The 92,783-nt window shown below is 72.8% G+C and carries 88 protein-coding genes, 1 pseudogene and 1 riboswitch (1 of these 90 cut by a window edge); of the genes and pseudogenes, 39 read left to right on the forward strand and 50 right to left on the reverse strand.

The features are described 5' to 3' along the window. A protein-coding gene (locus tag AB0P07_RS16905) for a pectinesterase family protein (RefSeq protein ID WP_365551062.1) crosses the window boundary here: on the forward strand, nucleotides 1–978 show its 3' portion. 174 nt of this gene lie to the left of the window's left edge; only the last 978 of its 1,152 coding nucleotides appear in the window; its start codon lies off the left edge, out of view; it ends in the stop codon at nucleotides 976–978. 126 nt (nucleotides 979–1,104) lie between these two features. After that, nucleotides 1,105–1,902, forward strand: a complete 798-nt coding sequence (locus AB0P07_RS16910; RefSeq protein ID WP_365551065.1) for an HAD family acid phosphatase — start codon at nucleotides 1,105–1,107, stop codon at nucleotides 1,900–1,902. A 48-nt stretch (nucleotides 1,903–1,950) separates the two neighbouring features. Here the strand turns inward: AB0P07_RS16910 and AB0P07_RS16915 are convergent, their stop codons facing one another. The 8 genes from AB0P07_RS16915 to AB0P07_RS16950 form a co-directional block, all read right to left on the reverse strand. After that, the gene (locus tag AB0P07_RS16915; protein WP_365551067.1) at nucleotides 1,951–2,685 is read right to left on the reverse strand and encodes a hypothetical protein; all 735 of its coding nucleotides are present in this window, start codon (nucleotides 2,683–2,685) and stop codon (nucleotides 1,951–1,953) included. Further along, nucleotides 2,682–3,254, reverse strand: a complete 573-nt coding sequence (locus AB0P07_RS16920; RefSeq protein WP_365551070.1) for a SigE family RNA polymerase sigma factor — start codon at nucleotides 3,252–3,254, stop codon at nucleotides 2,682–2,684. The genes AB0P07_RS16915 and AB0P07_RS16920 overlap by 4 nt, the downstream gene beginning before the upstream one ends. A 76-nt stretch (nucleotides 3,255–3,330) precedes the next feature. Beyond that, on the reverse strand, nucleotides 3,331–4,785 hold the full coding sequence (locus AB0P07_RS16925; RefSeq protein WP_365551073.1) for a penicillin-binding transpeptidase domain-containing protein: 1,455 nt from the start codon (nucleotides 4,783–4,785) through the stop codon (nucleotides 3,331–3,333). 81 nt (nucleotides 4,786–4,866) lie between these two features. After that, entirely contained in the window at nucleotides 4,867–5,526 is a 660-nt protein-coding gene (locus AB0P07_RS16930) for a response regulator transcription factor (RefSeq protein ID WP_365551076.1), read from the reverse strand. Continuing rightward, nucleotides 5,523–6,797 carry a histidine kinase gene (locus AB0P07_RS16935; RefSeq protein ID WP_365551079.1) on the reverse strand — a complete coding sequence of 425 codons (1,275 nt, stop codon included), beginning with the start codon at nucleotides 6,795–6,797 and terminating at the stop codon, nucleotides 5,523–5,525. Before AB0P07_RS16935 ends, AB0P07_RS16930 begins: the two co-directional genes overlap by 4 nt. Further along, on the reverse strand, nucleotides 6,794–7,828 hold the full coding sequence (locus tag AB0P07_RS16940) for a hypothetical protein (RefSeq protein WP_365551082.1): 1,035 nt from the start codon (nucleotides 7,826–7,828) through the stop codon (nucleotides 6,794–6,796). Before AB0P07_RS16940 ends, AB0P07_RS16935 begins: the two co-directional genes overlap by 4 nt. 90 nt (nucleotides 7,829–7,918) lie before the next feature. Next, complete coding sequence (locus AB0P07_RS16945) at nucleotides 7,919–8,389, reverse strand: GNAT family N-acetyltransferase (protein WP_263548222.1); 471 nt, start codon at nucleotides 8,387–8,389, stop codon at nucleotides 7,919–7,921. A gap of 3 nt (nucleotides 8,390–8,392) precedes the next feature. Further along, nucleotides 8,393–9,166 (reverse strand): IclR family transcriptional regulator, encoded by a 774-nt coding sequence (locus tag AB0P07_RS16950; protein WP_052841850.1) that lies wholly within the window; start codon nucleotides 9,164–9,166, stop codon nucleotides 8,393–8,395. A 122-nt stretch (nucleotides 9,167–9,288) separates the two neighbouring features. Here AB0P07_RS16950 and AB0P07_RS16955 point away from each other — a divergent pair, with 122 nt between their 5' ends. The 4 genes from AB0P07_RS16955 to AB0P07_RS16970 all read left to right on the forward strand — a co-directional run bounded on the left by AB0P07_RS16955 (nucleotide 9,289) and on the right by AB0P07_RS16970 (nucleotide 13,504). Continuing rightward, entirely contained in the window at nucleotides 9,289–10,818 is a 1,530-nt protein-coding gene (locus AB0P07_RS16955) for an aldehyde dehydrogenase (NADP(+)) (protein WP_365551086.1), read from the forward strand. Between the two features lie 104 nt (nucleotides 10,819–10,922). Continuing rightward, nucleotides 10,923–11,531: a DUF1349 domain-containing protein gene (locus tag AB0P07_RS16960; protein WP_365551089.1), complete on the forward strand. Its 609-nt coding sequence runs from the start codon at nucleotides 10,923–10,925 to the stop codon at nucleotides 11,529–11,531. A 93-nt stretch (nucleotides 11,532–11,624) separates the two neighbouring features. Beyond that, a complete protein-coding gene (locus AB0P07_RS16965) occupies nucleotides 11,625–12,338 on the forward strand; it encodes a DsbA family oxidoreductase (RefSeq protein ID WP_365551091.1) in 714 nt (237 codons plus the stop codon). Nucleotides 12,339–12,409: 71 nt separating this feature from the next. Further along, nucleotides 12,410–13,504: an aminotransferase class V-fold PLP-dependent enzyme gene (locus AB0P07_RS16970; RefSeq protein WP_365551094.1), complete on the forward strand. Its 1,095-nt coding sequence runs from the start codon at nucleotides 12,410–12,412 to the stop codon at nucleotides 13,502–13,504. Nucleotides 13,505–13,664: 160 nt separating this feature from the next. Here AB0P07_RS16970 and thpD read toward each other — a convergent pair whose 3' ends face one another. The 5 genes from thpD to AB0P07_RS16995 form a co-directional block, all read right to left on the reverse strand. Further along, nucleotides 13,665–14,564, reverse strand: a complete 900-nt coding sequence (thpD, locus tag AB0P07_RS16975) for an ectoine hydroxylase (RefSeq protein ID WP_365551097.1) — start codon at nucleotides 14,562–14,564, stop codon at nucleotides 13,665–13,667. A gap of 6 nt (nucleotides 14,565–14,570) precedes the next feature. Beyond that, the gene (locus AB0P07_RS16980; protein WP_030184764.1) at nucleotides 14,571–14,969 is read right to left on the reverse strand and encodes an ectoine synthase; all 399 of its coding nucleotides are present in this window, start codon (nucleotides 14,967–14,969) and stop codon (nucleotides 14,571–14,573) included. Between the two features lie 114 nt (nucleotides 14,970–15,083). Continuing rightward, nucleotides 15,084–16,355, reverse strand: a complete 1,272-nt coding sequence (ectB, locus tag AB0P07_RS16985; protein ID WP_365551100.1) for a diaminobutyrate--2-oxoglutarate transaminase — start codon at nucleotides 16,353–16,355, stop codon at nucleotides 15,084–15,086. 131 nt (nucleotides 16,356–16,486) lie between these two features. Further along, a complete protein-coding gene (gene ectA, locus AB0P07_RS16990; RefSeq protein WP_365551103.1) occupies nucleotides 16,487–16,999 on the reverse strand; it encodes a diaminobutyrate acetyltransferase in 513 nt (170 codons plus the stop codon). Between the two features lie 290 nt (nucleotides 17,000–17,289). Further along, nucleotides 17,290–18,456: an aminotransferase class V-fold PLP-dependent enzyme gene (locus tag AB0P07_RS16995; protein WP_365551105.1), complete on the reverse strand. Its 1,167-nt coding sequence runs from the start codon at nucleotides 18,454–18,456 to the stop codon at nucleotides 17,290–17,292. A gap of 177 nt (nucleotides 18,457–18,633) precedes the next feature. Here AB0P07_RS16995 and AB0P07_RS17000 point away from each other — a divergent pair, with 177 nt between their 5' ends. From AB0P07_RS17000 to AB0P07_RS17010, 3 genes are all read left to right on the forward strand, one after another. Further along, entirely contained in the window at nucleotides 18,634–19,134 is a 501-nt protein-coding gene (locus tag AB0P07_RS17000; RefSeq protein WP_365551108.1) for a hypothetical protein, read from the forward strand. A gap of 43 nt (nucleotides 19,135–19,177) precedes the next feature. Then, the gene (locus AB0P07_RS17005; protein WP_365551110.1) at nucleotides 19,178–20,269 is read left to right on the forward strand and encodes an amidohydrolase family protein; all 1,092 of its coding nucleotides are present in this window, start codon (nucleotides 19,178–19,180) and stop codon (nucleotides 20,267–20,269) included. Between the two features lie 197 nt (nucleotides 20,270–20,466). Beyond that, nucleotides 20,467–21,459 (forward strand): SCO1860 family LAETG-anchored protein, encoded by a 993-nt coding sequence (locus AB0P07_RS17010; RefSeq protein ID WP_365551112.1) that lies wholly within the window; start codon nucleotides 20,467–20,469, stop codon nucleotides 21,457–21,459. A 449-nt stretch (nucleotides 21,460–21,908) separates the two neighbouring features. Here AB0P07_RS17010 and cobC read toward each other — a convergent pair whose 3' ends face one another. From cobC to cobM, 5 genes are read right to left on the reverse strand one after another with little or no spacing between them, the layout of a single operon-like run. Then, nucleotides 21,909–22,997 (reverse strand): Rv2231c family pyridoxal phosphate-dependent protein CobC, encoded by a 1,089-nt coding sequence (cobC, locus tag AB0P07_RS17015; RefSeq protein WP_365551114.1) that lies wholly within the window; start codon nucleotides 22,995–22,997, stop codon nucleotides 21,909–21,911. Beyond that, the gene (locus AB0P07_RS17020; protein WP_365551116.1) at nucleotides 22,969–23,886 is read right to left on the reverse strand and encodes a sirohydrochlorin chelatase; all 918 of its coding nucleotides are present in this window, start codon (nucleotides 23,884–23,886) and stop codon (nucleotides 22,969–22,971) included. The genes cobC and AB0P07_RS17020 overlap by 29 nt, the downstream gene beginning before the upstream one ends. Next, nucleotides 23,883–25,643: a precorrin-3B C(17)-methyltransferase gene (gene cobJ, locus AB0P07_RS17025; RefSeq protein ID WP_365551118.1), complete on the reverse strand. Its 1,761-nt coding sequence runs from the start codon at nucleotides 25,641–25,643 to the stop codon at nucleotides 23,883–23,885. The genes AB0P07_RS17020 and cobJ overlap by 4 nt, the downstream gene beginning before the upstream one ends. Further along, complete coding sequence (gene cbiE, locus AB0P07_RS17030; RefSeq protein WP_365551120.1) at nucleotides 25,640–26,875, reverse strand: precorrin-6y C5,15-methyltransferase (decarboxylating) subunit CbiE; 1,236 nt, start codon at nucleotides 26,873–26,875, stop codon at nucleotides 25,640–25,642. Before cbiE ends, cobJ begins: the two co-directional genes overlap by 4 nt. Next, nucleotides 26,872–27,684 (reverse strand): precorrin-4 C(11)-methyltransferase, encoded by an 813-nt coding sequence (gene cobM / locus AB0P07_RS17035; RefSeq protein ID WP_365551123.1) that lies wholly within the window; start codon nucleotides 27,682–27,684, stop codon nucleotides 26,872–26,874. Before cobM ends, cbiE begins: the two co-directional genes overlap by 4 nt. Before the next feature lie 109 nt (nucleotides 27,685–27,793). Between cobM and AB0P07_RS17040 the strand changes: the two genes are divergently transcribed. Next, entirely contained in the window at nucleotides 27,794–28,522 is a 729-nt protein-coding gene (locus AB0P07_RS17040; RefSeq protein ID WP_263550107.1) for a ZIP family metal transporter, read from the forward strand. Nucleotides 28,523–28,536: 14 nt separating this feature from the next. Here AB0P07_RS17040 and cobI read toward each other — a convergent pair whose 3' ends face one another. The 9 genes from cobI to pitH all read right to left on the reverse strand — a co-directional run bounded on the left by cobI (nucleotide 28,537) and on the right by pitH (nucleotide 41,614). Then, nucleotides 28,537–29,268 carry a precorrin-2 C(20)-methyltransferase gene (gene cobI, locus AB0P07_RS17045; RefSeq protein WP_365551127.1) on the reverse strand — a complete coding sequence of 244 codons (732 nt, stop codon included), beginning with the start codon at nucleotides 29,266–29,268 and terminating at the stop codon, nucleotides 28,537–28,539. Then, nucleotides 29,265–30,701 (reverse strand): cobyrinate a,c-diamide synthase, encoded by a 1,437-nt coding sequence (locus AB0P07_RS17050; protein WP_365551292.1) that lies wholly within the window; start codon nucleotides 30,699–30,701, stop codon nucleotides 29,265–29,267. The genes cobI and AB0P07_RS17050 overlap by 4 nt, the downstream gene beginning before the upstream one ends. Before the next feature lie 71 nt (nucleotides 30,702–30,772). After that, the gene (cobO, locus tag AB0P07_RS17055; protein ID WP_365551129.1) at nucleotides 30,773–31,372 is read right to left on the reverse strand and encodes a cob(I)yrinic acid a,c-diamide adenosyltransferase; all 600 of its coding nucleotides are present in this window, start codon (nucleotides 31,370–31,372) and stop codon (nucleotides 30,773–30,775) included. Then, complete coding sequence (locus AB0P07_RS17060) at nucleotides 31,372–33,393, reverse strand: putative cobaltochelatase (protein WP_365551132.1); 2,022 nt, start codon at nucleotides 33,391–33,393, stop codon at nucleotides 31,372–31,374. Before AB0P07_RS17060 ends, cobO begins: the two co-directional genes overlap by 1 nt. A gap of 169 nt (nucleotides 33,394–33,562) precedes the next feature. Then, a complete protein-coding gene (gene cobN, locus AB0P07_RS17065) occupies nucleotides 33,563–37,213 on the reverse strand; it encodes a cobaltochelatase subunit CobN (protein ID WP_365551134.1) in 3,651 nt (1,216 codons plus the stop codon). After that, nucleotides 37,210–38,718 (reverse strand): cobyric acid synthase, encoded by a 1,509-nt coding sequence (locus AB0P07_RS17070; RefSeq protein WP_365551137.1) that lies wholly within the window; start codon nucleotides 38,716–38,718, stop codon nucleotides 37,210–37,212. Before AB0P07_RS17070 ends, cobN begins: the two co-directional genes overlap by 4 nt. Beyond that, complete coding sequence (locus AB0P07_RS17075; protein WP_365551140.1) at nucleotides 38,715–39,704, reverse strand: cobalamin biosynthesis protein; 990 nt, start codon at nucleotides 39,702–39,704, stop codon at nucleotides 38,715–38,717. Before AB0P07_RS17075 ends, AB0P07_RS17070 begins: the two co-directional genes overlap by 4 nt. Nucleotides 39,705–39,809: 105 nt before the next feature. Continuing rightward, nucleotides 39,810–39,955, reverse strand: a riboswitch (cobalamin riboswitch). A gap of 149 nt (nucleotides 39,956–40,104) precedes the next feature. Then, nucleotides 40,105–40,326, reverse strand: a complete 222-nt coding sequence (locus AB0P07_RS17080) for a hypothetical protein (RefSeq protein WP_365551143.1) — start codon at nucleotides 40,324–40,326, stop codon at nucleotides 40,105–40,107. 34 nt (nucleotides 40,327–40,360) lie between these two features. Further along, nucleotides 40,361–41,614, reverse strand: coding sequence for a low-affinity phosphate transporter PitH (gene pitH / locus AB0P07_RS17085; RefSeq protein ID WP_365551146.1), 1,254 nt, complete (start codon nucleotides 41,612–41,614; stop codon nucleotides 40,361–40,363). Nucleotides 41,615–41,838: 224 nt separating this feature from the next. Between pitH and AB0P07_RS17090 the strand changes: the two genes are divergently transcribed. From AB0P07_RS17090 to AB0P07_RS17100, 3 genes are all read left to right on the forward strand, one after another. After that, on the forward strand, nucleotides 41,839–42,597 hold the full coding sequence (locus tag AB0P07_RS17090; protein ID WP_365551149.1) for a class II aldolase/adducin family protein: 759 nt from the start codon (nucleotides 41,839–41,841) through the stop codon (nucleotides 42,595–42,597). Between the two features lie 727 nt (nucleotides 42,598–43,324). After that, nucleotides 43,325–44,452, forward strand: a complete 1,128-nt coding sequence (locus AB0P07_RS17095) for an alpha/beta fold hydrolase (RefSeq protein ID WP_365551152.1) — start codon at nucleotides 43,325–43,327, stop codon at nucleotides 44,450–44,452. 192 nt (nucleotides 44,453–44,644) lie between these two features. Next, a complete protein-coding gene (locus AB0P07_RS17100) occupies nucleotides 44,645–46,060 on the forward strand; it encodes a hypothetical protein (RefSeq protein WP_365551155.1) in 1,416 nt (471 codons plus the stop codon). A 32-nt stretch (nucleotides 46,061–46,092) separates the two neighbouring features. On the opposite strand, the gene AB0P07_RS17105 is transcribed toward AB0P07_RS17100, so the two are convergent. Next, nucleotides 46,093–46,506 (reverse strand): VOC family protein, encoded by a 414-nt coding sequence (locus AB0P07_RS17105; RefSeq protein ID WP_365551158.1) that lies wholly within the window; start codon nucleotides 46,504–46,506, stop codon nucleotides 46,093–46,095. A gap of 240 nt (nucleotides 46,507–46,746) precedes the next feature. On the opposite strand from AB0P07_RS17105, the gene AB0P07_RS17110 reads away from it, so the two are divergent. The 8 genes from AB0P07_RS17110 to amaP all read left to right on the forward strand — a co-directional run bounded on the left by AB0P07_RS17110 (nucleotide 46,747) and on the right by amaP (nucleotide 52,444). Further along, a complete protein-coding gene (locus tag AB0P07_RS17110) occupies nucleotides 46,747–48,345 on the forward strand; it encodes an ABC-F family ATP-binding cassette domain-containing protein (protein ID WP_102930906.1) in 1,599 nt (532 codons plus the stop codon). 369 nt (nucleotides 48,346–48,714) lie between these two features. Then, nucleotides 48,715–48,936 carry a helix-turn-helix domain-containing protein gene (locus AB0P07_RS17115; protein ID WP_018567695.1) on the forward strand — a complete coding sequence of 74 codons (222 nt, stop codon included), beginning with the start codon at nucleotides 48,715–48,717 and terminating at the stop codon, nucleotides 48,934–48,936. A gap of 167 nt (nucleotides 48,937–49,103) precedes the next feature. Further along, nucleotides 49,104–49,907 carry an enoyl-CoA hydratase/isomerase family protein gene (locus AB0P07_RS17120; RefSeq protein ID WP_365551162.1) on the forward strand — a complete coding sequence of 268 codons (804 nt, stop codon included), beginning with the start codon at nucleotides 49,104–49,106 and terminating at the stop codon, nucleotides 49,905–49,907. Between the two features lie 184 nt (nucleotides 49,908–50,091). Continuing rightward, on the forward strand, nucleotides 50,092–50,574 hold the full coding sequence (locus AB0P07_RS17125; RefSeq protein ID WP_365551165.1) for an Asp23/Gls24 family envelope stress response protein: 483 nt from the start codon (nucleotides 50,092–50,094) through the stop codon (nucleotides 50,572–50,574). Between the two features lie 49 nt (nucleotides 50,575–50,623). Continuing rightward, nucleotides 50,624–50,809, forward strand: a complete 186-nt coding sequence (locus tag AB0P07_RS17130; protein ID WP_031047637.1) for a hypothetical protein — start codon at nucleotides 50,624–50,626, stop codon at nucleotides 50,807–50,809. Beyond that, the gene (locus AB0P07_RS17135) at nucleotides 50,806–51,189 is read left to right on the forward strand and encodes a hypothetical protein (protein WP_365551168.1); all 384 of its coding nucleotides are present in this window, start codon (nucleotides 50,806–50,808) and stop codon (nucleotides 51,187–51,189) included. Before AB0P07_RS17130 ends, AB0P07_RS17135 begins: the two co-directional genes overlap by 4 nt. After that, a complete protein-coding gene (locus tag AB0P07_RS17140) occupies nucleotides 51,186–51,860 on the forward strand; it encodes a DUF6286 domain-containing protein (protein WP_365551171.1) in 675 nt (224 codons plus the stop codon). The genes AB0P07_RS17135 and AB0P07_RS17140 overlap by 4 nt, the downstream gene beginning before the upstream one ends. Further along, nucleotides 51,857–52,444: an alkaline shock response membrane anchor protein AmaP gene (gene amaP / locus AB0P07_RS17145; RefSeq protein ID WP_365551174.1), complete on the forward strand. Its 588-nt coding sequence runs from the start codon at nucleotides 51,857–51,859 to the stop codon at nucleotides 52,442–52,444. The genes AB0P07_RS17140 and amaP overlap by 4 nt, the downstream gene beginning before the upstream one ends. 293 nt (nucleotides 52,445–52,737) lie before the next feature. On the opposite strand, the gene AB0P07_RS17150 is transcribed toward amaP, so the two are convergent. From AB0P07_RS17150 to AB0P07_RS17180, 7 genes are all read right to left on the reverse strand, one after another. Beyond that, the gene (locus AB0P07_RS17150; RefSeq protein ID WP_365551176.1) at nucleotides 52,738–53,493 is read right to left on the reverse strand and encodes an SDR family oxidoreductase; all 756 of its coding nucleotides are present in this window, start codon (nucleotides 53,491–53,493) and stop codon (nucleotides 52,738–52,740) included. 4 nt (nucleotides 53,494–53,497) lie between these two features. Next, complete coding sequence (locus AB0P07_RS17155) at nucleotides 53,498–55,285, reverse strand: glycoside hydrolase family 15 protein (protein WP_365551179.1); 1,788 nt, start codon at nucleotides 55,283–55,285, stop codon at nucleotides 53,498–53,500. Nucleotides 55,286–55,349: 64 nt separating this feature from the next. Further along, on the reverse strand, nucleotides 55,350–56,141 hold the full coding sequence (locus tag AB0P07_RS17160) for an SURF1 family protein (protein ID WP_365551182.1): 792 nt from the start codon (nucleotides 56,139–56,141) through the stop codon (nucleotides 55,350–55,352). Between the two features lie 205 nt (nucleotides 56,142–56,346). Beyond that, complete coding sequence (locus AB0P07_RS17165; RefSeq protein ID WP_365551185.1) at nucleotides 56,347–56,580, reverse strand: hypothetical protein; 234 nt, start codon at nucleotides 56,578–56,580, stop codon at nucleotides 56,347–56,349. A 98-nt stretch (nucleotides 56,581–56,678) separates the two neighbouring features. Next, the gene (locus tag AB0P07_RS17170) at nucleotides 56,679–57,671 is read right to left on the reverse strand and encodes a DEDDh family exonuclease (RefSeq protein WP_365551187.1); all 993 of its coding nucleotides are present in this window, start codon (nucleotides 57,669–57,671) and stop codon (nucleotides 56,679–56,681) included. 104 nt (nucleotides 57,672–57,775) lie between these two features. Continuing rightward, complete coding sequence (locus AB0P07_RS17175; RefSeq protein WP_365551189.1) at nucleotides 57,776–58,783, reverse strand: CopD family protein; 1,008 nt, start codon at nucleotides 58,781–58,783, stop codon at nucleotides 57,776–57,778. A gap of 216 nt (nucleotides 58,784–58,999) precedes the next feature. After that, nucleotides 59,000–60,538: a S8 family serine peptidase gene (locus AB0P07_RS17180; RefSeq protein WP_365551191.1), complete on the reverse strand. Its 1,539-nt coding sequence runs from the start codon at nucleotides 60,536–60,538 to the stop codon at nucleotides 59,000–59,002. Between the two features lie 342 nt (nucleotides 60,539–60,880). Between AB0P07_RS17180 and AB0P07_RS17185 the strand changes: the two genes are divergently transcribed. The 3 genes from AB0P07_RS17185 to moaA all read left to right on the forward strand — a co-directional run bounded on the left by AB0P07_RS17185 (nucleotide 60,881) and on the right by moaA (nucleotide 64,043). Then, a complete protein-coding gene (locus AB0P07_RS17185) occupies nucleotides 60,881–61,255 on the forward strand; it encodes a DUF485 domain-containing protein (RefSeq protein WP_365551194.1) in 375 nt (124 codons plus the stop codon). After that, a complete protein-coding gene (locus AB0P07_RS17190; protein ID WP_365551197.1) occupies nucleotides 61,252–62,886 on the forward strand; it encodes a cation acetate symporter in 1,635 nt (544 codons plus the stop codon). The genes AB0P07_RS17185 and AB0P07_RS17190 overlap by 4 nt, the downstream gene beginning before the upstream one ends. Before the next feature lie 167 nt (nucleotides 62,887–63,053). Next, complete coding sequence (moaA, locus tag AB0P07_RS17195) at nucleotides 63,054–64,043, forward strand: GTP 3',8-cyclase MoaA (RefSeq protein WP_165288298.1); 990 nt, start codon at nucleotides 63,054–63,056, stop codon at nucleotides 64,041–64,043. Here moaA and AB0P07_RS17200 read toward each other — a convergent pair. Continuing rightward, nucleotides 64,040–64,279, reverse strand: a complete 240-nt coding sequence (locus tag AB0P07_RS17200; protein WP_365551200.1) for a hypothetical protein — start codon at nucleotides 64,277–64,279, stop codon at nucleotides 64,040–64,042. The two genes, moaA and AB0P07_RS17200, sit on opposite strands and share 4 nt — an antisense overlap. 210 nt (nucleotides 64,280–64,489) lie before the next feature. Next, entirely contained in the window at nucleotides 64,490–64,888 is a 399-nt protein-coding gene (locus tag AB0P07_RS17205) for a DUF3099 domain-containing protein (RefSeq protein ID WP_365551203.1), read from the reverse strand. Nucleotides 64,889–65,152: 264 nt separating this feature from the next. On the opposite strand from AB0P07_RS17205, the gene AB0P07_RS17210 reads away from it, so the two are divergent. Beyond that, nucleotides 65,153–65,434: a GlsB/YeaQ/YmgE family stress response membrane protein gene (locus AB0P07_RS17210; protein ID WP_362352303.1), complete on the forward strand. Its 282-nt coding sequence runs from the start codon at nucleotides 65,153–65,155 to the stop codon at nucleotides 65,432–65,434. 121 nt (nucleotides 65,435–65,555) lie between these two features. On the opposite strand, the gene tyrS is transcribed toward AB0P07_RS17210, so the two are convergent. The 3 genes from tyrS to AB0P07_RS17225 all read right to left on the reverse strand — a co-directional run bounded on the left by tyrS (nucleotide 65,556) and on the right by AB0P07_RS17225 (nucleotide 69,815). After that, nucleotides 65,556–66,824, reverse strand: a complete 1,269-nt coding sequence (gene tyrS / locus AB0P07_RS17215; RefSeq protein ID WP_197924924.1) for a tyrosine--tRNA ligase — start codon at nucleotides 66,822–66,824, stop codon at nucleotides 65,556–65,558. A 73-nt stretch (nucleotides 66,825–66,897) separates the two neighbouring features. Further along, nucleotides 66,898–68,295 carry a metallopeptidase TldD-related protein gene (locus AB0P07_RS17220; RefSeq protein ID WP_365551207.1) on the reverse strand — a complete coding sequence of 466 codons (1,398 nt, stop codon included), beginning with the start codon at nucleotides 68,293–68,295 and terminating at the stop codon, nucleotides 66,898–66,900. Further along, nucleotides 68,292–69,815: a TldD/PmbA family protein gene (locus tag AB0P07_RS17225; RefSeq protein ID WP_365551210.1), complete on the reverse strand. Its 1,524-nt coding sequence runs from the start codon at nucleotides 69,813–69,815 to the stop codon at nucleotides 68,292–68,294. Before AB0P07_RS17225 ends, AB0P07_RS17220 begins: the two co-directional genes overlap by 4 nt. A 275-nt stretch (nucleotides 69,816–70,090) precedes the next feature. On the opposite strand from AB0P07_RS17225, the gene fabG reads away from it, so the two are divergent. Both fabG and fabI read left to right on the forward strand, forming a co-directional pair. Further along, on the forward strand, nucleotides 70,091–70,795 hold the full coding sequence (gene fabG, locus AB0P07_RS17230) for a 3-oxoacyl-[acyl-carrier-protein] reductase (protein WP_125632841.1): 705 nt from the start codon (nucleotides 70,091–70,093) through the stop codon (nucleotides 70,793–70,795). A 5-nt stretch (nucleotides 70,796–70,800) separates the two neighbouring features. Then, on the forward strand, nucleotides 70,801–71,568 hold the full coding sequence (fabI, locus tag AB0P07_RS17235) for an enoyl-ACP reductase FabI (protein WP_164419262.1): 768 nt from the start codon (nucleotides 70,801–70,803) through the stop codon (nucleotides 71,566–71,568). 151 nt (nucleotides 71,569–71,719) lie between these two features. Here the strand turns inward: fabI and AB0P07_RS17240 are convergent, their stop codons facing one another. Continuing rightward, a complete protein-coding gene (locus AB0P07_RS17240; RefSeq protein WP_365551213.1) occupies nucleotides 71,720–72,412 on the reverse strand; it encodes a FadR/GntR family transcriptional regulator in 693 nt (230 codons plus the stop codon). 58 nt (nucleotides 72,413–72,470) lie between these two features. Here AB0P07_RS17240 and AB0P07_RS17245 point away from each other — a divergent pair, with 58 nt between their 5' ends. The 4 genes from AB0P07_RS17245 to AB0P07_RS17260 all read left to right on the forward strand — a co-directional run bounded on the left by AB0P07_RS17245 (nucleotide 72,471) and on the right by AB0P07_RS17260 (nucleotide 75,069). Continuing rightward, complete coding sequence (locus tag AB0P07_RS17245) at nucleotides 72,471–73,847, forward strand: CynX/NimT family MFS transporter (RefSeq protein WP_365551216.1); 1,377 nt, start codon at nucleotides 72,471–72,473, stop codon at nucleotides 73,845–73,847. A gap of 97 nt (nucleotides 73,848–73,944) precedes the next feature. Further along, nucleotides 73,945–74,061 carry an SGM_5486 family transporter-associated protein gene (locus AB0P07_RS17250; RefSeq protein WP_037836969.1) on the forward strand — a complete coding sequence of 39 codons (117 nt, stop codon included), beginning with the start codon at nucleotides 73,945–73,947 and terminating at the stop codon, nucleotides 74,059–74,061. Between the two features lie 183 nt (nucleotides 74,062–74,244). Next, nucleotides 74,245–74,451: a hypothetical protein gene (locus AB0P07_RS17255; protein ID WP_365551219.1), complete on the forward strand. Its 207-nt coding sequence runs from the start codon at nucleotides 74,245–74,247 to the stop codon at nucleotides 74,449–74,451. Nucleotides 74,452–74,550: 99 nt separating this feature from the next. Next, nucleotides 74,551–75,069: a histidine phosphatase family protein gene (locus AB0P07_RS17260; RefSeq protein WP_365551222.1), complete on the forward strand. Its 519-nt coding sequence runs from the start codon at nucleotides 74,551–74,553 to the stop codon at nucleotides 75,067–75,069. A 132-nt stretch (nucleotides 75,070–75,201) separates the two neighbouring features. Here the strand turns inward: AB0P07_RS17260 and serB are convergent, their stop codons facing one another. Together serB and AB0P07_RS17270 are read right to left on the reverse strand one after the other, a co-directional pair. Further along, nucleotides 75,202–76,446, reverse strand: coding sequence for a phosphoserine phosphatase SerB (gene serB / locus AB0P07_RS17265; protein WP_164419258.1), 1,245 nt, complete (start codon nucleotides 76,444–76,446; stop codon nucleotides 75,202–75,204). Nucleotides 76,447–76,932: 486 nt separating this feature from the next. Then, nucleotides 76,933–77,568, reverse strand: a pseudogene (locus AB0P07_RS17270) (streptophobe family protein); the annotation flags it as partial. Nucleotides 77,569–77,809: 241 nt separating this feature from the next. On the opposite strand from AB0P07_RS17270, the gene AB0P07_RS17275 reads away from it, so the two are divergent. After that, nucleotides 77,810–80,383, forward strand: a complete 2,574-nt coding sequence (locus AB0P07_RS17275) for an FHA domain-containing protein (protein ID WP_365551225.1) — start codon at nucleotides 77,810–77,812, stop codon at nucleotides 80,381–80,383. Nucleotides 80,384–80,507: 124 nt separating this feature from the next. Here the strand turns inward: AB0P07_RS17275 and AB0P07_RS17280 are convergent, their stop codons facing one another. The 3 genes from AB0P07_RS17280 to AB0P07_RS17290 form a co-directional block, all read right to left on the reverse strand. Further along, nucleotides 80,508–81,227: a transglycosylase SLT domain-containing protein gene (locus tag AB0P07_RS17280; protein ID WP_365551227.1), complete on the reverse strand. Its 720-nt coding sequence runs from the start codon at nucleotides 81,225–81,227 to the stop codon at nucleotides 80,508–80,510. 353 nt (nucleotides 81,228–81,580) lie between these two features. Then, complete coding sequence (locus AB0P07_RS17285) at nucleotides 81,581–82,765, reverse strand: S-adenosylmethionine:tRNA ribosyltransferase-isomerase (RefSeq protein ID WP_365551229.1); 1,185 nt, start codon at nucleotides 82,763–82,765, stop codon at nucleotides 81,581–81,583. Then, nucleotides 82,765–83,460: an SDR family NAD(P)-dependent oxidoreductase gene (locus AB0P07_RS17290; protein WP_365551232.1), complete on the reverse strand. Its 696-nt coding sequence runs from the start codon at nucleotides 83,458–83,460 to the stop codon at nucleotides 82,765–82,767. The genes AB0P07_RS17285 and AB0P07_RS17290 overlap by 1 nt, the downstream gene beginning before the upstream one ends. 217 nt (nucleotides 83,461–83,677) lie before the next feature. Here AB0P07_RS17290 and AB0P07_RS17295 point away from each other — a divergent pair, with 217 nt between their 5' ends. From AB0P07_RS17295 to chpE, 3 genes are all read left to right on the forward strand, one after another. Continuing rightward, nucleotides 83,678–84,823, forward strand: a complete 1,146-nt coding sequence (locus AB0P07_RS17295; protein WP_365551234.1) for a GAF domain-containing sensor histidine kinase — start codon at nucleotides 83,678–83,680, stop codon at nucleotides 84,821–84,823. Continuing rightward, nucleotides 84,816–85,457, forward strand: coding sequence for a response regulator transcription factor (locus AB0P07_RS17300; RefSeq protein ID WP_102927313.1), 642 nt, complete (start codon nucleotides 84,816–84,818; stop codon nucleotides 85,455–85,457). The genes AB0P07_RS17295 and AB0P07_RS17300 overlap by 8 nt, the downstream gene beginning before the upstream one ends. Nucleotides 85,458–85,612: 155 nt before the next feature. After that, the gene (chpE, locus tag AB0P07_RS17305) at nucleotides 85,613–85,861 is read left to right on the forward strand and encodes a chaplin ChpE (RefSeq protein WP_102927314.1); all 249 of its coding nucleotides are present in this window, start codon (nucleotides 85,613–85,615) and stop codon (nucleotides 85,859–85,861) included. 155 nt (nucleotides 85,862–86,016) lie between these two features. Here the strand turns inward: chpE and AB0P07_RS17310 are convergent, their stop codons facing one another. Continuing rightward, nucleotides 86,017–86,802 carry a hypothetical protein gene (locus AB0P07_RS17310; protein ID WP_365551243.1) on the reverse strand — a complete coding sequence of 262 codons (786 nt, stop codon included), beginning with the start codon at nucleotides 86,800–86,802 and terminating at the stop codon, nucleotides 86,017–86,019. 152 nt (nucleotides 86,803–86,954) lie between these two features. Between AB0P07_RS17310 and AB0P07_RS17315 the strand changes: the two genes are divergently transcribed. From AB0P07_RS17315 to AB0P07_RS17325, 3 genes are all read left to right on the forward strand, one after another. Then, the gene (locus AB0P07_RS17315; RefSeq protein ID WP_233647136.1) at nucleotides 86,955–87,752 is read left to right on the forward strand and encodes an ABC transporter ATP-binding protein; all 798 of its coding nucleotides are present in this window, start codon (nucleotides 86,955–86,957) and stop codon (nucleotides 87,750–87,752) included. Between the two features lie 54 nt (nucleotides 87,753–87,806). Next, a complete protein-coding gene (locus tag AB0P07_RS17320) occupies nucleotides 87,807–88,238 on the forward strand; it encodes an NfeD family protein (RefSeq protein ID WP_365551246.1) in 432 nt (143 codons plus the stop codon). Between the two features lie 177 nt (nucleotides 88,239–88,415). Further along, nucleotides 88,416–89,369, forward strand: a complete 954-nt coding sequence (locus AB0P07_RS17325; protein WP_365551249.1) for an SPFH domain-containing protein — start codon at nucleotides 88,416–88,418, stop codon at nucleotides 89,367–89,369. Between the two features lie 120 nt (nucleotides 89,370–89,489). On the opposite strand, the gene AB0P07_RS17330 is transcribed toward AB0P07_RS17325, so the two are convergent. From AB0P07_RS17330 to AB0P07_RS17340, 3 genes are all read right to left on the reverse strand, one after another. Beyond that, nucleotides 89,490–89,996, reverse strand: coding sequence for an HNH endonuclease (locus tag AB0P07_RS17330; RefSeq protein WP_365551252.1), 507 nt, complete (start codon nucleotides 89,994–89,996; stop codon nucleotides 89,490–89,492). A 197-nt stretch (nucleotides 89,997–90,193) separates the two neighbouring features. Continuing rightward, the gene (locus tag AB0P07_RS17335) at nucleotides 90,194–90,733 is read right to left on the reverse strand and encodes a YbhB/YbcL family Raf kinase inhibitor-like protein (protein WP_365551255.1); all 540 of its coding nucleotides are present in this window, start codon (nucleotides 90,731–90,733) and stop codon (nucleotides 90,194–90,196) included. A 64-nt stretch (nucleotides 90,734–90,797) separates the two neighbouring features. Next, nucleotides 90,798–91,580, reverse strand: coding sequence for a sporulation protein (locus tag AB0P07_RS17340; protein WP_365551257.1), 783 nt, complete (start codon nucleotides 91,578–91,580; stop codon nucleotides 90,798–90,800). A 146-nt stretch (nucleotides 91,581–91,726) separates the two neighbouring features. Here AB0P07_RS17340 and AB0P07_RS17345 point away from each other — a divergent pair, with 146 nt between their 5' ends. Next, nucleotides 91,727–92,368, forward strand: a complete 642-nt coding sequence (locus AB0P07_RS17345; protein ID WP_365551260.1) for a DNA-3-methyladenine glycosylase — start codon at nucleotides 91,727–91,729, stop codon at nucleotides 92,366–92,368. Nucleotides 92,369–92,783: the final 415 nt, after the last annotated feature.

The following is a 92,783-nucleotide window of genomic DNA, read 5'->3' on the forward strand; positions in this document are numbered from 1 at the left end:
TACGTCGACCCGCACGGCCGCGGCGACTTCACCTCCGTCCAGGCGGCCGTCGACGCCGCCGCGGGCGACGGCTGGACGCTGGTCCTCGCGCCCGGCACCTACCGCGAGACGGTCTCCGTCGACACCGGCCGCACCGGAGCGACCTGGATCGGTGCCTCCGGAAACCCCCGCGACGTCGTCATCGTCTACGACAACGCGGCCGGCACCCCCAAGCCGGACGGCTCCGGCACCTACGGCACCAGCGGGTCGGCCACCACCACCGTGCGCGCCGACGGTTTCACCGCCCGCGCGATCACCTTCGCCAACGACTGGCTGCGCGCCGACCGGCCCGACTGGACCGGCACCCAGGCCGTCGCCATCAAGGTCATGGGCGACCGGTCCGCCTTCCACGACTGCCGCTTCCTCGGCCACCAGGACACCCTTTACGCCGACACCCGCGCCCTCTCCCTCTTCGCCCGCCAGTACTACGAGCGCTGCTACGTCGAGGGCGACGTCGACTTCGTCTTCGGCCGGGCGACCGCGGTGTACGAGCAGTGCCACTTCCGCACCCTGGTCCGCCCCGACCTCGACGCCGCCCCGTACGGCTTCGTGTTCGCGCCCTCCACGGCGGGCGCCAACCCGCGCGGCTACCTGGTGACCGGCGGCCGCGTCAGCAGCGAGGCCCCCGACGGCTACTACAAGCTGGCCCGCCCCTGGGTGCCCAGCTCCGACACCACCGCACGCCCGATGCTCACCGTGCGCGAGACCCACCTCGGCGCGGGCATCGACGCGGTGGCGCCGTACGCGAACATGCGGGACGAGTACCCCTGGCAGGAGCAGCGGTTCAGCGAGTACCGCAACACCGGGCCGGGCGCCGCGGTCACCGTCCCCGGGAACCGGCCGCAGCTCACCCGCGCCGAGGCCGCCACCCACACCCGGGAGGCCTACCTCGGCGACTGGCGGCCCTACGACCGGCAGCCGTACGGCGGGCGGCGCTGAAGGCGCCCGACCGGGCCCGCGCGGCCGGTACTTGACCTGCTTGACGCGATCTTTGCCAGATACGGGGGCGCGAATCCGGCCACGGGTCTCGCGCTCACCCGGGTGACGCGCGTAGAAACGTGTGCCATGCATAAGCCACTGCGCATCGCGACCGTCACCGCCGCCTGTGCCGTCGCCGGTGCCGTCCTGTACGGCACGGGCGCCGCCACCGCCGGCCAGTCGACCGCCAACTCCACGCACGAGCCGTACAACATCGGCGTGCTGGCCAAGGACATCGACGCCTATTACGGCACCACGCTCGACGACGACGGCGTCTACCAGGCCTCGCCGGACAGCCCCTACGCCGCCGACCTGGCCCGCATCGACGCCGCCGCGAAGAAGCAGATCGACCGGGCGGCCCGCGCCGCGCACCACAAGCACACCAGGCCCGCGGTCGTCTTCGACATCGACGACACGCTGCTCCTCAGCCTCGACTACGAGAAGAAGAACAACTACGGCTACGACAGCGCCACCTGGGCCGCCTACGTCGACCGCGCCGACCGCCCGGCCGTGCCCGGCAGCCCCGGACTGGCCCGGTACGCCGACGAGAAGGGCGTCGAGGTCTTCTACAACTCCGGTCTGAGCGAGGCGCAGCGCACCGCCGCCGTCGAGAACCTGAAGAAGGTCGGCGCCGAGGTGAACCTCGACGCCGGCCACATGTTCCTCAAGGACAAGGCGGACCCGCCGTCCTACCTGGCCCACTGCGCCACCCCCGGCGCCTGGAAGTGCACCACCGTGCAGTACAAGGCGGGCACCCGCCGGCACATCGAGCGGGACCTCGGGTACGACATCGTCGCCAACTTCGGCGACCAGTACTCCGACCTCCAGGGCGGCTACGCGGACCGCACGTACAAGCTTCCCAACCCGACCTACTTCGTGGAGTAGCCCGCCGCCCGGCGGCTCGCCCGGGTCTCGACGGCCTCTCAAGAGTCTTCACGAGCCGTCGGTGCGGGGCGCGAAGTCGCCAAGCACCGACAGCCGATCCGACGCGGCCGTGGCCGTCGCCGCGTAGCGGTCGCCGCGGGCGTCCCGGCCGCCGCGCTCGTGGTTGTACTGACCGGCGAACACCCACTCGCCCGCCGGGACCGTACGGCCCGGTTCGAGCGTCCACAGGTAGACGAGGAAACCGTCCCGCTCGTCGACCGTGAACGCGAAGTCGTCCTCCGGCAGCGACCGCCAGGCCCCGGTGGAGGTGACCGACCCGGTCTGCGCCACCCTCAGTTCGACGGTGAGCGCGGTCAGCGGAGTGCGCGTCCTGAGGGTGAGGTTGCTCTGCGCCCAGTCGTCGTTGCTGTGCGGGTCCACCGAGCCGTCGGACCACAACGGGCCGTCCGCGGCCCCGGAGGCGGGCGGCCGGCCCGCGGTGGGGTCCTCGGGTGACGGCGCGGAGCTCGGCGAGGTGGCGACCGAGCGCTGGGCGGAGGCGTCGTCCCGCGCCGCCGAGGTGACCGCGTGGCCGCCCACCGCCAGGACGCCGGCCACCGCCGCGGCGGCCCCGGCCACCCGGACCCGGCCCGGCAGCGCGGGGCGGCCCGGCACGTGGCCCCCGGCGGTCATGCCGCGTTCGACCCGGGCCAGTATCCGGGCACGGTCGGGCTCGTGCGCTCCGGCCGCCTCGTGCAGCCGGGCCCGCAGCGCGTCGTCCGCGTCCCGCCGCGGTCCGGTCATCGGGTGCCTCCCGCGGCTCCGCCGCTGCGCGCGATCGCCGCGTGCACCTGCCGGGGAGCACGGGGAGCCGCCCGGGTGCCGAGCAGTCGCTGGAGTTCTGCCACCGCCTTCGACGTCTGGCTCTTGACCGTGCCCACCGATACGCCCAGGGCGAGCGCCGTGTCCCGCTCCGAGAGATCGAACGCGTGTCGCAGCACCACGCACGCCCGCTTGCGGAACGGCAGCCGGCGCAGCGCCTCCTGCACGTCCACCACGCCCGCGACGTCGGGGTTCTCCGTCCGCTCCTCGCGCTGCGACCAGAACAGGGCGACCCGTCTGCGCTCGCGCACGGCGGTCCGGACACGGGTACGGGCGAGGTTGGCGACCACCCCGCGCGCGTACGCCACCGGGTGGTCGGCCGCGCGGACCCGGTCCCAGCGGTGCCACAGGGCCAGCAGGGCGTCCGCCGCGAGGTCGTCGGCGGCGTCCGGCTCGCCGGTCAGCAGCCGGGCGAGCCGGGCCAGTTCGGCGTAGTGGCGCTCGAAGAAGGCGTGGAACTCCGCGGCGGCGTCGTCGACGACTGTCCCCACGGCGGACTCTCCTCGCAGCGGCTTCCCGGGTGCCGAACACCGTACGGCAGACCGAACCCGAACGGCCCCCGGAAAGTCAGCCCTTGAGCGCCGCCTCCATCATCGCCTTGGCCACCGGGGCCGCCAGGCCGTTGCCGCTGACCTCGCTGCGGGCCGCGTCGGACTGCTCGACGAGGACCGCCACCGCGACCTCCTTGCCCGAGGTGTCGGACTCGGCGTACGACGTGAACCAGGCGTACGGCGTCTTGCTGTTGTTCTCGCCGTGCTGGGCCGTGCCCGTCTTGCCGCCCACCGTCGCGCCGGAGATCTGCGCGTTGGACCCCGTGCCGTCCTCGACGACGGTCTGCATGGCCGACTGCAGCTGGTCGGCGGTCGAGGAGCTGACGATGCGCTTCGAGTCCGGGTCGGTGTGGTCCTCCAGGACGTCGCCGCCGCTGTCGGTGACCTGCGACACCATGTGCGGGGAGACCAGCTCGCCGCCGTTGGCCAGGGCCGCCGAGACCATCGCCATCTGCAGCGGGGTCGCCGTCACGTCGAACTGGCCGATGCCCGTCAGGGCCGTCGAGGACCGGTTCATGTCCTTCGGGTAGACGCTGGTGTAGGCCCGTACCGGCACGTCCTGGGTCTCGTCGTTGAAGCCGAACTTCTCCGCCATGGCACGCAGCTCGTCCTGGCCGAGGTCGACGGCCATCTTCGCGAAGACGTTGTTGCACGAGTACTGCAGCGCGGTGCGGATCGTGGCGTTCTGGCAGGGGGCGTTCGGGTTCTCGTTGGTGAGGTCCGTCGCGGTGTCCGGGAGGGTGTACGGGTCCGGGCTGTCGGTCTTCTCGTCCACCGAGCCGTACAGCCCGTTCTCCAGCGCGGCGGCGGCCACGACCAGCTTGAACGTCGAGCCCGGCGGCAGCGGCTGGCGCAGCGCGCGGTTGGTCAGCGGCTTGTCGGGATCACTGGTCAGCTTCTCCCAGGCCGCACCGGCGGTGTTGGCGTCGGTCAGCGACGTCGGGTCGTAGGAGGGGGTCGACACGACCGACAGGATCCTGCCCGTCTTCGGGTCGATCGCCACGGCGGCGCCCTTCTTGTCGCCCAGCGCCTCCAGCCCGGCCTGCTGCACGTCCGGGTCGATCGTCGTCACCACGTTGCCCGGCTCCGCCCGGGTGCCGGTGACGGTGTCCATCACGGTCTTCAGCCGGGGATCGGTGCCGTTGAGCACGTCCTGGTAGATGCCCTCCAGCTGGGTCGGCGCGTACGCCTGCGAGGCGTAGCCCGTCACCGCCGCGTACAGCTTCCCGTCCTTGTACGTGCGCTTGTACGCGAGGTCGCCTCCCTCCGTCGGCGCCGAGCCGGTGACCGACCGGCCGGCCACGATGATGTTCCCGAGCGGCTCCGCGTACGTCTCGATCGCGCCCCGTCGGTTGTCCTTGCTGTCCGCGAGCGCCTGACCCTCGTAGAACTGCACCCAGGTCGCCCTGATCAGCAGAGCGAACACCAGGAGCAGCGTGAAGACGGAGGCGCGCCTGATCGTCTTGTTCATCCCGTTCATCCCGACGACAGGACGAACGGGGTGGAGGTGATCGTTCCCATGTGCCCCGTTTTCTCATCTTTCTCATTCTTCTCAGCGCCCGTTCACGAAGCCCGCCTCGTAGGCCCGGATCACCGCCTGGGTGCGGTCCCGGGCGCCGGTCTTCGCCAGCACCGCCGCCACATGGGTCTTCGCCGTGGCCGGTCCCACTCCCAGCCGCCCGGCGATCTCCGCGTTGGTCAGCCCCGTCGCCATCAGGCGCAGCACCTCGCCCTCGCGTTCGGTGAGCCGCGCCACCCAGGCCGGCGCGGCGGGGTTCGCGCGCGCGTGCTCGGCCGCCAGCGTCCGCACCGCCGACGGGAACAGCAGCGTGTCGCTGTGCGCCACGAGCCGCACGGCCCCGACGAGGGTGTCGGCGTCGGCGCGCTTGAGCAGGAAGCCGACGGCGCCGGCGCGCAGGGCGTCGTAGACGTAGGAATCGTTCTCGAAGGTGGTCACGACGACGATGCGCGGCGGCTCGGCGAGCGTGGCGAGGATCTGCTCGGTGGCGCGGATGCCGTCGACCTCGGGCATGCGGACGTCCATCAGCACGACGTCCGGCCGGACCTCGCGCACGACGGAGACGGCCTCGGCACCGGTGGCGGCCTCACCGGCGACCTCCAGGTCGGGTTCGGCGGAGAGGATGGCACGCAGGGCGGTACGGACCATGCGCTCGTCGTCGGCGAGGACGATGCGGATCGGTGGGTGGGTCACGCGGTTCCCTTCAGCGGCAGCCGGACGTGGAGCCGCCAGAGGGGCCCCGCGGCGCCCGCCTCGGCCGCGCCGCCCAGCAGCCGGGCCCGGTCGGCGATCCCGCGCAGGCCGTGCCCGCCGCCGGGGCGCGGGGCGGGGACGGCCACGCCGAACGGGTTCTCGACGGTGATCCGCAGGTGGCCGTCCAGCACCTCGACGCGCAGCGCCACGGTGACCTTCTCACCCGCGTGCCGGAGCGCGTTGCTCAGCCCCTCCTGCACGATGCGGTACGCCTCGCGGGAGACCGGCGCCGGCAGCGCCCGCCGGTCGGCGACGGCGGCGGCGACGGCGGCGTCCACGCGCAGTCCGCCCGCGCGGGTGCGGCGCAGCAGGTCGTCGAGGTCGTCGGCGAGCGTCGGCGCGGGCGCGGCGCCCCAGGCGTCACCGGTCGCGTCGCCGTCGCGCAGTACGCCCAGTACGGCGTCGAGTTCACCGACCGTACGACGCGTGGTGTCCTCGATCGCGGCGAGCGCCTCGCGGACGAACTCCGGGTCGGCGTCGAGCAGTCGGCGGGCGGCGCTCGCCTGGAGGGTGACGGCGCTCAGGGCGTGGCCGACGGAGTCGTGCAGCTCACGCGCGAGCCGGTTGCGGACGGCGAGGTCGGCGGCGCGCGCCTCCGCCGCCGCGACCCGGTCCTCGGCGGACGGGCCGAGCAGGGCCGGCGCCCAGCGGGCCAGCAGCGCGCCGGCGGCCGCGGCGCACCCGGCGAGGGCGAGCAGCATGGCGGCGCCCGCGAGCGGCGACAGGACGAGCGCCCAGGCGTGCCCGAAGAGGCCGGGCAGCCCCGGCCACCCGGCGCGCAGCACCGGCACGAAAGGCAGCACGATCAGCGTGACCGCGAACGGCGGCACCGCCAGCGACATCCCCGCGACGATCCCGCCGGCACCCAGATGCAGCGTGAACCAGGCCGCCGTGCGGCCCTTCTCGCCCTTGGTCCGGGCGGGCCCGTACGCGAGCCGCTCCGCCTCGACGCCGCACAGCGACCGCACCACCCCGGACTCCAGGGGGCGGGTGAGGGGAAACAGCGAGGTGACGGCGGCGAGCGGCAGCCCGAGGGCGAAGGAGGCCAGTTGGAGGGAGAGCGAACCGAAGACGTTCGCACCCTCCGCGAGGGGGCCGACGACGACCGAGCCGACGAGGACGTACGGCATCGCGAGCGCGCCGCCGAGGATCAGATGGATCCACCTCAGGCGCGCCCGCCGCCCGAACAGCGACCGGCCGAGCGCGGTCACGGCCGGGTGCGGGTGGCGGCCGACCGCCGGACGAGGAAGTGGGCGCAGGCTGAGGCGAGGAGCAGGCCGACGGTCAGCTGGGCAGCGTAGGTGAGGACCGTCAGCCGTGTCGGGCGGTCGGCGGGTTCGCCCGGCCCGAGCAGCGAGGCGAGCAGCATCCAGCCGCCCCAGCAGGCCACGGCACCGGAGCAGACCCAGGCGGTGGCGAGCGGCACGGCGACCGGCAGGACGCGTGCGCGGTGGAACGCGAGCGCCACCCCGGCGCCGACGGCCAGGACGAGGAAGGCGACGTACAGCGCCTCGAGCACGTAGAAGTCGCTGGTGCGGTCCGCCGCCCGGTCGGCGCCGAGCCCGGCGGCGGAGCCGCAGGCCCACAGCAGCCGGACGGCGAACGGGAACAGCCCGAGCACGGCGGCCACGGCGACGGCGACCCTCGGGGTCCTCCCGGTGGCGGTGGACGGCAGGTCCCACGTCCGCCCGCGCCACAGGTGCCCCCAGCGGTCCCGGGCGTACAGCACGAACAGCGCGCCCAGGGCGAGACCCTGCACGATGAACCCGCCGTACACGACCCCGAACACCCATTCGTACAGGAAGGGGTCCCGTCGGGGGTCGGAGCCCGTGGCGACCCCGCCGGTGAACGCCCGTGCGAGGAGTTGCAGCGGGAACCCGGCCATGATCGGCGCGAGCAGCCCGGTGGCGACCCAGACCGGGAACGCCAGCGACCAGGCGGGCACCCGGCGCCCCCAGGGCCGGGTCAGCACCAGCGCCAGCACGATCACGCAGCTGTCCAGCAGCAGCGAGACCCCGTTGGCCACGATCATCGCCACCCGGTGGTCGAGCAGCGTGCTGCCCTCCGGGATGCCGACGTGGCTCCCGCCGATCCAGGCGGCCTTGAGCACGAGGTACGGAAGGCAGGCCACGACGGCGACCGCCCGCAGCAGCCGCCGACCCCGGGCGGGCCCCGGGTCCGTGCGAGGTGCCGGGGAGAGGGGGACCGGCCGGGTGGTGGCGGTGGCGGGTGTCGGCGTCATGCGTCCACGTTCCCGCGCGCACGCCCGCGGCACGTCCTGCGCCGTGACGATCCGTCTCCGCCGCGCGGCGGAGACGGACCCCTCAGCGGGTCATTCCGCCAGGTGCAGGACGACCTCGTCGATCTCCTCGCCCCGGGCCGGCGCGAACCCCCGCGCCCGCGCGCTGGTCACGAAGCCGCACTTCTCCAGCACGCGCCGCGACCCCGCGTTGTCGGCCGCCGCACGGGCGTACAGCGGGCGGTCCCGCACCTCGGCGAGCAGGGCCCGCAGCGCGGCCGTCGCCACGCCCCGCCCCCAGTACGCCCGGTCCACCCAGTACGTCACCTCGCGCTCGCCCGGTTCCCCGTACACCGCCGTGCTGCCGATGACGTCGCCGTCGCCGAGGATGGTGCGCACGACGTCCCGGGAGGCGCGGATCTTGCGCCAGTGGGCCGTGAACGCCTCCCAGTCGGCCGGATCCCTCGGGGTGAAGGCCGCCATGCGCAGGGCCTCCGGATCGTTCATCTGCCGGAAGAAGACGGGCAGATCGCTGTCGTGGACCTCGCGCAGTGCGATGTGCATGGATCAGAGCCTACGCGTGGCCAGCGTCAGCCGGTCCCGGGCGTCGAACAGCGCGTCCTTCACCATCTGTTCGTGCGCGGGCGTCAGCCGCGCCACCGGCACCGAGCAGCTGATCGCGTCCCGCGCGGGGGTGCGGTAGGGGACCGCCACCCCGAAGCAGCGCAGTCCCAGCGTGTTCTCCTCGCGGTCCACGGCGAAGCCCTGCTCCCGCACCTGGTGCAGCTCCTCGATGAGCTTCTCCCGGTCGGTGATGGTGTGCTCGGTGAGCGCGGGCAGCGTTTCGGGCAGCATCTTGCGCACCTGCTCGTCGCTGTACGTGCTCAGCAGCGCCTTGCCCAGCGAGGTCGAGTGCGCGGGCAGCCGGCGGCCGACCCGGGTGAACGGCCGCAGGTAGTGCTGGGACTGGCGGGTGGCCAGGTACACCACGTTCGTGCCGTCCAGGCGGGCGAGGTGGATGGTCTCCGTCGTGTCGTCGGAGAGCCGGTCCAGCGTCGGCCGGGCCGCCGCGACCACCTCGTCGCCGTCGATGTACGAGGTGCCGACCAGCAGCGCCCGTACGCCGATGCCGTACCGCGTGCCCGTGGCGTCCGTCTCCACCCAGCCCAGCTCCACCAGCGTGCGCAGCAGCATGTACAGACTGGACTTGGGATAACCGACGGCCTCCTGGACCGACGCGAGGGAGTGCATACCGGGGCGCCCGGCGAAGTATTCGAGCAGCTCAACCGTCCGTACCGCGGACTTGACCTGCGCTCCGCCCCCCGTCTCGACAGCCGACATCGCCCTTGACCCCTTCGTTCGACGAGAAGCTGAAGTTATAGTCTCGAACAGCATATTCATCAGTAGAGACAGCGTTCAGTATATCGAACGAGTTCAGTGCAGAGCACGTGGAGGGACCCGCGGTGGCAGCAGCACCAGTCTGGAGTGTCGACCCCCGTACCGGGAAGCAGCGTGAACAGGTCGCCGTGGAAGCCACGGCCCAGGAGGTGGACGCCGCCGTCCGCGCCGCGCAGGCCGCCCGGGAGGCTCTCGCCGACCGCACGGTCCGCGCGGCCTTCCTGCGGAGCGCCGCCGACGAGCTGAAGGCGGCCGAGAGCACCCTGGTCGAGGTCGCCGACGCGGAGACCGCGCTCGGCCCGGTCCGGCTCACCGGCGAACTCGCCCGCACCTGCTACCAGCTGCGGGCCTTCGCCGACATCGTCGACGAGGGCGAGTACCTCGGTGTCGTCGTCAACCACCCCGACGACACCGCCACCCCGCCCATCCCCGACCTGCGCCGCTACAAGGTGCCGCTCGGCGTCGTCGCGGTCTACTCCGCCTCCAACTTCCCCTTCGCCTTCTCCGTCCCCGGTGGCGACACCGCGAGCGCCCTCGCGGCCGGCTGCCCGGTCGTCGTCAAGGCACACCCCGACCACCCGGCCCTGTCCGAGCTGGTCGCCAAGGTGCTGCGGCGGGCCGCGGCCCGGCACGACATCCCGGACGGCGTCCTCGGCCTCGTGCACGGCTTCGAGGCGGGCGTCGAGCTGATCAAGCACCCGCTGGTCGCCGCGGCCGGCTTCACGGGCTCCGTCCGCGGTGGCCGCGCGCTGTTCGACGCGGCGGCGGCGCGTCCGGTGCCGATCCCCTTCCACGGCGAGCTGGGCTCGCTGAACCCGGTCGTCGTCACGGAGGCGGCGGCCGTGGAGCGGGCGGAGGCGATCGGCGCGGGGCTGGCCGGTTCCATGACGCTGGGCGTCGGGCAGTTCTGCGTCAAGCCCGGCCTGGTCCTCGTGCCGGCCGGTGACGCCGGTGACGGCCTGGTCAAGTCCCTCACCGACGCGGTCAGCGCCACCGACGCCGGGGTGCTCCTCGACCACCGCATGCGGGACAACTTCGTCGCGGGCGTCGCCGAGCGCGCCGCGCTGCCCGACGTGGACTCCCCGGTGACGCCGGGCTCCGGCGGCGAGCACACCGTCAGCGCCGGGTTCCTCACGGTGCCGGCGGCGCGACTGGCGGCGGAGGGCGAGCACGACCTGCTCCTGGAGGAGTGCTTCGGGCCGGTCACCGTGGTGGCCCGCTATCAGGACGAGGGCGAGGTGCGGGGGGTGCTGTCCCGGCTGCCGGGGAACCTCACGGCCACCGTGCAGCTCTCCGCCGAGGAGGTGGCGGGGGAGGGCGCCGGGGCGGCTCTCCTCGCGGAGGTGACGCCGTTGGCGGGGCGGGTGCTCGTCAACGGCTGGCCGACGGGGGTTGCCGTGGCGGCGGCTCAGCAGCATGGGGGGCCCTACCCGGCGACCACGTCGACGTCCACGTCGGTGGGGGGTACGGCCATCGAGCGGTGGTTGCGGCCGGTGGCCTATCAAGGGGTGCCGGAGGCGCTGCTTCCCGTGGAGCTTCGGGACGACAATCCGCTGGGGCTGCCCCGTCGGTTCAACGGGGTTCTTGAGCGGTAACGCCGTTGGCGCGGGGGCGTGTGCGGTCCGACGCGCCGTCGTGGCTTGTCGCGCAGTTCCCCGCGCCCCTCTGGGGCGTTCCTCTGACCTGGGATGATCAGTCAATGAATCTCGAAGTCGCCGAACTGCCCTTCACCCTCCGCCCCTACGGTCCCGACGGGCACTGGACCTACGTCGACGGTGTGCTCACCGGGGTCGCCGGGGCCCGGCAGGACCGGTTCGTGCCGCCGACCGGGGAGTCGCTGGAGCCGGCCTCCGACGCGCCGCGGTTGCTGGGGGCGCCCGACGGGGACTTCCAGCTGATCGCCCGCGTCTCCGTGGGGTTCCGGGGTGCCTTCGACGCCGGGGTGCTCTACGTGCACGTGGGGGAGCAGGCGTGGGCCAAGCTCTGTCTGGAGTACTCGCCCGACGTGCCCACGGTCTGCACAGTGGTCACCCGGGGTCACTCCGACGACTGCAACTCCTTCACCGTGGAGGGGGACTCCGTCTGGTTCCGGGTCAGCCGGAGCGGACGGGCCTTCGCCTTCCACGCCTCGCTCGACGGGAAGCGCTGGACCTTCGTACGGCTCTTCACGCTGGGTGACGAGCGGGAGACCGGCGCGGCCCTCGTCGGGTTCCTGGCGCAGGCGCCGACGGGGGAGGGGTGCACGGTGACGTACGACCACCTGGAGTTCCGGCCGGGCCGGCCCGCGGATCTGCGGGACGGCAACTGAGCGCGGGGGCGGGAATGGGCGCGGCTGCTTGAACGTTCACGTATGGGGTGGAGAGGGTCTCCGCCGCCGTACGACCTGGAGAAGAGCCGAGACATGCGCGTCGAGATCTGGAGCGACATCGCCTGCCCGTGGTGCTACGTGGGCAAGGCCCGCTTCGAGAAGGCGCTCGCGGCCTTCCCGCACCGGGACGGGGTCGAGGTGGTCCACCGTTCCTTCGAACTGGACCCCGGGCGGGCCAAGGACGACGTGCAGCCGGTGCTGACCATGCTCACCGCCAAGTACGGCATGAGCGAGGCCCAGGCGCAGGCCGGCGAGGACAACCTCGGCGCGCAGGCCGCCGCCGAGGGCCTGGACTACCGCACCCGGGACCGCGACCACGGCAGCACCTTCGACATGCACCGGCTGCTGCACCTGGCCAAGGAGCGGGGCCGGCACGAGGCGCTGCTCGACGCCTTCTACCGAGGCAACTTCGCCGACGAGCGCTCCGTGTTCAACGACGACGAGCGGCTCGTGGACCTGGCCGTCGGCGCCGGGCTCGACGCGGCCGAGGTCCGTTCGGTGCTCGCCGACCCCGACGCCTACGCCGACGACGTGCGCGCCGACGAGCGGGAGGCCGCCCAGCTCGGCGCCACCGGGGTCCCGTTCTTCGTGCTCGACCGCGCCTACGGCGTCTCGGGCGCCCAGCCCGCCGAGGTCTTCACCCGGGCGCTGACCCAGGCGTGGGGCGAGCGCGCGCCGCTGAAGCTGGTCGACGGCGGGGGTGCCGAGGCCTGCGGTCCGGACGGGTGCGCGGTGCCCCAGAACTGAGGGACCGGGGAAAGCACCAGGTGAGACCCGGTGCATAAGCGTTGCTTGGAGGAACCGCGTAGAAATACGCAATGGACGGGGAGGTCACGGGGCCGCACAGTGGTGCCATGGAGAGCTTCGAGAATCTCGTCCGTACCGAGTTCGCCCCGAAGACCACGTACCTGAACACGGCCAGCACCGGTCTGCTGCCGGCCCGGACCCTGGTCGCGATGCGTGACGCGGCGGCCTCCGCGGCGGCGGGGCAGCCGCTCGACATGTTCGCCGACGTCGAGGCGGCCCGGGCCGCCTATGCCCGCCTCGTCGGGGTTCCCGTCACCCGGGTCGCGATCGGCGCGTCGGTCGCCACGTCCAGCGGGCTCGTCGCCGCGTCGCTGCCGCCGGGTGCCGAAGTCCTCACCGCTGAGGCCGACTTCAGCTCCCTGGTGAATCCGCTGTACGCCCGCGGCGACCTCAAGGTGCGCAGTGTGCCGCTGGAGCGGATCGCCGAGTCCGTGGGCCCGGACACCGCGCTCGTGGCGGTCAGCTCCGTGCAGTCCGCCGACGGGCGGATCGCCGACCTCGCCGGGCTGCGGGACGCCGCCCGGGCACACGGGTCGCGGACGCTGATCGACGCCTCCCAGGCGAACGGCTGGCTGCCGACGGCCGCGGACGACTTCGACTTCGTGACCGCCGTCGGCTACAAGTGGGTGCTCTGTCCGCGCGGCGTCGCCTTCCTCGTCGTACCGGAGGACCTGGGCGCGGCGGCCGGGCTGACCCCGCTGTTCGCGGGGTGGGCGACCGGGGAGCGCCCCTGGGACAGCTGCTACGGCCCCGTCGGGGAATACGCGCACTCCGCCCGGCGGTTCGACGAGTCTCCCGCCCTGTTCTCGTACACCGGCGCCCGGCACTCACTGGCCCTGATCGAGGAACTGGGCGTCGACGCCGTGCACGCCCACGACACCGGCCTCGCCGACCGGTTCCGCGCGGGGGTGCGCTCGCTGGGCCACGAGCCGGTGGACGCGCCGGGCTCGGCGATCGTCTCGGTGCCCGGTCTCGGTCACCGCCAGGGCGAGCTGGGCGGGGCCGGCGTCCAGGTGTCCGACCGGGCGGGCAACCTGCGGGCCGCCTTCCACGTGTACAACACCGAGGCCGACGCGGACCGGCTGCTCGACGTGCTGTCGGGCTGAGCCCGAGTCCCCGGGGGACAGCATCGGGCAGGGGCCTCCCGTCCCACACGAAAAGGCCCCTGCCCGAGTCTCAGACGCGGGTCACTTCACCGGGGTGAAGTCCCGTGCTCCGATGCTGTGACTTCCGGGGGACAACCCCCGGGCCCCCGGCCGGCTCGGCTCACCGTACGGGAGTGAAGTCCCGTGCCCCGATGAACTCCGGCCGCCGGATCGGCGCCGCGAACGGCTCCACGGCCGCGTTCTCCACGCTGTTGAACACGATGAACACGTTGCTGCGCGGGAACGGCGTGATGTTGTCGCCCGACCCGTGCATGCAGTTGCAGTCGAACCAGGTCGCCGAGCCGGCCTTGCCGGTGAACAGCTTGATGCCGTACTCGGAGGCCATCTTCGTCAGCGCCTCGTCGGACGGGGTCCCCGCGTCCTGCATCTGCAGGGACTTCTTGTAGTTGTCCTTCGGCGTGGCCCCCGCGCACCCGAGGAACGTCTTGTGCGACCCCGGCATGATCATCAGGCCGCCGTTGGTGTCGTAGTTCTCCGTGAGCGCGATCGAGACCGATATCGTGCGCATGTTGGGCAGGCCGTCCTCGGCGTGCCAGGTCTCGAAGTCGGAGTGCCAGTAGAAACCGCTGGCCCCGAAGCCGGGCTTGACGTTGATCCGCGACTGATGGACGTAGACGTCCGAGCCCAGGATCTGCCGGGCCCGCCCGACCACGCGCTCGTCGCGCACCAGCTTGGCGAAGACCTCGCTGATCTTGTGCACCTCGAAGACCGAGCGGATCTCCTTGGACTGCGGCTCGACGATCGAGCGCTCGTCCGCGCGGATGGCCGGGTCGGTGGTGAGCCGCTCCAGTTCGCGCTGGTACTCGGCGACCTCGTCCGGCGTGATCAGCTGGTCGATGGCGAGGAAGCCGTCGCGGTCCAGGGACTGCAGGTCACCCGCCGAGACCGGGCCGGGCGTGTCCGGGGAGCCCCAGACCACCGGGTCCTGCCGAGGGGTAGCCACTTCGGTGGCGCCGCGGGTGGGATAGAGATCGGTGACGTTCGTGGTCGTGGTGGTCACGGTGACTCACACCTCCTCGGTGAGCAGCGGGTAGACGCCGTTCTCGTCGTGATCCTCCCGTCCGGTGACGGGCGGGTTGAAGACACAGATGCAGTGGAAGTCCTCCTTGACCTTGAGCGTGTGCCGCTCGTGGCCGTTGAGGAGGTACATCGTGCCCGGCGTGATGTGGTACGTCTTCCCCGTCTCGCGGTCGGTCAACTCGGCGTCGCCCTTGGTGCAGACGACGGCCTCGATGTGGTTGGCGTACCACATCGACGTCTCCGTACCCGCGTACAGGATCGTCTCGTGCAGGGAGAAGCCGACCTTCTCCTTGGCGAGGACGATCCGGGTGCTTTCCCAGGTGCCGGACGCGCTCTTCACGTGCCGGTCGGTGCCTTCGAACTCCTTGAACGAACGGACGATCACGGTGTTGCGATGCCTCCTAGGTGAAGGATGTGCAAGGGACCCCGGCGCCTTCGGCCGCGCGGGCGGAAGGCGCCGGGAGTATGAGTGGTGCCCGACGGACGGGCCGTCGGACGGTCAGGCCGTCTCGCGCACGGCGCGGGCGAGGGTCTTCATGCCCTCGTCCAGCTCGTCGGGCGTGATGGTGAGCGCCGGCAGCAGCTTGACGACCTCGCTCTCGGGGCCGGACGTCTCGATGAGCAGTCCGAGCTCGAAGGCGCGCTTGGCGACGCGGCCCGCGCGGTCCTTGTCGTGGAACTCCAGGCCCCAGACCAGGCCGCGGCCCCGGTACTCCTTCACGTCGGCGAGGTTCTCCTCGGTGATGGCGATCATGTGCTGCTCGACCTGCTCGCCGCGCTTGCGGGTCTGCTTCTCCATCGCCGACCCGTCGGCCCAGTACGCCTCCAGCGTGGCGGTCGCCGTGACGAAGGCCGGGTTGTTGCCGCGGAAGGTGCCGTTGTGCTCGCCCGGCTCCCAGACGTCCAGCTCCGGCTTGAACAGGGTCAGCGCCATCGGCAGGCCGTAGCCGCTGATCGACTTGGAGACGGTGACGATGTCCGGCGTGATGCCCGCCTCCTCGAAGGAGAAGAAGGCGCCGGTACGGCCGCAGCCCATCTGGATGTCGTCGACGATGAGCAGCATGTCCTGGCGCTCGCACAGGTCGGCCAGGGCGCGCAGCCACTCGGCGCGGGCCACGTTGATGCCGCCCTCGCCCTGCACGGTCTCGACGATCACGGCGGCCGGCTTGTTCAGCCCGGAGCCCTGGTCCTCGAGCAGCCGCTCGAACCACATGAAGTCCTCGACGGTGCCGTCGAAGTAGTTGTCGAACGGCATGGGCGTGCCGTGCACCAGCGGGATGCCGGCGCCGGCCCGCTTGAAGGCGTTGCCGGTCACGGCGAGCGAGCCCAGCGACATGCCGTGGAAGGCGTTGGTGAAGGACACGATCGACTCGCGCCCCTTCACCTTGCGCGCCAGCTTCAGCGCGGCCTCGACGGCGTTGGTGCCCGTCGGGCCCGGGAACATGACCTTGTACGGCAGGTCGCGCGGGCGCAGGATCGTGTTCTGGAACGTCTCCAGGAAGCGGCGCTTGGCGGTGGTCGACATGTCGAGCCCGTGCGTGACGCCGTCCCGCTCCAGGTAGTCGATCAGCGCGCGTTTCAGGACGGCGTTGTTGTGCCCGTAGTTGAGCGAGCCCGCTCCGGCGAAGAAGTCGAGGTACTCGTGGCCGTCCTCGTCGTACATGCGGCTGCCGACCGCACGGTCGAACACGGTGGGCCAGCCGCGGCAGTAGCTGCGCACCTCGGACTCGACGGTCTCGAAGACACTGAGGTCGGGCTGGGTGATGGTCACGACGAATCGCTCCTCGTGGGGTGAGGGTGGGAGAGGGAGGTCGTACGGATCCGGTGGGACCGGTCGCGGTCCCGGCCGGGAAGTCTGGGGGGCCAGGCCGACCGGGGGTGGTCCGGTGGCTCGGCGAGGGGTCAGCCGCCGGCCGACAGGGGGCCGATGCGGTACAGAACCTCGGGCTCGTGCGGCCCGTCGGGGAAGACCGCCGTGTCGAAGAGGACCTCGCGCTCGAGCCGGGCGCCTCGACGCTCGGCGAACGAGGTGAACAGCCGTTGGGACGCCGTGTTGTCGGGGGAGATCGTCGTCTCCAGGGTGGTCACGCCGCGCTCGCGGACCACCCGGGCCGCCAGTCCGTCGACCAGCGCGGCCGCGAGCCCACGACCACGGTACGTCCCGTCCACCGCAACCTGCCACACGAGCAGGGTGTCGGGGCTGTCCGGCCGTACGTAGCCGGTGATGAAGCCGACCGGCACGCCGTGCCCGTCACGGACGACGGCCGAAGTGGAGGCGAAGTCCCGGCACCACAGCAGGTAGCTGTACGAGGAGTTCAGGTCGAGGACCTCGGAATCCCTCGCTATCCGCCACAGGGCGGCTCCGTCGGCCACTTCCGGACGATCGATTTGCAGGTCTGCTTGCGCGGCAGTCATGCAAATTGAATTTACCCAGTGGAATTGGAAATTGCATCGCCGAACGGGGTTACGCCAGGAGGTCTACTGTGTTATCACGCGAGCGCGCGAGCGCGCGCGAGGAGGCGCCTATTTGCGGGGATTTGCCGCGCAGGAAAGCGGCGAAACGGACAACATGTGGATCGGGTCACAATCAGGTAACCTGGACGAGACGTGTCCGAAATGCGAGGTTCCAGCGTCATGGAATCTCTGTGTTTAGGTCCCGGAAAAGCGGGCAGAAGAATACGGGAAGCTGTGTTGAAGGTAATTACTTAATTCTGTTCGTACGAGCTTCTGGAATTCCCCCGAATTCGTCCTTCCGTAGAACCGCTTTCGGCCGGTCGCCGCCACGCCCGCTCGACGGCCCGCCGGGCCGCGTCCGGGTCGGTCTTCAGGCCCCGCTCGGCCAGCGCGGCACCCAGTGCCGCAAGGCAGCCCTGTACGGCCCCGGGCGTCGCGTCCGGACCGTAGTGGTTGACCCGGATCATCTCGCCCGCCAGCGCGCCCCCGCCCGCCGCCAGCGGCAGCGCCGGGTCGGACTCCAGGGCACGGGCCACCAGCGCCGACGCGTCCACGTCCGACGGCGTCCGCAGTGTCGTCGCGACCGGCGCCGCGTCCTTCGCCTCGGACACGTACGGCTCCAGACCGCCCAGCGCGAGCGCACCGGCCCGGGTCGCCGCCGCGGCGGACGCGTGCCGCGCCATCACCGTCGCGGCGCCCTCCGCCTCGATGCGCTCGACGCACGCCTCCAGCGCGAGCATCTCCAGCTGCGCCGGCGCGTGCAGCAGCGCCTTGCGCCCGCCGTCGATCCAGCGCTCCTTCCAGTCCAGGAGCGACAGGTACGAGCGTCGCGGCGCGTTCGGGTTCGCCGCCATCCGCGCCCAGGCCCGCTCGCTCACCGACACCGCCGACACCCCGGCCGGGCCGCCCATCGCCTTCTGCGCGCCGATCACGCACAGGTCCACGCCCCACGCGTCCGGCAGCACCGGCTCGGCGCCCACGGAGGCCACGGCGTCCAGATAGAACAGTGCGCCGTGCGCCCGCACCACCTCGCCGATCTCCGCCACCGGGTTGGTGTTGCCGGTCGCCGCCTCGGCGTGCACCAGGGAGACGAAGTCGATCTCCGGGTGCTCGGCGAGGGCCCGGCCGATCTGCTCGGCGCAGACGGCCGTGTGGAACGGCACCGCGAGGTCGTGCACGGTCGCGCCGCAGTCCCGCAGCCAGTTCCCGAAGGTCTGCCCGTACGGCCCCGTGATCACGTTCAGCGCGACGGTGCCGGGGCCCGCGGCGGCGCGGATCGCGCCCTCCAGCGGCAGCAGCGCCTCGCCCTGCATGACCACCACGTCCTGGGCGGTGCCCAGCAGACGCGCGACCCGGTCCTCGATCGCGGCGAAACGGCCGGCGCTCAGCGGGGCGAGGTCCAGGAAGGGGTGGGTCACGGCGGTGCTCTTTTCAGTAACGGCAGGTGTCCGGCGCGGGTACGCGGCGTACGGAGTCGAGAGTAACCATGGCAACCGCCGGCACTCGCGCCGGAGTGTTTCCGTTGCGACACCCCCACGCCCGGAATCGTGGCTTCCGTCACAGCCGAGCGATCGCCGGGCTGATGGACTGGCCCCGTGCTCGCTCTCGTGCTGCTGGTCCTCGTCGCGGGGGTGACGGCCGTCGTCCTGCGCCGGGGCGCCGGCGCGTACCCCCGTGCGCGGCTGCCCGCGGCGGCTCTCGCTCCCGTGCCGCGCAAGCCGGGCGCGCCCTTCCGCGTCGTCGCCGCGGTCGCGGGCTGGGCCGCCGGCCTGCTCTACGTATGGGGCCTGGTGTGCGTCGGGTTCGCGGTCATGGACGCGGAGGACGGCGGCACGGACTCCTCGCCGCTGCGGCCCTGCCGAACCGGCGTGTCCCCGGAGCTGTCCGGGCGGGTCGTCGACTACTCCGTCTCCTACCTGCCCCTGCGCTTCAGCTGCGAGACCGTCGACGGCGAGGCCTACGACTCCGCCGACGTCCCCGGCCACGTCAATCCCGGCGCCGCCGTCCTCGCCCTGACCGCGGTCGCGGGCGCCGTCGCGGCCGGGTACGCGACCGAGTCGCGCGCCCGCACGGCAGCACGCGGGGGCGGCCGGTGACCGGCCCCGGACACGTGTGCGGGCACCGTTTAGGGTGCGGGGCATGAGCGAACGCGCGGTGCTGCACGTGAAGGGTCGGGTGCTCGTCGGGCCGGAGGAGGTCCGGGACGAGGTGTGGGTGATCGACGGCCGGATCTCCTACGAACGGCCCGCCGGCACCGCCGACGTCCGCACCGTCGAGGGGTGGGCGCTGCCCGGCCTGGTCGACGCGCACTGCCACGTCGGCCTCGACCAGCACGGTGCCGTCCCCGCGGACGTCGCCGAGAAGCAGGCGCTGACCGACCGTGAGGCGGGCACGCTGCTCATCCGCGACGCGGGCTCGCCGTCCGACACCCGCTGGATCGACGACCGCGAGGACCTCCCGAAGATCATCCGGGCCGGCCGGCACATCGCCCGCACCCGCCGCTACATCCGCGACTACGCCTGGGAGGTCGAGCCCGAGGACCTCGTCGCGTACGTCGCCCAGGAGGCCCGGCGCGGTGACGGCTGGGTGAAGCTGGTCGGTGACTGGATCGACCGCGACCTCGGCGACCTGTCGGCCTGCTGGCCGCGCGGCGCCGTCGAGGCGGCGATCGCGCAGGCCCACCGGCTGGGCGCCCGCGTCACCGCGCACTGCTTCGCCGAGGACTCCCTGCGGGACCTGGTCGAGGCCGGCATCGACTGCGTCGAGCACGCCACGGGGCTGACCGACGACACGATCCCCCTGTTCGCCGAACGCGGGGTCGCCATCGTGCCCACCCTCGTCAACATCGCCACCTTCCCCGCGCTGGCCGACGGCGGCGAGGCGCGCTTCCCGCGCTGGTCGGCCCACATGCGCCGGCTGCACGAACGCCGCTACGAGACTGTGCGCAACGCCTACGACGCCGGCGTCCCGGTCTTCGTCGGCACCGACGCGGGCGGTGCCCTGGCCCACGGTCTGGCCGGCGCGGAGGTCGCGGAGCTGGTCACCGCCGGCATCCCGCCCGTCGAGGCCCTCGCCGCGACGACCTGGGCCGCCCGGCGCTGGCTCGGCCGCCCGGGGCTGGACGAGGGCGCACCGGCGGACCTGGTGGTGTACGAACAGGACCCGCGCGCGGACGTGCGCGTGCTCACCGCTCCGCGCCGGGTGGTGCTGAACGGGCGGGTCGTCGGTTAGCCGACAGGAGTGACGCCGAGGAACACCCGTGCGGCGCGATGCGAAAAAGGTTCGAAACAGCACGCCGAAACCCCACGAAGGGGTGAAGTGCCCCGAGTTCGCTGACCGTTCGGTGGCCGCGGGGACATTCTGTCCGGGTCCCAAGCACGTCGCTCATGCGTGCCCCGCACGCATGTCTCACTGGGGGTCCCACCACCTTGAACGGCAACACCTTCCGCATGCCCGCACGCCGTCTCGCCACCGTCGCGGCGGCCACGGCCCTGGCCGCGGGTCCCGCGACCCTGGCCGGCGCGGGATCCGCCCACGCGACCGGCGACCACGGGCGGGCGAGCGCCACCGTGCTGCGCACCGGGCTCGACGTCTCCCTGCTCAACAAGACCGTGAACGTCCCGCTCGCGGTCACCCTCAACGAGGTGCAGGCACCCGAGAGCGCCGAGAAGACCGCGCTCACCGCCCGGCTGGACGGTGTCGACGGCGGCAAGCCCTTCAGCGTCCTGCGCGCCGACGTCGCCGAGGCGAAGGCGACGGCCACCGCCGGAAGGAGCGAGGGCACCACGACGCTGGCCCGCGCCAGGCTCCACGTCCCGGGCCTGCCGCTGCTGTCGGTGATCGAGGTCCAGGAGGTCACCTCCACGGCGACCTGCGAGGCCGGGAAGAAGCCGGTCGCCGACGCCGACCTGCTGGGACCGGTGACCGTCCTCGGCAAGAAGGTCACGCTCACCGCCGGAGGTACCACGGACGTGAAGGTACCCGGCGTCGGCGAGGTAAGGCTCGACCTCTCCAAGACGGAGACCACCTCCCGCACGGCCGCCGCCACCGCCCTCGAACTCAAGGTCCACGTCAACCCCCTCGACCTGAACGTCGCCGAGGTCGACGGCACCGTCACGCTGGCGAAGGCGACCTGCGAGTCCCCGACCGCCCCCGCGGACGAGGCCGAGCAGCCCCCGGCCCAGCAGCCCCCGGCCCAGCAGCCCCCGGCCCAGCAGCCCCCGGCCCAGCAGGGCGCGGAACAGGACGCCGACCCGGCCGCAGAGCCCGCGGCCGACGTCAAGGCCCAAGGCGCCCGCACCGAGGCCGACCTGGCCGAGACGGGCGGCAGCTCCGCGACGCCTTACGTCGCGGCCGGTGCCGCGGCCCTGGTCCTGGCGGGCGGCGGTGCCTTGCTGCTGGCCCGGCGCAGGCGGGGCTGACGGGCGGGTGGGGCCGGTCGGGTCGGCGTCGTCGGGCAGTTCTGGTCGGGGTGCCCGTTCGGGGGTGGTGGTGGCCGAGAGGGGCGGTGGCTCGTCGGCGCCGTGCGTCGCGGTCGGTGCCGCGGTCCCGGTTCGGGCGGGTGGGGCCGGTTGGGTCGGCGTCGTCGGGCAGTTCTGGTCGGGGTGCCCGTTCGGGGGTGGTGGTGGCCGAGGGGGCGGTGGCTCGTCGGCGCCGTGCGTCGCGGTCGGTGCCGCGGCCTCGTCCTGGCGAGCGGCGGGGCCCCGGTGCCCGCCCCGCGCCGGCGTGGCTTGCCGAGGCGGGGACCTGTTGGGGGTGTCGGACAGCGGCCTCGGTCGGGGGCCCGGCCGAGGCGCGTCAAGAGGCGGGGGCGACGGTCCCGGTCCGACGCGGTCGGGGCTGACCGTGCGGGGACCGGCCGGCGTGCGCCTCAGGCCGGGGCCGTCGTCGCCAGCGCCCGGTGCAGCGCCCGCAGGAAGCCCTCCGTCGTCGCCCGGTCCCGTACCGCCAGGCGCAGCCACTCCTCGCCCAGCCCCGGGAAGGTGTCCCCGCGCCGCACCGCGTACCCCAGGCCGCGCAACCGGTGCCGGACGGCCGCCCCGTCTGGGACGCGGACCAGCACGAAGGGACCCTCGGCCGGGCCGGCGACCCGCACCCCGGCGTCCGTGAACTCCGCGAGCCCGGCGACCAGACGGTCCCGGTCGGCGGCGACGCGGTGGGCGGCGTGGGCGGCCTCCGCCAGCGCGCGGGGTGCCACGCACGCCTCGGCGGCCGCCAGCGCGGGCGTGGACACCGGCCACAGCGGCTGGGCACGCTCCAGTGCGCCGACCGTCTCCGGGTCCGCCAGGACGTACCCGATGCGCAGCCCCGCAAGGCCCCACGTCTTGGTGAGGCTGCGCAGGACGACGAGACCGGGTACGTCCGTCCGCCCGGCCAGCGCCTCCCGCTCACCCGGCACCGCGTCCAGGAACGCCTCGTCCACGACCAGCGTCCGCCCGGGCCGGGCCAGCGACGCCAGTCCGTCCGCCGGGTGCAGCACCGAGGTCGGGTTCGTCGGGTTGCCGACCACCACCAGGTCGGCGTCCTCCGGTACGGCCGCCGGGTCGAGACGGAAGCCGTCCGACGCCCGCAGCAGCACCCGGCCGACGGTGTGCCCCGCGTCCCGCAGCGCCGCCTCGGGCTCGGTGAACTGCGGGTGCACGACGACCGGCCGGCGCACCTTCAGCGCCCGCGCCAGCAGCACGAACGCCTCCGCCGCGCCCGCCGTGAGCAGCACCCGCTCCACCGGCAGCCCGTGCCGCGCCGCCACCGCCGCCCGCGCCGCCCGCCCGTCCGGATAGGCGGCGAGCGAGCCGAGCGAGGCGGCGACGTGCTCCCGCAGCCAGGCCGGGGGAGTGCCGGCACGGACGTTCACCGCGAGGTCCACCAGCGCGGACCCGTCGTCGCGCACCTCGGCGTCCCCGTGGTGCCGCAGGTCCGGGCCGCCGGGATCAGTGTGCGTGGGAGTGTGCGTGTCCATGCCCGTGATGGTGCCCGTGGTGATGGTCGCCGTCGTCGTCGGGGTGGAAGTGCGGCTGCTGCGGCAACCCCACCTTGTCCTCGAACCCCGGCAGCGCGATCCGGTACACGCAGCTGTCGCAGTTCATCCGGAGATCGCCCTTCACCGCCTCCTCGTACCGCTCCCACACCAGATCGAGCAGCTCCGGCTCGGGACCGATGACGTCCGCCGACCGCACCTCCGTCTCCGGGTGCCGGGCGGCCCACTCCTCGGTCTGGTGCCGGACCCGGTCCGGGAGGATGCCGGTGAACAGGAAGTACGGCAGCACCACGACCCGCCGCGCCCCCAGCCGCGCGCACCGGTCCAGGCCGCCCGGCACGTCCGGCTTCGCCAGCGACACGAACGCCGTCTCCACCGCCGCGTAACCGCGCCCCTCCCACAGCAGCCGCGCCGCCTTGAACACCTCGGCGTTGGCGTCCGGGTCCGTCGACCCGCGCCCCACCAGCAGCACGGTCACCTCGGACGGGTCCCAGGCCGGGTCGACCGCCTCCGCGAGGCGCCGCTCCAGCACCCGCAGCAGCGCGGGGTGCGGACCCAGCGGACGCCCGTAGGTGTAGGAGATGCCGGGGTGGCGCTCCTTCTCCCTCGACAGCGCCGCCGGGATGTCGCCCTTGGCGTGCCCGGCGGACACCAGCATCAGCGGCACCGCCGCGAACCGGCGCACACCGCGCTCCACCAGCTCGGCGACCGCCTCGCCCAGCGGCGGCGGGGACAGCTCGATGAAGCCGCCCGCGACGGGCAGCTCGGGGTGGCGTCGGCCCAGCTCGCGCACGAAGTCGCGGAACGCCTCGGCTCCGGCCTCGTCCCGGGTGCCGTGTCCGGCGATGAGCAGGGCGGGCGGGGTCGTCACAGGTTCTCCTCGGATGTCTCGGGTACGGACGTCCCGGCCCCCGAGGGCCGGGAAGAAGCGGCGGGGGAGCGGCGGGACGCCGGGTCCTCCTGCCAGCGGTAGCCGCGCGGCGTCACCATGCGCCCCGCGATCTCCCGGGTCGCGGTGTTGCCCACCGTGACGACGGTCATCATGTCCACCGTCGCCGGGTCGAGCGCGGCCAGCGTGGACAGGCGGCTCGACTCGTCGGCGCGCGAGGCGTTGCGCACGACGCCCACCGGAGTCGACGGCTCCCGGTGCTCGGCGAGGATCGCCAGCGCCTTCGACAACTGCCAGTCGCGGCCCCGGCTGCGCGGGTTGTAGAACGTCACGACGAGGTCCGCCTGCGCCGCCGCCCGCACCCGGCGCTCGATGACCTCCCACGGCGTGTGCAGGTCGGACAGGCTGATCGACACGTGGTCGTGGCCCAGCGGCGCGCCCAGGATCGCCCCGGCCGCCAGCGCCGCCGTCACGCCCGGCACCCCGACCACGTCGATGTCGTCGGACGCCTCGGCCAGCGCGGGCGAGGCCATCGCGTACACCCCGGCGTCCCCGCTGCCGATCAGCGCGACGGCGTACCCGCGCCGCGCCTCCTCGACCGCGGTCCGGGCCCGCTCCTCCTCCGCGCCGAGCCCCGACTCCAGCACGCGGGTGCCGGGCCGCAGCAGATCGCGGATCTGGTCGACGTACTGGTCGAGCCCCACCAGCACCGACGCCCGCCGCAGCTCCGCCCGTGCCCGCGGCGTCACCAGGTCCCGGGCGCCCGGCCCGAGCCCGACCACCGCGAGCCGCCCCCGCCCCGGCCGCCGCACGACCGCACAGGTCGCCGTCGCGGGCACCGCCGCCGACTTCCGCTTGGGCACGAGGAGTTCGCCTCCGCGCACCAGCGCCGCCGCCTCCGCGACCGACGGGGTGCCCACGGCGGCGAGCGGCGCGTCGGAGGGGTTGGGGACCTCGACGCCCGCCAGCGCGCCGGCGGCGTACGTCACCAGGGGCACGCCCAGCCGCTCGGCGGCCCCGACGATCCCGGGCTCCTCCGCCTTGGCGTCCACGGTGGCCAGCTCGGCGACCGACGCGGCGGACAGCCCCGCCTCGCGCAGGGCGTCCTCCACCAGCCCGAGCACCTCGTCGACCGGTGCGCCCCGGGAGGCGCCGACCCCGACGACCAGGGACGGCGGACGCAGGACGACCTCGCCCCCGGCCGGTGCCACGGCACGGTCCGTGACCCGGATGCCGTAGGCCCCTTCGGCACCGACCGGCAACGGGGGCAGCGGCCATGCCACCTCCGCGCGCAGCGCCACCGGTTCGCCGTCCAGCAGCGCCCGCGACACCCCGGCGACGTCGCCCTCGACGGGCAGTCCCAGCGTGTCCAGGCCGGCCAGCCCCACCGCGTCGGTCGCCGTCGTCACCACCGGCTCCGCGCCCAGCACCTCGCCGACCGCGCGGGCCAGTTCGTTGGCGCCGCCGCCGTGCCCGCCGACCAGTGACACGGCGAACCGCCCGCCCTCGTCGACGCACACCACACCCGGGTCGGTCCGCTTGTCGTCCAGCAGCGGCGCCACGAGCCGGACCACCGCGCCGGTGGCCAGGAAGCACACCAGCCGGTCGCACTCGGCGAACGCGGTCCGTACGGCGTCCGCGACGGGACCCTCGTACACACGCGTGCGCTCCGGCCACGCCGCGGCCAGCCGGTCCCGCGCCGCCGCTCCCGCCGCCGTGGCGGAGATGAGGCCGATCAAGGGGCAACTCCTTCGATACGGCTGTGCGGCCGGACGCCCCACAGCAGGAAGACGGGATTGGTGGCCGCGAGCCGGGTCACGTCACCCGGCAGCGGCGCGAGCCGCGAGGACTGCAGCAGCACCCCGTCGCACGCCAGACCGGCGCCGAGCAGCGCCTCACGGGCCGCAGGCACCCGGTCCAGCGCGGCCACGGCGACGACCACGACGCGCCGGGCCCGCCGCGCGCAGTCGGCGACGATCGCGGGCAGTTCGCGCCCGCCACCGCCCACGAACACCGCGTCCGGGTCCTCGCCCAGCCCGGACAGCACCCCGGGCGCCGAGCCGTGCACCACCCGCACGTCCACACCGTGCGCGGCGGCGTTGGCACGGACCCGCCCGACCCCGTCCGGCGTCCTCTCGACGGCGGTGACGGCGGCACCCAGCCGCGCGCACTCCACGGCCACCGAGCCGGAGCCCGCGCCGACGTCCCACACCAGGTCGCCGGGGCGCGGCCCGAGGCGGGCCAGCGCCAGCGCCCGCACCTCGAACTTGGTGATCATCGAGTCCCGGTGCGCGAACGCGCCCTCGTCCAGCGCCCACCCGGCCGGCCCGGGACGCGGTCCCGCGACCGCCCGCACCGGCCCCAGCGCCCGTGCCTCGTCCAGGCACAGCACCACACTCACCGCCGTCCCCCAGTCGCGTCCGGCCGCCTCGGCGGGCGTCACCCGCTCCACGCGCTCCTCGGCCGAGCCCAGGGCCGAGGCGACGACGAACACCCGCCCGTCGTCCCGCAACGCGGCCCCCAGCTCCGCCGGACCGGCCCCGGGACCGGTCAGCACGGCGACCTTCGGGTACGCCCGGCACAGGTGCACCGCCGTGCGCAGGTCCCGCCCGTGCGCGCTCGCCACCACGGCGTCGTCCCACGGCAGCCCGGCCCGGGCGAAGGCCGCCGCGACCGAGGACACCCCCGGCCGCACGACCAACCGCTCGGACCCGAACCGCTCGGCCAGCGCCCGCACGATCCCGAAGAACCCCGGATCACCGGAGGCCAGCACGGTCACCGGCCGCCCCTCGGCGACGTACTCCGCGACCGTGTCCAGGGCGGGCGCCAGCGCCCCGAGGACCACCGTCCGGGCCCCTTCCGGCAGCCGTACGGCGTCCAGGTGCCGCCGCCCGCCGACGACCAGCTCCGCACCGCCGGCCACGTCCCCGGGCAGCGGGGAACCGGTCCCCGCCCCCACCACGGTGATCACGTGCTCGCACCCCGCGCACGCAGTTCCCGGCGCGCCTCGGGGTCCGCCTTGCGATAGCCGTGGAAGTGCCCCGGGTGGTAGAGGTGCGAGCGGGTGCCGTGCGCGTCGAGGGCCGGGCCGACCAGGAACAGGGTGTGCTTCCAGAGCTTGTGCTCCTTGACCGTCTCCTCCAGCGTCCCGATCGTGCACCGCACGACCAGCTCCTCCGGCCAGGTGGCCTGGTAGGCGACGACGACCGGCGTGTCCGTGGGGTAACCGCCCTCCAGTAGCTCCCGCACCAGCTGGCCGCTGCGGGCCGCCGACAGGAAGACGGCCATGGTCGTCCCGTGCCGGGCGAACTCGCGCACCTCCTCCCCGGGCGGCATCGGCGTCTTGCCCCCGCCGAGCCGGGTGAGGACCACGGACTGCGCGACCTCCGGAATGGTCAGCTCACGCTGCGCGAGCGCGGCCACGGCCGAGAACGCGGAGACCCCGGGCACCACCTCGGTCGCGACACCGAGCTCCGCACACCGGTCGAGCTGCTCCTGCGTGCCGCCCCACAGCGCCGGGTCGCCCGAGTGGATGCGGGCCACCCGCAGCCCCTCCTCGCGGGCCCGCCGGTACACGGCGACGACGTCCTCCAGCGACATCGTGGCCGAGTCCAGCACCTCGGCGCCCTCGCGCGCGTGCTGGAGCACCTCCGCCTGGACGAGGCTCGCCGCCCAGATCACCACGTCCGCCTCGGCGATGGCACGCGCCGCACGGAACGTCAGCAGATCGGCGGCGCCGGGACCGGCGCCGACGAAGGTCACCCTGGCCTCGTAATCCATCGTTCTCGGTCCTCTCTGTCCATCCTGTTCCTGTGCGCGCTGCGCATATTTACTGCGGTTGCTGCTGTCGTACGCGCGTGAACGCGGCGTGATCGGATACCAAGGGCCCATGGCGGTCTTCGTCGCGCTCGGCGCGTTCCTGATGACGCTGGCCGGCGGCTGGACGGCACAGCGCGTGACCGACCGGCGCCACCTGGTCCTGGGCCTGGCCGGCGGCCTCATGCTGGGGGTGGTCGGCCTCGACCTGCTGCCGGAGGCCCTGGAGGCGGCGGGCGACGAGGTGTTCGGCGTGCCCGCGGCCCTGCTGCTCTTCGTCGCCGGCTTCCTGCTCGCGCACCTGGTGGAACGCCTGCTGGCGGCCCGCCGCGCCGCCCACGGCGCCGACGAACACGGCCACCGCTCGCCCGAGGTGGGCCTGACGGCCGCGGCCGCGATGGTCGGGCACAGCGCGATGGACGGCGTGGCGATCGGCGCCGCCTTCCAGGTCGGCGGCGGCATGGGCGCGGCGGTCGCGATGGCGGTGATCGCCCACGACTTCGCGGACGGCTTCAACACCTACACACTGACCAGCCTGTACGGCAACGCCCGCCGCCGCGCCATCGCCATGCTGGTCGCCGACGCGATCGCCCCCGTCCTCGGCGCGTCCTCCACGCTGCTCTTCACGATCCCGGAGGAAGCGCTCGGCGCCTATCTCGGCCTCTTCGGCGGTGTGCTCCTGTACCTCGCGGCGGCCGAGATCCTCCCCGAGGCCCACCACGAGCACCCCGCCCGCTCGACCCTGCTGTGCACGGTCGCGGGCGCGGCGTTCATCTGGCTGGTGGTGGGCATCGCCGAGTGAGTGCCGGTGAGCGCTCACAGCTTGCCGCCCCGCCCGCCCTCGCGCCGGGCGGGCGCGATGAGCGTCGACAGATACGGCAGCGGCGCCCCGTCCAGCTCGCCGGCCGGCCGTACGGACTCCTCCGGCAGTCCCAGCGCCGACCCCCACACGGCGTCGTCGAGGCGCCCGCTCTCCCGCAGCGCCTCGGCCACCTCGGCGGCCTGCCGGCCGAACTTGTAGGCGACCACGGTGCCGGGCCCGTGCAACGCCTCCTTGAGCACGGCGGACCCCGCCGTGACCGGCACCAGCGTCAACGGCTCGGTCCCCTCGGCCAGCACGGCCCCCGACCGCGCCGCCAGGTCCTGCATGGCGGTGATCCCCGGCACGGTCTCCACGACCGTCCCCGGCACCAGCGCGCCCACGGTCTGCGCGAGATAGGTGAAGGTGGAGTACACGTTGGGATCCCCGATGGTCGCGAAGGCGACGGCGGCGTGCTCCCGCAGCAGCCCGGCCACCCGCTCCCCGGCCGCGTCCCAGGCCGCCTCGCGCCGCGCCCGGTCGGTGCGCTCGTTCAGCGCGAACACGACCCGCACGACCTTCTCGGCGCCCGCGTAGTGCAGCACGGTCGCCTCGGCGCGGCCGCGCTCCCCGGTGTCCATCACCGGTACGACCACGACGTCGGCGGCCCGCAGCGCGTTGACCCCCTTCACGGTCACCAGTTCGGGATCCCCGGGCCCGACCCCCACACCGACCAGCCTGCTGCTCATGACGTCCGGCACCTCTCCACGAACCGACGGGCGACACCGGGCTCGGCCGCCCAGTGCGTGTGCAGATAGCTCGCGTGCACACCGCGCTCCACGAATCCCTCGACGCGCCGCTCGGGCGCCCGCATCCCCCACGCCGGCACCGCCCCGGCCCCCGGCTCCACGACCGTCCGGTGGAACTCGTGCCCCCGCATCCGCGTCCCCGCGCCGGCCAGCGCACTGTCGGACACGGCCACCGCGTCCCGGTAGCCCAGCGTCAGCCGCTCCGACATCCGCGCGGAGGCGTCCAGCACCCCGCACATCGGCAACCCGTCCAGCTCCCGGCACAGATACAGCAGCCCCGCACACTCGGCGGCCACGGGAGCACCGCTCAGCGCCAGCTCGGCGACGGACTTGCGCAGACCCTCGTTCGCGGACAGCTCGGAGGCGTACACCTCGGGGAACCCGCCCCCGATCACCAGCCCGGCGGTCCCCTCGGGCAACTCCTCGTCCCGGAGCGGATCGAACGCGACGACCTCGGCCCCGGCGGCGCCGAGCAGCTCGGCGTGCTCGGCGTAGGAGAACGTGAAGGCGGCACCACCGGCGACGGCGACGCGCGCTTTCAGCCCGTCCGGCGCTTGAGGACGAGGCCCGTTCAGGGCCGAACGCTGGGGTCCGGGGGCGGCTGCCCCCGGGGCAGGGACGGGAAGGGGCGGCGGGGGCGAGAAATCCAAGGCATCATCCGCGTCCCAAGCCGCACAGGACAACGCACCCGCACTACGCGCCAACCCGACCAACGCCTCCAGATCACACCCGTCGGCCATCTGCGCGGCCATCGCCGCAACCGCCTCCACCGCCTGCGCACGCCGCTCGGCAACGGGTACCAACCCCAGGTGCCGTGCGGGCGTCTCCACGGGAGCGGTCCGCCGCAAAACCCCGAGCACCGGCACCCCGACGGAGTCCACCGCCTCCCGCAACAACACCTCGTGCCGGTCCGAGGCGACCTTGTTCAGGATCACGCCCCCGATCCGCACCTCCGGGTCCCAGGACACGAACCCGTGCACCAGCGCCGCCACCGACCGCGACTGCGACGACGCGTCCACGACCAGCACCACCGGCGCCCGCAACAGCTTCGCGACCTGCGCGGTCGACGCGAGCTCCCCCTCGCCCGCCGCCCCGTCGTACAAGCCCATCACGCCCTCGACCACAGCGATGTCGCACCCCCGCGCCCCGTGCAGGAACAGCGGCCCGACCAGCTCTGGCCCGCACAGGAAGGCGTCGAGGTTGCGCCCCACCCGCCCGGTGGCGAGCGCGTGGTAGCCGGGGTCGATGTAGTCGGGCCCGACCTTGTGCGGCGACACGGCGAGCCCGCGCCCGGCGAGCGCGGCCATGAGCCCCGTGGCGACGGTGGTCTTGCCGCTCCCGGACGAGGGCGCGGCGACGACCAGCCGGGGCACGACGGAGTGGGAGCCGGAGCCGGAGCCGGAGTCGGAGCCGGAGTCGGAGTCGGAGCGGGAGTCGGGGGAGGTCACCACTCGATGCCCCTCTGCCCCTTCTGCCCCGCGTCCATCGGATGCTTGACCTTGGACATGTCGGTGACGAGATCGGCGCACTCCACCAGCGCGGCGGGCGCGTTCCGCCCCGTGATCACGACGTGCTGGGTCCCCGGCCGCTCGCGCAGCACGGACACCACCTCGTCGGTGTCGACCCACCCCCAGTGCATCGGGTAGGCGAACTCGTCCAGCACGTACAGCTTGTACGTCTCGGCCGCCAGGTCCCGCTTGACCTGTTCCCAGCCCTCCCGGGCCTTCTCCTCGTTGTCCAGCTGCGCGTCCCGCTGGACCCACGACCAGCCCTCGCCCATCTTGTGCCAGTCGACCGACCCGCCCTCACCGCTGGCGCCCAGCACCCGCAGGGCGTTCTCCTCGCCGACCTTCCACTTCGCCGACTTGACGAACTGGAACACCCCGATCGGCCACCCCTGGTTCCAGGCCCGCAGCGCCAGCCCGAAGGCGGCGGTGGACTTGCCCTTCCCGATGCCCGTGTGCACCACGACCAGCGGACGATTGCGCCGCTGACGGGTCGTCAGACCGTCGTCCGGCACGACACTCGGCTTCCCCTGCGGCACTACGCGGCCCTCCTGGTCGCCTGTACGTCCTTCACCAGCCCGGCGATCGAGTCGGCCCGCAGCTCGTCCAGCGTCACCGCCGTACCGCCCAGCTCACCCGCGAGCCGCCCGGCCAGCCCGAGCCGCACGGGCCCCGACTCGCAGTCCACGACGACGGAGGCGGTGCCCTCGGCGGCGAACAGCCGCGCCGCCCGCGAGGCCAGCGCGACAGGCTCCGGACCACCGGTCGCCCGCCCGTCCGTCACCACCACGACCAGCGCCCGCCGCGCCGGATCCCGCAGCCGCTCCACCCGCAGCACCTCGTGGGCACGCAGCAGCCCGGCGGCCAGCGGCGTGCGCCCGCCCGTCGGCAGCGACTCCAGCCGCACCGCCGCCGCGTCCACCGACGAGGTCGGCGGCAGCGCCACGTCGGCCGCCGAACCCCGGAAGGTCACCAGCCCCACCTTGTCCCGCCGCTGGTAGGCGTCCAGCAGCAGCGACAGCACGGCACCCTTGACGGCGCTCATCCGCTGCCGCGCCGCCATCGACCCGGAGGCGTCCACGACGAACAGCACGAGGTTGCCCTCCCGCCCCTCGCGCGTCGCCTGCCGCAAGTCGTCCCGGCGCACCACCAGCCCCGGCCCGCTGCGGCCCCGCGCCCGCTGGTGCGGTGCGGCGGCCTGCACGGTGGCGGCCAGGTGCAGCTTGGTCAGCGCGCCCCGCGGCCGCCGGGCGCCCGTCGTACGCCCGTGCTCGGTCCGCGCCCGCGAACGCCGCCCGGCGGCTCCCTCACCCAGCCCCGGCACGCTCAGCACCTTGGTCCGGAACGGCTCGGCGGCACGTGCCGGCTGCTGCTCCCCGGCACCGGAACCGGACGGCTGCGGCTCGCCGCCCTCCCCGGCCTCGGGGCGCGCGGTGGCGTCGCCGTCGCCCTGCGGCGCGTCGTCGGGCTCGGGGTGCCCACCGGGACCGCCGCCGGGACCCGGGTCGGGATCGTCGTCCCCGCCCCCGTCCTGCCCCTCCCCGTCCGACCCGCCGAACTCCTCCAGCGTCTCGTCCAGCTTGTCCTCGTCCAGCCCCGGCGCGTCGAAGGGGTTGCGCCGCCGCCGGTGGGGGAGCGCGAGCAGCGCCGCCTGCCGCACGTCCTCCGCGAGCACCTCCGTGCGCCCGGCCCAGGCCGCCAACGCGGTCGCCGTGCGGGCCATCACGATGTCGGCCCGCATGCCGTCCACTTCGAAGGCCGCGCACGTCGCCGCGATCTGACGCAGCGCCCCGTCGCCCAGGCGCACCGACGGCAGCAGCTCCCGCGCCGCCACGATCCGCGCCCGTACGGCGGCCTCCTCGTCGGCCCAGCGCGCCGCGAAGGCGGCCGGGTCGTCGTCGTACGCCAGCCGGCGCCGTACGACCTCCACCCGCTGGTCGGGCTCGCGCGAGGCGGCGACCTCGACGGTGAGGCCGAACCGGTCCAGCAACTGCGGCCGCAGCTCGCCCTCTTCGGGGTTCATGGTGCCGACCAGCAGGAACCGCGCGGCGTGCCGCACCGAGACGCCCTCGCGCTCGACGTAGGAGGCGCCCATGGCAGCCGCGTCCAGCAAGACGTCGATCAAGTGGTCATGCAACAGATTGACTTCGTCAACGTAGAGAATGCCTCTGTTTGCGGAGGCGAGAAGCCCAGGTTCGAACGCTTTCACGCCCTCGGTGAGGGCGCGTTCGATATCCAACGCTCCGATGAGTCGATCCTCGGAAGCTCCGACAGGCAGCTCGACCATGCTCGATGGCCGCGTGACACTTCCCCCAGCCCGGTGTGGTCCGTCCGGGCACCCCGGGTCGGGGGCCCCGGGGTCGCATGCGAAGCGGCAGCCGGCGACCACCTCCAATTCGGGCAGTAGCGTCGACAACGCCCGTACGGTCGTGCTTTTGGCCGTGCCCTTTTCGCCCCTGGCCAGCACGCCACCAATGTTCGGCGCAACTGCGTTGAGCAGCAGAGCGAGCCGTAGGTCGTCCTGCCCGACGATCGCGGTGAACGGGTAGGGCGTGTTCATGCGGGGATCACTCCTTTGAGTGGCGCAGGGAATTTCCAGGCCGGCGAGGCGACACCGACAGGCAGAGCGGTCGCGTGCTCCACGTCAGGACGGGGATGGTCCGCTGCTGCACGACCACCTGGTCGAACTGCTGCTGTGCTCCCCGCACCCGCGGGGATATTCGGGGAGATCACGCGTCCCCCTCCAGATCTCCCTCAAGCTCGAGGTAGGTCGCCCGGAGCCGGTCCAGGGTCTCCTGGTCCGGCTCCGCCCACAGCCCCCGGTCGGCGGCCTCCAGCAGCCGCTCGGTGATGCCGCGCAGCGCCCAGGGGTTGGACTTCTTCATGAAGTCCCGGTTCTCGGGGGCGAAGACGTACTCGGCGCTGAGCCGCTCGTACATCCAGTCGTCCACGACCCCCGCCGTGGCGTCGTAGCCGAAGAGGTAGTCCACGGTGGCCGCCATCTCGAAGGCGCCCTTGTAGCCGTGCCGCCGCATCGCCGCCATCCAGCGCGGGTTGACGACGCGGGCGCGGAAGACGCGGTGGGTCTCCTCGCCCAGCGTCCGGGTCTTCACCTGGTCGGGGGTGGCCGAGTCGCCGACGTACGCCTCCGGACTCTCGCCCGTCAGGTGCCGCACCATGGCGACCATGCCGCCGTGGTACTGGAAGTAGTCGTCCGCATCCGCGATGTCATGTTCACGTGTATCGACATTCTTCGCCGCCACCGCGATCCGCCGGAACGCCGTCTCCATGTCCCCGCGCGCCGCACGCCCGTCCAGCCCGCGCCCGTAGGCGTAGCCGCCCCACACCGCGTACACCTCGGCGAGGTCCGCGTCGCTGCGCCAGTTCCGCGCGTCGATCAGCGGGAGCAGACCCGCGCCGTACGCGCCCGGCTTGGAGCCGAAGATGCGAGAGGTCGCCCGGCGCCGGTCGCCGTGCTCGGCGGTGTCCTCGTCGGCGTGCGCGCGGACGAAGTTCTGCGAGGCGGGCTCGTCCAGCTCCGCCACCGCCCGCACCGCGTCGTCGATCAACCCGACGACGTGCGGGAACGCGTCCCGGAAGAACCCCGAGATGCGCACCGTGACGTCCACGCGCGGCCGGCCCAGCTCCGTGAGCGGCACCACCTCGAAGCCCGTCACCCGGCGCGAGGCGTCGTCCCAGACCGGGCGGCAGCCCAGCAGCGCCAGGATCTCGGCGATGTCGTCGCCCTGGGTACGCATCGCGGACGTGCCCCACACCGTGAGGCCGACCGACTTCGGGTACTCGCCCGTGTCGTTCAGGTACCGCTGGATCAGCGAGTCGGCCAGCGACTGGCCCACCTCCCAGCTGAGCCGGGAGGGGATGGCCTTCGGGTCGACGGAGTAGAAGTTGCGGCCGGTCGGCAGGACGTTGACCAGGCCGCGGGTCGGGGAGCCCGACGGCCCGGCCGGGACGTAACCGCCGTCCAGGGCCCGCAGGATGTGCCCGATCTCGTCCGTGGTCCGGGCGAGGCGCGGTACGACCTCCGCGCAGGCGAACTCCAGCACCGCCACCGCGTCGGGGAGTTCGGTGCCGAGCACGTCGCGGACCAGACCCGGCACGGCCGCCGTGTCCCACGCCCGCAGCTCCATGCCCTCCGCGACCCGCCGGCACAGCTGCTCCAGCAGGTCGACAGCGTCCGCCGCCGACCGCGCCGGGCCGTCCACCAGGTCCGTCAGCTCCACCGGCACCTTCACCGGGGCGCCCGGCTCGGCCAGCAGTTCCTTCTCCACCAGGCCGAAGTGCTCGGCCAGGGACGCTCTGAGGCCCGGCAGCGCGTTCGCCTGCCCGCCCCACACCTGCGAGGCGCGCAGTACCGCGAGGACGAGGTTGACGCGCGGCTCGCCGACCGGGCCGCCGCCCAGGATGTGCAGGCCGTCGCGGATCTGCACGTCCTTGATCTCGCACAGGTAGCCGTCGATGTGCATGACGAACTCGTCGAAGTCGTCGTCGTCCGGCTGGTCGTCCACGTGCAGGTCGTGGTGGAGCTCGGCGGCCTTGACCAGCGTCCAGATCTGCGCGCGGACCGCCGGCGCCTTCGCCGGGTCCAGGTCGGAGACGAGCGCGTACTCGTCGAGCAGCTGCTCCAGCTTGGCCAGGTCGCCGTAGGTGTCGGCGCGCGCCATCGGCGGCACGAGGTGGTCCACCACCGTGGCGTGGCCGCGCCGCTTGGCCTGGGTGCCCTCGCCGGGGTCGTTGACGATGAAGGGGTAGATCAGCGGCAGGTCGCCGAGCACCGCGTCCGGCGCGCAACCGGCGCTCAGCCCCAGCCCCTTGCCCGGCAGCCACTCCATCGTGCCGTGCTTGCCCATGTGCACGATCGCGTCGGCGCCGAAGCTGTGCTCCAGCCAGCGGTAGGCGGCCATGTAGTGGTGCGACGGCGGCATGTCCGGGTCGTGGTAGATCGCGATCGGGTTCTCCCCGAAGCCGCGCGGCGGCTGGATCATCACCACGACGTTCCCGAACTGCAGGGAGGCCAGCACGATGTCGTCGCCGTCCACGTACAGCGAACCCGGCGGCTCGCCCCACGCCTCCCGCATGCCGTCCCGCAGCTCCGGGTCCAGCTTCTCGAACCAGGCCCGGTAGTCGGCCAGCGGCACCCGTGCGGGCGCCGCCGCCAGCTGGTCCTCCGTCAGCCACTCCACGTCGTGGCCGCCGGCCTCGATCAGCCGGTGGATCAGCTCGTCGCCCTCGGCGGGGTACTCGGTGACTCCGTACCCCGCGTCCTTGAGCGCGTCCAGCACCCGCACCGCCGACGCCGGGGTGTCGAGACCGACCGCGTTGCCGACCCGGGAGTGCTTGGTCGGGTACGCCGTGAAGACCAGCGCGAGCTTCTTGTCCGCGTTCGGCTTGTGCCCGAGCGCCGCGTGCCGTACGGCGATCCCGGCGACGCGCGCGGCCCGCTCGGGGTCGGCGACGTAGACCGGCACCTCGTCCGGGCCCTGCTCCTTGAAGGAGAACGGCACCGTGACCAGCCGCCCGTCGAACTCCGGGATCGCGACCTGCATCGCCGCGTCCATCGGGGAGAGCGCGGCGTCCGAGGCCTCCCAGGCGGCCCGGGAGGAGGTGAGGCAGAGCCCCTGCAGCACCGGGATGTCCAGGTCGGCCAGCGCGCCGATGTCCCAGGCCTCCTCGTCACCGCCCGCCGACGCCTGCGAGGCGTGCGTGCCGCCGGCCGCGAGGACCGTGGCGACCAGGGCGTCGGCCCGGCCCAGCAGCTCGTACAGCCCGGGGTCGGCGCCGCGCAGCGAACCGCAGTACACCGGCAGGGCGTTGGCGCCGCGTGCCTCGATCGCGTCGCACAGCGTGTCGACGAACGCGGTGTTGCCGCTGAGCTGGTGGGCGCGGTAGAAGAGCACGCCGACCGTCGGGCGGCCCGCCACGACGTCCCGCAAGCCGTGGACGCCGTACTCCGGCATCTTCCGCGGCTCGTCGAAGCCCTCGCCGGTCAGCAGCACCGTGTCGGACAGGAACCTTGCGAGCTGGGTGAGGTTGTCGGGGCCGCCCTCGACCAGGTAGCGCAGCGCCTGAGCCACCACGCCGGCCGGGACCGACGACTCGGCCATCAGCTCCGCGTCCGGCACGCTCTCGCCGCCGAGCAGGACGGTCGGGATGCCGGCGGTCTTCAGCGCGGCCAGCCCGTCCTCCCAGGCGCGCTTGCCGCCGAGCAGGCGGACGACGGCGAGGTCCGCGCCCTCGACCAGGCCCGGCAGTTCCTCGCGGACGTCGACCCGGGTCGGGTTGCCGATCCGGTAGGCGGCGTCCGACGCTCGGGCCGCCAGCAGGTCCGTGTCGGCGGTCGACAACAACAGCACTGTGCTCATGCGGGCGCTCCCGGTGGAATGAAGGGCAGTCCTTGCGGCGCGCCGGACTCGATGAGCCGCCACAGCGCGTCGGTGTCCGCGTGGTGTTCGATCAGGTCGCCGAGCCGGTCGAGCTGCTCCTCGCGCAGCGCGGCGAACGAGGTGTCGGGGGCCGGCACGAAGCGGCGGCCCGCGGCGGCGGCCACCTCGCGCAGGAACGCCCGCCGGAAGCCGTCCGACTCCAGCGAGCCGTGCCAGTGCGTGCCCCAGGTCTGGCCGACCCGGCAGCCGTCCAGGAAGGGTTCCCCGCCTGTCACTTCGGCGACCCCGTGGTGGATCTCGTACCCCTCGACGCGCTCGCCGAGGGCCTCGCCCACCGGCCGGGCGAGGGTCTTCTCGCGGTCGAACCGCACCCGTACGGGCAGCAGTCCCAGCCCGTCCACGCGACCGGCACGGGACTCGACGTCGTCCTCGATGTGCTCGCCGAGGACCTGGAAGCCGCCGCAGATCCCGAGCACGGGCCGCCGCTCGGCGACCCTCCGGGCGATCGCGTCCGCCAGCCCCCGCTCCCGCAGCCACTGAAGCGCCCGCACCGTCCCGCGCGTCCCCGGCACGATCACCAGGTCGGCGTCGGCCAGCTCCTCCGGCCGGTCCACGAACCGCACGACCACGCCCGGTTCGGCGGCCAGCGCGTCCACGTCCGTGAAGTTGGACATCAGCGGGACCGCGCAGACGGCGATCCGCAGCACGTCCTCGCCGACCGGCGGCGCGACGACGGACTCCCGCACGGTCCCGCGCAGCGAGACCCGCAGGCCGTCCTCCTCGTCGATGCCGAGCCCGTGCCGGAAGGGCAGCACGCCGTACGTCCGCCGCCCGGTGAGGCCGTGCAGCATCTCCAGCCCGGGCTCCAGGAGCGACACGTCACCCCGGAACTTGTTCACCAGGAACCCGGTGACCAGCGCCTGGTCCTCGGGCGCCAGCAGCGCCACCGTGCCGAAGAAGGAGGCGAAGACGCCCCCGCGGTCGATGTCGCCGACGACCAGGACGGGGAGGCCGGCGCCCCGCGCGATCCCCATGTTGACGATGTCGGTGCGGCGCAGGTTGATCTCGGCCGGGCTGCCCGCGCCCTCGCAGATCACCGCGTCGTAGGAGGCGCGCAGTTCGGCGAGCGAGTCCAGCACCGTGCCGAGCAGCCGCTCCTGGCGTCCGCCGTGGTAGCCGCGGGCGGTCATCTCGCCGACGGGCCTGCCCAGCAGCACGACCTGGCTGCTGCGCTCCCCGCCGGGCTTGAGCAGCACGGGGTTCATGTGCGCGGTCGGCTCCACCCGGCAGGCCTGGGCCTGCATGGCCTGCGCCCGCCCGATCTCGGCGCCCTCGCGGGTCACGAAGGAGTTGAGCGACATGTTCTGCGCCTTGAAGGGCGCCACCTTCACGCCCTGGCGCACCAGCCAGCGGCAGATCCCGGCGGTGACGACGCTCTTGCCGGCGTCGGAGGTGGTGCCGGCGACGAGCAGGCCACCGTTCATGACGTACGTCCCTTCGTGACGCCCCGGTTGTTCGAGGAGGCGGCCTTTCGCACGAGCAGCCGCGCGCCCGCGCACACACCCAGCGCCAGCCAGCCCACGCGCCGGGACAGGCTTACGGCACGGTCGATGTCGCCGGTGCCGGACGCTCGGACGGCGCGTCCCGCCGCCCCGTTGAGGACGGGCCGGTGCTCGATGCGCCCGCCGTAGGAGAGCGTCCCGCCGAGCCGCACGCCGAGGGCGCCCGCGAACGAGGCCTCCACGGGCCCGGCGTTGGGGCTCGGGTGCCGTGCGGCGTCCGCGCGCCAGGCCCGTACGGCGCCCCGCGGGTCGCCACCGGCGACGGTGGTCAGTACGGCGGTCAGGCGGGCGCCCGGCCAGCCCGCGAGGTCGTCGAGGCGGGCCGAGGCCCAGCCGTAGCGGCGGTACCGGGGCGACTTGTGACCGACCATCGCGTCCAGCGTGTTGACGGCGCGGAAGCCGAGCAGCCCCGGCACTCCGGCGACGGCACCCCACACCAGAGCGCCCACGACGGCGTCCGAGGTGTTCTCGGCGACGGACTCCACGACGGCCCGGGCGATGCCGTCGGCGTCCAGCGCCTGCGGGTCCCGCCCGCACAGGTGCGGCAGCCGGGCCCGGGCCGCCTCGACGTCCCCGGCCTCCAGGGCACGGCCGACGGCCTTCGCCTCGCGGGCCAGCGAGGTGCCGCCGACCACGGCCCAGGTGGCCGCCGCGGTCAGGGCGACGGAGGCGGCGGGGGAGCGGCGCAGGGCACGGGAGGCGGCCAGCCCGAGGGCGGCGGCGCCACCGGCGCACACGGCGGTGTGCACGGCGCCCCGGCCCCGGTGGTCCCGCCACAGCACCTGTTCCACGGCGCCCGCGGCACGGCCGAACGCGGCGACCGGGTGTCCGCGGCGCGGGTCGCCGAGGAGGAGGTCGCCGAGGAGGCCGGCGGTGGCGCCGTACGCGAAGACGCGTCCGGCACGCACGGGTTCAGCCGGTCACACGGGCAGGGAGGCACCTGGTACGGGGCGTCGATCGGTGGCGGCAGCCGGGCATCGCGTCATGTCCTCACTCAGGGTGTCCACGCCCTGGTTCGAAGAGTCCGGCGGTGAGAGTTCCTGGCTCCCGGGGACTCCTGTTCCCCGGTCACAGTGGCGGGACCGCGCCGGATTCGCACCGGGCTTCCTCTCCTGCCGCCGTAGATGGCCCAGGAAGTCCACCACGGTCCGCGAACACCCGTCAACCTGGCGTTGACCTGCGACGGGGGAGTGTGCGAAGGCCCACACGCGAGCGGTGTGCGCCGGCACGCGAAAAGGCGGGGCGCGGAACGGTTCGAGTCCGTTCCGCGCCCCGCCCCGCAGCGTGCGCCCGTGGGCCGGGCGATGCTCAGGCGACGATCAGATAGATCCCGTACGCCACCGCCGCCGTGCAGGCCGCGAAGCAGGCGTACGCGCCGGCGACCGCGAGGGTCGCGGTGCCGCCCTGGGCGACCGCCCGCTCCTGGCGGGAGAGGCCGACGATGCCGAGGGTGAACAGGCCCACCAGGGCCACCGTGGCCACGAGGCTGACGCCGAAGACGGAGCCCAGGGCTGCCCAGTCGATGCTCATGGAGGTTCGCTTCCTTCGTACCCGGGACGCGGGCTCAGACGGTGGTGGCCGTGGGGGCCTTGGAGTCGGGGGCGGCGGCCGGGGCCGCGACGGTGGCCGTCAGGTCCTCGGTGGTGCCCGCCGGGGGCGGCGACACGGCGGCCATCGCCGTGGTGACCACACCGGCCGGCTCGGCGGCCCCGGGCTCCTCGGCGTCGACGACGTTGGTGTGGTCGACGACCTCACGGCGGGAGAACCGCCAGATCGCGAAGCTGGAGGCGACCAGGAAGACCGCGACCAGGGCCGTGCCCCAGTCACCGGCGCGGCAGACCCACTCGGCGAGCGCGGCGACCAGGGCGGCGGCCGGCAGCGTCAGACCCCAGGCGACGAACATCCGGGTGGCCGTGGACCAGCGGACCACGCCGCCCTTGCGGCCGAGACCCGCGCCCATGACCGCACCGGAGACCGAGTGTGTGGTGGAGAGGGAGAAGCCGAGGTGGGAGGAGGCCAGGATGACCGTCGCGGCACTGGTCTGGGCGGCGAAGCCCTGCTGCGGCTGGAGGTCGGTCAGGCCCTTGCCCATGGTGCGGATGATGCGCCAGCCGCCCAGGTAGGTGCCGAGCGCGATGGCCAGGCCCGCGGACAGGATGACCCACACCGGCGGGTCGGAGTCGGGGGCGAGCGAACCGCCGGCGATCAGGGCGAGGGTGATGATGCCCATCGTCTTCTGGGCGTCGTTGGTGCCGTGCGCCAGCGACACCAGGCCGGCGGAGGCGATCTGGCCGGCGCGGTAGCCCTTCGCGGCGGCCTTGCCGTCGGCCCTGCGGCCCAGCGAGTACGTCATCCGGGTCGCGAGCAACGCCGCGAGGCCGGCCACGATCGGGGCGGCGATCGCGGGGAGGAGCACCTTGGTGACGAGCACGTCGCCGTTGACCGCGCCGATGCCGGCCGAGGCGACGGCGGCACCGATCAGGCCGCCCATCAGGGCGTGCGAGGAACTGGACGGGAGTCCGACCAGCCAGGTCAGCAGGTTCCAGAGGATCGCGCCGACCAGTGCGGCGAAGATGACCTCGGGACGGATGCCGGTCTCGTCGACGAGACCCTTGGAGATCGTGTTGGCGACCTCCACGGAGAGGAAGGCGCCTACAAGGTTGAGGACGGCGGACATCGCCACCGCCACCTTGGGCTTGAGCGCACCGGTCGAAATGGTCGTTGCCATCGCGTTCGCGGTGTCGTGGAAACCGTTCGTGAAATCAAACGCGAGTGCGGTTACCACCACAATCGCGAGGATCAGCGAGAAGCTTTCCATTTACCCAGGCAATCGTTCGAGGTCGTTGGCGCGTCGAACGTAGGTAACCAGGGTGAACGGAAGATGAACTGAGCAGGGCGTCACGGTGACCGGAAGCGGTGTCCGGGCCTCCCTCTGCGTGCCCGCTCCGGTGCTCTCCGGAGACGTCCCTGGCAGGATCACCGGGAGGCCGTCCGGCGACGGCACGCGAGGGGCCTCGGACGGCCCGGGAGGAGACGGTGACTGTGACGTATTCGCGGGCCGGAGGGGCGGAAGGGGCCGCGGAGCCGGCCCGGGAAACGGCCGAAGATCCAGGTGGGGAGGCGGCCCGGAGAACGGCCGGGGACCCGACCGCGGAGCCGGCCAGGGAAGGGGCCTGGGCGGAACTCGTCGCCACGGCCCGGCGGACGGTTGCCGACGGACTCGTGGTGGGCACCTCCGGGAACGTCTCGGTGCGCGTCGGCGACACGGTCCTGGTCACCCCGTCGGGCGTGTCCTACGACCGTCTGACCCCGCGCGACATGACCGGCGTCGACCTGGACGGACGGCAGGTGCTCGGCACCCTGGTCCCCACCAGCGAACTGCCCATGCACCTGGCCGTGTACCGAGCCGACCCCGGCGCCCGAGCCGTCGTCCACACCCACGCCGTGCACGCCACGGCGGTCTCGCTGCTCGTGCCGGAACTCCCGCCGGTGCACTACATGACCGCCGCGCTCGGCGGCCCCGTCCGGGTCGCCCCGTACGCGGCCTACGGCACCGACGAACTCGCCCGCGGCATGCTCGACGCCCTCGCCGGCCGCACCGGCTGCCTGCTCCGCAACCACGGCACCATCACCTACGGCGCCTCGCTCGACCAGGCCTACGACCGCACCGCCCAGCTCGAGTGGATGTGCCGCCTGTGGCTGACGGCCTCCTCGGTGCCGGGCCACTCGCCGTCCCTGCTGACACCGGCTCAGCTGGCGGAGGCCGCCGAGCGCCTGCGGGGATACGGGCAGCGAGGCTGACACCGGGGCCGGCCCGGGGTGCCCGTCCGCCCCGCGACGCCCGGTGGCCCCGCCGCACGGCCCGAGTCCACTCGACCGGACCGATCCGGCCACACGCCGACGTACCCGCGCCGCGGGGGCATCGGGCCGGACAGCGGGCATCGCACTGCGCGCCGAGACGCCGGGCGGGAAGATGCCGCGCGGGGGCCGGAGGCGCCGCGCCGGGCCCGGAGGGCGGTGCACTGGGTCCGAGGGTGCCGTGCCGGGGGTCGGAGGTGCCGCGCCGGGCTCGGGGGCGCTGTGGTGGTCCGGGAGGGTGTCGTGCCGGGCCGGGGGGTGCCGTGCCGGGGGTCGGAGGTGCCGTGCGGGGTCCGGGGGCGCTGTGGTGGTCCGGGAGGGTGTCGTGCCGGGCCCGGGGGGTGCCGTGCCGGGGGTCGGAGGTGCCGCGCCGGGCTCGGGGGTTGCGGTGGTCCCGGAGGGCGCCGCGCCGGGCCGGGAGACGCCGCGCGGAGCGGGATATGCCGAAGAGCGCCCGGAGGGTGCCGCACTCGAACGCCCAGCCGCCGCGTCGGAGCAGCGGGGCCGCCTTTCGGCGGCGACGGGCCACGGCGACGGGTGACCCGGGCTCGCCCCGTGATGCGTGGGCGGACGGCTCGGGGGGTACCGGCTACGGGACACACAGGCAACCTCGTCACCCACTGTCACGCGTCCACTGGCCGCCCGAGGACTCCCCCAGGAGACTGGCCCCATGCGCACTGTCACCGCAACGGCAGCCGCCGTCACCGCCGCCCTGGCGACCGGGGCGGCGAGCGTCGCCGCCGGCCGGCTCGCCAGCGACGCCGCGCTCAAGGCGCCCCCCGGCCGGCCCCTGCCCACCGAGCCCCGGCTCACCGTGCACGGCACCGCCGCCGGGCAGATCACCCTCACCCGGGATCTGGCCGCGCTGCGCCCCGGCCGGTACGGGCTCGCCGGCGACGGGTCGCACGCGGTCGTCGGCCCGGTCCTCGGCACCGCCGAACACGGCGCCGACACCGTCGTACGCCGCCTCGAACGCGTCACGCACGGCACCCTCGAGGCCGGCGACCGGGCGTGGTTCACCCCGAACCTGTACGTCGGCAACCCGGGCACGGCCCTCGGCATCGACTACACCGACGTCGAGGTGCCGGGGGAACTCGGTCCGCTGCCGGCCTGGTTCGTGCCCGGGGCCCGCCCGACCTGGATCATCGCCGTGCACGGCCTGGCCGCCACCCGCGAACACGCCCTGAACCTGATCGCCCCCCTGCACCGCAGGAGCGTCGCGGTCCTCGCCCTCGCCTACCGCGGCGACGTCGGCGGGCCGCCCTCGCCCGACGGGCTGCACCACTTCGGCGAGACCGAGTGGCGCGACGTGGACGCGGCCGTGCGCTACGCCCTCGACCACGGTGCCCGCCAGGTCGTCCTGCTCGGCTGGTCCACCGGAGCCACCATGGCCCTGCGCACCGCCGCGCTCTCCGGCGTGCGCGAGCGCATCGCGGGTCTCGTCCTGGACTCCCCGGTCCTCAGCTGGGAGACCACCCTGCGCGCCCTGGCCGCCGCTCGCCACGTCCCCGGCGCGCTCCTCCCGCTCGCCGTCCGGGCCGCGCAGGGCCGCGCCGGTCTGCACGCCGACCGGGACGCCGGTATGGCGGGCCTGTACCGCCCGGCGGTCCCGACCCTGATCTTCCACGGCCCCGGCGACGCGGTGGCCCCCTGGCGCCTCTCCCGCCGCCTCGCCGACACCCACTCGCGCCTGGTCGCCCTCCACACCGTCCGCGACGCCCCGCACGGTGCCATGTGGAACGCCGATCCCGAGGACTACGAGGAGACCCTCCGCCGCTTCATGACCCCCCTGGTGTGACCCCCGCGGCACCCCTGTCACGGCCCCCGTCCGCCGCTGTTCCCGTGCGCGTCGCTCCGGTTCCGGTTGACGCCGTACCAGTGGCCTGATCCGGTGCCCGGGCAGCGCGCCCGGGCCTCGCGTCCGCCGTTCCAGGAGGCCGCCGGGGCATTCCGTTTGGGTTTTCGGACCGTCAACCGGAAGACTGCACCCGTGACGTCCCGTATCCCGCGCGACTCCAGGCTTCGACTCGTCCGCCCGCGACCCCTGGCCGCCGCCCCCCAAGCGATCAATCAGCGGCGTCCGCGCCGCCCCGCGCCGCGCCCGCCGGAAGGCACACCGGCCCGGTCGGAGCTGGCCGGAATGGCGCGCTCCGGTCTTGCCGACGCGGCCCGCGTCGCCCGTTGGGCCGACTCCGCCCTCGGCCCCGGCCGCGGCAGCGCGACCGCCGACGGCAAGGCCACCCTGTCCGACGCCACCGCCGACCAGGCGGCCCGCGAACTGGGCCTCACCGTGGCCAAGGTGCGCGCGGACTGGGACACCGCCCGCCTCGCCGGACTGATCGAGGTGCACGGCGACAGCGCACGCCCCGGCTGGCGGCTGCGCGCCTGGAACCGCGACGACAGCGCCGTGCTGCGCGGCTGGGTCGCCCTCTTCGACGCCTGGTCGCTCGCCCACCCCGAGCCCCCGGAGGAGCCCGCCGTCGTCGCCGAGGTCGTCTCCGCGATGCCCCAGGTGCTCTCCTTCCTCCAGCTGTCCGCCGGACCCGTCCCCGTGGCGCAGCTCCTGGACCTGCTGGAGCAGCGCGTCACCGAACTGCGCACCGAACGCTGCGAGGTGCCCTACGGCCCCCGGCTGGAGCCCGGCACCCCGGGCGCCGAGCCGGAACCGGGCCCCGCCACCGACACCCCGCTCGCCCCGCTCCTCGACTGGGCCCTGCACGCCCTCGCCTCCGTCGGCGCTCTCACCTGCGGCGACGGGCACGCCACGCTCACCCCGCTGGGCAGCTGGGCGGTCTGGGTCAAGCTGGAGCAGATCTGCGTCGCCGCGCAGAGCCCGGCCGGCCACATCGAGCAGTCGGCCGAGGCCATGCTCCGCGGCTGCGCCCGGCTCCGCCCCAACGCCGCCCGCGACGAGTACCGCGCCTGGCTCGCCGCCCGTCCCGTCGGCAGCGCCGTCGCCGAACTGCTCGGCGCCGCCCGCGGCGAGGACGCCCTGCTGCGCGGCCTGGCCTTCGACGCGCTGCGGGTCGTCGGCGCCCCCGCCGAGCCCGACGTGCGCGGCGTCCTCGACGAGCCGACGCTGCGCCCGTACGCCCTGCTGTGGCTGGCCGAGCACGACGGCGCCGACCCCGAGGACGCCCACGAGGTGCTCACCCGCCCGGAGGCCACCTGGCTGTGGGTCGACACCGCGGCGGCCGTCGCCGACCACGGGGAGGCGCCGCTGCTCGTGCGTCACCTGGAGTCGGCGGTGCAGGCCACCGTCCCGGCCCTGCTCGACGAGGTCCGTGCCGTCGGCCACCCCCGCACCGTGCAGGTCCTGGTGGCCCTCGCCGCCGCGCATCCCGACCCCGCGCTGGCCAAGGCCGTCCGCCGGGCGGCCTTCCAGGTCCACACCGGGGGCGGCTGAGCCCGGAGGGCCCACGGGCACCGCGCCGGAGGCTACCCGCGTACCTCCGGCGCGTAGGTCCCGAAGCTCCAGACGTTGCCCTCCAGGTCGCGGGCCATGTAGTCCCGCGAGCCGTAGTCCTGGTCGGTCGGGGGCATCAGGATCTCCGTGCCGTGCTCCACGGCCCGCCGGTGGTGGGCGTCGACGTCCGCCACCACGACGTACACCCCCGCGGTGCTGCCGCTCTTCATCGCCTCGTCGAAGCGGCCGCCCCTGCCCTTCGAGCCGACCATGACCGCGCCGTTGCCCTGGGTCAGCTCGGCGTGGACGACCGAGCCGTCCTCGCCCTCGTACACCGCGAGTTCCGTGAAGCCGAGGGCCTCGGTGAGCTGCCTGATCGCCGCCTTGGCGTCCGCGTACTGCAGCGTCGGGTAGATGCTCGGGCGTGCGCCTTCGTCGCCTGTCATGCCGATCACTCCCTTGTGAGCCGGTGGCCCGTAGTGACTGATTGGGCTTGTTTCGCCCAGTCTTGCACCAGGCACCGACAGCGCCGGGACGGCGCCCGCGGGACGCCCGGACGGCGCTCGTGGAAAAGCGGTTGCACCGCCCCGTTAGACTGGCCCTCATGGCCATTCTCCTCGTGCATTAGACGGCGGGATCCTCCACAGCCGCCCACCCCGCCAATCCACCCGCCCAGGAGTCTGACCGTGATCTCCGCCTCCGGCATCGAGCTGCGTGCCGGTGCCCGTGTCCTCATCGAGAGCGCCACCTTCCGCGTCGCCAAGGGCGACCGCATCGGCCTGGTCGGCCGCAACGGCGCCGGCAAGACCACCCTCACCAAGGTCCTGGCCGGTGAGGGCCAGCCCGCCGCCGGTGCCGTCACCCGCTCCGGCGAGGTCGGCTACCTGCCGCAGGACCCGCGCACCGGCGACCTCGACGTCCTCGCCCGCGACCGCATCCTGTCCGCCCGCGGTCTGGACGTCCTGATCCGCAAGATGCGGGAGAACGAACAGCGCATCGCGAACGGCCAGGGCGCCACCCGCGACAAGGCGCTCAGGCAGTACGAGCGCCAGGAGACCGAGTTCCTCACCAAGGGCGGGTACGCCGCCGAGGCCGAGGCCGCCACCATCGCCGCCGCGCTCAACCTGCCCGACCGGGTCCTCGGCCAGCCCCTGCACACGCTCTCCGGCGGTCAGCGCCGCCGCATCGAGCTGGCCCGGATCCTGTTCTCGGACGCCGACACCCTGCTCCTCGACGAGCCCACCAACCACCTCGACGCCGACTCGATCATCTGGCTGCGCGACTACCTGAAGACCTACCGCGGCGGCTTCATCGTGATCTCCCACGACGTGGACCTGGTCGAGACGGTCGTCAACAAGGTGTTCTACCTGGACGCCAACCGCTCCCAGATCGACGTCTACAACATGGGCTGGAAGCTCTACCAGCAGCAGCGCGAGGCCGACGAGAAGCGCCGCAAGCGCGAGCGTGCCAACGCCGAGAAGAAGGCCGCCGCCCTGCACTCGCAGGCCGACAAGATGCGCGCCAAGGCCACCAAGACCGTGGCCGCGCAGAACATGGCCCGCCGCGCGGACAAGCTGCTCTCCGGCCTGGAGGCGGTCCGCCAGTCCGACAAGGTCGCCAAGCTCCGCTTCCCGGAGCCCGCGCCCTGCGGCAAGACCCCGCTCACCGCCGAGGGCCTGTCCAAGTCGTACGGCTCGCTGGAGATCTTCACCGACGTCGACCTGGCCATCGACAAGGGTTCCCGGGTCGTCATCCTCGGCCTCAACGGCGCGGGCAAGACCACGCTGCTGCGCCTCCTCGGCGGCGTCGAGAAGCCCGACACCGGCCAGGTGATCGAGGGCCACGGTCTCAAGCTCGGCTACTACGCGCAGGAGCACGAGACCCTCGACCCGGAGCGCTCCGTCCTGGAGAACATGCGCTCGGCCAATCCCGACCTCGACCTCGTGGACGTCCGCAAGACGCTGGGGTCGTTCCTGTTCTCCGGCGACGACGTCGACAAGCCCGCCGGCGTCCTCTCCGGCGGCGAGAAGACCCGGCTGGCGCTGGCCACCCTCGTGGTGTCCTCGGCGAACGTGCTGCTCCTGGACGAGCCCACCAACAACCTCGACCCGGCCAGCCGCGAGGAGATCCTGGGCGCGCTGCGCACCTACAAGGGCGCCGTCGTCCTCGTCACCCACGACGAGGGCGCCGTCGAGGCGCTCCAGCCGGAGCGGATCATCCTCCTTCCGGACGGTGTCGAGGACCTGTGGGGTGCCGACTACGCGGACCTCGTCGCCCTCGCCTGATCGTCGCGCGCGCCCGCGTGTCGCCTTCGCTTGATCGAACGGGTGATCCACTGGTGATGGATCATTCGGCCGATCCGTGATCCACCATCTGTGTGAGATCTCCTCATCAAGAGGTGTGTCCTACATCGATTTCGCGGCCGGGGCCCCCATCGCCGGGGCCCCGGCCGTGACGCCTTTCTGACCTGGAATTTCGCGGAGAAACCCGTTCGGCCGAACGCGCCCGATTCTCTGGAATTACAGGTTCCGTATGTGGGGACCCGCTCCTGTCGTCACCACCTCGTCCCATCGACCTTGCCGAATGGGTGGCCATGAGCGCCTGGAGGGGTGATCATGAGAAGACCAGAGCGCACTTCCCATGAGGAGGCACGGGTGGCCGAGACTCTGAAGAAGGGCAGCCGGGTGACCGGCGCCGCGCGCGACAAGCTCGCGGCAGACCTGAAGAAGAAGTACGACGCCGGTGCGAGCATCCGGGCGTTGGCCGAGGAAACCGGCCGCTCGTATGGCTTTGTGCACCGCATGCTCAGCGAGTCGGGCGTCACGCTCCGAGGGCGTGGCGGGGCTACCCGGGGCAAAAAGGCCGCATCGGCCTGACGTCCCGGGCACCCCCGGCTTCGAACGCGTTCCGAAAGCGATGGTGGCCACCCGGTCGGTCGTCCGACCGCCCGGGTGGTTACTGTGCAGTCACTTAGCCCTGCCGTGGTACGGCGCACCGTCCGGCGCGCGGCGGGGACGACGACCGCACCTTTCGGAGGCGCCCCATGGCTTCGCCCGCCCACGACCCCGGTCCCGCACTCGACCAGGACGGCGTACGGCTCACCGTCGACGACGCGATCGCCACGGTGACGCTGACCAACCCGGCCAAGCGCAACGCGCAGAGCCCCGCTCTGTGGCGGGCGCTCACCGAGGCCGGCCGGCTGCTGCCGGGCTCCGTCCGGGCCGTGGTGCTGCGGGCCGAGGGCAAGTCCTTCTCGGCCGGGCTCGACCGGCAGGCGTTCACGCCCGAGGGCTTCGACGGCGAACCGTCGTTCATCGACCTCGCGCGGGGCGGTGACGCCGAGCTGGACGCGACCATCGCCGAGTACCAGGAGGCGTTCACCTGGTGGCGGCGCAGCGATCTCGTGTCGGTCGCCGCCGTGCAGGGGCACGCCATCGGGGCGGGCTTCCAGCTGGCCCTCGCCTGCGACCTGCGGGTCGTCGCGGACGACGTGCAGTTCGCCATGCGCGAGACCAGCCTCGGCCTGGTGCCGGATCTGACGGGCACGCATCCCCTGGTGTCTTTGGTCGGATACGCCCGCGCGCTGGAGATCTGCGCGACCGGGCGCTTCGTCGCGGCCGAGGAGGCCGTGAGCACCGGCCTGGCCAATCTCGCCGTGCCCGCGGACCAGCTCGACCCCGCGGTGCACGACCTGGTGTCGGCGATCCTGGCCGCGCCCCGCGACGCGGTCGTCGAGACCAAGGCGCTGCTCCTGGGCGCCCAGAGGCGGGACTACGAGAGCCAGCGCATCGCCGAACGGGCCGCCCAGGGACGCCGGCTGCGCGACCTGGCGGGGCTCGGGGAGTAAGAACGCCCCCGGGGTGCGGCCCCGGGGGCCGGACGGCGGCTTCCCCCGCCTCGTCCGGATCCACGAGCCCGATCCGCAGCCCGCGGGCCGCACCCGTCCTCCAACCTGCCGCGTCCGTGGAGCGGGCCCGGGCAACCCCGCCTAACGTGGTCAACAGAACTACGACCGGAAGGGACGTACGGCGATGAGCGACATGGAAAGCCACCGAAGCGGATCGGACACCAGCGAGACCTCCGGAACGGCCAAGGGGCAGACGCCCCGGCGCGGCGGCGGCGCCCCCGGCACCCGGGGGCGGACCACCATCGCCGACGGCGTCGTGGAGAAGATCACCGGAATGGCGGCACGCGACGTCGCCGGTGTGCACGCGATGGGCAGCGGCATGTCGCGCACCTTCGGCGCCGTGCGCGACCGGGTCCCCGGTGGGACGAAGTCGGGGGTGACACGCGGGGTGAAGGCCGAGGTCGGCGAGAAGCAGACCGCCCTCGACCTGGAGATCGTCGTCGAGTACGGCGTGTCGATCGAGGACGTGGCCCGGGACGTGCGGGAGAACGTGGTCGCGGCGGTGGAACGGATGACCGGTCTCGAGGTCGTCGAGGTCAACATCGCGGTGAGCGACGTCAAGCTGCCCGACGAGGAGGACGAGGAACCGGAGCCCCGGATCAGGTGAGGGCGACCGTGAGGGAAGAGGACCGAGCGGTGAATGAGGGGAGCGCACCATGAGCATGGCCGTGGTCGGCATGATCGCCGGCATGGCACTGGGCTTCGCCGGCTACTTCGGCGGCTTCGGCGCCTTCCTGCTGGTGGCGGCCCTGGGGGCGGTAGGGTTCGTCGTCGGCCGCCTCCTGGAGGGGGACATGGACCTCGGTGACTTCTTCCGCAGCCGCGACGACCGGCGGCGGTGACCGGCGTGAGCGACGCGGCCGGCGAGGTCCTCCAGCCCCTGGCCCGAGTGGCGCCCGGCGAGCGCGGTGCCACCCGGATCGCCGACCGGGTCGTCGCCAAGATCGCCGCCCGGGCGGCACGCGAGGCGCTCGGCCCGTTGCACCCGGACGCGGCACGCCCGTACGCCACCGTCGTCGTCCACCACGACACCGCCCGTGTCAGCGTCCACCTGGAACTCGACTACCCGTGCGACATCGGCGCCCGCTGCGCCCGGGTGCGTCACCAAGTCGTCCAGCGGGTACGCGCGTTGGTGGGTATGGCGGTGCCGGAGGTCGCCGTCCGGGTGGAGCGGCTGCACCTGGCGGCGGAGTACGGCGCGAGGCACGGGAGGACGCGATGAGCGAGCCCCAGGGGGCCGGGACGGGAGAGGGCAGCACCCAGCGCCTGCCCGTCGTGGAACGCGGCACCGGGACGGAGACGGAACCGGGCCCGTACGAGTCCGGCGTCCCCGATGCGCCCGCCACCGGCCGGGCCGGCCGCTTCTGGTCCGCGCGCCGCGTCCCCGCCGGCATCGTCGCGCTCGTGCTCCTGCTGCTCTCCGGGGCCTTCCTGTACGACGTCGCCGCCGTGCGCGCCGGCCGGTCCGCCCTCGGCTGGCGCCGGGACCTGGCCCGGCAGCTCGCCGAACGGCCGGTCGACGACACATGGGTGCTGGTCGGCGCGGGAGTCGCCGCGGCCCTCGGGCTCTGGCTGCTCGTGCTGGCCCTCACCCCCGGGCTGCGCCGGCTGCTGCCGATGCGGCGCACCCACCCCGGCGTACGCGCCGGGCTGCACCGCGACGCCGCCGCCACGGTGCTGCGCGACCGGGCCATGGAGGTGTCCGGGGTGCAGGCGGCGCGGGTGCGGATGCGCCGCCGCAGGGCCCGGGTACGGGCGCTGTCGCACTTCCGGGAACTGGACGACGTACGGGCCGATCTTGACGGTGTGCTCGACGGAGCGGTGCTCGGCCTCGGCCTGGCCCGGCCGCCCGCCGTGTCGCTGCGGGTGAAGCGCCCCGGACGGAAGGGGTGAGCACGGTGCTCAGGACCGTGAACCGGGTACTGACCGGACTGGCCGGCCTGGTCCTGCTCGCGCTCGGCGGCGCGGTGCTGGCCGTGGGATTCGACGCGCCCGCGCCCTCCTGGTGGGTCCACCAGGGGCCGCACGACGTGCTGCTCAGCGACGCCGAACGCACCCGGTGGCGGGACGCCGGCTGGTGGTGGCCGGTCGTCATCGCCGCACTCGCCGTCCTGCTGCTGCTCGCCCTGTGGTGGCTGGTCGCGGTGGTACGCCGCCGCAGGCTCACCGAGGTCCTCGTCGACACCGGGGACGGCGAGGGCGCCACCCTGCGCGGCAGGGCGCTGGAGGATGTCCTTGCCGGTGAGGCGGACCGCGTGGACGGCGTCGAACGGGCCGGCGTGCGGCTCACCGGCCGCCGCGACGCTCCGGCGGCCCGGATCCGGCTGCTCCTCGCCCCTCACGTGGACCCCGGCACAGCTCTGTACGACCTCTCCACCCGGGCCCTGATCCACGCTCGCGACTCGGCGCACCTGCCGTCCCTCCCGGCGGAGGTCCAGCTGCGGGGCGTCAAGCACGGGGCCGAGCGGGTGAGCTGAGCCGGGCGGTCCGGCCGAGGGGGCCACCGGCCAACGGGACGCCCCCCGTTTGCTCCGTCCCCGCGACGCGCCCACGGTGTCCGCCGCCGGGCCGAACGGCTCGAACGGACCGGTGCCGGCACCCGCCGCCGGGCGCCCCGGTCGCACCGCCGGCCGGCCTCGCCGTCGCGTTCCCGTCCGCCCGGCGGCGCGACGCACGCTCCTCCACTGCCCCAAGGGCGTGGGAGACGCCCCACCACGTCGCACCGGGCGCCGACCACGTTCGGCCAACGCCGGTCGGCGCCCCGTCCGTCCTAGAACCCGTGCCGTACGCCGCCGTCCACCGGGAGCATGACGCCCGTGAGGTACGACGCCGCGGGGGAGAGCAGGAACGCGGACACGCGGCCGAACTCCTCCGGAGCACCGTAGCGGCGCAGCGGGATCCGGGACTCGGCGGCCGCCCTGGTCGCCTCCGGGTCGGCGGACAGCCCGTCCAGCTCGCGCACCCGGTCGGTGTCGACGCGTCCCGGCAGCAGGCCGACGACGCGGATGCCGCGCGGGCCCAGCTCGTCGGCGAGGGACTTGGCGAAGCCCGCGAGCCCGGGGCGCAGCCCGTTGGAGACGGTCAGGCCCGGGATCGGCTCGTGCACCGAGCCCGACAGCACGAAGCCGATCACCCCGCCCTCCGCCAGCTCGGCCGCCGCCGTCCGGGCCAGCCGCACCGCGCCGAGGAACACCGACTCGAACGCCGCCTGCCACTGCTCGTCCGTGGTGTCGGCGACGAACCCGGGCGGCGGCCCGCCCACGCTGATCAGCACGCCGTCGAAACGGCCGAAGCGCTCGCGGGCGGTCGCGACCAGCCGCCCGGCGGCCTCCGGGTCGGCGTTGTCGGCGGCGACCCCGACCGCGCCTGCCCCCAGCGCCGCGGCAGCCTGAGCGACGCTCTTCTCGTCCCGCCCCGTGACGACGACCTTCGCCCCGTCGGCGACCAGCTCGCGCGCGGCGGCGTTGCCCAGGCCCCGGGTGGCTCCCGTGACGACGTACACCCGGTCCTTCAGTCCAAGATCCATGGCCCTATCCTGCCTTCTCCTGCCCGAACAGGGCGAGGGCCGTGTTCACCAGGCCGACGTGGCTGAAGGCCTGCGGGAAGTTGCCGAGCTGGCGTCCGGCCACCGGGTCGTACTCCTCGGCCAGCAGCCCCACGTCGTTGGCGAGCCCCACCAGCCGCTCGAACAGCTCCCGCGCCTCCTTCGTCCGGCCGGTCGCGTGCAGGGCGTCCGCGTACCAGAACGAGCACACCAGGAACGTCCCCTCGCCGCCCGGCAGCCCGTCGACCCGGCGGCCCCCGGTGCTGTAGCGGCGCACCAGGCCGTCCCGGGTCAGCTCCGCGCCGATCGCGTCGACCGTGCCGACCACACGCGGGTCGTCCGGCGGCAGGAAGCCCACGCGCGGCACGAGCAGCAGCGAGGCGTCCAGCTCCCGCGAGCCGTAGTACTGGGTGAACGTGTTGCGCACCGGGTCGTAGCCCTTCTCGCACACCTCGCGGTGCACCTCGTCGCGCAGCGCCCGCCACCCGTCGAGGTCACCGCCACCCAGCTCGGGGTGGTCCTCCAGGGTGCGCACCGCCCGGTCCAGCGCCACCCACGTCATCACCTTCGAGTGCACGAACTGCCGGCGCCCGCCCCGCACCTCCCACAGTCCCTCGTCGGGCTCCCGCCACGCCGTGGCCAGGAAGTCCATCAGGGCGCACTGCAGCTCCCACATCTGCGGCCGCGGGCGCATCCCCGCCAGCCGGGCCAGCGAAAGGGAGTCCATGACCTCCCCGTACACGTCCAACTGGAGCTGGTTCACCGCGTCGTTGCCGACGCGGACGGGGGTGGACTCGGCGAAGCCGGACAGCCACGGCAGCTCGAACTCGGGCAGCCGCCGCTCGCCCGCGACGCCGTACATGATCTGCAGGTCGGCGGGGTTGCCCGCGACCGCGCGCAGCAGCCAGTCGCGCCAGGCCTCCGCCTCCTCCAGGTAGCCCGCCGACAGCAGGGCGCCCAGGGTGAGCGTGGAGTCGCGCAGCCAGCAGAAGCGGTAGTCCCAGTTGCGCACCCCGCCCGGCTCCTCGGGCAGCGAGGTGCTGGGGGCGGCCACGATGCCGCCGGTGGGCTTGTACGTGAGTGCCTTCAGCGTGATCAGGGAGCGGATTACGGCGTCCCGGTGCGGACCGTCGTAGCGGCAGTGGGCAGCCCACTCCCGCCAGTCCTCGACGCTGTGCTCCAGCGACATGTACGGGTCGATCAGTGGCGGCCGCGGTTCGTGCGAGGGGTGCCAGGTCAGCACGAACGCGACCTTCTCGCCCGCGGCCACGGTGAACTCCGCGTGCGTCCCGAAGTCCTCGCCCCACGTGTGCACCTCCGGCTCGCTGCGCAGCCACGCCGAGTCCGGCCCGGCGACGGCCACCCGGTGCCCGTCGGTCCGGCGCACCCACGGGACGATCGAGCCGTAGTCGAAGCGCAGCCGTAGCACGCTGTGCACGGTGACCTCGCCGCTCAGGCCCTCCACGATGCGCACGAGGTCGGGGGCGCGGTCGCGCTGGGGCATCAGGTCGGTGACGCGGACCGCACCGTCCTCGGTCTCCCACTCGGTGTCCAGGACGAGGGTGTCCGGCCGGTAGGCACGCCGCGTGCAGCGCTCCGCGCCCTTGGGGGCGATGCGCCAGTGGCCGTTGTCCTCGTCGCCGAGCAGCTTGGCGAAGCAGGCGGCCGAGTCGAAGCGGGGCAGGCAGAGCCAGTCCACGGAGCCGTCCGTGCCGACCAGGGCCGCGGTCTGCTGGTCGCCGATGAGCGCGTAGTCCTCGATGTCGGGGTGCACGGGTTGTCCTCTTCCCGGCCGCGGCCGGAGCAATCAAATCCGCCCGCACGCTCCCACCGCGCGGCTACACCGTCGCGGGTTCCGCCGCCGCGGGCCGCACGTCCTCGCCGGCCTCCCGCTCGCGCTTCTCGCGGCGGACCAGGAACCACCAGCCGACGGGGACGGCCGCGGCGAACAGCCACCACTGGATCGCGTAGGCGAAGTTCAGCGCGGCGTTCTCGTTGCCGGGCCTGCCGATCGGCTCCGGGGTGTCCTTCTTCGGCTCCGGCGTCTTCAGGACGACGTACCCGCCGAGCACCGGGGCGGCCAGGCGCTCGGCCTGCTGCTCGCTGTTGATGAGCATGATCTGCCGGTCCGGCAGGCCCTCGAGATCCTTGATGCCGCTCGCCTCGGTCGTCTCGTCGGGCATCAGCCGCCCGGTGACGGTGATCTCCCCCCGGGGCGGTGCGGGGATCTCGGGGAACTCCGTCTGGCTCGGGCCGTCCGCGGGGATCCAGCCCCGGTTCACCAGCATGACCTTGCCGTCGTCCAGCACGAACGGCGTCAGCACGTGGTAGCCGATGTTGTCGTCGCCGTCGGTGCGGCGGCGGACGACGACCTCGCGGTCCGTGTCGAAGCGGCCCTTCGCGGTGACGGTGCGGTACCGCTCACGCGTGGTGATCTTCTTGCCGGGTTCGGTCAGCGACTCCACGGGCACCGGCGACGCCTCGAGCGCACGCGCGACCAGGTCGTTCCGGGCGGTGCGCTCCTCGTAGCGGTGCATCTGCCAGAAGCCCAGCCGGATCATCGTGGGGATGAGCAGCACGGCGACCAGCGTGAGGATCACCCACTGGCGGGACAACAGGAAGCGGTACACGCATCGACGGTACCTTGACCGGGACGGGCCCTCGCGGGGAGGTCCCCGCGAGGGCCGCAGCCCCGCGCGGGCGGGGAGCACACGACCGACTCGCAGCGTCGTGGGGTCTACCGCGGGCCGTCCCCGCTTGGGCGGGAAGTACGTCCGACTTCGGAGCCGCGGCGTGGGTTCAACGACGGCTTCGCCCGGCGGTCACGCGAAGGGCTCACACCTTGTCGACGATCCCCGCCCTCCCCTCCGCGCGGGCGCAGTGGGCGCCGCAGAACCAGTGGCCGTCGACCTCGACGCCCTGGCCGATGATCTGCACCCGGCAGTGCTCGCAGATGGGGGCCATCCGATGGATCGCGCAGGAGAAGCAGTCGAAGACGTGCACCGCGCCCTGGGCGTGGACCTCGAAGGTCATTCCGTAGCTGTTGCCGCAGACTTCACATGTCGCCATGCGCCACAGGGTGGGCCGTCCTCGCGGACAAGGGCGGGCGGGCGCCTGGCGAGTCGCCCGGAATCACCCGTCCGTACGGCTCCGAGGGACCGCGTGCCTCAGGACCCGGTGTCCGCCGGCTCGACGTCGGCGAGCAGCTGCCCGAACGCCGCCTCGTCCACCACCGGCGTGCCGAACTGCCGGGCCTTGACCACCTTCGAAGTGCCCGAGTCCGGGTCGTTGGTGACGAGCAGGCTGGTCAGCCGGGACAGGCTGGTCGCGACGTGCAGCCCCGCCTCTGCGGCACGGTCCTCCAGCAGGTCCCGCTCGACGGAGGTGTCACCCGAGAAGGCGACCCGCATGCCCTGCTTGAGTCTTTTGCCCTCTTCGTACCGGCCCGGGTTGGGATAGGGGCATGCGGGCCTTTTGCGGGAGGGGCGCCAACTGTTCGGCCGGTAGCTGCCGTAGCTCGGCTGCTGCCCGATCCGGGGCGCGGGACGGTCCGACCACTCGGTCAGCGGCCGGCACTCGTGCAGCGGCAGCCGTACGCCCCCCGCCGCCGCGGCCAGCAGGCTCGGCCGGAACGCCTCCGCCAGCACCCGCGCGTCGTCCAGCGCGTGGTGCGCCCGCTGCTGCACGACGCCGAAGTGCGCGGCCAGCGACTCCAGCTTGTGGTTGGGCAGCGGCAGGTCGAGCGCCTTGGACAGGGCGATGGTGCACAGCCGTTGCCGCACCGGCGCCTCGCGCTTCGCGCGCGCGTACTCGCGGGCGATCATCTGCCAGTCGAAGACGGCGTTGTGCGCGACGAGGACCCGGCCGTCCAGCCGGGCCGCGAACTCCTCCGCGACGTCCGGGAAGAGCGGCGCGTCACGGAGTACGTCGTTCGTCAGACCGTGTATCCACACCGGCCCCGGGTCGCGCTGCGGATTGACCAGGGTGTACCAGTGGTCCTCGACCTCGCCGCGGGCGTCCAGCCGGTAGACGGCCGCCGAGATGATGCGGTCGTCGCGGGCCAGGCCGGTGGTCTCCACGTCGACGACCGCGTACCCCTGCGGATACGCGGCCGGCCACGCCGTGGCGGACGGCGCTGCGGTCGTACGGTCTTCGAGCATGGTCAATGAGGATACGGCCCGGGACCGACACTCCGGTCCGGCAGGTGCCCCGTGCCGTCAAGTCCTCGGCGCGGCGGGAGCGTTGCGGCACCTGGCGGGCGCACTCACCAGCGGATCGGCACCGGAAGCGCCGTCAGGAGCCCCGACACCGCGACCACCACGCCCAGCGCGACGACCTCCGCGCGCGCGGGGGAGCAGGCGGCCAGCGGGTCGGCGGCGCGGCCCAGCCGGACCCTGGCCCACAGCGCGAGGACGGCGACGGCGGCCACCAGCACCACCTTGGCGAGCAGGACGCGCCCGTACGCGGTGTCCGTGAGCTGGTCCAGGATCGTGCCGGCCGGCATCCGGCGCAGCGAACTGCACACGCCGGTCGCCGTGAGGGCCGCCAGCAGAAGGGCCGCCACGCGCGCGTAGAGCCCCAGCAGGGCGGGCCCCGCCTCGGCGTCCCGCCAACGCCGCAGCACCCGCAGCGCGTACAGCAGACCGCCCACCCACAGCGAGGCGCAGGTCAGATGGACGAGGGTCAGACCGGAGCCGAGCAGCGGGCTGTACTCGGTCGTGGGATGCGCGCGCAGCGGCTCCGCGACGATCACGGCGGCCAGCGGCCAGACCTGGAGCCCGGGCCGGCGGGAGGTCGCGCACAGCCAGGCCGCGAGGAACCCGTTGACCTCCACGAGCGCCAGCTTGCCGTCGCGGGAGGAGTAGAGGCCGCCGACGTCGACGTCGGCGGCCGAGCCCGGCACCAGGTTGCCCGTGGCCACGACCGAGGCCAGCCCCAGGGCGGCGACGAAACCGGCGGCCGCCGCGTACGGCGTCCAGCTGCGCGGCCGGTCCGGGGGAGCGCCGGGCAGGGACCGGGCCAGCCGGTTGACGAAGAGTTCGCCGAGCGGCACGCTCAGCGCGGCGAAGAGCACCGTGCGCAGCAGGCCGATGCCGCCGGTGCCGGGCGCCTCGGCCTCCCCGGTGCCGTGCAGCGCGGGGGACGGGCCGAGCACGGGTATCAGCGCGCCGAGGACCACCAGCACGAGTACGGCCGCGGCCCGGCCGGCGCCGGAGGGCCGCGAGTGCCGTCCGGTGCCGCCGCTCCGGGACGGGAGTCGTATCGAGGTCACCCCAGGATCTTCACCAAGTCGTCAGATCCGGGCAAGTTGCCCCTTCACGAGCCGCGCGCCACGTCGGTCGGCCGCAGCTCACCCTGGGCGAGGGCGACTTCGGCGACGTATGGGCAGGTCCTCGTAGGTGTCCAGCGCACAGATGCCGCCGCACGAGTGGGGCGGCGGGCCGGGTGGGACCGGTCCGCCGCCCCCGCGTCACGCGCGCGTAGCCGGTTACCAGGTCACCGCGTCCAGCGCGTCGGCCATGCCCCAGCCGTAGAAGCCGTTGCGGTTCTTCGGGCCCTCGCACACCGCGTCGACCTTGCCGTCGCCGTCGATGTCGTACGGCTTGGTGCACGCCGTGGCGTCGGCCTCGGCGTACAGCAGGGCCTTGACCATCGCCGGGGAGGCGTGCGGGTGCGTCGACTTGATGAGGGCGGCGACACCCGCGACGTGCGGGGAGGCCATCGACGTACCGGCCATGTAGCCCCACTTGCCGCCGGGCAGCGTGCCCAGGATCAGTCCGCTGGTGGCGGGCGGCTCGGGCGTCTGGTAGGCCGTCGAGTCGCCGCCGGGCGCGGCGATGTCGATGACGCCCCGGCCGTAGTTGGAGAAGGACGACTTGAGGCCCTTCGCACCGGTCGCCGCGACCGTCACGACCCCCGGCAACTGGGTCGGGATGTCCAGGCACTTCGACGGGTCGACCGTCCGGTCACCGGGCGTGGTGTCGTTCGGGGAGGACGGGTCGGTGATCTCGTCGGAGGTGAGGTCGTAGTTCTCGTTGCCGGCCGCGGCGACGTTGACCGCGCCCTTCTTCTCCGCGTACCGCGTGGCCCGCGAGACGGCCTCGACGAGCGCCTTCTGGTCCGGGTCGTCCTTGCAGTTGAAGTACCACGGGTCGGTGTAATAGCTGTTGTTGGTGACGTCCACGCCGTGCTCGGCGGCCCACATGAAGCCGCAGACCACGGCCTCGGTGTAGAAGAAGCCGTCGGGGTTGCCGACCTTGATGCCGGAGACCTTGACGCCGGGCGCCACACCGGTCATTCCGATGCCGTTCTTGGCGGCGGCTATCTCCCCGGCCACGTGGGTGCCGTGCGGGCTCTCCGAGGCGCTCGGCCGCCAGGCGCCGTCGGTGGTGTCCGGCTTGCCCGCGACGCAGTTGACGGAGGCCTCGCGGTCGAAGTTCGGGGCGATGTCCGGGTGGGTGTCGTCCACGCCGGTGTCCAGGACGGCGACGGTCACCCTGCTGCTGCCCAGCGACTTCTCGTGCGCCTTGTCCGCCTTGATGGCGGGCAGGTCCCACTGCAGTGACTCCAGCGGGTCCTGGCCCTCGGCCTTCGCGGAGGTGGCCTGCGCGGCGGCCAGCTCCTTTCCGCTCAGCACCTGCGGTGCGCCCGTGTCGGTCGTGGCGGCCGAGGGCAGCGGCGCGGTGCGGGTGGCACCGGCCGACTGCACGCCGCGCACCTTGCGCACGCTCTTGGCGAAGTCCGGGTTGGCGGAGTGGACGACGATCACGCCGATCCGGTCGTACGACGTGACGATCGTGCCGCCCGCCTTGGCTATCGCGCGCCGCACGGTGGCCGAGGGGCGGTGCCCCGGGGAGACGTTGACGACGTAGCTGAGCGAGGTCCCGTCGGTCGCCGCCGAGGGGGCGGACTCCACCGCGGGTGCCGCGGTGGCCGGGGTGCCCGGCAGGAACGCCAGCGACGCGGCCACGGCCAGGCCGGCCGGGATCGCGAGGGCACGACGGTGACGCGGGTGGGGTGCGGTCATGCGTGGTGTCTCCAGTCCGTCGGGAAAACTCGGGAAACGCGTGCGGAGCGCGGGCCACCCGGGAAACGCAGATGATCCATGGGGTCTCCACATCATCGGCAAACGGCACCTGCCCGAGACACGGGTACGGCTCGGGCAGGTACATGACGTAGTGGTGCAGGGTGAAGCTATCCCCGAAGTCGCTGGCCAGCAATGACCCGCTCAGGGTGACTTCGGAAAGTGCCGCGGGTGTTGAACCGGTCCCCCCGGGGCGCCGTGTCGTTGGGCAGGGAGCCCGAGCACGATCAGCCCCCGTGAATACACCGAGGTCCAGCCGTCATGTCCGTCGTACGAGGAGACTCCGTGGCCACCGACGCACCGCCCCCCTCGAAAGAGGAGCCCCCCTCGCAGGAGGAGCACCGTCTCCCCTCCGCCGAGGAGTTCTCCGAAGTGCAGCAGAGCGTTGAGTTCGCCGAACTGCGCCGCTCCTTCCGCTCCTTCGCGTTCCCGCTGACCCTCGCCTTCGTCGCCTGGTACCTGCTCTACGTGCTGCTGTCGAACTACGCCGGCGGCTTCATGGGCACCAAGCTCTTCGGCAACATCAACGTCGCGTTCGTCTTCGGCATCGCCCAGTTCGTCACCACGTTCCTCATCGCCTGGTGGTACTCGCGGCACGCCGCCGCGAAGCTCGACCCCAAGGCCGAGGCCATCAAGTCCCGGATGGAGGGCGGCGCATGAGCCCCGCACAGTCCGTATTCGCCGCCGAACTGGCCGCCAACGAGGCGAGCGAGCACCGGCCGCTGATCATCACGCTCTTCGCGGTCTTCGTCGCCGCGACGCTGTTCATCACCGTCTGGGCGGGCCGCCAGACCAAGGACGCCGCCGACTTCTACGCGGGCGGCCGCCAGTTCAGCGCCTTCCAGAACGGTCTGGCCGTCTCCGGCGACTACATGTCGGCCGCGTCCTTCCTGGGCATCGCCGGCGCCATCGCCCTCTTCGGCTACGACGGCTTCCTGTACTCCATCGGCTTCCTGGTCGCCTGGCTGGTCGCCCTGCTCCTGGTCGCCGAGCCGCTCAGGAACTCCGGCCGCTACACCATGGGCGACGTCCTCGCCTACCGCATGCGCCAGCGGCCGGTGCGCACCGCCGCCGGCACCTCCACGATCGTGGTGTCGATCTTCTACCTGCTGGCCCAGATGGCGGGCGCGGGCATCCTCGTCTCGCTGCTGCTCGGCATCACCTCCGACGCCGGCAAGATCCTCATCGTGGCCCTGGTCGGCGTCCTGATGATCGTGTACGTCACCATCGGCGGCATGAAGGGCACCACCTGGGTGCAGATGGTCAAGGCCGTGCTGCTGATCGGCGGCACCATCCTGATCACCTTCCTGGTGCTGCTGAAGTTCGACTTCAACGTCTCCGACCTGCTCGGCAAGGCCGCCGAGAACAGCGGCGCGGGCAGCTCCTTCCTGGAGCCCGGACTGAAGTACGGCGCCACCGGCACGTCCAAGCTGGACTTCATCTCGCTCGGCATCGCCCTGGTGCTCGGCACCGCTGGTCTGCCGCACATCCTGATCCGCTTCTACACGGTGCCCAACGCCAAGGCCGCCCGTAAGTCCGTCAACTGGGCGATCGGCATCATCGGCGCCTTCTACCTGATGACCATCGCCCTCGGCTTCGGAGCCGCCGCGCTCATCGGGAAGGACGAGATCATCGCGTCCAACCCGTCCGGCAACACGGCCGCGCCGCTGCTCGCGCTGCACGTGGGCGGCGTCGACTCGGCCTGGGGCGCGATCCTGCTCGCCACGATCTCGGCGGTGGCCTTCGCGACCATCCTCGCCGTCGTCGCGGGCCTCACCCTGGCCTCGTCCTCGTCCTTCGCGCACGACATCTACGCCAACGTCATCCGCAAGGGCCGGGCCACCGAGAAGGAGGAGATGCGGGCGGCCCGCTGGGCGACCGTGTTCATCGGCATCGTCTCCATCGCGCTCGGCGCGCTCGCCCGCGACCTGAACGTGGCCGGCCTGGTCGCCCTGGCCTTCGCCGTCGCCGCCTCGGCCAACCTGCCGACGATCCTCTACAGCCTGTTCTGGAAGAGGTTCACCACCCAGGGCGCCCTGTGGTCGATCTACGGCGGCCTCATCGTCGCCGTCGGCCTGGTGCTGTTCTCGCCCGTGGTCTCCGGCGACCCGAAGGCGATGTTCCCGGACGTCGACTTCGCCTGGTTCCCGCTGCAGAACCCGGGGCTCATCTCGATCCCGTTCGGCTTCCTCATGGGCTGGCTCGGCACGATCCTGTCCAAGGAGAAGCCCGACGAGGCGAAGTACGCGGAGCTGGAAGTCAGGTCCCTGACCGGCACCGGAGCGCACTGACGCCCCCGGCCCGACCGTTGCCGACGCGGCCGCTCGTAGATCCCTACGACGCGGCCGCGTCCCGCGTCGTGGTTTCGGGCGGCTGTCGATGTCGGACCGGTCACGTAGGCTCGACGGTGGCGGAGGAGACAAACGCTCCGCCGATCCGCGTCGAGGGAGGGGGCCACGTGCTCATCGACACCTACGGCCGAGTGGCCACCGACCTGAGGGTCTCGCTCACCGACCGCTGCAATCTGCGCTGTACCTACTGCATGCCCGAAGAGGGCCTGCAGTGGCTCGCCAAGCCCGACCTGCTCACGGACGACGAGATCGTCCGCCTCATCGACATCGCGGTCACCTCCCTCGGCATCGAGGAGGTCCGCTTCACCGGCGGGGAACCGCTGCTGCGCCCCGGTCTGGTCGGGATCGTCGAGCGCGTCGCCGCCCTCGCCCCGCGCCCCCAGATGTCGCTGACCACCAACGGCATCGGCCTCAAGCGCACGGCCGCGGCCCTGAAGGCGGCGGGCCTGGACCGGGTCAACGTCTCCCTGGACACCCTGCGCCCGGACGTCTTCAAGACCCTCACCCGGCGCAACCGCCACCAGGACGTCCTGGAGGGCCTGGAAGCCGCCCGCGAGGCCGGACTGACCCCGGTCAAGGTCAACAGCGTCCTGATGCCGGGGCTCAACGACGACGAAGCCCCCGACCTGCTCGCCTGGGCCGTCGAGCACGACTACGAACTGCGCTTCATCGAGCAGATGCCCCTGGACGCCCAGCACGGCTGGAAGCGCGAGGGCATGATCACCGCCGGTGACATCCTGACCTCCCTGCGCACCCGCTTCGAGCTGACCGCGGAGGGCGCCGGGGAGCGCGGCTCGGCCCCCGCCGAACGCTGGCTGGTCGACGGTGGCCCGCACCGCGTCGGCGTCATCGCTTCCGTCACCCGCCCGTTCTGCTCGGCCTGCGACCGCACCCGGCTGACGGCCGACGGTCAGGTGCGCACCTGCCTGTTCGCCACCGAGGAGACCGATCTGCGCGCGGCCCTGCGCTCCGACGCCCCCGACGAGGAGATCGCCCGCATCTGGCGCCTGGCCATGTGGGGCAAGAAGGCGGGCGCGGGCCTGGACGACCCGACGTTCGTACAGCCGGACCGCCCGATGTCGGCGATCGGGGGCTAGGCGGGCCCGGACCCGCCGGAGACCTCCCGGGCCTCCCACTCGGCGAGCGGGACCACGTCCTTCAGGAAACCCCGCACCCCGAGGAACCGGGACAGGTGCTCGCGGTGCTCGTCGCACGCGATCCACGTCTTGCGGCGCTCCGGAGTGTGGAGCTTCGGGTTGTTCCACGCCAGTACCCACACGGCGGCGGTCCGGCAGCCCTTGGCGGAGCAGATCGGGGTGGTTTCGTCACTCACGGTTTCTTCTCACAGGTCCCCACACATGGCGACGCCGAGCAGCCACGGGGGGAGCTGCCCGGCGTCGGTCCGTCGCTCCGACGGGGGATGCGGAGCGCGTACGAAGTATGTCACGGCCCATCCTTCCCCGGGCACGGAACAACACGAATTTCATCTGAGCATTTCTTCGGCCTGGCGTGGAATCGACGCCGCCCGGAGGGGGCGCCGCGGTCACGGCCGACCGCGTGACTCACCGGCCGCGTGCGGCCCCGGATCGGCCGTGGCGCCTTCCGGGACGGATTCCGCCGCGCCGTTCCCGGCCCGCGGCGGCGTGATCATCGGCGGGGTCGGCGCCGTCACGAACGTCGACGGCAAGGATGGCGCGTTCTCACGCCCCGCGTTGGCGATCACCACCGCGATGTACGGGAGCGCCGCGCCGAGGATCAGGGCCGCGATCGCGACGTGCCGTTCCACGTTCCACAGGCAGACCGCGAGGATCACCGACAGCGTACGGATCGACATCGAGATGACGTACCGGCGCTGCCGCCCGCGCACGTCCTCCTGGAGGCCGGTCCGGGCCCCGGTGATCCGGAACACCTCGGCACTGCCGCCGGCACTCTGCTTCCGCATCTGGTTCCACCATCCGCCCGTATCGGACTCTCCCCGCCCCGCTCTCGTCCGAGGCCGCTCGGGGACGCAGGTCCCGGACAACTCACCACGTTACGCCGCGTCTGCGCCGTCCACGAGACCGGGGCACCCCCCGGTCGGACCGCACCGCGTGCGCCGCCCGGCGCGGGCGCCGGTACCCCGTTCGGCCGTACGCGGCATGCGCCGTACGAGGTACGCCCGAACACTGGTGGCAATGCTCGCGTAGAGCCGGACGAGGAGGCAGCCATGGGCTGGTTGTGGGCGATCATCGTGGGATTCGTGCTCGGCTTGATCGCCAAGGCGATCATCCCCGGAAAGCAGCACATGCCGCTGTGGCTCACCACCATCTGCGGCATGATCGGCGCGATCATCGGCAACGCGATCGCCCGCGCGGCCGGCGTCGAGGCCACGGCCGGCATCGACTGGTGGCGGCACCTGTTCCAGCTGGTGGCGGCGATCATCGTGGTCGGCCTCGGCGACGCGGCCTACACGTCGGCGCGCGGCAGCAGGCGACGCGGACGGGCCTGACCGCACCACCCCGAACGGCGAAGGGGCGGTCCCGGGCCTGACCGCACCACCCCGTACGGCGAAGGGGGGTGGCCCCGGCGGCACTCGGCCCGCCGGGACCGCCCCTCACGCGTGCGCCCGCTCAGGCGCCGGTGACCTCCACCGCGGCCAGGTTCTTCTTGCCGCGGCGCAGCACCAGCCAGCGCCCGTGCAGCAGGTCCTCCTTGGCGGGGACGGCGTCCTCGCCGGCGACCTTGGCGTTGTTCACGTAGGCGCCACCCTCCTTCACCGTGCGGCGCGCGGCGGACTTGCTGGCCACCAGACCGACCTCGGCGAACAGATCCACGACCGGGGCCGGCTCGGCGACCCGGACGTGCGGCAGCTCGGACAGGGCCGCCGCCAGCGTCCGCTCGTCCAGCTCGGCCAGGTCGCCCTGGCCGAAGAGGGCCTTGGACGCGGCGATCACGGCGGCCGTCTGGTCGGCGCCGTGCACCAGCGTCGTCAGCTCCTCGGCCAGCGCGCGCTGCGCGGCCCGCGCCTGCGGACGCTCCTCGGTCTGCCGCTCCAGCTCCTCCAGCTCCGCGCGGGAGCGGAAGGACAGGATGCGCATGTACGTCGAGATGTCCCGGTCGTCCACGTTCAGCCAGAACTGGTAGAACGCGTACGGCGTGGTCATCTCCGGGTCGAGCCAGACGGCGCCGCCCTCGGTCTTGCCGAACTTGGTGCCGTCCGCCTTGGTCATCAGCGGCGTCGCGTAGGCGTGGACCGACGCGTCCGGCTCGAGCCGGTGCAGCAGGTCGAGGCCGGCCGTGAGGTTGCCCCACTGGTCGCTGCCGCCCTGCTGCATCGTGCAGCCGTACCTCCGGTAGAGCTGGAGGAAGTCCATCGCCTGGAGCAGCTGGTAGCTGAACTCCGTGTAGCTGATGCCCTCCGAGGACTCCAGGCGCCGGGCGACGGAGTCCTTGGTCAGCATCTTGTTGACCCGGAAGTGCTTGCCGATGTCCCGCAGGAACTCGATCGCCGACAGGCCCTCGGTCCAGTCGAGGTTGTTGACCATCACCGCGGCGTTCTCGCCCTCGAAGGACAGGAACGGCTCGATCTGGCCGCGCAGCCGCTGGACCCAGCCGGCGACGGTCTCCGGCGAGTTCAGCGTGCGCTCCGCGGTCGGGCGCGGGTCGCCGATCTGACCCGTGGCCCCGCCGACCAGCGCCAGCGGCCGGTGCCCGGCCTGCTGGAGCCGTCGCACCGTGAGCACCTGCACCAGGTGCCCCACGTGCAGCGACGGCGCGGTCGGGTCGAAACCGCAATAGAACGTGACGGGACCGTCCGCGAGCGCCTTGCGCAAAGCGTCCTCGTCGGTGGACTGGGCGAACAGCCCGCGCCACTTCAGCTCGTCGACGATGTCCGTCACGGTTCTCGCGTCTCCTACGTGCTCATGCGTGCGTGATGATCTTCAGGCAGTCGGGTGACGGCCGCCTACGAGGTTATACGCCCTGACTGACAGAGCTCATATTGAAATCGGGGACCCGCAGCGCCGGCATCGCGGCCCGGGTGAACCAGTCGCCCCACTCCCTGGGCAGCGTCTTCTCCGTGCGCCCCGCCTCCGAGGCCCGCCCCAGCAGGTCCACCGGCGACTCGTTGAACCGGAAGTTGTTCACCTCGCCGACGACCTCGCCGTGCTCGACGAGATAGACGCCGTCCCGGGTCAGCCCGGTCAGCAGCAGGGTCGCCGGGTCCACCTCGCGGATGTACCAGAGGCAGGTCAGCAGCAGGCCGCGCTCCGTGCCCGCGACCATCTCGTCCAGGGAACGGTCCGGGTCGCCGCCGTCCAGGATCAGGTTGCCGATCGCGGGCGCCACCGGCAGCCCGGTCAGACCCGCGCTGTGCCGGGTGGTCGTCAGCCGGTGCAGCTCGCCCGCCCGGATCCAGTCGGTCGCCGCCACCGGCAGTCCGTTGTCGAACACCGACTGGTCGCCGCCCGAGGAGTGCGCGACCACGAACGGCGCGCTCTCCAGGCCGGGCTCGTGCGGATCACTGCGCAGCGTCAGCGGCAGCGCACCCAGCCGCTCGCCGACCCGGGTGCCGCCGCCGGGCTTGGAGAACACCGTGCGCCCTTCGACCGCGTCCCGCCCCGAGGCCGACCAGTACTGGTAGATCAGCAGGTCCGCGACCGCCGTGGGCGGCAGCAGCGTCTCGTACCGCCCGGCGGGCAGCTCCACCCGCCGGGCGGCCCAGCCGAGCCGTACGGCCAGGTCGGCGTCGAGGGCCGCGGGGTCGACGTCCTTGAAGTCCCGCGTGGCCTGCCCCGCCCACGCCGACCGGGTCCGGTCCGGCGACTTGGCGTTCAGCTCCAGCGTCCCGTTCGGCTGGTCGTGCCGCAGCCTGAGCCCCGTCGACGTGCCCACGTACGTCGACGTCATCTCGTGGTTCGCGAACCCGTACAGCTCCCGGCCGCCCGCACGCGCGCGTGCGAACGCCTCGCCGAGGGCCGGCGCGAAGTCGGCGAACACCGCCGACGAGGTCTCGGCGGGCGCGTCGGTGAAGTCCGGCGACCCCGGCCCGCCCGGGACCAGCGGCTGCGCGTCCTCGGCCGGACCGGCACCCCGCGCGGCGGCCTCGGCGGCGCGCACCAGGGGCTCCAGCTCGTCCACGGTCACGGCCGAGCGCGACACCACACCGGACGCCGTGCCCTGCTGCCCGTCGACGGTGGCGACCACCGTCAGCGTGCGCCCGCGCGTGACGCCGTTGGTGGTGAGGGCGTTGCCCGCCCAGCGCAGGTTGGCGGTGGACTCCTCGTCGGCGATGACGACGCACCCGTCGGCCCGGGACAGCTCCAGCGCCCGCTCGACGATCTCGTGCGGCTTGCTGCTGCGGACGCTCATCGACCGGCCTCCTGCGTCGTGTTCAGAATGTTGACTCCCTTGAAGAGGGCGGACGGGCAGCCGTGGGACACGGCCGCGACCTGCCCCGGCTGGGCCTTGCCGCAGTTGAAGGCACCGCCCAGGACATACGTCTGCGGCCCGCCGACGGCAGCCATGGACCCCCAGAAGTCGGTGGTCGTCGCCTGGTACGCCACGTCCCGCAGCTGACCGGCGAGCCGCCCGTTCTCGATCCGGAAGAAGCGCTGACCGGTGAACTGGAAGTTGTAGCGCTGCATGTCGATGGACCAGGACCGGTCGCCGACGACGTAGATCCCGCGGTCGACGCCCCCGATCAGGTCCTCGGTCGACAGCCCGCCCGGATCCGGCCGCAGCGACACGTTGGCCATGCGCTGCACCGGCACGTGCGCGGGGGAGTCGGCGTAGGCGCATCCGTTGGACCGCTCGAAACCGGTGAGCCGCGCGATCCGCCGGTCGAGCTGGTAGCCCACCAGCGTGCCGTCCTTCACCAGGTCCCAGGACTGGCCCTCGACGCCCTCGTCGTCGTACCCGACGGTCGCCAGGCCGTGCTCGGCGGTGCGGTCGCCGGTGACGTTCATCAGCTCCGAGCCGTAGCGCAGCTTGCCGAGCTGGTCGAAGGTGGCGAAGGAGGTCCCGGCGTAGGCCGCCTCGTAGCCGAGGGCGCGGTCCAGCTCGGTGGCGTGGCCGATGGACTCGTGGATGGTCAGCCACAGGTTCGACGGGTCCACGACCAGGTCGTACAGCCCCGCCTCGACACTCGGCGCCCGCATCTTCTCGGCCAGCAGCTCCGGCATCTCGGCCAGCTCGGCGTCCCAGTCCCAGCCGGTCCCGGTCAGGTACTCCCAGCCGCGCCCGGCCGGCGGCGCCAGCGTGCGCATGGAGTCGAACTCTCCGCTGGAGTCGTCCACCGACACAGCGGTGAGCACGGGGTGCAGCCGCACCCGCTGCTGCGTCGTCGTGGTCCCGGCGGTGTCGGCGTAGAACTTGTTCTCGTGCACGGTGAGCAGCGAGGCGTCCACGTGGTCGACCCCGTCGGCCGCCAGCAGCCGCGCGCTCCAGTCGGCCAGCAGCGCCGCCTTCTCCGCGTCGGGCACGCCGAAGGGGTCGATCTCGTACGCCGAGACCCAGGTCTTGTCGGCGTGCACGGGCTCACCCGCCAGCTCGACCCTTTCGTCCGACCCCGCCGCCTTGATCACCTGTGCCGACAGCTTCGCCATCGCCACCGCCTGCGAGGCGACCCTGGCGGCGGCGTCCAGGGTCAGGTCCACGCCGGACGCGAAACCCCACGTGCCGCCGTGCACCACCCGCACCGCGTACCCGAGGTCGGTGGTGTCCGAGGACCCGGCGGGCCTTGCGTCCCTGAGCCGCCACGACGCGTTGCGCACCCGCTCCAGCCGGAAGTCGGCGTGCTCCGCACCGAGCGCCCTCGCCCGGGCGAGGGCGGCGTCGGCGAGGGCGCGTAGAGGGAGTGCCGTGAAGGCTTCGTCGATGCTGTGAGGCACCTGTGTCTCTTTCTGTCGACGTGACCGGTCGTCTGCCGCGACACCGGGGGCTGCGCCGCATCATGTCGCGTCCGCGGTCCGGCGACCACACCTTTCCCGTCGCACCCGGGACCGGTTCTGTAGGGACCCGACAGAGAGCCCCGTAAGCCACTGTGGGTGCCCGAGTCTTTGGGGGAGGCCGGGGACCGATAGATTTTCGAGGAAGCCGCCTGCCGTCGCCGTCCGCCGTACGGGTGACCGGGCGGGTGGACGACCGCTAGGGAAAGGGTGATCCGTTGAGCCGCTCGGTTCTCGTCACCGGAGGAAACCGGGGCATCGGCCTCGCCATCGCCCGCGCTTTCGCCGACGCCGGCGACAAGGTCGCGATCACGTACCGCTCGGGTGAGCCGCCGGAGGGCTTCCTGGCCGTCAAGTGCGACATCACCGACACCGAGCAGGTGGAGCAGGCCTACAAGGAGATCGAGGAGACGCACGGTCCCGTCGAGGTCCTGATCGCCAACGCCGGCGTCACCAAGGACCAGCTCCTGATCCGCATGTCCGAGGAGGACTTCACCTCCGTCCTCGAGACCAACCTCACCGGCACCTTCCGCGTCGTCAAGCGCGCCAACCGCGCCATGCTGCGCGCCAAGAAGGGCCGCGTCGTCCTCATCTCGTCGGTGGTCGGGCTCCTCGGCTCCGCGGGGCAGGCGAACTACGCCGCCTCCAAGGCCGGCCTGGTCGGCTTCGCGCGCTCCCTCGCCCGTGAGCTGGGGTCGCGCAACATCACCTTCAACGTCGTCGCGCCGGGCTTCGTCGACACCGACATGACCAAGGTGCTCACCGACGAGCAGCGGGCGAACATCGTGTCGCAGGTGCCGCTGGGACGGTACGCGCGGCCCGAGGAGATCGCCGCGACGGTGCGGTTCCTCGCCTCGGACGACGCCTCGTACATCACTGGAGCCGTCATTCCCGTTGACGGCGGACTGGGAATGGGTCACTGATCACCATGAGCGGAATTCTCGAGGGCAAGCGCGTCCTGATCACCGGTGTGCTGATGGAGTCCTCCATCGCCTTCCACGCCGCGAAGCTGGCCCAGGAGCAGGGTGCCGAGATCATCCTGACCGCGTTCCCGCGGCCGACGCTGACCGAGCGCATCGCCAAGAAGCTGCCCAAGCCCACCAAGGTCATCGAGCTGGACGTCACCAACGACGAGCACCTCGCCCGGCTCGCGGACGTCGTCGGCGAGGAGCTGGGCGGTCTCGACGGCGTCGTGCACTCCATCGGCTTCGCCCCCCAGGACGCGCTCGGCGGCAACTTCCTGAACACGCCGTTCGAGTCGGTGGCCACGGCCATGCACGTCTCGGCGTACTCCCTGAAGTCGCTGACCATGGCCTGCCTGCCGCTGATGCAGAACGGCGGCTCGGTCGTCGGCCTCACCTTCGACGCGCAGTACGCCTGGCCGCAGTACGACTGGATGGGCCCGGCCAAGGCCGCGCTGGAGGCCACGAGCCGCTACATGGCCCGTGACCTCGGCAAGCAGAACATCCGCTGCAACCTGGTCTCGGCGGGCCCGATCGGTTCCATGGCCGCCAAGTCCATCCCGGGGTTCAGTGACCTGGCCGCCGTGTGGGACAGCCGTTCCCCGCTGGAGTGGGACCTGAAGGACCCGGAGCCGGCCGGCCGCGGCATCGTCGCGCTGCTCAGCGACTGGTTCCCGAAGACCACGGGCGAGATCGTCCACGTCGACGGCGGTCTGCACGCCATCGGCGCCTGACCGGCCGCCTCGCCGAGGGCCCGCGTCCCGTGCACGGCCGTGTACGGGGTGCGGGCCCTCGGCTTTGCGCTCGTCCGCCCGTTCGCGTGTTCGCCGTTGGTCATTCCGTCGTCGCCCGAGTGGCGCCCGTGACGCCCGGCCCGGGCGCGAGTCAGTCGTCCGAGGGCGGGTCGAACAGCCCCGGACGGCACACGAACGGATAGGCCGCGGCCTCCTCCGCCGCCGTCGCCGCGTCACCCGCGCGGATCGCGTCCACCAGCCGGCCGTGGTCCATGTGCGACGCCGGGGACATGCCCTCGCCCACGTCGCCCCGCAGCCAGTCCCGCAGCACCTCGCTCAGGTCCGCGTACATGGCGGTCAGCACGTCGTTGTGCGAGGCGGCCACGACCGCCAGGTGGAACGTGGCGTCCGCCGCCACGAACGCCTCCGCCTCGCCCGACTCCCAGGCCTCCTCCCGGCGCAGCAGCAGGGCGTCGATCTGCTTGAGGTCCTTCTCCGTACGCCGCTCGGCGGCCAGGCGCGCGGCGGCCGACTCCAGCGTGGAACGCAACTCGGCGATGTGCCGGGGTTCGGCGCCGGCGAAGCGGCGCTGCATGACGCCGGCCAGCTCGCTGGTCGCCACGACGTACGTGCCCGAGCCCTGGCGGATGTCCAGCAGCCCGTTGTGCGCGAGCGCGCGGACCGCTTCACGGACCGTGTTCCGGGCGACGCCGAGCTGCTCGACCAGTTCGGGCTCCGTGGGGATGCGGGAACCGACCGGCCACTCGCCCGAGGCGATCTGCTGCCGCAGCGTGGCGATGACCTGCTCGGACAGGGCCGAACGACGGGGATGGCTCAGTGGCATGGCTCACCTTCGCACACGAGCGGACGAGCGTGTGGACAACCAATCATCCCATGATTCTATGATGGGCCTCATGGCTAGTGACGAAACCCGGACCGAGACACGTACGGAGGCGAGTACGGAGGCGAGCAGGGACGTGCGCGCCGAGACGCGCGCGGAGAGCCGGAGGAACGAGGTACCCGGCGAGGCGCCCGCCACGCGCGCGTGGACGCCGTGGCCGACCCGGCTGCTCATCGTCGGCATCGTCCTGGCCGCGCTGAACCTGCGCCCCGCCATCACCAGCCTGGGCGCGCTCCTGGAAGAGGTCCGCGACGGGCTCGGCATGAGCGGCAGCGTCGCCGGACTGCTCACCTCCGTGCCCCCGCTCTGCTTCGCCGTCTTCGGCGTCACCGCCCCCCGGCTGGCCCGCCGCTTCGGGCCCGGAGCGGTGGTCTGCGCCGGCATGGTCGCCATCACCGCCGGCCTGCTGCTACGCCCGTACGTCGGCGGCACGGGCGGCTTCCTGGCCGCCACCGCCCTGGCGCTGATGGGCATCGCGGTCAGCAACGTCCTGATGCCGGTCATCGTCAAGCGCTACTTCCCCGACCGCGTCGGTTCCATGACCGGCCTGTACTCGATGGCCCTCGCCTTCGGCACCTCCGTCGCCGCCGCGGCGACCGTGCCCGTGACGAACGCGCTGGGCGGCCACTGGCAGCCCGGTCTCGCGGTCTGGGCCGTACTGCCGGCCCTGGCCGTCGTGCCGTGGCTCCCCTTCGTGCGGAACCGGAAGGCGCCGACGGCCGCCGGACCGTCCACGTCGGAGCCGCGGCGGGAGAGCGCCCGGCCCGCCGAGAAGCCGGCGGACCAGCCCCCGCTGCGGATCACCCGCAGCCGTACGGCCTGGGCGCTCGCCGTCTTCTTCGGCCTCCAGGCCACCGCCGCCTACATCACGATGGGATGGATGGCGCAGATCTTCCGTGACTCGGGCGTCTCCGCCGGCACCGCCGGGCTGCTGCTCGCCGTCATCATGGTGATGGGCGTGCCGCTCGCCTTCGTCATCCCCCGCGTGGCGTCCCGCCTGCCCCACCAGGGCCCGATCGTGCTCGCCCTGGGCCTGTGCGGACTCGCCGGATACGCCGGTCTGTACTTCGCCCCGGTCGGCGGCGCCTGGGCCTGGGCCCTGCTGCTCGGCGTCTCCAACTGCGCCTTCCCGCTCGCGCTGACCATGGTCGGCATGCGGGCCAGGACGGGCGCGGGCGTCGCCCAGCTGTCCGCCTTCGCGCAGAGCACCGGCTACCTGATCTCCATCCCGGGTCCCCTCCTGGTGGGCGTCCTCTACCAGCACAGCGGCGGCTGGGGACTGCCGATCGCGCTGATGAGCGCGCTGATGGTGCCGCAGATCGTGGTGGGCGTCCTGGCGGGGCGCGACCGCACGGTGGAGGACGAGGCGGCCCGCTGAGCCCGGCGGGCGGTGCGCCGCTCCCGGCGGCCGGTCCGCCGGGAGCGGCGGGTGGGTCGCCGGGAGCGGTCCGCGCGGGGAATGCGAGACTTGCCGTATGCCAGTCCTCGATCCGAACCCCCAGCACGGCCAGAAGAAGATGCTGATCGTCTTCGGCTCCTTCCTCGCGATCTTCGTGATCATCGGCGTTATCGCGACCATCGCCTCTCCGTGACGCCGCCCTCCCCGAGTGGATGGTGGGGTTAACCCCCCGTCCCCTAGGGGGCGGGGGTCAGGGTCAAGTGGGTGGACCTCCGGATGGGTTGGGCCCCGCGGATTCCGTAACTTCGAGATGTGCCCGCGACAGGCGGGCCGCGGAGCACGGACCAGGGACGCCCGAAGACCAGCGGAGGCACTCATGTCGGCCCCTCTTCAGACCCGGCCTCCCCAGGCGACCCGGGGCGGCGTCGACATCCGGCTGCCCTGGTGGGCCGTGGCCCTGCCCGTGCTGGCCTTCGTCGCGCTGTTCCTGCTCATCCTCAATCCCGCCGACGCCCACGCGGCCGCCGAGCAGCCCGCGATAGCGCACCTGCTGGAGCGGGTGGAGCAGCTGACCGCACGCTGAGCGCCGACCGCGCTCCGTCACGGGCCTCCCGCCCTCCGTGGTGAATACGCATGTCAACTCCCAGAGCCCCGTGGCCTGTTTCATGCGAAGCTGGATGCCATGAGCGTCGCAGAACCCCGCAGGATTGTTCTCTTCCGGCATGCGAAAGCCGACTGGCCACAGGTGAGCGACCACGAGCGGCCGCTCGCCGACCGGGGCCGCATGGACGCCGCGGAGGCCGGGCGTCGGCTCGCGGACACCGGAGTCCCCTTCGACCAGGCCCTGTGCTCCACCGCGATTCGGACCCGGGAGACCTGGAAGCTCGCCGTCCAGGAGTTCCCGCACCGGCCGAAAACCGTCTATGAGGAGCGGATCTACGAGGCCTCGCCCGGCGAGCTGATCGCCGTGCTCAACGAAACCCCCGACGACCTGTCGAACGTGCTGGTGATCGGCCACAACCCGGGCATGGAGGCACTGACCGAGATCCTCGCCGGCTCCGCCGAGGCCGAGGTCCGCGAGCGGATCAGCCGCCGGGGCTTCCCGACCGCCGCCTTCGCCGTTCTGACCTTCACGGGCTCCTGGAAGGACGTGGAGCCCGGCACGGCCACCCTGGTCGACTACTGGGCACCGACCGACTGACCGCATCCGCGGCACGGGGCCCGGCGCCCTCGAGGGCCGGGCCCGCGCCGTGCCGGGCTTCCGCCGTGCCGGGCTTCCGCCGTGCCGGGCTTCCGCCCGTCCCGCCGCCTCCGCCGTGCGGTTCTCCGACCGTCAGAGCCGCTCGGGGGAGAGACCGAGGCTGTCGCCGAGACCCTCGTCCAGCGTGTCCGCGGCCTCGACCTCCTCGCGGGTGATGCCCAGCAGATACAGCACCGTGTCCAGGAAGGGCACGTTCACCGCGGTGTGCGCCGCCTCGCGCACCACCGGCTTGGCGTTGAAGGCGACGCCCAGCCCGGCCGCGTTCAGCATGTCCAGGTCGTTGGCGCCGTCGCCGATCGCCACGGTCTGCGACAGCGGTACGCCCGCCTCGGCGGCGAACCGGCGCAGCAGCCGCGCCTTGCCCGCCCGGTCCACGATCTCCCCGGTCACCCGGCCGGTCAGCCTGCCGTCGACGATCTCCAGCGTGTTGGCCTGCGCGAAGTCCAGCCCCAGCTGCTCCCGCAAGGCGTCGGTGACCTGGGTGAAGCCGCCGGAGACGACCCCCACCTGGTAGCCGAGCCGCTTCAGGGTGCGGATCAGGGTGCGGGCGCCCGGCGTCAGCCGCACTTCGGCGCGCACCTTGTCCACCACCGAGGCGTCCAGGCCCGCCAGCAGGGCCACGCGCGCGTGCAGCGACTGCTCGAAGTCCAGCTCCCCGCGCATCGCGGCCGCGGTCACCTCGGCGACCTTGTCCTCGCAGCCGGCGTGGGCGGCGAACAGCTCGATGACCTCGTCCTGGATCAGCGTGGAGTCCACGTCCATCACGACCAGGCGCTGCGCCCGCCGGTGCAGCCCCGCCGCGACCACCGCGATGTCCACGCCGAGCGCCGCCGCCTCGGTGGCCAGGGCCGTGCGCAGCGGTTCGGTCTCCACGCCGGAGACGGCGAACTCGACCGCGGTCACCGGGTACTTGGCCAGCCGGAAGATACGGTCGATGTTGCTGCCGGACTCGGTGATCCGGGCCGCTATGGCGGCGGTCGCCTCCGCGGTGAGCGGGTGCCCCAGCACCGTGACCAGGGAGCGGCCGAAGCCGCGCGGCCGGTTGTCGCCGATGCCGGAGATGATCTCCGCCTGCAGCTTCAGCGACTCCGCCCAGCTGTGGACGGTCGCCCGGAGATCGCCCTCCAGGCCGCGGGGCGGCTCGGTCACGAGCGCGCACAGCACGATCCGGCCACGGGTGACGACCTGCTCGATGTCGACGACGTCGACGGAGTAGGCGGCGAGGGTGTCGAACAGGCCGGCCGTGATGCCGGGCCGGTCCTTGCCGAAGATCTTGACGAGAAGCGTGGGAACGTCAGAGGTCTGCGTAGCGCTCATGGTGTTCCCACCGTATCCGGCACCCGGTGCCGCCCGCTCCCGAGGTCCGCCTGGCGGACAGTCGGCGCGGGGAGGCGCGCGGGTCCACACGGCAGGGGCGGCAGCGGGGTTCGGTCCCGGCGCACCCGGAGCCCCGATGCCTACTTCGCACCGTACGGACACCAAGGGCGCCGTGCGGCCCGGCCTCCGCACGTTCCGCCCAAGTGGGCGGGGGACAGGTGCTCCGCACCCCGGGCGGTGCGACGCGGCACGATGACTGCCGGCGGCTGCCCTTCACTGTCCGTCCCGGGGTCGTCGCGGCGGGGCGGGAGGAGGCGGCGGAGGGGGCGGCGGACGTTCGCCCCAGGGCCGGGACGGGGGGCGCTCCCTCGGCTTTGGCGGCCGTCGCGGCGTTCCCGGCGGCGGGGCGAGCGGCCCGGCCACCGTGGGAGCTCCGTACACGTCCTCGTCTGCCTGCCGATCCGTCCCCTCATCAGCCCACCGGTCCGGCGCGGTGTCGACGGTGAACCCGACGGCGGCCCGGGCGTCGACGAGGTCGCCGATCCGGTCGGGCAGCAGCCCGCCGATGTCGCCGCCCACGTCACCGAGCCCCGGAATCTCCAGCCCACCGCCACCGCCGTCGCCCCCGGGCAGGTCGTCGAGCCCGAGCGAGGCGCCGTCGACCGTGACGGCGTCGTGACCCGCCCAGGCCAGTCCGCCCGTCATCGCCACGAACAGCGCGACCACCCCGCCCACGCGCGCGAGGAGTTCGGCGGGGGAGACGACAGCTCCGGCCGCCCGCAGGGACCGCAGGAAGAAGAACGACAGGAACAGCGCCCCGACCAGGCTCACTCCCAGTGGCGTGATCTCGATGGCCGTGTGCGCCTCGGCCCCCTTCAGCCCGAACGCGGGCACATCACCGTCCGGAGTGACCGAACCACCCGCCCCGAGCGCCACGACCGCCGCGGTCATCGGCCCCAGCGAGCCCGCCGCGTCCGCGGCCAGCAGCCGCAGACCGAGCACCGCCGTAGCCGCCATGCCGATCAACGCCCAGCTCACGGAGGCGACCGCGGACAGCAGGACGTCGCCCCACGGCACACGGGTGCCGTAACCCTCGGTTGCGACGCTCGTGGACGCGCTCATGGCAGACCCCCCGATCCGCTGCGCGGTCAGGTTGCCGCGCATGTCCCCCCTCGCGTGGAATACCACTCTCCGGGCAGGTTTCAACCCCGTCAACGGGAACGGCCGATGGGCGCCTACGCAGTTTTCACAAGGCCCGACTTTCGGTCAGGGGGGCGAGCCTGAAATAGTTCCCCCCGATGTTCGACATCCCTAGACTCCCCGCGACGGGAGCACATCGGGGGACAACTCAGTGGGGCATGGAGTGCCGGAACTCGTACTGGAATCCAATGGACGGACCTGGACGCTCGATCCGTCCCGGTCATACGCGCTAGGACGCGATCCGCAGGGGGAGCTTGTTTTCGACGATGCCAGGGTTTCCTGGCGGCATGCCACGATCAGTTTCAACGGCCGCAGTTGGATGGTCGAGGATCACGGCAGCACCAACGGCACGTTCGTGCACGGACAGCGCGTCCAGCAGATGGAGCTCGGCGCCGGCACGGTGCTGAACCTGGGCAACGCGACCGACGGGCCGCGGGTGGGCCTGTCCGGTGCGCAGGCCCCGGCAGGCGCACCGCAGGCCCAGCCGCAGCAGCAGCCGTACGCCGCGCAGGGCGCCAACGCGGGCTGGGCCCAGCAGGCACCGCCGGCGCAGGAGCCGGTCGCGCAGCAGGCCCCGCCGCAGCAGGTGCCGCAACACGGTCACCCGCACCAGGCCCAGCAGGCCGGATGGCAGCAGCAGCCGCAGCAGGCCGCGTCGTACTTCCCCCAGCAGCAGGGCCCCGGCGGCGCGGCGGGGGCGCCACCGGTCTACGGCGACCGCAGCCCGACCACGTTCCACCAGTTCTCGCTCGGCCGCGTGATGCGCATCGGCCGTGCCCTGGAGAACGACCTGGTCGTCTCCGACCTGCAGGTCTCCCGCAACCACGCGGAGTTCCACTCGACGCCCGACGGGCGCATGGAGATCCGCGACCTGGGCTCGCACAACGGCACGTACGTCAACGGCCAGCCGATCCCCAAGGGCGGCACCCAGCTGCTGGGCCCGACCGACATCGTCGGTGTCGGCCACTCGACGTTCCAGATCGTCGGCGACCGGCTCGAGGAGTTCGTCGACACCGGTGAGGTCTCCTTCTCCGCCCGTCACCTCACCGTCACGGTCGACGGCGGCAAGCAGATCCTCAAGGACGTCTCCTTCGGCGTACCCGAGAAGTCGCTGATCGCGGTCATCGGTCCGTCGGGCTCCGGCAAGTCGACCCTGCTCAAGGCGCTGACCGGCTACCGGCCCGCCGACCAGGGCGAGGTCCTCTACGACAACCGGAACCTGTACAAGCAGTTCGCCGAGCTGCGCCAGCGCATCGGTCTGGTCCCGCAGGACGACATCCTGCACAAGGAGCTGACCGTCAAGAAGGCGCTCAAGTACGCGGCGAAGCTCCGCTTCCCGGCCGACACCACGGCCGCCGAGCGCGACGCCCGCATCGACGAGGTGCTGCGCGAGCTCAAGCTGGACATCCACAAGGACAAGAAGGTCACGTCCCTGTCCGGCGGCCAGCGCAAGCGCGTCTCCGTCGCCCTGGAGCTGCTCACCAAGCCGTCGCTGATCTTCCTGGACGAGCCGACCTCCGGCCTCGACCCGGGCATGGACCGCGACGTCATGCAGCTGCTGCGTGGCCTCGCCGACGACGGCCGCACCGTCCTCGTCGTCACCCACTCGGTGGCCGAGCTGGCGACCTGCGACAAGCTGCTGGTGATGGCGCCGGGCGGCTCGGTGGCGTACTTCGGCCCGCCCGAGGAGGCACTGAACTTCTTCGGCTACGACACCTGGGCCGACGTCTTCTCCGCCTTCGAGAACTACCGCGACTACGACTGGGCGGGCCGCTGGAAGGGCTCGCAGCACTACCAGATGTACGCCGCGGACCTGGACGCCGTCGCACCGCAGTCCGTACAGGTGCCGCCCATGCAGGCGATGAAGCCGCCGAAGCCACAGGGCTGGATGTCCCAGTTCGTCACGCTGGTGCGGCGCTACGTGTCGGTGATCGCCTCCGACAAGGGCTTCCTCGCCCTGATGGTGATCCTGCCGGCCGTGCTGGGCGCGGTGAGCCTGCTCATCGACGCGGACAAGGGCCTGCTGCCCAACCCGGCGAACCCGCAGACCGGCCGGATCATCCCGAACGGCACCGCCACCACGGTCCTGCTGATCCTCGCGGTCGGCGCCTGTTTCGCCGGCGCGGCGAACTCGGTCCGTGAGCTGATCAAGGAACGCGTGATCTACGAGCGGGAGCGCGCGACCGGGCTGTCCCGGTCCGCGTACCTGATGTCCAAGGTCTTCGTGCTCGGCCTGATCACGGTGTTCCAGGGCCTGCTGGTCGGCGTGATCGGCTTCGCCAGCCGCGAGATCCCGGAGGAGGGGCTGGTCCTCGGAGGGATGACGCTGGTCGAGCTGTCCCTGCCGATCATGGCCCTCGGCTTCACCTCGATGATGTTCGGCCTGGTCATCTCCTCGCTGGTGAAGACCGCCGAGAAGACCATGCCGCTGCTGGTGATGTTCGCGATCATCCAGGTCGTCTTCACCGGCTGCCTCTTCGCCCTGAACGGCGCGGTCGGCGTCAACCAGTTCTCGTACCTGATGCCCTCGCGCTGGGCGGTCGCCGCCGCCGGTGCCACGCTGGACTTCAACAAGATCAGCCCGCCCGAGAAGGGGGCCGAGGCCGACCCGCTGTGGGAGCACACCGTCGGCGCCTGGGGGCTGGACATGGTCGCGCTGATCGTCCTCGGCGTGATCTGCGGCTTCTTCGTCGCCCGCTTCCTGCGCCGGCACGAGCCCGAGGTCATGCGCAAGTAGCCCGGAATCCGTCGGCGGGCCCGCAGGCCCCCGCACGCCCCGAAGGGCGGCACCCCGTCAGGAGGGTGCCGCCCTTCGGCGTACGTGCGGCGTCGGCGACGTCGTGAAGAGGTCCGCGCCGACCTCAGTACGCGCTGTCGACGTTGTCCATGGTGCCGTACTTGTCCGCGGCGTAGTTGCACGCGGCGACGATGTTGGCGACCGGGTCGTAGATGTTCTTCGAGGTTCCGGGCACGTGGTAGGCCTTGAACGTCGGCGGGATGACCTGGAGCAGGCCCTTCGACGGGATGCCGTTGATGGCGTTGATGTCCCAGTCGTTGATGGCCATCGGGTTGCCGGAGGACTCCCGCATGATGTTGCGGTGGATGCCCTCGTAGGAGCCGGGGATGCCGTGCTTCTTCATGATGGCCCGGGCCTCGCGGATCCAGCCGTCGAGGTTGTTCGGGTAGGACTTCGGCGCGGCCTTCTTGACCTCGGTGCGCTGGGCGGACCGGCTGGTGGTCTCCTTCGCCGCACGCTTGGCGGCGGCCTTCTTGGCGGCGGCCTTCTTCTCGGCGGTCGCCTTCTTCGCGGCCGCCTCCTGCTTGGCCTCGATCGCGGCGACCTTCTGGCTGGCGGCGGCGAGCTGGCCGGTGACACCGGCGTGCACGTCCTGGATCTGCTTGGTGCTGTACGCCACCTTGGCCGTCGGAGCGGCCTCGCTCGTGGGCGTCGTCTGACCGCTGGCCGGGACGGCGGTGAGGGCGACGGCGGCGGCGCCGAGCGCGCCGACGCCGGCGATCGCGGCCTTCTGGTTGCGGTTCAGGGAACGACTGCGGCCACGGGGGAGGATGTTCTTGAGCATGGCGGGATAGACCTCTTCGAATAGCGCGGAGGTCGCTCTCGTCCGGTGGGGACAGTTGGTGCTTCCGGCACAAACGCCGCGGGGGAGAACCCACGGCGCTGAGCGACGAGAGCAATTCTTAGCGGCCGCAAAATCCGGAGGCAAAGGTGTGACGTACTATCCGGGATAGTGGATCAGGGAACGGCAAAGCGGGGCAGATTGGACCATCTGCCCCGCTCAAAACGGACGAGTCGTTCTCCTAATCCCCTTCGTACGTGACGTGCGCCCTATGCCCGGGCTCACATCGACCCCCCACCGTTCTCACTTTTGGTTGCTGAAGCAATGCGATGTGTAAGGGGGCGTGCGACGCCCTGCTACGGCAGCAGGAGATGGACGTCCCCGAACTCGTGCCACAGGTACCGACCCCGTACCGCCGCCTCGTACCCGCGGTCGATCGCCGCCCGCCCCGCCACCGCCTCCAGCATCAGCAGATGTGAGGCCTCGGGCTCGTGCAGGCCCGTCAGCAATCCCTCCACCACCCGCACCCCGCGCTCCGGAGTCACCACCAGATCGGTCCACCCGGCCCGGGCCCGCACCACCCCGTCGGCACCGGCCGCCGACTCCACCGCCCGCACGGCCGTCGTCCCCACGGCCACCACCCGCCCGTCACCGGCGCGCACGGCGTTGATCAGCCGCGCCGACGCCTCCGGCACGGCGAAGCGCTCCGGATACGGCGGCTCGTGCGACTCCGCCGACGCCACCCCGGTGTGGAGCGTCACCGGCGCGAACTGCACCCCGCGGCTCACCAGCTCCGCCACCAGCCGCGCCGTGAAGGGCCGCGCCGCACTCGGCATCTCCGCACTGCCGCTCCCGTCCGCGGCCGGCAGCGCGAACACCGTCTGGTAGACGGACAGCGGCTGGTCCCGGTCCGTGTAGGAGTAGCGAATGGGCCGCCCGTGCTCCCGCAGCAGCGTGGGCACCGCCACCCCGGACACCCGCGCCCACCACAACCGCTCCCCGCGCGCACTCAGCGGTTCCTCCAGCACCAGCCGGCCCCCACCCGGCAACCGCACCTTCGTCCCCGCCAGACCACCGCACCCGTGCCCCACCACTGCATTCGCACGCGCGCGCGAGACGCCCGGTGCCGCCCCGTGCGCGCGCGGGACACCCGTCCCGTCCGCGCGCCCGCCGTCCGTTGCCCCCACACGCGCGCGTGTGGGGACCGCTACTTCCGCACGCGCGCGCGTAGTGCCTCTCCCGTCCGGTTCCCGCAGCTCCACCGCCCACCGTCCGTCGTCCCCGCGCGTGGAGAAGTGCACCACCACGCGCGCGTGCCCGACCCGGCCGTCCACGGCGGCGGCCAGCGTGCGCGAGGTGTTGACGACCAGCAGATCACCGGCCCGCAGCAGCCCCGGCAGCTCCCCGAACGCGTGGTGGGACACCTCGGTGCCGTGCGACACCAGCAGGCGAACGCCGTCCCGGTCCAGGCCCGGCCCCCGCTGCTCCACCGGCACCCGGGCCGACAACTCCTCCGGCACCCTCACCGCCAGCGACGACATCACCGCGCCTCCAGCAGCGCCGGGGCCCCGTAGCGCCCACTCGCGGGCCGCTCGTCCAGCAGCCTGAGCAACGCCGGTACGACGCTCGCCGGATCCGGCCGCGGATCGTCGTCGTCCGGTACGGCCGCGGCGTACAGATCCGTGGCCATGTCCCCCGGATCGACCGCCCACACCCGCAGCTCCGGCTCCTCGGCACCCAGCACGGCCGCCAGCTGGTCCAGGGCGGCCTTGGACGCCCCGTAGCCGCCCCACGTCTCGTACGCCTCGGCGGCCGCGTCCGAGCTGACCGTCACCACCGCACCCGCCGGAGCCGCCCGAAGCAACGGCAACGCCTCCCGCACCAGGCCCAGCGCGGCCACGACGTTCACCTCCAGGGCCCGCCGCAGGCCCTCCAGGGGCAGCTCGTCCAGCCGCACCAGCGGCTCGGCGCCCAGCGCGCTCGCATTGCTGACCAGCAGATCCACGCCGCCCAGCCGCCGGGCCCGAGCCACCAGCCCCGCCCGGTGCCGGGAATCGGTGACGTCGCCGGGCAACGCCGTCACGCGCGTGCCGTACGCCTCCAGCGCCGTCGCCGTCTCCTTGAGCACCTCCGGGTTCCTGGCGTCCAGCACCAGGTCCCATCCCCGTGCCGCCAGGGCCTCGGCGAGCGCCCGGCCCAGTCCCTTGGACGCCCCCGTGATGATCGCAACCGGCATGACACACGTCCCCTTCGTCGTCCCCGCCGCCCGTCCGGCCGGCGTGAGCACAACGTAGGAACCCGGCGCCACCGGCCACCTCGGGCACGGGTCCCGACCGGGGCGGGCCCTTCGCCCTAGGTCCGGCGGGCGGGACCCGGGACCTAGTCCCACCGCCCCAGGCGACGCCCGTCACCGGGCCGATCCCGCCCCCACCCCCCGCGGGTACCGTGAGGACATGAGTCACGGCCCCCGGTCCGGCCTCACCGCGGTGAGTTCCGCGCTGCTGGCCATGAGCAGGCACCTCGAGGTGCGCGACGTCCTCAAGACGATCGTCGCCTCGGCCCGCGAGCTGCTCGACGCGCAGTACGCCGCCCTCGGCGTCCCCGACGACCACGGCGGCTTCGCCCAGTTCGTGGTCGACGGCGTCAGCGACGAGCAGTGGAAGGCCATCGGCCCCCTGCCGCGCCAGCACGGCATCCTCGCCGCGATGCTCCACGAGGCCACCCCCGAGCGCCTCGGCGACGTCCGCAAGGACCCCCGCTTCGGCGGCTGGCCCTCCGCCCACCCCGACCTGGTCGACTTCCTCGGCCTGCCGATCCGCGACGGCGACGAGGTCATCGGGGCGCTGTTCCTGGCCAACAAGAACTGTCCCAAACCCACGGGCACCTGCGGCTTCACCCAGGACGACGAGGAACTGCTCGGCATCCTCGCCCAGCACGCCGCCATCGCCCTCACCAACGCCCGCCTGTACGAGCGCAGCCGCGAGCTGACCATCGCAGAGGAACGCTCCCGCCTCGCCCACGAGCTGCACGACGCGGTCAGCCAGAAGCTCTTCTCCCTGCGCCTGACCGCTCAGGCCGCCACCGCCCTGGTCGACCGTGACCCCGCGCGCGCCAAGGGCGAGCTGCACCAGGTCGCCATGCTCGCCGCCGAGGCCGCCGACGAACTGCGCGCCGCCGTCGTCGAGCTGCGCCCCGCCGCCCTGGAGGAGGACGGCCTCGTCGCCACCCTGCGCACCCAGATCCAGGTCCTCGACCGCGCCCACACCGCCCGCGTCACCTTCACCGGCCGCGGCGTCAAGGCCCTGCCCGCCGCCCAGGAGGAGGCGATGCTGCGCGTGGCCCAGGAAGCCCTGCACAACGCCCTGCGCCACTCCGGGGCGGCACACGTCGACGTGACCCTGCACCGGCGGGGCACCGCAACCGTCCTGCGCGTCACCGACGACGGCTACGGCTTCGACCCCCGCACGGTGCGCCGCGCCGGACGCCACCTGGGCCTGGTCTCCATGCGGGACCGGGCGAACGGCACCGGCGGCCGGCTGACCGTACTATCGGCGCCCGGCGAGGGCACCACGATCGAGATGGAGGTTCCCGGTGGCTGACGCGATCAAGGTCCTGCTCGTCGACGACCACCAGGTGGTCCGCCGGGGACTGCGCACCTTCCTGGAGGTACAGGACGACATCGAAGTGGTCGGCGAGGCCGCCGACGGCGCCGAGGGCGTCGACCGCGCCCAGGAGCTGAAACCCGACGTGATCCTCATGGACGTCAAGATGCCCGGCATGGACGGCGTCGACGCCCTGCGCAGACTCCGGGAACTGGACAACCACGCGCGCGTGCTCGTCGTCACCAGCTTCACCGAGCAGCGCACCGTCGTCCCGGCCCTGCGCGCGGGCGCCGCCGGATACGTGTACAAGGACGTGGACCCCGACGCGCTGGCCGGCGCCATCCGCTCCGTCCACGCCGGGCACATCCTGCTCCAGCCCGAGGTCGCGGGCGCCCTGCTGAGCCAGGAGGAGAGCGGCTCCGGACCGGGCAGAGCCGGTTCCCTCACGGAGCGGGAGCGCGAGGTGCTGGGCCTGATCGCGGACGGCCGCTCCAACCGGGAGATCGCGCGTGCGCTGGTCCTCTCCGAGAAGACCGTGAAGACCCACGTCTCGAACATCCTCATGAAGCTCGACCTCGCCGATCGCACCCAGGCCGCCCTGTGGGCCGTGCGCCACGGCGTGACCGGCTGACCCGGTACGCGGCGACGCGCCGGAGGGTTCCCCTCCGGTCGGAGATTCATACCGTCGTGGGAATGTCCCCCATATGGCGCATCCTTCGAGGGGTCCGGCCGTTCTTCAGTGCGCACCGCGGCGACTGCCCCGGTGATCGCAAGGAGGGCTTGTAAGTGAAGAACCTGAAGAAGGCAGCGGCCGTGACGATGGTGGCCGGCGGACTGATCGCCGCCGGTGCGGGCATGGCCTCCGCCACCGACGGCGGCGCCCACGCCCACGGCGAGGCCATCGCCTCCCCGGGCGTCGCCTCCGGCAACCTGGTCCAGGCGCCGATCCACATCCCGGTCAACGCCGTCGGCAACAGCGTCAACGTCATCGGCGTCCTGAACCCGGCCTTCGGCAACCTGGGCGTCAACCACTGACGCAGGCCACCCCTCCCACCCGTGCCGCCCCAGCAGCGGGCAGTCGTGCCGCTGGGGCGGCACGGGTGGGCGCTGCGGCACCTCGTCAGCGCCGAGCAGCGCACCCCCGGCCCACGCCCCCACTCACGCCGGGCCGCCGCCAAGACACGGCACCGTCACTCAGGCCGCTCCACCACAACGGAGTTGTACGCCGCGACCTGCGCCCGCCGAGCCACCCGCTCCACCGGCCTGAGCGCATCCCCCCGCGCGGCCATCTCGGACGCGCTCACCGCACCCCCGTGCCCGTTCTCCGACGCCAGCGACACCAGCATCCCCACCCGCTGCGCCAACTCCAGCACCCGCACCGCCCGCGGCGGATACCCCGGCGCCAGCATCTCCCGCCCGGACGACCGCTCCGCCCGCGCCCGGTACGCCGTGACCGCAGCCTCCGCCACCGGTCCCGACCCGGCGACGTCCAGCCGCGTCAGCACCTCCGTCGCGTCCCGCAGCGCCTCCGCCAACTCCCGCTCCGCCTCCCCGAGCGAGGGCACGTCCGCCGGCACTGCCTCCCGTACCGGCAGGCAGTGCCACACCACCTCGACGTGCACGTCACCCTCGGGCCCCGCCTCGTACACCTCCGGCACCAGACCCAGCGCCGCCCCCTCGCAGATCACCGCCTCCTCGGCCTCCAGCGCCCGCGCGTTGAACTCCGGCGGCCCGCTCAGCCCCAGCGGATGCCCCGGCGCGGGCAGCGCGACCCGCAGCCCGCTCGCCCCGAGCGCCCGCAGCCGCCCCAACGCGAGCGTGAGCCCGACCGGCGCGTCCTCGCCCGGCAGTCCCGCCACCCGGTGCACCGCGTCGTCGCCCACGATCGCGACCGCGGCGTCGTCCGGCGAGACCATATGGGCAATAAGGGCATTTCCCCAGGCGACAAGGCGCCCTGCGCGTGGTTCCGAGAGCATGCCCCCACCCTAAGGACCGGACCGATGGAACAGTGAAGCCGACCGGTGGCGTAGATTTCGTGGAGGGGCCTGCGCCCACCGGCGCCGCGGCCCGAGCACAGGTGTACGCGACAGCCGAGACCGGCCACAATGCAAGGGGAGACAACGCGCTCATGAGCGATGTTCTGGAGCTTCAGGACGTATCCGTGGTCCGCGAGGGCCGGGCTCTGGTGGACCAGGTCTCCTGGTCGGTCAAGGAGGGCGAGCGCTGGGTCATCCTCGGCCCCAACGGCGCCGGCAAGACCACCCTCCTCAATGTCGCGTCCAGCTACCTCTACCCGAGCACCGGCACCGCCACCATCCTCGGCGAGACCCTCGGCAGGCCCGGCACCGACGTCTTCGAGCTGCGCCCGCGCATCGGCGTCGCCGGCATCGCCATGGCCGACAAGCTGCCCAAGCGCCAGACAGTGCTGCAGACCGTCCTGACCGCCGCGTACGGCATGACGGCCGGCTGGCAGGAGGAGTACGAGGACATCGACGAGCAGCGCGCCCGCGCCTTCCTCGACCGCCTCGGCATGACCGAGTACCTGGACCGCAGGTTCGGCACCCTCTCCGAGGGCGAGCGCAAGCGCACCCTGATCGCCCGCGCCCTGATGACCGACCCCGAGCTGCTCCTTCTCGACGAGCCCGCCGCCGGCCTCGACCTCGGCGGCCGCGAAGACCTCGTCCGCCGCCTCGGACGGCTCGCCCGCGACCCCATCGCACCCTCCATGATCATGGTGACCCACCACGTCGAGGAGATCGCCCCCGGTTTCACCCACGTCCTGATGATCCGTCAGGGCAAGGTCCTGGCCGCCGGCCCCCTGGAGCTGGAACTCACCTCCCGCAACCTGTCCCGCTGCTTCGGACTCCCGCTCGTCGTCGAGCAGGCCGGGGACCGGTGGACCGCGAAGGGACTCCCGCTGTCCTGACCCGCCCCCCGTGCGCCCTGTCCCCGACGTCCCCAACGGACCTACCATGACAGCGTGAACGACATCGACGCATGGGTGTGGTGGCTCGTCGCCGCGGCAGCCCTCGGGATCCCGCTCGTGGTGACCGCGATGCCGGAGTTCGGGATGTTCGCCGTCGGCGCGGTCGCCGCCGCCGTCGCCTCCGGGCTGGGCGCGGACCTGGTCGTCCAGGTCATCGTCTTCGTCATCGTCTCGGTCGCCCTCATCGCCGTCGTACGGCCCGTCGCCGCCCGGCACCGCGCCCAACAGCCCCAACTGGCCTCCGGCGTGGCCGCGCTGAAGGGCAGACAGGCCGTGGTCACGGAGCGCGTCGACGGCGGTGGCGGGCGCATCAAACTCGCCGGAGAGATCTGGTCGGCACGCGCGCTGGACACCGGGCGCGTCTTCGAGCCCGGCGAGGAAGTGGACGTGGTGGAGATCGACGGAGCCACGGCCGTCGTCATGTGACCCCGCCGTGCCACAAGTGGCCCGAACGACCCCCGAGTCGTGCAATGGTCTGTCAGACTCGACCAGCAAGATCCTCAACAGCCGTAAGATCAGCAGTAGTCAGAGCCAGACAGGGGTCTGGTCGCCAATAGGATCTGCCGGAGCGCCGAGGCGGAGAAGGGGACGGGGACAACCACGATGGAACCGATCATCATCGTCCTGATCATCCTGGTGGTGTTGGTCTTCATCGCCCTGATCAAAACCATCCAGGTCATTCCACAGGCCAGCGCCGCCATCGTCGAGCGCTTCGGCCGCTACACGCGGACCCTCAACGCGGGCCTCAACATCGTGGTCCCGTTCATCGACACCATCCGCAACCGCATCGACCTGCGCGAACAGGTCGTCCCCTTCCCGCCGCAGCCGGTGATCACCCAGGACAACCTGGTCGTCAACATCGACACCGTCATCTACTACCAGGTGACCGACGCCCGCGCAGCGACCTACGAGGTCGCCAGCTACATCCAGGCCATCGAGCAGCTGACGGTCACCACCCTCCGCAACATCATCGGCGGCATGGACCTGGAGCGCACCCTGACCTCCCGCGAGGAGATCAACGCGGCCCTGCGCGGCGTCCTCGACGAGGCCACCGGCAAGTGGGGCATCCGCGTCAACCGGGTCGAGCTCAAGGCCATCGAACCGCCCACCTCCATCCAGGACTCGATGGAGAAGCAGATGCGCGCCGACCGCGACAAGCGCGCCGCGATCCTCCAGGCGGAAGGTGTCCGGCAGTCCGAGATCCTGCGCGCCGAGGGCGAGAAGCAGTCCCAGATCCTGCGCGCCGAGGGTGAGGCCAAGGCCGCCGCCCTGCGCGCCGAGGGCGAGGCCCAGGCCGTCCGCACCGTCTTCGAGGCCATCCACGCCGGCGACCCGGACCAGAAGCTGCTCTCCTACCAGTACCTCCAGATGCTCCCGAAGATCGCCGAGGGCGACGCCAACAAGCTCTGGATCGTCCCCAGCGAAATCGGCGACGCCCTCAAGGGCCTTTCCGGAGCCATGGGCAACATCGGCGGCCTGGGCGGCGGTTCGGGCAGCGGAAGCGGCGGCGCAAGCGTCCCCGCCCAGGAACGCCGAGAGAAGCCGTCGATCGACTGACGGGATCCCTTGGATGCCGGGCGAGTGGGTCGCGCCCTCACAGGCGCGGGGAACTGCGCGCCCAGTCACGGACGGCACCGCACCCGGCATCGAAGGCCAAGCCCTTACGGTGAGGGGCCGTCACGCCGCGTCCAACACCAACCACTCCGGCAGCGCAGCGAAGTCGTCCCGGGCCAGCGCCAGCAACATCGCATCGGCAGGCGTCGGCTCGAACGGCTCTCGCAGCAATGGCATTCCCGCCTGCGCCGGCGTCCGGTTCGCCTTGCGGTGATTGTCCTCCGCGCACGAGGCCACCGTGTTGAGCCACGTGTCCTGCCCGCCGTGCGACCGCGGCACCACGTGGTCGACGGTCGTCGCCCGCCGCCCGCAGTACGCGCACCGGTGCCGGTCCCGGACCAGCACCCCCCGCCTCGACCACGGAGCGCGTCTTCGGAACGGCACCCGTACGTATTGGCACAGCCTTATCACCCGCGGCGCGGGTATGTCGAGCGCGGCTCCGCGCATCCGCAGTGAGGGGTGGGCCTGCTCGACGACGGCCTTGTCCTGGAGCACCAGAACGACGGCTCGATTCAACGTCACCGTCGACAGCGGCTCGAAGCTCGCGTTCAGCACCAGCGTGTCCCGCATACCAGCCCACCTCCCGTGCGCACCGGCCCACCCCCTGGCGGGCTGGGAACAACTCTGGCCGGGCACGCCGGGATGGACAACGCAATATCTGCTGCTCCAACGAGGGATGCCCCCTCGCCCCCCGGCAACAAAAATGCCCGCCCCTGATCCATTCCAAGACCGGGGGCGGGCAAACGTTCCATGAACGCTCGGAACACTCAGCTGTCCGCGGGCACCTCGTACTCACCGATCAGCTGGGCACGCGCGATCGTGTGGAACCGCAGGTTGAAGCCGACGAAGGCGGGGGTGCCGTCCGCGTCCGGACCGAGCTTCTCCTGGTCCACGGCGTACACCGTGAACACGTACCGGTGCGGTCCGTCCCCGGCCGGCGGCGCGGCACCGCCGAACTCCTTGCTGCCGTAGTCGTTGCGCGCCTGTACGGCCCCCGCGGGCAGCCCCTCGAACGCGCCGCTGCCCGCGCCCACCGGCAGCTCGGTCACCGAGGCCGGGATGTCGAACACCACCCAGTGCCAGAACCCGCTGCCCGTGGGGGCGTCCGGGTCGTAGCACGTCACGGCGAAGCTCTTGGTCTCGGCCGGGAAGCCCTCCCACCGCAGATGCGGCGAGGTGTTCCCGGCCGCGTAGACCTGAGCGTCCTTGAGCGTCCCGCCCTCCTGCACGTCCTCACTCGTGACGGTGAACGACGGCACGGGCGGGTGGAAGTCATGGGGGAGCGGACGCCGCTTCAGCTCGGTCACCTCGGTACCTCCTGATGTTCTGGTGCAGAGACGACCGAGCCTACGGGCTTCCCCCCTGGATCCCTCAGAACCAGTTGCGCTTGCTGCCGACCTCCGACAGCCACTGGTTGAGGTACGCCGTCCAGTCGGTGCCCTGGTAGTCGTTCAGCCCGACCTTGAAGGAACGGAACGTGTCGCTGCCCTCGCTGAACAGTCCGGGCTTCTTGTCCATCTCCAGCACGACGTCCATCGCCTGGGCGTCGGCCACGAAGCTCAGCTCGACCTGGTTCAGCCCGCGGTACTGCTGCGGCGGGAAGAACTCGATCTCCTGGTAGAAGGGCAGCTGCTGCCGCGTACCCCGGATGTGACCGCGCTCCATGTCCGCGCTCTTGAAACGGAAGCCCAGGCCGATGAACGCGTCCAGGATCGCCTTCTGCGCCGGCAGCGGGTGCACGTTGATCGGGTCCAGGTCACCGGAGTCCACGGCACGCGCGATCTCCAGCTCCGTGGTGACGCCGATGTTCATCCCGCGCAGCGCCTGCCCGTCGATCATGGTGATCGGCGTCTCCCACGGAATCTCGAGGCCGAACGGCACCGCGTGCACCGCACCGGCCTTCAACTCGAAGGCACCGCCGAGCCGCACCTTGGTGAACTCGATGTCCTGCTTGTACTCCTGGTCGCCGCTCTCCACCTCGACCTTGGCCTGGAGTCCGACCGACAGCCCCTCGATCTCCTGGTCGACGGACCCTCCCTGGATCCGCACCTCGCCCTGGACGACACCCCCCGGAACGACGTTGGCCTCGCTCAGCACGGTCTCGACCGAAGCCCCGCCGGCCCCCAGGCTCGCGAGCAGCTTCTTGAACGCCATGTCTCTCCCTCTCCAGGCTTACGTGTGGATCCTCGATCCATACAAACGCGATCCGGCCGTGGCCGGTTCCGCGCCCCACACCCTGGCAAGGCGGACGATCCCTGACCACCCCGCGCACGGTCCCGGCTGCGTTACGCTCGGACTGCATGATCGCGAGCCCCGACCGTACGCCCCTGCCCAGGAACTTCTTCGACCGCCCCATTCTCGAGGTGGCACCCGACCTCCTCGGCCGCATCCTGCTGCGCGACACCCCGGACGGTCCGATCGCCCTCCGCCTGACGGAGGTCGAGGCTTACGACGGTCAGAACGATCCGGGCTCCCACGCCTACCGCGGCCGCACCCCCCGCAACGAAGTGATGTTCGGCCCGCCCGGCCACGTGTACGTCTACTTCACCTACGGCATGTGGTTCTGCATGAACCTGGTGTGCGGTCCCGAGGGCCGGGCGAGCGCGGTTCTGCTCCGGGCCGGCGAGATCATCGAGGGCGCCGAGCTGGCCCGGACCCGCCGGCTCTCCGCCCGCAACGACAAGGAACTGGCCAAAGGCCCGGCCCGGCTCGCCACCGCCCTGGGCGTGGACCGCGCGCTGAACGGCACGGACGCATGTGCCTGCGAGGACACCCCGCTGCGCATCCTGACGGGCGCTGCCGTCCCCGGTGACCAGGTACGCAACGGCCCCCGGACGGGCGTGGCCGGCGAAGGCGGCGTCCACCCCTGGCGCTACTGGGTCGCCGACGACCCGACCGTCAGCCCTTACCGGGCACATGTGCCGAGGAAGCGCCGAAGTTGACTCTCCTTTGGGAGACGCGTAATGTAGCCCGAGCCGCTTGACCCGGGTACGGCAATCGCCTGCAGCCGGAAGCGGCCAACCCACTACCTCCGACTTCCCTCAGCGGGAGTGATTTCGGCATGTCCGCATGCTCGAATTCGAACTCGCGGGACTCGATTATGAGTCCCCGGAGAAATCGGCTAACGTAGTGAATGTCGAAAGGCCGACGAGTGAAAGCCGGAAGCCGACGACAAACCCCGCCGACCGGGAATCGGATCGAAAAGGATCTGATAGAGTCGGAAACGCAAGACCGAAGGGAAGCGCCCGGAGGAAAGCCCGAAAGGGTGAGTACAAAGGAAGCGTCCGTTCCTTGAGAACTCAACAGCGTGCCAAAAGTCAACGCCAGATATGTTGATACCCCGACCTGATCGGTTCG

Source organism: Streptomyces sp. NPDC085944 (genome assembly GCF_040686295.1).
Classification (GTDB): Bacteria; Actinomycetota; Actinomycetes; order Streptomycetales; family Streptomycetaceae; genus Streptomyces; species Streptomyces salinarius.

Coding starts and splice junctions, on each gene's coding strand:
- AB0P07_RS16910 (WP_365551065.1), top strand. CDS start 1,105: ATGCATAAGCCACTGCGCATCGCGACCGTCACCGCCGCCTGTGCCGTC.
- AB0P07_RS16915 (WP_365551067.1), bottom strand. CDS start 2,685: ATGACCGGACCGCGGCGGGACGCGGACGACGCGCTGCGGGCCCGGCTG.
- AB0P07_RS16925 (WP_365551073.1), bottom strand. CDS start 4,785: ATGAACAAGACGATCAGGCGCGCCTCCGTCTTCACGCTGCTCCTGGTG.
- AB0P07_RS16940 (WP_365551082.1), bottom strand. CDS start 7,828: ATGACGCCGACACCCGCCACCGCCACCACCCGGCCGGTCCCCCTCTCC.
- AB0P07_RS16945 (WP_263548222.1), bottom strand. CDS start 8,389: ATGCACATCGCACTGCGCGAGGTCCACGACAGCGATCTGCCCGTCTTC.
- AB0P07_RS16950 (WP_052841850.1), bottom strand. CDS start 9,166: ATGTCGGCTGTCGAGACGGGGGGCGGAGCGCAGGTCAAGTCCGCGGTA.
- AB0P07_RS16960 (WP_365551089.1), top strand. CDS start 10,923: ATGAATCTCGAAGTCGCCGAACTGCCCTTCACCCTCCGCCCCTACGGT.
- AB0P07_RS16965 (WP_365551091.1), top strand. CDS start 11,625: ATGCGCGTCGAGATCTGGAGCGACATCGCCTGCCCGTGGTGCTACGTG.
- AB0P07_RS16970 (WP_365551094.1), top strand. CDS start 12,410: ATGGACGGGGAGGTCACGGGGCCGCACAGTGGTGCCATGGAGAGCTTC.
- ectA (WP_365551103.1), bottom strand. CDS start 16,999: ATGACTGCCGCGCAAGCAGACCTGCAAATCGATCGTCCGGAAGTGGCC.
- AB0P07_RS17005 (WP_365551110.1), top strand. CDS start 19,178: ATGAGCGAACGCGCGGTGCTGCACGTGAAGGGTCGGGTGCTCGTCGGG.
- cobC (WP_365551114.1), bottom strand. CDS start 22,997: ATGGACACGCACACTCCCACGCACACTGATCCCGGCGGCCCGGACCTG.
- cobM (WP_365551123.1), bottom strand. CDS start 27,684: ATGGATTACGAGGCCAGGGTGACCTTCGTCGGCGCCGGTCCCGGCGCC.
- AB0P07_RS17040 (WP_263550107.1), top strand. CDS start 27,794: ATGGCGGTCTTCGTCGCGCTCGGCGCGTTCCTGATGACGCTGGCCGGC.
- cobI (WP_365551127.1), bottom strand. CDS start 29,268: ATGAGCAGCAGGCTGGTCGGTGTGGGGGTCGGGCCCGGGGATCCCGAA.
- AB0P07_RS17060 (WP_365551132.1), bottom strand. CDS start 33,393: ATGAACACGCCCTACCCGTTCACCGCGATCGTCGGGCAGGACGACCTA.
- cobN (WP_365551134.1), bottom strand. CDS start 37,213: ATGAGCACAGTGCTGTTGTTGTCGACCGCCGACACGGACCTGCTGGCG.
- AB0P07_RS17070 (WP_365551137.1), bottom strand. CDS start 38,718: ATGAACGGTGGCCTGCTCGTCGCCGGCACCACCTCCGACGCCGGCAAG.
- AB0P07_RS17080 (WP_365551143.1), bottom strand. CDS start 40,326: ATGAGCATCGACTGGGCAGCCCTGGGCTCCGTCTTCGGCGTCAGCCTC.
- pitH (WP_365551146.1), bottom strand. CDS start 41,614: ATGGAAAGCTTCTCGCTGATCCTCGCGATTGTGGTGGTAACCGCACTC.
- AB0P07_RS17095 (WP_365551152.1), top strand. CDS start 43,325: ATGCGCACTGTCACCGCAACGGCAGCCGCCGTCACCGCCGCCCTGGCG.
- AB0P07_RS17105 (WP_365551158.1), bottom strand. CDS start 46,506: ATGACAGGCGACGAAGGCGCACGCCCGAGCATCTACCCGACGCTGCAG.
- AB0P07_RS17120 (WP_365551162.1), top strand. CDS start 49,104: ATGGCTTCGCCCGCCCACGACCCCGGTCCCGCACTCGACCAGGACGGC.
- AB0P07_RS17125 (WP_365551165.1), top strand. CDS start 50,092: ATGAGCGACATGGAAAGCCACCGAAGCGGATCGGACACCAGCGAGACC.
- AB0P07_RS17130 (WP_031047637.1), top strand. CDS start 50,624: ATGAGCATGGCCGTGGTCGGCATGATCGCCGGCATGGCACTGGGCTTC.
- AB0P07_RS17140 (WP_365551171.1), top strand. CDS start 51,186: ATGAGCGAGCCCCAGGGGGCCGGGACGGGAGAGGGCAGCACCCAGCGC.
- AB0P07_RS17150 (WP_365551176.1), bottom strand. CDS start 53,493: ATGGATCTTGGACTGAAGGACCGGGTGTACGTCGTCACGGGAGCCACC.
- AB0P07_RS17165 (WP_365551185.1), bottom strand. CDS start 56,580: ATGGCGACATGTGAAGTCTGCGGCAACAGCTACGGAATGACCTTCGAG.
- AB0P07_RS17170 (WP_365551187.1), bottom strand. CDS start 57,671: ATGCTCGAAGACCGTACGACCGCAGCGCCGTCCGCCACGGCGTGGCCG.
- AB0P07_RS17180 (WP_365551191.1), bottom strand. CDS start 60,538: ATGACCGCACCCCACCCGCGTCACCGTCGTGCCCTCGCGATCCCGGCC.
- AB0P07_RS17190 (WP_365551197.1), top strand. CDS start 61,252: ATGAGCCCCGCACAGTCCGTATTCGCCGCCGAACTGGCCGCCAACGAG.
- AB0P07_RS17205 (WP_365551203.1), bottom strand. CDS start 64,888: ATGCGGAAGCAGAGTGCCGGCGGCAGTGCCGAGGTGTTCCGGATCACC.
- AB0P07_RS17210 (WP_362352303.1), top strand. CDS start 65,153: ATGGGCTGGTTGTGGGCGATCATCGTGGGATTCGTGCTCGGCTTGATC.
- AB0P07_RS17220 (WP_365551207.1), bottom strand. CDS start 68,295: ATGAGCGTCCGCAGCAGCAAGCCGCACGAGATCGTCGAGCGGGCGCTG.
- fabI (WP_164419262.1), top strand. CDS start 70,801: ATGAGCGGAATTCTCGAGGGCAAGCGCGTCCTGATCACCGGTGTGCTG.
- AB0P07_RS17240 (WP_365551213.1), bottom strand. CDS start 72,412: ATGCCACTGAGCCATCCCCGTCGTTCGGCCCTGTCCGAGCAGGTCATC.
- AB0P07_RS17245 (WP_365551216.1), top strand. CDS start 72,471: ATGATGGGCCTCATGGCTAGTGACGAAACCCGGACCGAGACACGTACG.
- AB0P07_RS17250 (WP_037836969.1), top strand. CDS start 73,945: ATGCCAGTCCTCGATCCGAACCCCCAGCACGGCCAGAAGAAGATGCTG.
- AB0P07_RS17255 (WP_365551219.1), top strand. CDS start 74,245: ATGTCGGCCCCTCTTCAGACCCGGCCTCCCCAGGCGACCCGGGGCGGC.
- AB0P07_RS17260 (WP_365551222.1), top strand. CDS start 74,551: ATGAGCGTCGCAGAACCCCGCAGGATTGTTCTCTTCCGGCATGCGAAA.
- serB (WP_164419258.1), bottom strand. CDS start 76,446: ATGAGCGCTACGCAGACCTCTGACGTTCCCACGCTTCTCGTCAAGATC.
- AB0P07_RS17280 (WP_365551227.1), bottom strand. CDS start 81,227: ATGCTCAAGAACATCCTCCCCCGTGGCCGCAGTCGTTCCCTGAACCGC.
- AB0P07_RS17285 (WP_365551229.1), bottom strand. CDS start 82,765: ATGTCGTCGCTGGCGGTGAGGGTGCCGGAGGAGTTGTCGGCCCGGGTG.
- AB0P07_RS17290 (WP_365551232.1), bottom strand. CDS start 83,460: ATGCCGGTTGCGATCATCACGGGGGCGTCCAAGGGACTGGGCCGGGCG.
- AB0P07_RS17295 (WP_365551234.1), top strand. CDS start 83,678: ATGAGTCACGGCCCCCGGTCCGGCCTCACCGCGGTGAGTTCCGCGCTG.
- AB0P07_RS17310 (WP_365551243.1), bottom strand. CDS start 86,802: ATGCTCTCGGAACCACGCGCAGGGCGCCTTGTCGCCTGGGGAAATGCC.
- AB0P07_RS17315 (WP_233647136.1), top strand. CDS start 86,955: ATGAGCGATGTTCTGGAGCTTCAGGACGTATCCGTGGTCCGCGAGGGC.
- AB0P07_RS17325 (WP_365551249.1), top strand. CDS start 88,416: ATGGAACCGATCATCATCGTCCTGATCATCCTGGTGGTGTTGGTCTTC.
- AB0P07_RS17330 (WP_365551252.1), bottom strand. CDS start 89,996: ATGCGGGACACGCTGGTGCTGAACGCGAGCTTCGAGCCGCTGTCGACG.
- AB0P07_RS17340 (WP_365551257.1), bottom strand. CDS start 91,580: ATGGCGTTCAAGAAGCTGCTCGCGAGCCTGGGGGCCGGCGGGGCTTCG.
- AB0P07_RS17345 (WP_365551260.1), top strand. CDS start 91,727: ATGATCGCGAGCCCCGACCGTACGCCCCTGCCCAGGAACTTCTTCGAC.